The sequence below is a fragment of the Photobacterium kasasachensis genome (assembly GCF_050336885.1).
In the GTDB taxonomy this organism is placed as follows: Bacteria; Pseudomonadota; Gammaproteobacteria; order Enterobacterales; family Vibrionaceae; genus Photobacterium; species Photobacterium kasasachensis.
The window spans coordinates 865,072-980,414 of sequence record NZ_JAKJSH010000004.1; the positions used below are offsets into that span (position 1 = coordinate 865,072).

The 115,343-nt window shown below is 46.9% G+C and carries 100 protein-coding genes and 3 pseudogenes (2 of these 103 only partly in view); 36 read left to right on the forward strand and 67 right to left on the reverse strand.

The features are described from left to right. Nucleotides 1-590 carry the start of a C4-dicarboxylate transporter DcuC gene (gene dcuC / locus L4D19_RS03580; protein ID WP_428451231.1) on the reverse strand. 805 nt of this gene lie to the left of the window's left edge, so 590 of the gene's 1,395 nt are visible here — the first part of the coding sequence; it begins with the start codon at nucleotides 588-590; the stop codon falls past the left edge of the window. 349 nt (nucleotides 591-939) lie between these two features. Here dcuC and L4D19_RS03585 point away from each other — a divergent pair, with 349 nt between their 5' ends. Continuing rightward, nucleotides 940-1,356 (forward strand): VOC family protein, encoded by a 417-nt coding sequence (locus L4D19_RS03585; RefSeq protein WP_428451232.1) that lies wholly within the window; start codon nucleotides 940-942, stop codon nucleotides 1,354-1,356. A 92-nt stretch (nucleotides 1,357-1,448) separates the two neighbouring features. Here L4D19_RS03585 and L4D19_RS03590 read toward each other — a convergent pair whose 3' ends face one another. From L4D19_RS03590 to L4D19_RS03620, 7 genes are all read right to left on the reverse strand, one after another. Next, nucleotides 1,449-1,805 carry a RidA family protein gene (locus L4D19_RS03590; protein ID WP_239411240.1) on the reverse strand — a complete coding sequence of 119 codons (357 nt, stop codon included), beginning with the start codon at nucleotides 1,803-1,805 and terminating at the stop codon, nucleotides 1,449-1,451. Continuing rightward, on the reverse strand, nucleotides 1,762-3,321 hold the full coding sequence (locus L4D19_RS03595; RefSeq protein ID WP_428451233.1) for an FAD/NAD(P)-dependent oxidoreductase: 1,560 nt from the start codon (nucleotides 3,319-3,321) through the stop codon (nucleotides 1,762-1,764). The genes L4D19_RS03590 and L4D19_RS03595 overlap by 44 nt, the downstream gene beginning before the upstream one ends. 18 nt (nucleotides 3,322-3,339) lie before the next feature. Further along, on the reverse strand, nucleotides 3,340-3,642 hold the full coding sequence (locus L4D19_RS03600) for a (2Fe-2S)-binding protein (protein WP_428451234.1): 303 nt from the start codon (nucleotides 3,640-3,642) through the stop codon (nucleotides 3,340-3,342). Further along, nucleotides 3,608-4,723 carry an NAD(P)/FAD-dependent oxidoreductase gene (locus L4D19_RS03605; RefSeq protein WP_428451235.1) on the reverse strand — a complete coding sequence of 372 codons (1,116 nt, stop codon included), beginning with the start codon at nucleotides 4,721-4,723 and terminating at the stop codon, nucleotides 3,608-3,610. Before L4D19_RS03605 ends, L4D19_RS03600 begins: the two co-directional genes overlap by 35 nt. Before the next feature lie 77 nt (nucleotides 4,724-4,800). Continuing rightward, complete coding sequence (dctP, locus tag L4D19_RS03610) at nucleotides 4,801-5,826, reverse strand: TRAP transporter substrate-binding protein DctP (RefSeq protein ID WP_428451236.1); 1,026 nt, start codon at nucleotides 5,824-5,826, stop codon at nucleotides 4,801-4,803. A gap of 11 nt (nucleotides 5,827-5,837) precedes the next feature. Continuing rightward, complete coding sequence (locus tag L4D19_RS03615) at nucleotides 5,838-7,139, reverse strand: TRAP transporter large permease (RefSeq protein ID WP_428451237.1); 1,302 nt, start codon at nucleotides 7,137-7,139, stop codon at nucleotides 5,838-5,840. A 4-nt stretch (nucleotides 7,140-7,143) separates the two neighbouring features. Further along, complete coding sequence (locus L4D19_RS03620) at nucleotides 7,144-7,626, reverse strand: TRAP transporter small permease subunit (RefSeq protein WP_160649804.1); 483 nt, start codon at nucleotides 7,624-7,626, stop codon at nucleotides 7,144-7,146. Between the two features lie 113 nt (nucleotides 7,627-7,739). On the opposite strand from L4D19_RS03620, the gene L4D19_RS03625 reads away from it, so the two are divergent. Continuing rightward, nucleotides 7,740-8,663, forward strand: coding sequence for a LysR family transcriptional regulator (locus L4D19_RS03625; protein ID WP_428451238.1), 924 nt, complete (start codon nucleotides 7,740-7,742; stop codon nucleotides 8,661-8,663). Nucleotides 8,664-8,814: 151 nt separating this feature from the next. Continuing rightward, the gene (locus L4D19_RS03630; protein WP_428451239.1) at nucleotides 8,815-9,507 is read left to right on the forward strand and encodes a DUF4336 domain-containing protein; all 693 of its coding nucleotides are present in this window, start codon (nucleotides 8,815-8,817) and stop codon (nucleotides 9,505-9,507) included. Nucleotides 9,508-9,583: 76 nt separating this feature from the next. On the opposite strand, the gene tsaA is transcribed toward L4D19_RS03630, so the two are convergent. Continuing rightward, a complete protein-coding gene (gene tsaA, locus L4D19_RS03635) occupies nucleotides 9,584-9,985 on the reverse strand; it encodes a tRNA (N6-threonylcarbamoyladenosine(37)-N6)-methyltransferase TrmO (protein ID WP_428451240.1) in 402 nt (133 codons plus the stop codon). Nucleotides 9,986-10,000: 15 nt separating this feature from the next. Then, a pseudogene (locus tag L4D19_RS03640) lies at nucleotides 10,001-10,887 on the reverse strand (DMT family transporter). 112 nt (nucleotides 10,888-10,999) lie between these two features. Between L4D19_RS03640 and L4D19_RS03645 the strand changes: the two are divergent. Next, nucleotides 11,000-11,584 carry a TetR/AcrR family transcriptional regulator gene (locus L4D19_RS03645; protein ID WP_428451241.1) on the forward strand — a complete coding sequence of 195 codons (585 nt, stop codon included), beginning with the start codon at nucleotides 11,000-11,002 and terminating at the stop codon, nucleotides 11,582-11,584. Between the two features lie 174 nt (nucleotides 11,585-11,758). On the opposite strand, the gene L4D19_RS03650 is transcribed toward L4D19_RS03645, so the two are convergent. Further along, complete coding sequence (locus L4D19_RS03650) at nucleotides 11,759-12,388, reverse strand: hypothetical protein (RefSeq protein ID WP_428451242.1); 630 nt, start codon at nucleotides 12,386-12,388, stop codon at nucleotides 11,759-11,761. A 236-nt stretch (nucleotides 12,389-12,624) separates the two neighbouring features. Between L4D19_RS03650 and L4D19_RS03655 the strand changes: the two genes are divergently transcribed. The 4 genes from L4D19_RS03655 to L4D19_RS03670 all read left to right on the forward strand — a co-directional run bounded on the left by L4D19_RS03655 (nucleotide 12,625) and on the right by L4D19_RS03670 (nucleotide 15,253). Beyond that, complete coding sequence (locus tag L4D19_RS03655; RefSeq protein ID WP_428451243.1) at nucleotides 12,625-13,182, forward strand: TetR/AcrR family transcriptional regulator; 558 nt, start codon at nucleotides 12,625-12,627, stop codon at nucleotides 13,180-13,182. Nucleotides 13,183-13,286: 104 nt separating this feature from the next. Then, nucleotides 13,287-13,880 (forward strand): sigma-70 family RNA polymerase sigma factor, encoded by a 594-nt coding sequence (locus L4D19_RS03660; protein ID WP_428451244.1) that lies wholly within the window; start codon nucleotides 13,287-13,289, stop codon nucleotides 13,878-13,880. Nucleotides 13,881-14,014: 134 nt separating this feature from the next. Continuing rightward, complete coding sequence (locus L4D19_RS03665; protein WP_428451245.1) at nucleotides 14,015-15,001, forward strand: permease; 987 nt, start codon at nucleotides 14,015-14,017, stop codon at nucleotides 14,999-15,001. Between the two features lie 18 nt (nucleotides 15,002-15,019). Further along, nucleotides 15,020-15,253, forward strand: a complete 234-nt coding sequence (locus L4D19_RS03670) for a thioredoxin family protein (protein ID WP_075764446.1) — start codon at nucleotides 15,020-15,022, stop codon at nucleotides 15,251-15,253. Between the two features lie 56 nt (nucleotides 15,254-15,309). Here the strand turns inward: L4D19_RS03670 and L4D19_RS03675 are convergent, their stop codons facing one another. After that, a complete protein-coding gene (locus L4D19_RS03675) occupies nucleotides 15,310-15,789 on the reverse strand; it encodes a hypothetical protein (RefSeq protein WP_428451246.1) in 480 nt (159 codons plus the stop codon). Between the two features lie 232 nt (nucleotides 15,790-16,021). Here L4D19_RS03675 and L4D19_RS03680 point away from each other — a divergent pair, with 232 nt between their 5' ends. The 4 genes from L4D19_RS03680 (at nucleotide 16,022) to L4D19_RS03695 (ending at nucleotide 21,632) form a co-directional block, all read left to right on the forward strand. Then, complete coding sequence (locus tag L4D19_RS03680) at nucleotides 16,022-16,762, forward strand: response regulator (RefSeq protein WP_428451247.1); 741 nt, start codon at nucleotides 16,022-16,024, stop codon at nucleotides 16,760-16,762. 10 nt (nucleotides 16,763-16,772) lie between these two features. Then, a complete protein-coding gene (locus L4D19_RS03685; protein WP_428451248.1) occupies nucleotides 16,773-18,065 on the forward strand; it encodes an ATP-binding protein in 1,293 nt (430 codons plus the stop codon). Nucleotides 18,066-18,346: 281 nt separating this feature from the next. Further along, nucleotides 18,347-19,306, forward strand: coding sequence for a formate dehydrogenase accessory sulfurtransferase FdhD (gene fdhD / locus L4D19_RS03690; RefSeq protein ID WP_428451249.1), 960 nt, complete (start codon nucleotides 18,347-18,349; stop codon nucleotides 19,304-19,306). A gap of 10 nt (nucleotides 19,307-19,316) precedes the next feature. After that, on the forward strand, nucleotides 19,317-21,632 hold the full coding sequence (locus tag L4D19_RS03695; RefSeq protein ID WP_428451250.1) for an FdhF/YdeP family oxidoreductase: 2,316 nt from the start codon (nucleotides 19,317-19,319) through the stop codon (nucleotides 21,630-21,632). A 101-nt stretch (nucleotides 21,633-21,733) separates the two neighbouring features. On the opposite strand, the gene fbp is transcribed toward L4D19_RS03695, so the two are convergent. Then, on the reverse strand, nucleotides 21,734-22,756 hold the full coding sequence (gene fbp / locus L4D19_RS03700; protein WP_428451251.1) for a class 1 fructose-bisphosphatase: 1,023 nt from the start codon (nucleotides 22,754-22,756) through the stop codon (nucleotides 21,734-21,736). Nucleotides 22,757-23,157: 401 nt separating this feature from the next. Here fbp and L4D19_RS03705 point away from each other — a divergent pair, with 401 nt between their 5' ends. From L4D19_RS03705 to L4D19_RS03715, 3 genes are all read left to right on the forward strand, one after another. Then, nucleotides 23,158-23,550 (forward strand): glycine zipper family protein, encoded by a 393-nt coding sequence (locus L4D19_RS03705; protein WP_428451252.1) that lies wholly within the window; start codon nucleotides 23,158-23,160, stop codon nucleotides 23,548-23,550. A gap of 369 nt (nucleotides 23,551-23,919) precedes the next feature. After that, nucleotides 23,920-25,611, forward strand: coding sequence for an Lcl domain-containing protein (locus L4D19_RS03710; protein WP_428451253.1), 1,692 nt, complete (start codon nucleotides 23,920-23,922; stop codon nucleotides 25,609-25,611). After that, nucleotides 25,608-28,193, forward strand: a complete 2,586-nt coding sequence (locus L4D19_RS03715; RefSeq protein ID WP_428451254.1) for a cytochrome c peroxidase — start codon at nucleotides 25,608-25,610, stop codon at nucleotides 28,191-28,193. Before L4D19_RS03710 ends, L4D19_RS03715 begins: the two co-directional genes overlap by 4 nt. Nucleotides 28,194-28,267: 74 nt before the next feature. Here L4D19_RS03715 and L4D19_RS03720 read toward each other — a convergent pair whose 3' ends face one another. Further along, nucleotides 28,268-30,043, reverse strand: coding sequence for an ABC-F family ATP-binding cassette domain-containing protein (locus L4D19_RS03720; RefSeq protein ID WP_428451255.1), 1,776 nt, complete (start codon nucleotides 30,041-30,043; stop codon nucleotides 28,268-28,270). Nucleotides 30,044-30,829: 786 nt separating this feature from the next. Here L4D19_RS03720 and L4D19_RS03725 point away from each other — a divergent pair. Beyond that, a complete protein-coding gene (locus L4D19_RS03725) occupies nucleotides 30,830-31,756 on the forward strand; it encodes a LysR family transcriptional regulator (protein WP_428451256.1) in 927 nt (308 codons plus the stop codon). Between the two features lie 44 nt (nucleotides 31,757-31,800). Here the strand turns inward: L4D19_RS03725 and L4D19_RS03730 are convergent, their stop codons facing one another. Together L4D19_RS03730 and L4D19_RS03735 are read right to left on the reverse strand one after the other, a co-directional pair. After that, nucleotides 31,801-32,853, reverse strand: coding sequence for a hypothetical protein (locus tag L4D19_RS03730; protein ID WP_428451257.1), 1,053 nt, complete (start codon nucleotides 32,851-32,853; stop codon nucleotides 31,801-31,803). Between the two features lie 4 nt (nucleotides 32,854-32,857). Further along, on the reverse strand, nucleotides 32,858-33,877 hold the full coding sequence (locus L4D19_RS03735; protein ID WP_428451258.1) for a hypothetical protein: 1,020 nt from the start codon (nucleotides 33,875-33,877) through the stop codon (nucleotides 32,858-32,860). 261 nt (nucleotides 33,878-34,138) lie between these two features. On the opposite strand from L4D19_RS03735, the gene L4D19_RS03740 reads away from it, so the two are divergent. Next, nucleotides 34,139-34,297, forward strand: coding sequence for a hypothetical protein (locus L4D19_RS03740; RefSeq protein ID WP_428451259.1), 159 nt, complete (start codon nucleotides 34,139-34,141; stop codon nucleotides 34,295-34,297). Between the two features lie 92 nt (nucleotides 34,298-34,389). On the opposite strand, the gene L4D19_RS03745 is transcribed toward L4D19_RS03740, so the two are convergent. The 7 genes from L4D19_RS03745 to nosR all read right to left on the reverse strand — a co-directional run bounded on the left by L4D19_RS03745 (nucleotide 34,390) and on the right by nosR (nucleotide 43,115). Beyond that, nucleotides 34,390-35,016: an SOS response-associated peptidase gene (locus L4D19_RS03745; RefSeq protein WP_428451260.1), complete on the reverse strand. Its 627-nt coding sequence runs from the start codon at nucleotides 35,014-35,016 to the stop codon at nucleotides 34,390-34,392. A 125-nt stretch (nucleotides 35,017-35,141) separates the two neighbouring features. After that, nucleotides 35,142-35,642: a nitrous oxide reductase accessory protein NosL gene (locus L4D19_RS03750; RefSeq protein ID WP_428451261.1), complete on the reverse strand. Its 501-nt coding sequence runs from the start codon at nucleotides 35,640-35,642 to the stop codon at nucleotides 35,142-35,144. Between the two features lie 57 nt (nucleotides 35,643-35,699). Beyond that, complete coding sequence (locus tag L4D19_RS03755) at nucleotides 35,700-36,518, reverse strand: ABC transporter permease (RefSeq protein ID WP_428451262.1); 819 nt, start codon at nucleotides 36,516-36,518, stop codon at nucleotides 35,700-35,702. After that, a complete protein-coding gene (locus tag L4D19_RS03760) occupies nucleotides 36,515-37,507 on the reverse strand; it encodes an ABC transporter ATP-binding protein (protein ID WP_428451263.1) in 993 nt (330 codons plus the stop codon). Before L4D19_RS03760 ends, L4D19_RS03755 begins: the two co-directional genes overlap by 4 nt. A 10-nt stretch (nucleotides 37,508-37,517) precedes the next feature. Next, the gene (locus L4D19_RS03765) at nucleotides 37,518-38,855 is read right to left on the reverse strand and encodes a nitrous oxide reductase family maturation protein NosD (RefSeq protein ID WP_428451264.1); all 1,338 of its coding nucleotides are present in this window, start codon (nucleotides 38,853-38,855) and stop codon (nucleotides 37,518-37,520) included. 94 nt (nucleotides 38,856-38,949) lie between these two features. Then, the gene (gene nosZ, locus L4D19_RS03770; RefSeq protein WP_428451265.1) at nucleotides 38,950-40,854 is read right to left on the reverse strand and encodes a TAT-dependent nitrous-oxide reductase; all 1,905 of its coding nucleotides are present in this window, start codon (nucleotides 40,852-40,854) and stop codon (nucleotides 38,950-38,952) included. 128 nt (nucleotides 40,855-40,982) lie between these two features. After that, a complete protein-coding gene (gene nosR, locus L4D19_RS03775) occupies nucleotides 40,983-43,115 on the reverse strand; it encodes a transcriptional regulator NosR (RefSeq protein ID WP_428451266.1) in 2,133 nt (710 codons plus the stop codon). 454 nt (nucleotides 43,116-43,569) lie between these two features. Between nosR and L4D19_RS03780 the strand changes: the two genes are divergently transcribed. Beyond that, nucleotides 43,570-44,070, forward strand: a complete 501-nt coding sequence (locus L4D19_RS03780) for a hypothetical protein (RefSeq protein ID WP_428451267.1) — start codon at nucleotides 43,570-43,572, stop codon at nucleotides 44,068-44,070. A gap of 64 nt (nucleotides 44,071-44,134) precedes the next feature. Here the strand turns inward: L4D19_RS03780 and L4D19_RS03785 are convergent, their stop codons facing one another. Beyond that, nucleotides 44,135-44,584 carry a DUF3429 domain-containing protein gene (locus L4D19_RS03785; RefSeq protein WP_428451268.1) on the reverse strand — a complete coding sequence of 150 codons (450 nt, stop codon included), beginning with the start codon at nucleotides 44,582-44,584 and terminating at the stop codon, nucleotides 44,135-44,137. 149 nt (nucleotides 44,585-44,733) lie between these two features. Then, entirely contained in the window at nucleotides 44,734-45,777 is a 1,044-nt protein-coding gene (locus tag L4D19_RS03790; RefSeq protein WP_428451269.1) for an alkene reductase, read from the reverse strand. Between the two features lie 128 nt (nucleotides 45,778-45,905). On the opposite strand from L4D19_RS03790, the gene L4D19_RS03795 reads away from it, so the two are divergent. Beyond that, nucleotides 45,906-46,484 (forward strand): TetR/AcrR family transcriptional regulator, encoded by a 579-nt coding sequence (locus tag L4D19_RS03795; RefSeq protein WP_428451270.1) that lies wholly within the window; start codon nucleotides 45,906-45,908, stop codon nucleotides 46,482-46,484. A gap of 26 nt (nucleotides 46,485-46,510) precedes the next feature. Here L4D19_RS03795 and L4D19_RS03800 read toward each other — a convergent pair whose 3' ends face one another. From L4D19_RS03800 to L4D19_RS03815, 4 genes are all read right to left on the reverse strand, one after another. Next, the gene (locus tag L4D19_RS03800) at nucleotides 46,511-47,563 is read right to left on the reverse strand and encodes an NAD(P)H-dependent flavin oxidoreductase (RefSeq protein ID WP_428451271.1); all 1,053 of its coding nucleotides are present in this window, start codon (nucleotides 47,561-47,563) and stop codon (nucleotides 46,511-46,513) included. 33 nt (nucleotides 47,564-47,596) lie between these two features. Further along, nucleotides 47,597-48,841 carry an MFS transporter gene (locus L4D19_RS03805; protein WP_428451272.1) on the reverse strand — a complete coding sequence of 415 codons (1,245 nt, stop codon included), beginning with the start codon at nucleotides 48,839-48,841 and terminating at the stop codon, nucleotides 47,597-47,599. A 43-nt stretch (nucleotides 48,842-48,884) separates the two neighbouring features. After that, a complete protein-coding gene (locus tag L4D19_RS03810) occupies nucleotides 48,885-50,111 on the reverse strand; it encodes a serine hydrolase domain-containing protein (RefSeq protein WP_428451273.1) in 1,227 nt (408 codons plus the stop codon). Between the two features lie 248 nt (nucleotides 50,112-50,359). Further along, nucleotides 50,360-51,652, reverse strand: coding sequence for a GNAT family N-acetyltransferase (locus L4D19_RS03815; protein ID WP_428451274.1), 1,293 nt, complete (start codon nucleotides 51,650-51,652; stop codon nucleotides 50,360-50,362). A gap of 236 nt (nucleotides 51,653-51,888) precedes the next feature. Between L4D19_RS03815 and L4D19_RS03820 the strand changes: the two genes are divergently transcribed. Further along, nucleotides 51,889-52,035: a hypothetical protein gene (locus L4D19_RS03820; RefSeq protein ID WP_428451275.1), complete on the forward strand. Its 147-nt coding sequence runs from the start codon at nucleotides 51,889-51,891 to the stop codon at nucleotides 52,033-52,035. 67 nt (nucleotides 52,036-52,102) lie between these two features. Here L4D19_RS03820 and L4D19_RS03825 read toward each other — a convergent pair whose 3' ends face one another. The 21 genes from L4D19_RS03825 to L4D19_RS03925 form a co-directional block, all read right to left on the reverse strand. After that, complete coding sequence (locus L4D19_RS03825; RefSeq protein WP_428451276.1) at nucleotides 52,103-52,987, reverse strand: endonuclease I family protein; 885 nt, start codon at nucleotides 52,985-52,987, stop codon at nucleotides 52,103-52,105. A gap of 59 nt (nucleotides 52,988-53,046) precedes the next feature. After that, on the reverse strand, nucleotides 53,047-56,136 hold the full coding sequence (locus L4D19_RS03830) for an ExeM/NucH family extracellular endonuclease (RefSeq protein WP_428451277.1): 3,090 nt from the start codon (nucleotides 56,134-56,136) through the stop codon (nucleotides 53,047-53,049). 52 nt (nucleotides 56,137-56,188) lie between these two features. Next, complete coding sequence (ushA, locus tag L4D19_RS03835; RefSeq protein WP_428451278.1) at nucleotides 56,189-57,844, reverse strand: bifunctional UDP-sugar hydrolase/5'-nucleotidase UshA; 1,656 nt, start codon at nucleotides 57,842-57,844, stop codon at nucleotides 56,189-56,191. Between the two features lie 95 nt (nucleotides 57,845-57,939). Continuing rightward, nucleotides 57,940-58,959: a porin gene (locus tag L4D19_RS03840; protein WP_160657630.1), complete on the reverse strand. Its 1,020-nt coding sequence runs from the start codon at nucleotides 58,957-58,959 to the stop codon at nucleotides 57,940-57,942. A 2,056-nt stretch (nucleotides 58,960-61,015) separates the two neighbouring features. After that, entirely contained in the window at nucleotides 61,016-62,248 is a 1,233-nt protein-coding gene (locus L4D19_RS03845) for a beta-ketoacyl-ACP synthase (protein ID WP_428451279.1), read from the reverse strand. Next, nucleotides 62,245-62,970: a 3-ketoacyl-ACP reductase FabG2 gene (locus L4D19_RS03850; protein WP_428451280.1), complete on the reverse strand. Its 726-nt coding sequence runs from the start codon at nucleotides 62,968-62,970 to the stop codon at nucleotides 62,245-62,247. The genes L4D19_RS03845 and L4D19_RS03850 overlap by 4 nt, the downstream gene beginning before the upstream one ends. Beyond that, on the reverse strand, nucleotides 62,967-63,446 hold the full coding sequence (locus tag L4D19_RS03855) for a hotdog family protein (RefSeq protein WP_428451281.1): 480 nt from the start codon (nucleotides 63,444-63,446) through the stop codon (nucleotides 62,967-62,969). The genes L4D19_RS03850 and L4D19_RS03855 overlap by 4 nt, the downstream gene beginning before the upstream one ends. Beyond that, entirely contained in the window at nucleotides 63,439-64,704 is a 1,266-nt protein-coding gene (locus L4D19_RS03860) for a beta-ketoacyl-[acyl-carrier-protein] synthase family protein (protein ID WP_428451282.1), read from the reverse strand. The genes L4D19_RS03855 and L4D19_RS03860 overlap by 8 nt, the downstream gene beginning before the upstream one ends. A 73-nt stretch (nucleotides 64,705-64,777) precedes the next feature. Next, nucleotides 64,778-65,413: a DUF3261 domain-containing protein gene (locus L4D19_RS03865; protein ID WP_428451401.1), complete on the reverse strand. Its 636-nt coding sequence runs from the start codon at nucleotides 65,411-65,413 to the stop codon at nucleotides 64,778-64,780. Nucleotides 65,414-65,451: 38 nt separating this feature from the next. After that, nucleotides 65,452-67,857, reverse strand: a complete 2,406-nt coding sequence (locus tag L4D19_RS03870; RefSeq protein WP_428451283.1) for an MMPL family transporter — start codon at nucleotides 67,855-67,857, stop codon at nucleotides 65,452-65,454. Between the two features lie 25 nt (nucleotides 67,858-67,882). Further along, nucleotides 67,883-68,581 (reverse strand): LolA family protein, encoded by a 699-nt coding sequence (locus tag L4D19_RS03875; RefSeq protein ID WP_428451284.1) that lies wholly within the window; start codon nucleotides 68,579-68,581, stop codon nucleotides 67,883-67,885. Then, nucleotides 68,565-69,002 (reverse strand): acyl-CoA thioesterase, encoded by a 438-nt coding sequence (locus tag L4D19_RS03880; protein ID WP_128783115.1) that lies wholly within the window; start codon nucleotides 69,000-69,002, stop codon nucleotides 68,565-68,567. Before L4D19_RS03880 ends, L4D19_RS03875 begins: the two co-directional genes overlap by 17 nt. A 90-nt stretch (nucleotides 69,003-69,092) precedes the next feature. Further along, complete coding sequence (locus tag L4D19_RS03885) at nucleotides 69,093-70,637, reverse strand: HAL/PAL/TAL family ammonia-lyase (protein ID WP_428451285.1); 1,545 nt, start codon at nucleotides 70,635-70,637, stop codon at nucleotides 69,093-69,095. Then, nucleotides 70,627-72,315, reverse strand: coding sequence for a glycosyltransferase family 2 protein (locus tag L4D19_RS03890; protein ID WP_428451286.1), 1,689 nt, complete (start codon nucleotides 72,313-72,315; stop codon nucleotides 70,627-70,629). The genes L4D19_RS03885 and L4D19_RS03890 overlap by 11 nt, the downstream gene beginning before the upstream one ends. After that, nucleotides 72,312-72,665 (reverse strand): ApeI family dehydratase, encoded by a 354-nt coding sequence (locus L4D19_RS03895; RefSeq protein WP_428451287.1) that lies wholly within the window; start codon nucleotides 72,663-72,665, stop codon nucleotides 72,312-72,314. The genes L4D19_RS03890 and L4D19_RS03895 overlap by 4 nt, the downstream gene beginning before the upstream one ends. Before the next feature lie 97 nt (nucleotides 72,666-72,762). Then, nucleotides 72,763-74,160, reverse strand: coding sequence for an AMP-binding protein (locus L4D19_RS03900; protein ID WP_428451288.1), 1,398 nt, complete (start codon nucleotides 74,158-74,160; stop codon nucleotides 72,763-72,765). A 21-nt stretch (nucleotides 74,161-74,181) separates the two neighbouring features. Beyond that, the gene (locus L4D19_RS03905) at nucleotides 74,182-74,745 is read right to left on the reverse strand and encodes a COG4648 family protein (RefSeq protein WP_428451289.1); all 564 of its coding nucleotides are present in this window, start codon (nucleotides 74,743-74,745) and stop codon (nucleotides 74,182-74,184) included. After that, on the reverse strand, nucleotides 74,745-75,002 hold the full coding sequence (locus tag L4D19_RS03910) for an acyl carrier protein (RefSeq protein ID WP_428451290.1): 258 nt from the start codon (nucleotides 75,000-75,002) through the stop codon (nucleotides 74,745-74,747). The genes L4D19_RS03905 and L4D19_RS03910 overlap by 1 nt, the downstream gene beginning before the upstream one ends. Nucleotides 75,003-75,062: 60 nt before the next feature. Beyond that, on the reverse strand, nucleotides 75,063-75,320 hold the full coding sequence (locus tag L4D19_RS03915; RefSeq protein ID WP_428451291.1) for a phosphopantetheine-binding protein: 258 nt from the start codon (nucleotides 75,318-75,320) through the stop codon (nucleotides 75,063-75,065). Nucleotides 75,321-75,432: 112 nt separating this feature from the next. Continuing rightward, nucleotides 75,433-76,239: a lysophospholipid acyltransferase family protein gene (locus tag L4D19_RS03920; protein WP_428451292.1), complete on the reverse strand. Its 807-nt coding sequence runs from the start codon at nucleotides 76,237-76,239 to the stop codon at nucleotides 75,433-75,435. A gap of 3 nt (nucleotides 76,240-76,242) precedes the next feature. Beyond that, nucleotides 76,243-77,004, reverse strand: coding sequence for a beta-ketoacyl synthase chain length factor (locus tag L4D19_RS03925; RefSeq protein WP_428451293.1), 762 nt, complete (start codon nucleotides 77,002-77,004; stop codon nucleotides 76,243-76,245). 158 nt (nucleotides 77,005-77,162) lie between these two features. Between L4D19_RS03925 and L4D19_RS03930 the strand changes: the two genes are divergently transcribed. Both L4D19_RS03930 and L4D19_RS03935 read left to right on the forward strand, forming a co-directional pair. Next, on the forward strand, nucleotides 77,163-77,549 hold the full coding sequence (locus tag L4D19_RS03930; protein ID WP_428451294.1) for a lipoprotein: 387 nt from the start codon (nucleotides 77,163-77,165) through the stop codon (nucleotides 77,547-77,549). A gap of 243 nt (nucleotides 77,550-77,792) precedes the next feature. Next, nucleotides 77,793-78,800 carry a methyltransferase gene (locus L4D19_RS03935; protein ID WP_428451402.1) on the forward strand — a complete coding sequence of 336 codons (1,008 nt, stop codon included), beginning with the start codon at nucleotides 77,793-77,795 and terminating at the stop codon, nucleotides 78,798-78,800. A 173-nt stretch (nucleotides 78,801-78,973) separates the two neighbouring features. Here the strand turns inward: L4D19_RS03935 and L4D19_RS03940 are convergent, their stop codons facing one another. The 5 genes from L4D19_RS03940 to L4D19_RS03960 form a co-directional block, all read right to left on the reverse strand. Continuing rightward, nucleotides 78,974-79,399 (reverse strand): TetR family transcriptional regulator, encoded by a 426-nt coding sequence (locus tag L4D19_RS03940; protein WP_428451295.1) that lies wholly within the window; start codon nucleotides 79,397-79,399, stop codon nucleotides 78,974-78,976. Further along, nucleotides 79,383-81,254 (reverse strand): tyrosine-type recombinase/integrase, encoded by a 1,872-nt coding sequence (locus tag L4D19_RS03945; RefSeq protein ID WP_428451296.1) that lies wholly within the window; start codon nucleotides 81,252-81,254, stop codon nucleotides 79,383-79,385. Before L4D19_RS03945 ends, L4D19_RS03940 begins: the two co-directional genes overlap by 17 nt. Next, nucleotides 81,251-82,870, reverse strand: a complete 1,620-nt coding sequence (locus L4D19_RS03950) for a phage integrase SAM-like domain-containing protein (RefSeq protein ID WP_428451297.1) — start codon at nucleotides 82,868-82,870, stop codon at nucleotides 81,251-81,253. Before L4D19_RS03950 ends, L4D19_RS03945 begins: the two co-directional genes overlap by 4 nt. After that, a complete protein-coding gene (locus tag L4D19_RS03955; RefSeq protein WP_428451298.1) occupies nucleotides 82,867-84,006 on the reverse strand; it encodes a tyrosine-type recombinase/integrase in 1,140 nt (379 codons plus the stop codon). The genes L4D19_RS03950 and L4D19_RS03955 overlap by 4 nt, the downstream gene beginning before the upstream one ends. Nucleotides 84,007-84,165: 159 nt before the next feature. Further along, on the reverse strand, nucleotides 84,166-84,372 hold the full coding sequence (locus tag L4D19_RS03960; protein ID WP_428451299.1) for a helix-turn-helix domain-containing protein: 207 nt from the start codon (nucleotides 84,370-84,372) through the stop codon (nucleotides 84,166-84,168). Between the two features lie 103 nt (nucleotides 84,373-84,475). Here L4D19_RS03960 and L4D19_RS03965 point away from each other — a divergent pair, with 103 nt between their 5' ends. Genes L4D19_RS03965 through L4D19_RS03970 form a run of 3 tightly spaced genes read left to right on the forward strand, consistent with a single transcriptional unit; the run spans nucleotide 84,476 to nucleotide 86,329 of the window. After that, the gene (locus L4D19_RS03965) at nucleotides 84,476-84,853 is read left to right on the forward strand and encodes a hypothetical protein (protein WP_428451300.1); all 378 of its coding nucleotides are present in this window, start codon (nucleotides 84,476-84,478) and stop codon (nucleotides 84,851-84,853) included. Then, a complete protein-coding gene (locus L4D19_RS30430) occupies nucleotides 84,802-84,954 on the forward strand; it encodes a hypothetical protein (protein ID WP_489685909.1) in 153 nt (50 codons plus the stop codon). Before L4D19_RS03965 ends, L4D19_RS30430 begins: the two co-directional genes overlap by 52 nt. After that, nucleotides 84,947-86,329, forward strand: coding sequence for a DEAD/DEAH box helicase (locus tag L4D19_RS03970; protein ID WP_428451301.1), 1,383 nt, complete (start codon nucleotides 84,947-84,949; stop codon nucleotides 86,327-86,329). The genes L4D19_RS30430 and L4D19_RS03970 overlap by 8 nt, the downstream gene beginning before the upstream one ends. 231 nt (nucleotides 86,330-86,560) lie before the next feature. On the opposite strand, the gene L4D19_RS03975 is transcribed toward L4D19_RS03970, so the two are convergent. The 6 genes and pseudogenes from L4D19_RS03975 to L4D19_RS04000 form a co-directional block, all read right to left on the reverse strand. Beyond that, a complete protein-coding gene (locus L4D19_RS03975) occupies nucleotides 86,561-87,010 on the reverse strand; it encodes a pentapeptide repeat-containing protein (RefSeq protein WP_428451302.1) in 450 nt (149 codons plus the stop codon). Nucleotides 87,011-87,024: 14 nt separating this feature from the next. Next, the gene (locus L4D19_RS03980) at nucleotides 87,025-87,417 is read right to left on the reverse strand and encodes an ArsR/SmtB family transcription factor (protein ID WP_428451303.1); all 393 of its coding nucleotides are present in this window, start codon (nucleotides 87,415-87,417) and stop codon (nucleotides 87,025-87,027) included. Nucleotides 87,418-87,471: 54 nt separating this feature from the next. Beyond that, nucleotides 87,472-88,392 carry a permease gene (locus tag L4D19_RS03985; RefSeq protein WP_428451304.1) on the reverse strand — a complete coding sequence of 307 codons (921 nt, stop codon included), beginning with the start codon at nucleotides 88,390-88,392 and terminating at the stop codon, nucleotides 87,472-87,474. Between the two features lie 563 nt (nucleotides 88,393-88,955). Further along, nucleotides 88,956-89,367 (reverse strand): annotated as a pseudogene (gene tnpA / locus L4D19_RS03990) (IS200/IS605 family transposase). A 213-nt stretch (nucleotides 89,368-89,580) separates the two neighbouring features. Beyond that, complete coding sequence (locus L4D19_RS03995; RefSeq protein WP_428451305.1) at nucleotides 89,581-90,903, reverse strand: CoA-disulfide reductase; 1,323 nt, start codon at nucleotides 90,901-90,903, stop codon at nucleotides 89,581-89,583. 59 nt (nucleotides 90,904-90,962) lie between these two features. After that, a complete protein-coding gene (locus tag L4D19_RS04000) occupies nucleotides 90,963-92,375 on the reverse strand; it encodes a cation:dicarboxylate symporter family transporter (RefSeq protein ID WP_428451306.1) in 1,413 nt (470 codons plus the stop codon). Between the two features lie 287 nt (nucleotides 92,376-92,662). On the opposite strand from L4D19_RS04000, the gene sigZ (L4D19_RS04005) reads away from it, so the two are divergent. From sigZ (L4D19_RS04005) to sigZ (L4D19_RS04030), 6 genes are all read left to right on the forward strand, one after another. Then, on the forward strand, nucleotides 92,663-93,205 hold the full coding sequence (gene sigZ, locus L4D19_RS04005) for an RNA polymerase sigma factor SigZ (protein ID WP_428451307.1): 543 nt from the start codon (nucleotides 92,663-92,665) through the stop codon (nucleotides 93,203-93,205). A 139-nt stretch (nucleotides 93,206-93,344) separates the two neighbouring features. Next, nucleotides 93,345-94,958 carry a glutamate--cysteine ligase gene (gshA, locus tag L4D19_RS04010; protein ID WP_428451308.1) on the forward strand — a complete coding sequence of 538 codons (1,614 nt, stop codon included), beginning with the start codon at nucleotides 93,345-93,347 and terminating at the stop codon, nucleotides 94,956-94,958. Nucleotides 94,959-94,964: 6 nt separating this feature from the next. Next, entirely contained in the window at nucleotides 94,965-96,773 is a 1,809-nt protein-coding gene (locus L4D19_RS04015; protein WP_428451309.1) for an ABC transporter ATP-binding protein, read from the forward strand. Next, on the forward strand, nucleotides 96,766-98,583 hold the full coding sequence (locus L4D19_RS04020; protein WP_428451310.1) for an ABC transporter ATP-binding protein: 1,818 nt from the start codon (nucleotides 96,766-96,768) through the stop codon (nucleotides 98,581-98,583). The genes L4D19_RS04015 and L4D19_RS04020 overlap by 8 nt, the downstream gene beginning before the upstream one ends. A 27-nt stretch (nucleotides 98,584-98,610) precedes the next feature. After that, nucleotides 98,611-100,110, forward strand: coding sequence for a glutathione synthase (locus L4D19_RS04025; RefSeq protein ID WP_428451311.1), 1,500 nt, complete (start codon nucleotides 98,611-98,613; stop codon nucleotides 100,108-100,110). A 476-nt stretch (nucleotides 100,111-100,586) separates the two neighbouring features. Further along, entirely contained in the window at nucleotides 100,587-101,147 is a 561-nt protein-coding gene (gene sigZ, locus L4D19_RS04030) for an RNA polymerase sigma factor SigZ (protein ID WP_428451312.1), read from the forward strand. A 64-nt stretch (nucleotides 101,148-101,211) separates the two neighbouring features. On the opposite strand, the gene L4D19_RS04035 is transcribed toward sigZ (L4D19_RS04030), so the two are convergent. After that, entirely contained in the window at nucleotides 101,212-102,228 is a 1,017-nt protein-coding gene (locus L4D19_RS04035; RefSeq protein WP_428451313.1) for an alcohol dehydrogenase, read from the reverse strand. 191 nt (nucleotides 102,229-102,419) lie between these two features. Here L4D19_RS04035 and L4D19_RS04040 point away from each other — a divergent pair, with 191 nt between their 5' ends. The 3 genes from L4D19_RS04040 (at nucleotide 102,420) to L4D19_RS04050 (ending at nucleotide 105,390) form a co-directional block, all read left to right on the forward strand. Beyond that, complete coding sequence (locus tag L4D19_RS04040) at nucleotides 102,420-103,598, forward strand: MalY/PatB family protein (RefSeq protein WP_428451314.1); 1,179 nt, start codon at nucleotides 102,420-102,422, stop codon at nucleotides 103,596-103,598. 48 nt (nucleotides 103,599-103,646) lie between these two features. Next, nucleotides 103,647-104,855, forward strand: a complete 1,209-nt coding sequence (locus L4D19_RS04045) for a dicarboxylate/amino acid:cation symporter (RefSeq protein ID WP_428451315.1) — start codon at nucleotides 103,647-103,649, stop codon at nucleotides 104,853-104,855. 136 nt (nucleotides 104,856-104,991) lie between these two features. Continuing rightward, the gene (locus L4D19_RS04050) at nucleotides 104,992-105,390 is read left to right on the forward strand and encodes a rhodanese-like domain-containing protein (protein ID WP_428451316.1); all 399 of its coding nucleotides are present in this window, start codon (nucleotides 104,992-104,994) and stop codon (nucleotides 105,388-105,390) included. A gap of 194 nt (nucleotides 105,391-105,584) precedes the next feature. Here the strand turns inward: L4D19_RS04050 and L4D19_RS04055 are convergent, their stop codons facing one another. Beyond that, nucleotides 105,585-106,439, reverse strand: coding sequence for an alpha/beta hydrolase (locus tag L4D19_RS04055; RefSeq protein WP_428451317.1), 855 nt, complete (start codon nucleotides 106,437-106,439; stop codon nucleotides 105,585-105,587). A gap of 250 nt (nucleotides 106,440-106,689) precedes the next feature. Between L4D19_RS04055 and L4D19_RS04060 the strand changes: the two genes are divergently transcribed. Then, nucleotides 106,690-107,940: an NAD(P)/FAD-dependent oxidoreductase gene (locus tag L4D19_RS04060; RefSeq protein ID WP_428451318.1), complete on the forward strand. Its 1,251-nt coding sequence runs from the start codon at nucleotides 106,690-106,692 to the stop codon at nucleotides 107,938-107,940. 303 nt (nucleotides 107,941-108,243) lie between these two features. Here L4D19_RS04060 and L4D19_RS04065 read toward each other — a convergent pair. The 4 genes and pseudogenes from L4D19_RS04065 to L4D19_RS04080 all read right to left on the reverse strand — a co-directional run bounded on the left by L4D19_RS04065 (nucleotide 108,244) and on the right by L4D19_RS04080 (nucleotide 115,120). Then, nucleotides 108,244-109,403, reverse strand: a pseudogene (locus L4D19_RS04065) (IS3 family transposase). Between the two features lie 182 nt (nucleotides 109,404-109,585). After that, a complete protein-coding gene (locus L4D19_RS04070) occupies nucleotides 109,586-111,148 on the reverse strand; it encodes a hypothetical protein (RefSeq protein WP_428451319.1) in 1,563 nt (520 codons plus the stop codon). A 939-nt stretch (nucleotides 111,149-112,087) separates the two neighbouring features. Beyond that, the gene (locus tag L4D19_RS04075) at nucleotides 112,088-112,561 is read right to left on the reverse strand and encodes an Sbal_3080 family lipoprotein (protein ID WP_428451320.1); all 474 of its coding nucleotides are present in this window, start codon (nucleotides 112,559-112,561) and stop codon (nucleotides 112,088-112,090) included. A 1,044-nt stretch (nucleotides 112,562-113,605) separates the two neighbouring features. Then, entirely contained in the window at nucleotides 113,606-115,120 is a 1,515-nt protein-coding gene (locus L4D19_RS04080; protein ID WP_428451321.1) for a tyrosine-type recombinase/integrase, read from the reverse strand. Nucleotides 115,121-115,257: 137 nt separating this feature from the next. Here L4D19_RS04080 and L4D19_RS04085 point away from each other — a divergent pair, with 137 nt between their 5' ends. Beyond that, a protein-coding gene (locus L4D19_RS04085; RefSeq protein WP_160657628.1) for a 3'-5' exonuclease crosses the window boundary here: on the forward strand, nucleotides 115,258-115,343 show its beginning. 460 nt of this gene lie beyond the right edge of the window; 86 of the gene's 546 nt are visible here — the first part of the coding sequence; its start codon is at nucleotides 115,258-115,260; the stop codon falls past the right edge of the window.

Genomic DNA, 115,343 nt, shown 5'->3' on the forward strand with positions numbered 1-115,343 from the left:
GGAATTTGATATTTCAGAGTATAGATTTCAACCGACATGCCAACATTCTCAGCGGCAATCACCGAGTCGACAGCCAGTGGCGAGAAGCTGATGGTGGCGGTGGTCGCGATAGCGGCAGCAATCGAAATCGCAGGCAGTCCTAGCGCATTGAGTACCGGGAACAGTGTCGACATCAGCAATACCGCGAGGCTGGTTGCCCCGAACCCTGCCAGCGAGATAAAGCTACCGATAAGAAACGTCACGGCCAGTAGCAGGTAGGGCTTGTTGATACCGCCCAGTAGTCTGAGCGCATTGTTGATAACAATGTCGTTGGCGCCGATGTAGGTCATATAGCGGGCGTAGGCCAACAAGGCAAAAAGGATCAGCCCCATGCCGCCGAAACGGTTGTTGAACATTAAGTTCATTGATTCAAAGATATCCAGCCAGGCATTACCACTGGACTTTGCTTCGGGAATAACGGGTAAGCCCATCGCGGCACAGACTGCCATTAATACCGCCGCACCCAAGAACAAAGTGGCGATCGCGTTATACTTTTTCAGAATGGCGAATCCGACTATGGATACCACTAGTATGGAGATAAATATGCTCATTGCTTCCTCATAAGCAGTGGTTGATAACAAGATGGAGATATATATTAGAGTATGCAACTGAATGTTGATTTGTGTCATGAGTTGCATATAAATATGGCGTAACTCGAAGGAAGGATCATGTTTCCCGGCTAAGGGTCACATTTTGAGATATTGGCTTATTTTTTATGTATGTCTAGCGATAGAACAATAAAGGGCAGTGACATATCGGGATAATGTCTGCAGGGTATTTGGGGAGAGTTGAAATAGTCGACGATCAAGTTGGCTGACGGCTTTAGTCACTGTAAAGCAAGTCAATTTGAGATACCCTCTATCATCGACAAACTAGGTTGCACTAAGAGGAGTGTAGAGCGTGAAACAGTCTTTAATTCATATTGCCCTGGTCGTTAAAGATTATGACGAAGCTATTGAGTTTTATACTCAAAAGTTGAAATTTGAGTTGGTGGAAGATACCTATCAACCCGAGCAGGACAAGCGCTGGGTTGTTGTTTCTCCTCCGGGCTCAAATGGCGCGACCATTCTGCTGGCCAAAGCCTCAAAATCCGAGCAGGAAGCCTTTATTGGCAACCAGAGCGGTGGCAGGGTGTTTCTATTCCTCAGCACCGATGACTTCTGGCGTGATTACAACAGGATGCAAGCCGAAGGGATAAAGTTTGTGCGGGAGCCTAAAGAGCAGGACTATGGCACGGTGGCCGTGTTTGAAGATCTGTACGGTAACCTGTGGGATTTGCTCCAGCTGGATCCGAGCCATCCGATGGCGGGGCGCTAATTGCTGTTGCGGTAACTGCAACATAAGATGAAGGCTCAGGGCAACGAGCCTTCATATTGCGATATGGCGCAGCTATGTGTCACAAAACAAAATTAGTCTTTCTTCACAGCTGCCGTTACGATGAGCTCAACCTTGAGTTCCGGGCGTGCCAGCTTGGCTTCGCCACAGGCGCGGGCCGGCGCAAAACCTTCTCCGAACCATTGATCCCAAACGTGGTTCATCTCGTCAAAGTCGCTCATGTCAGCCAGCCAAACCGTTGTTTGCAGAACATGTTGCCTGTCGCTGCCAGCTTCAATCAGTAAAGTTTCAACCCTTTGCAGAGCTTCGAGAGTTTGCTCGGCCACACTGGTCCCTGCGATACCCACCTGACCGCACAGGTAGACGGTATCGTTGTGAATAACGACTTTACTCATTCGCTGGTTGGTGTACTGCCTTTTGATGGCTGTCATGCTTGCTTTCCTTGTTTTGATTAGTGGTGTGAATGGAGCTCTGAGTCTCTGCCTGGGTAGTTTTCGCCGGACTACTGCCGCCTTGATTTGCCCGGTATCGCTGAATAAAAGATTCACTGACCGGGGTCAGGCTAGCCAGCTCGCCGAGCTTGAGCGGTTTGATTGGATGACGGATCCGGTAATAGCCGACCTTGGCAATGTCAGTGCGGGTTTCGTCGGCGATGATTTCTGCCACAGTCGGGCCGCAGTAGCGTCCCTGACAGGGCCCCATGCCACAACGGGTATAGGTTTTGATCTGATTGATGCCATTGCACTTCTCGCGTGCATGATGGCGAATCTCACCGGCAGTGACTTCCTCGCAACGACAGACAATCGTGTTATCCGATGGTGTAAGTGCTTGCTGAGGAGGGGCATACAAGGTATCGAGAAATGGCCGGATGGCGATTTCTTGCCTGATGCTCTGTGTCAGAGCCTGGGTTTGCTGCTGCCAGTGTGCCTCGTCCAGGTAGCCCAGGGCGTAAAGTGCCTCGGCTGCGACCAGCTGCCCCTGGTATTCGGCCACCAGTGCACCACCGATCCCGCCGCTGTCTCCGGCAATCGCGACACCGTCCAAAGACGTGTTATTGTGCGCATCCAGCTGCGGTCGCCAGCAACGCTGTACGCGGTCCCAGTCATGTTCCAGTCCCATGGCCCGGCTCAGCTGGACATTGGGGATCACGCCAATATGGCTCAGGACGGTAGCTGCAGGAAGCATTACTGTCTTGCCGCCGCTGCGAAAGCTCAGTTGTTCGACCTTGTCGGCAGAACTGCCCTGGCCATCTCCGTTGCCATGTACGCAAATGTCTGTCGCCTGGGTATAGTGGGCAACACCGGCTTTGCGAATTTGTCCGAGCAGCTTGAGGCCCTTGGTGAGGTACTTGTGACCTTTAAGGGCGTTAATGGCGAAGCGGCTGGCTTGCAGGTACTGCTTGGGCGACTGGGTATCGACAATCGCAGCAGGCTTGGCCCCGGCATTGATTAACTGGACAGCCAATAAATATAGCAGCGGGCCAGTACCGACCATCACCGCCTGTTTGGGGGCTATACCGGCGGTTTTTAGCAAGATCTGGCTGGCCCCGGCAGTCATTACACCGGGCAGGGTCCAGCCCGGAAACGGGAAGGAGCGCTCAAGGGCCCCGGTTGCCAGAATAATGCGCCGGGCCTTGAGTTGCTTGGCTTTGCCGCAGCGGCTCCAGTATACGGTTTTGTCCGGGTCAACCCGCCAAATGGTGGCTTCGGTAATGTGCTGTATTTTTGCGCTGCCCAGCGTCTCGACCAGACTGGTACCACGGAGATAGTCAGGACCGAAAACATCACCCAGCGGATGTCCGTCGGCCTTGATGGCACGGTAGATCTGACCACCCGGGCGTGCTTGTTCGTCAAGCAGGGCAACACTCGCACCGGCCTTAGCACACTCGATGGCCGCAGCCATGCCTGCCGGGCCCGCACCTATGATGCAGACATCAACATTGAACATAATAATTCCTTTTTCGTGTTAGCTGCGCTGTCGCCTGACATTGAGGCCGGATTCGACCGGGCGCATACAGGCCTGCACATTGTGTTCGCCATCGACTTCTACCCGACACTCGAAACAGCTTCCCATCATGCAGAAGGGAGCACGGGCAGATTGGGATACGGGCGTCTCCCGGGTATGGTTGATCCCGGCAGCGAGCAGCGCGGCGGCGATGGTATCGCCTTGCCGGGCTGATATTTCCTGGCCTTCCCAGAAGAAGCGTACCTCTTGGGAAGCCGCCTGTGAGGCATTATCTAGCCTCAGAAAGTTCGAATCGGTCTTCACTGAATAGCTCCAAGTCAGGTGAATCGGCAGTGTTTTCCAGCCAGTGCGGCAGTAGGTAGCTGTGGGCGGCTGCAAGCGTGATCCCGCTATGGCAGCTCACTATGTAGGCGCCCGGATGACTGGAAGACTGTTGGTAGATAGGCAGGCCGTCCGGCGAAATAATCCTCAGGGCACCCCAGCTTCTGAGCAAGCGGGTGTTGGCGAGGAAGGGATAGACGGCAATCGCCCGCTCGGCAATGGCTGCAGTGACCGCCATCGTATCCTGATCGTCGAGTCCGGCATCTTCCTTGGAATCGCCAATCTGGATACCGCCCTCGTTGACCTGGCGGATAATGCCGGAGGGGCGGTTGATCACCGGCGGCAGTTTTTCGGTGATTAGCACCTGACCTTTTTGTGGTTTAACGGGCGCTTTTAGGCCAAGTTGCGGGCCTAGTTTGGCCGCTCCCAGTCCTGCCGCCAGAACGATTTTGTCGCTGTTAACTGTGCTTCCGTCCTGCAATGTTGCGCAGAACCGACCATCGGCTTGTTGCTCAATATGTTCGACATTGGCTTGGGTGATAACCTTGCCGCCCAGTATTTTGATGGCCTTGGTGTAAGCGCGTAGCAGCTTGAGCGGATTGACGTGGCCGTCCTCTGCGCCATAGATGGCACCGATCACATCCGGGCCGATTTGCGGCTCTTCTTGTCGCAGTCTGGCCTGATCCCACACCTCGAACGGGTGATCGGAACCAAGCGCCTGACGAAGGTATTGGTACTGGGCTACGCGGGCTTGCATTTCGGCTTCGGAGAAGTGGAAGTCATAGCCGCCGTTCTGCTCCAGGTTGATGGTGTCTCCGGTCAGCTGCTCAAGCTCGTCGGCCAGTTCGCGCCACATACCGACAGAGCGGCGGGTCCAGGCGGCATAATGCGGGGCGTCCAGACCTTTGCAAGATAGCCAGACGAGGCCAAAGTTACCCCGTGAAGCGCGATGGGCGCTGTCTCCGCCATCAAGGACGGTAACCTGATGCCCGTTTTTTAGCAGCCCGTAAGCCACGGCGCAGCCCACCACGCCGCCACCGATAATGACATATTCCGGTTTCATGTGATTTCTCTGCAGTTGTCATGTCGAAAGAGCCGGGGAATAGTCGATATTCCCCCGGCAATGGGTGTTGGTGGTGATTAATTCAGGGCTTTATCCAGAATCTCCTGACCCCACTCGGCACCGATATCCTCAAGGATTTCAGGCCACACCGTGCTGCGCACTTTCTCTGCAGTTTGCGCTAGCTGTTGCGGGCTGACTTTGATGATTTCAGCGCCGTTGTCTGCCAGTCTTTGCTCATTGGCGGCCTGATCTTTCTGGGCGTTTTCCCAGCGACGGGTTTCGAAGTTGGCCGCTGCGGTTTTCAGTGCCTGTTGCTCGCTGTCGGACAGATCATCGAGACGCTCGCTGTTGATCATCAGGTACCAGATCTCAAAGTGGGTATTGAGCGGGATATAGGTTTTGGTCACGTCACGGAACGAGGCATAGTACCCCTCTGCACCTGAGCCTATCACCCCGTCAACTACACCGGTCTGAACGGCAGTGAACGCCTCGGAGAAAGGCAGTGGCGAGCCGATGTAGCCGACATTGTCTGCCAGTAGCTGGAAGCTTTTGATTGGTGGTACACGCAGCTTGATTCCTTTGCTGATATCCGGCTGGCCCGGTGCTTTGGCATCACGGTTGAGGGAAATGCCGCCAAAGTAGACCGGGTAGGCCGCTAGCAAAGTGATGTCCTGCTTGGCAAACAGCTTTTCCATCGCTTCGCGCACCGGTGCGCCGTCACCGTAGATCTGCTGTGCCTGTTGCCAGTCGTTGGCCAGGTATGGCAGCAGGCCTAGCTGCATTTTACGATCGGTGGCTGTCGAGGCAGGCTGTACTGCCATATCGATTGCGCCGACCGAGATGCGCTCCTGGACCAGGGTGTAGTCACCCAGGGCGTTGGCCGCATAGACGCGAAGTTTTACGTCGCCGTCGGTAGCTGTTTTGATTTCTTCTCCCAGTTGTTTGATATCGGTATCGACCACTGTGCCCTGCGGGCGAACGTGGCTGATTTTCAAAGTGGCCGCCGAGGCTGGCAGAACGCTAAGGGCAGCCATTGCCAGTGTGACAACCTGAGCGCATTTTTTAAGCTTTGTTGATGGAGTAAACATGCTTGTCAGTTTCATTGTAAATATCCTTATTGGTAACCAAACACGGTAGGGAGGAAGAGCGATAGTTCAGACCAGAACGAAGTCAGGACAACGACTGGCAGGTAGCCGAATACAATCAGCATCATTGCCGGGCCAACGACTTCGGAAAACTTGACGTTTCCGATGCGGGCACCGAGGTACAGGATTGAAGCGTAAGGCGGTGTGACCCCGCCCATGGCTGTATTGACGCCCATAATGGCGGCAAATTGGATAGGGCTGATGCCAATGGCTGTCATCAGAGGCAGCAACAGTGGGGCAATCAGGATAATGGCGGTGATGTCGTTGACCACCATGCCGACTAAAAACAGCAGAACGTTAATGAAGATCAGCAGCAAGATTTTGTTTTCGGTGATGCCGAAGATGGCGTTCACCAGCTCCTGCGGCACGTTTTCGACCACGAACATCTGGCTGAGGATCAGGCTGAACAGGATCATGAACATGATTGAGCCGACGGCCGTGGCCGATTCCTTGCCCGAGGCCAGCAGTGATTTCCAGCTCAGCCCCTTGTAGATCATAAACCCGACCGGAATGGCGTAGATCACGGCAACCGCAGCGGCTTCTGTCGGGGTCATGATGCCGCCGTAGATCCCGCCCAGAATAATGATCGGCATAAATAGCGCCGGAATGGCATGAACGGTTCGTGAAGAGGCTTCTTTTATCAGTCCTGACATGGAAGGCTTGTCGTCCAGTACCAGCGGGAACTTACGTGCCATGATCAGGTTGATGATTGCGAAGTTAAATGTCACCAGCAGGCCGGGACCCAGCGTCGCCAGAAAACAGGCCAGAATCGAGGTATCTGTGACCCAGCCGTACACGATCATCGTGACACTCGGTGGGATCAGCAGGCCAAGGATCGATGAGTTGGCGATCAGGGCTGTGGCGTAGGCACGAGGGTAGCCGCGCTTTTCCATCTCGGGGATCAACAGCGGTCCGATAGCCGCGACACCGGTCAGGCCGCTGCCGGAGATCGCGCCGATAATGGCGCAGCTCACTGAGGCGACAATACCGAGTCCGCCACGGATATGGCCGACGAACACATTAACAAACCGGAGCAGACTGGCGGCAATACCGCTCTGGCTCATAATGGTACCGGCAAGAACAAACAAAGGGATAGCGAGCAGAATAGGGTTTGTCAGCTGGCCGGCACCCCACATCATGTTACCTTTCATGGACACATCGCCCACGTAGGTCATTATCATAAGCGCACCGCCAAAGCAGAATGGCAGGGGAACGCCGATAGTGAGCAGCAGTACCAAGGCACCGACTGCGAATAGTGCAACTTCAACCATAGTGTTATGCCTTATGTACTGAGTAGGACGGAGACTTCAACTGGCGGACCAGCCTGACGATATGCAGCGCGATAAAGCCGGTGACCAGCACCAGTCCGATAAATAGCGAGCATTCGTGAAAGAAAGTCGGGATATACAGCGTCGGGCTTTCTTTCCACACCCGCAGGGCATATTTGAAATAGTCCCAGGCCCAGTAGGTCAGCCAGAGCGAAATCACAAAGCTGATCACCTCGCCAATCAGTGCCAGGATTTTGTGCCCGCGTTCGGTCTTGATGAAGATTTCCAATACATTGGCACGAATTTGAGTATCTTCCCGTGAGGCATTAACCGCTCCCAGCATGTACAGCCACAGGGTAGGAATGACGATAGACTCTTCCAGGCCCATGATGGGGATCTCGAAGACATATCGTGTTATAACCTGGACAAATTGCGTCAGCGCAACCACTGCAATCAATCCGGTCAGTAGGTATCTGAATGTTTGCTCCACTGCACATTTCCTTATTGTTGCGTTTGTGAATACGTTGTTAATTTAAAGGTGACAGCCAATAGAAACAAATTTATTATTTCTCTAATTCGATAAATTTTTCTTATAGGGCGGGTATGGATACCAATCTCTCGATAAAACAGCTGGAAACATTTCGCGCCGTGATGCGCTCTGGTTCGGTCTCGGTAGCCGCCCGGTCGCTGTGTCGGACCCAACCGGCGGTCAGCTCGATGATTGTCAGCCTTGAAAACGAACTGGGTTTTAAGTTGTTTGAGCGTAACAAGGGGCGGCTGGTCCCCAAGCCTGAGGCTTATTTTCTGCTAGAGGAGACCGAGGCGGTACTGGAGCGCCTGACACGTTCGGCACAGCTGATGGCGGAGGTAAAGAATCTGGCGAGGGGCAATTTGAGGGTGGCCTGTATGCCGGCTGCTGCTTTGTTTTTTATGCCCCATGTGATTGCCGACTTTGTCAAAGAGCGACCGCAGGTCAATGTGTCTATGATGATGCGCAGTTCATCTATCGTCCACGACTGGGTGGCCTCGCAGCAGTATGACATTGGTTATTCCGAACTGCCGAAAGAGCGGGACTCAATCAATGTCGAGCCTATTCGGCTGGAGGGGGTATGTGCAGTGAACCGGGATCACCCCTTGGCAACCCTGGAGGTGATCACCCCACAGGATCTGGACGATGTGCCGCTGGCCACCTTGTTTGCCCAGCACCCGATCAATGAACTGGTGCGCTATATGTTCGAGGAGAAAGGTGCCCGTTATCGTGCGCGGTTTGAGCTGCAGAACTACATTTCCGGCTTCGAGTTTGTCGAACAGCAGCTTTGCTGTTGTATCTGCGATCCGATCAGTGCCGCCAGCTATAAGCTGTATAAATCCGGGCAGGGCAAGGTTGTGTTTCGCCCGTTTGCGCCGACGATCGTCTTTGATCACGCCATCATTACCCCTGCACACAAACCGCTTTCCCGTCTGGCCCAGGCGTTTGCCGAGAGTATTCGTATCGGGGTGGATAAATTTATTCAGGTAGAGACGTAAGGTGTTAAGCGTAATCTCGACCCTGCGATGACGATCATGGTTTGTGTCCGATTTGAGTGGTGTTCTGTGATCCCGGCAGGATGCGAAATGCTAGCGGTCTGGCAATATATTCTAATTACTTATTAAGTTCAGAGAGTTAACGAGGCTAAGAATGCAAAAAATCGGAGACGATCTTTGGGTACATGATGATTCAATGAAACTTGCCGGCACCAAGCTAAGACTACGAATGACAGTAGTGAAGCTTAGTGATGGTTCGTTGTGGGTGCACTCAGCTACCGCCTTGTCCCCTGAATTGAAGCAAGAAATTGATGAGCTTGGTGAGGTGAAATATATCGTTGCAGCCAGCAACGCCCACAATACCTGGCTGCAGGACTGGTGTGAGGCTTATCCGGACGCTGAGGCCTATGTCAGTGCGGGGATCCCGAGAAAAGTGCCATTATCCAATTACCATATATTGCGAGACGGCCTTGAAAATGTGTGGCAGGAAGATCTGGAGTGGGAGTTTATGCCCGGTGTGCCGCTGTTCAACGAAACGGTGTTCTTCCACAAAAAGACCCAGTCATTGATCGTCACCGACTTGATCCAGAATTACCCTGATCATGTACCGACAGGCTTTGCCGGTATCATGACCAAATATGTTTTCCAGCCAATCGGTTTTAAGGGCACCTGTATTGCGCCACCGCTCAAGATGGGCTTCATTATCAAGGATAAACCGAAGTTCACTGAATTTATTCGCAGCGTCCAGGGCTGGGACTTCAAGCGTATTATCGTCACCCACGGCAATATCATTGAGGACAATGCCAAGTCAGTATTCACTGACTTGTGTGTGCGTTTTCTCAAGTAACAAACCAACTGCGATTTCTCTGACTCGTTAGCCAAGCCCAGGGGCTTGGCTAACTTTCTTTGGGCTTGTGCGGCTATCATGAGCCCGTTTCCTGGTAGATAGCGGGCTTAATATCGATTAGCCGGGTGTTGTTTAAACAGTCCAACCCTCTTACGCTGATCTGCCCCCCTTCGATACTCTCGATGGGTAATACCGCTGCGCCAATAGGATTAGGGCGGTGCGGTGAGCGCAATGCAAAGGTGCCTTTGGTTTGGTTGCCTTTGCTGGTGCGCTGGATAACGACAGTTCGATTCGCATTTTCAAGCCAATATAAAATTAGAATGTGCTGGCCGACAGTGAGGCCCTGCAGCCCATCATGATAGTGTTCATCCAGGTTTATGTGACACAACGGTCCGTTCGGCTGAATGTTGTTCGGGCAGTCTTCAATTTTGTTATAAGGCGTCTTTATACAACCGATATAGGTGATTTCAGAGCTCATTATGTTGTCCTTATTCTATTGTTCGTTTTTAGTGGTAGAAATGGCGTAAATTAAGATGGTCAGCAGAATGATCGAGCCGCCGAATACACTTGTCATTGGCGGGATCTCATCGAAAAAGCTAAATGCCCAAATCGGTGCGAGAACTGCTTCAATCATTAGGATCATTCCCACCTCGGGAGCTGTGATGTAGCGCGTGGCGGTTTGCGACAGTACACGCCCGAAAGGCGCGGTAAATAACCCCATTGCCCCCATAATGAGCCAGGTATTCAGGCTGTAGGCTGAAGGTGTGGCGACGAAGAACATCGTAAGAGCCAAGAATAATCCGCCAAAACCGACACTTGCCATGCGGCTGACATTCTTATATTTGCGTAGTAGCGTCTGATTGAGGGATAAACAGGTGACGGCGAATACAGCCAGCCCGTCATCGATGAGATTGCCGGAATCAAACGAGCCTGATACCACAATAACGATCCCGATCATGACAGAAACGATCGCTATCCAGGTTGAACGCCTTGTCACTTCTCCCAGTAACAGCCAGCTAAATACTGCCGCTAGCGCCGGTGCCGCACTGAGAATAACGAAGGTGTTGGCGATCGAAGTATGTTTGATACTCAGCACCAAACCTGTTGCACTTCCTAACATTAACAAGCCAGAGAGTAATACTGGCCAGCCGCTTTCGTTTACCGCTCTTATCAAGCCACGCTCATCTCGCAGCTGGATGAAAATTGGCATGGATATAGCGGTAAATAAACCAAACAGAAAAGCGGTATCAAATCCGCTAACACCTGAAAAGCGGATGAAAATTGGATCCAGGCTCATTAGCAAAGCCCCATCAGGGTGACACTTACACCCATAGTGCGAGCACTCTTGAAGCTGCTCTTGTCCATCATCATATTTGTCATTTTTCACTCCTCCACAAAATCATACTGGTTGGTATGATTTTATATTTGCAGAGTTGTGTCAACAAAAATCATACCGTATAGTATGATTAATCATTTCTGAGGTGAGCTGAAAATGGGAAAAATCGAGCAAAATAAAGAGATAAAAAGGCGGGCGATTTTAGCTGCGGCACAAGAGATTTTTTTATCCGAGGGATATGTGCTGTCCAGTATGGACAAAATAGCGGCGCAGGCTCGAATGACAAAACAGACAGTTTACCGATACTTCCCGAAAAAAATTGATTTGTTTCAGGCAACGTTGCGTCATATGGGTGAAAGTCTTGATGATAGCTTTCTTACCCATCTACAAAACCCAAACACGCGCGATGCCTTAACGGGGTTTGCCAGGGATTTTATCGGCTTTCACTTATCGGATAACCACATTGCGACATTCCGGCTATTGGTGGCTGAAAGTGTGAAAGCTCCTGAAATTGTCAGCATTTTTCATGCGGTAGGGCCTGATGATACGCATGAAAAGCTTGCGGCGTTTTTCTCTGAAAGGCTTGATGTCAAAGATACGGAAACAACGATAAAGCTTTGGCTTGGAATGTTGCTATCACTGAGATCGGGCGTTTTGATGGGAAGGGAAAAACCGGGTCAGTGCCAGATTGATGAGCATGCCAGAAAAGCGACTGACTTCTTGCTGGCAGCCATTACTTGAGGATGGGGTAATACTTTTTATTCCGAATTAATTGCTCAAAGCGGGTTACAGATTGCAAAGCTGCATTCAGTTAGCAATGAGTTGCTTGTGAAACCCGCTTTGAGCCTGATGATCAACCGCATTCAATACGAGTTCGAGTGATCACTCATCATTTCTTGCGGCCAGTGTATAGTCTTATGCGTTTGCCGCGTTGTCTGCTGGCCGGTATGGTTCTTCTCGCACGGCATGAGACAGGACTAACTTGATGATGTAGATCGGCGCCAGCCACTCTAGTCCGCTCAACGGCATAAAGGCACTTTGGTTAATCATGACCGCCAGCATCACAATGGCCAGAGCTACAGGGCGATGCAGGTAGAGCGGCAATACATGGATCAGCACGATGGACGCGATCATCATGCCATACCAGAACATGGCATAACCCCACGTGACATCAAAACACAGTGGTGCCAGGAAGATCTGGAAATGGATGATAGGAAAAACAAATTTACTTTTAACCAGCTTTGCCATTATTGATTGCGGTAAAACTTGCTCCGAGTAGAGGAAGCGTTTCATGGAGCCCAATGAATTGGTGAGTACACCACCAATCATATCGATAGCTAGAAAACTGGCTACGGCAATCTGCAGCAGGCTCCATTCTAAGTTCTGCCAAGAAAGAAAATACAGGACAACCGGTGCCAAGAAGGCAGCGTAGTTAGCCAGTAAACTTTCAGCGCGTGTGGCACCGTGGCCTGTCGTAAAATTGAATTTCCCCTGACAGTTCCAGTCGATATGGGCATCTTTGATGGTGTGGATGTTCTCTTTCATGATTAACTCCTGAGTATCTTCGCTTTCGACTACAAGCACACTTTGTTGAAGATCCGGCACCACTTGTAAGATGTCGGTGTACAAAAACAAGCCTAAATAGTCCACTTGGTCTAAATAATAGTGGCTGATTTTTTAATCGTCAATCTTTTTAGTCCGATTGGTCTAATAAGGATCTGCAGCTGGACTCGTTGTGGTCAATCGTTTATTGTCCAAGTGGTCTGAAACAGGAGGGAAATATGCCCAAAATCATTGACCATGAGGCTTATCGTCTGGAGCTGGCTACAAAAGCCGTAGATGTGTTTATCGAGCATGGCTATAACGGCTTGGGTATGCGGGGCATTGCCGACGCAATCGGCGTATCAAAAAGTGCGCTTTATCATTATTTTCCGAGTAAACAGGAACTTTTTTCTGCCTGTACTGAAATTATCACCCAGCCGAGTAATTTATATGGAGTGGCTGAAGGCGAGGCTGTCCCTGCTTTAAAGGGTGAGGCTATTGCTGCAATGATTGGTGTACTAGACAATCGCTTTCAGGGTGAGATGGCGCTGCTACTCGATTATGTCCGGGGTAAAAATGCCGGGGAGGTTGCTGGGGATCCTTTGATGAACAAGGCCAATGCACAATACCTGTCAGAGATGGAGAATATGGTTGGAGAGTCCCAGGCCAACCAAGCGATGGCCTTGATGCTGGGGGGCCTGCTAATGAGGATGCTAAGCGGTAAGCAAATCGGAATTGACGAAATAACGTCGTGGATCACAGCCCTGCCGTCGCAAGAAAAAGGCAGTGATGATTAAGAATCTCGGCTTTGCCAGATGGTATGTGATGCCAGTCGGGTGGTTGTGAATGCGAGCTTGGGCCTAGAGGTGAGAGTGGTGATAGAGGTGAGGAGAGCGTCGGAATGAGTAGCGGAATGAGTGTCACGGAATCTGCAGATCTGTCTTTTCATTCAGTTGCGCCGTGTTTGATGAAGGCATGGCGGGCACATCAGGATTCATTGTTAGCCTGGCTATATAAGCATACCGGCGAGGACGCCCTGGCCGAAGATTTGCTCCATGAAGTCTTCTTGCGTGCCATGAGCAAGAAAAAGGATTTTTGTGAGATAGAGAATGCCAAGGCCTGGCTGTTCAGGGTGGCAAATAACCTGGTGATTGATCAGGTTCGCCAGCGTCGGTTTGTTCCGCTTGATGACTTGGATGTTGAGCAGGAGCTGCATGATACCGAGGTCATTGATAGCCTGACTCAATGCCTGCCTCGGGTACTGAGTGAGCTGGAGGCAAAAGACAGCGAGATCATCAAAGCGTGTGATATTCGGGGAATGACCCAGAAAGAATACGCTGAGCGTCATGGTATGACGCTGGTGGCGACCAAGTCCCGGTTGCAACGTGCCCGGCAGAAGTTACGGCGACAGCTAAGTCAGTCGTGCAAGGTAAAGCTTGATGAGTATCACAGGGTTTGCTGTTTTACCCCAAGGGATCCAAAAAACGAATATTAAGCTAAAAAAATCTGCATCCTTTTGATGCTTTCATCGTCTTTGCAAATAACGAGGTAACTTTGTAAGGACGATGTAATGACACTTTCTTTCATTACCTGCTTTCCCTGCCGCACATGGTCACGGGAGCTGTAGGCATGTTTCAGATTTTCTCCGATTTTGCCAGTTGGCTGGTGTTTGATTTACTTGGGCTGTCTGCTGCCACCAAAGCAGGCGATGCGATGCATTTCTTTGTTGAAGACGTCACCAAAATCTTTGCTTTGCTGGTGGTGATGATTTATCTGATCGCGGTGATCCGCGCGTCACTGGATGTCGAACGGGTAAGAGATTATCTGGCCGGTAAAAGTCGCTGGTTCGGGTATATGCTGGGCTCGTTGTTTGGTGCCATCACGCCTTTTTGTTCCTGCTCCAGTATTCCTGTCTTTCTTGGTTTCAGCTCGGCCGGGATCCCGCTGGGTATCACCATGGCCTTTCTGATCACCTCGCCATTAATCAATGAGGTGGCGGTATTACTGTTGATGGGCTTGCTCGGCTGGAAATTTACTCTGATGTACATTCTGGTCGGCATGGTCGTCGGGATGCTAGGCGGCGTATTTCTTGATGCCATCAAAGCAGAGCGATGGCTACAGTCTTTTGCCGCTGATGCACTGAAACAGGGCCGGGATAAACCGTTCGAATCGAATGAGCCGCAAAGGAAGGCCCTGACCCTGAGTGACCGTCACCAGTTTGCCCGGCGGGAAACCGCGGATATCTTTGGCCGGGTATGGAAATGGGTGATCATCGGTGTCGGCCTTGGCGCAGCACTGCATGGCTTTGTCCCCGATGGCTGGATTGAATCTCACCTAGGTGATGGCCAATGGTGGTCAGTGCCGGCTGCCGTTATGCTGGGCATTCCGCTCTATTCCAATGCCACCGGGGTGATCCCGGTTATGGAAAGCTTAATTGTCAATGGCCTGCCGATAGGAACAACGCTCGCTTTTTGTATGAGTACCGTCGCTGCCAGCTTCCCTGAATTTATCCTGCTCAAGCAAGTCATGCAGTGGAAACTGCTGGCGACACTGTTTGCTGTCTTGCTGGTGGCTTTCACCCTTGTCGGATGGACATTCAATATCGTTTCGCTCTAATGCTATAAGGAAAATACAATGAAAAAAATCAAAGTACTTGGTTCTGGCTGTGCTAACTGCCGTAATACTGCCGACCTGATCCAGGCGGTTGCCGATGAACTCAATATCGATATCCAGATCGAGAAGGTTCAGGATATGGCGCAGATCATGGCCTACCAGGTAATGTCGACACCTGCCGTGGTGATTGACGAGCAGGTTGTTCACAAGGGCAGTGTCCCAAGCCGTGATCTTGTTACCGGCTGGTTTGCCTGATTAATCTTCACCCGATAGCACAACGCTCACTGTTACTCAGTGAGCGTTGCCAGGTATCATCGCTCTTCCTGAGTCAGCACAATAATGACATGCTCTTTGCCTTTTACCTCGATGGTAAAACGGTACGTCCTTTCTTCTTGTTGCAGTATCCGAACCTTCAAATAGCGGCTGTTGTCTGCTTCGAAAATAATGTGGTCGGTCGCCGTATGGCTGGCCGATAGATAAATCGGTGTGTCATTACCGGCAAAGGTCGAGAGAAACCTTAGTTGAGTGTTGTCATCTTGGCTGGAGAAACGCCAATGATGGCGTGAGACATCCAGGTTAGCCACGCCATAGAGTGAATTGTCTTGCTGTAATTCAAAACAGATTGGGTAGGATAAAGCCCCGCGGGGTGTCTTGATGGCTTTTCCCTGCCAGCAACCCTGAAGTGCCACAAGTATCGGAGCAGCAACAGGTATCGCCGGAACGGGTAGCAACAAAACGCTTGTTAGTAGGAGCTGTACGAAAGTACGTACCTTGCCAGTTACCTTGTTCATTGTTGTCGTCTGCGCGGGGTGTGTTGAGAAAGTGCTATTCCAATTACAGATAGAAATGGCCATATGGTCAATGTAGCGACAGAAGCAGCTTGTTTAGAAATGGGATGACGAATTCATCTTGGTAATGTGAGAGGGTTATACATTTGCATGGGGTAAGCATTCTATTGCTTGATAAAGTTGTCATTTCATTATTTAATTCACTTAGCTTGGTTTTGAACGCTGTTTAATTTGGGTGAATGAAATGACAAAGATCGTAATAGTCGAGGATGACCTCAAGCTATGTGAGTTGCTGGCGCATTATTTTAGGCAGCAGAAGTTTGAGGTTGTGACCGTGTCTGACGGGCGCCTGGCTACGGATACGATTATTGAGCATCAGCCCGATCTAGTTGTGCTTGATTTAATGCTGCCTGGCGTGGATGGCCTGACCATTTGCCGTAATGTCAGGACGCTGGTGAACAGCAAAATCTTGATGCTGACAGCGAGTGATGATGATATAGACCATGTTGCCGGGCTGGAAATTGGAGCCGATGATTTCGTCAATAAACCGATTAAACCCAGAGTTTTACTGGCCCGCATCCGCATGCTTCTGCGTCGCGGCGATGAGCCTCTAATGTCGAGTGGCGATGTACCGGCAGAGAGTGAAACTGGCTCAGACGGCACGTCAGCAGAATGCCGTTATGGTAGCTTACACCTTAACGGCAGACGTAAGCTGTGCTCTCTCGATAACGAGGAAATATGCCTCACCGATAGTGAATTCGATTTGTTGTGGCTGTTGGCTTGCCGCCCTGATGAGGTTTTGTCGCGTGATTTTCTGGTCAAGAGTACTCGTGGGATAGAGTATGACGGTCTCGATCGCACCATCGACAATAAAATTGTGTCGTTGCGTAAAAAGCTCAATGACAATCCGGCCCTGCCAAGAAAAATAATCACGGTACGTGGTAAAGGGTATTTGTTTGTTCCTGATCGCTGGTAGGCCATAGTGAATGAAACGTTTGTATTGTGAGTTTTTTATTGGCGTCGCAGTGCTCTTTTTTCTGAGTATAGTTAGCTATATTTATGTCACTCAGGAGCTGACACCTGATTACGAGGAAGTCATCGAATTTAATCAGGCGCACAGCGTGGTGAATATTCTGGATGATGTCGCTAACTCTTTAGGCCAGAGCCGTGCCAATGAGCTTCTTGCCAAGTATGCTGAAGAAAATCAGTTAAGCCTTATAGCTTATTCATGGGAGAGCCCTGAGCTTACAGGCGAAATCATTGATGAGCTGCAAGCTCACCAAATTTACCTTGAAGACACGTACAGTTATTTCGTTGTATATGGAGAAGGGAATCAGGTATACAAGATTTTTCCTGACCTATCCAAACCGATCTGGCAGAAGTTGGATTTTGACGAGACACTGCTGTGGATATTTTTCTATTCCGGGTTTGCCATCTACAGCGCATTAATGTTGATCATCTTGTCTCGACGCTTTCGTGTATTGGAGCAAACCACACTGGCATTTGCCGAAGGGGATTTCGCCGTTCGGGCCTCGGAAAAACCGGGTGTTCGGCTTGGCAGCCTGAACAGTAGTTTTAATCAGATGGCAGATAAAATTTCTGCTCTGATCACCAGCCATAAGCAGCTGACCAATGCCGTTGCCCATGAACTTCGCACTCCGGTGTTCCGGGTTCAGTGTCAGCTCGAAATGCTGGAAGATTCAGGACTATCGCCAGAACAATTGCACTATGTCGCCGGTATTCATGATGATATGGCCGAGTTGGAACAGATGATTGAAGAGCTTCTCTATTTTGCCAAGATGGAGCGAGCGGCCATTCCTCTGAATCTTTCCTCGCCCTATGTGAGCGACTGGCTAGATAAATTAGTATCTAAATGCCGCAAAGACACGGACCTTACCATTAATGTCGATTATCAAATCGATGAGACTGCCGCGGTGGATGTCTATCAATTAACGCGTGCGGTGTCGAATATCGTCCGTAATGCTTCCCGTTATGCCGAGCAGTGTATTGATCTCCGCGTTTTTCGCCATGAGCAAGCATTGCATATTCAAATCGATGACGACGGTATCGGGATCCCGCAAGATGAGAGAGAACGAATTCTGGAGCCGTTTTACCGTGTCGGTACCGCCAGGGATCGTGAGTCTGGCGGCCATGGCCTGGGCCTGGCAATTGTGGCGCAGATTATGGCTCGCCATCAGGGCAAGGTCGAAATCGGGGCGAGTGACTCTGGTGGGGCGAGGTTTACGCTGATTGTGCCGCAGGCACTTGCCATAGACTAACGTTCAGTAGGCTCATTTTCTGTCAGTGAGCCTTTTTCTTTCACTATCTGCTATCCCTCCTGCTTGTTCTATATTCAATAATTAGAGGGCGCGTCTTACTTTTTTTCGTTAACTGATAAATGAAATTTATCAGACGTTAAAAATAAACCATTCGATTTATCACCACTTCCTGAGCATGATTTACCTCTAATGCCCATATCAATGGCGAATGCCTATACTCAAATTACATTGTTAGGGTGAGAAAAATAGATCTATATCTTTGACCTTTAGAGTGAAAGCCTATGGCTAGACGGAAAAGCGATCAGGAAGATTATGGGGTGAGCTATTTAGGTTCAGCCTTCAACGTCGAACAACAGAGACAGAGTCAACGGCAGCACCAAGCCAGTTCATATACGCCAGGTGTCGCGACCTGCTCGCGCCGGCAAATACACGGCACCCATGTCACCTTGTCGATTGATTCGGTAATTGTGGAGGAGCCGCTTCAAATTCGTCTGCTGTATGTCGATCAGCATGGCCAAGAGCAAGACAGAGTCTATCTGGTAACAATGCGGACACCGGGTGATGATTACAACCTCGTCACCGGGTTGCTGCTGGCCGAAGGGGTGATCAAAGTCGCCAGTGATATTTCAGGGTTTAATGAGCAATTGGACCATGATGAAATTTCCAGTAATGAAATCCATGTTTCTTTAGCACCCGGGGTGATTGTTGACTGGTCATTGATCAGCCGGGATACCACGTCCTTTTCCAGCTGCGGAGTGTGTGGCAAATCCTCCATTAAGTCTTTAGAGCTGCGCGGCATTCCATCGTTAGATACCCGAGAGCACTGGTTACCGGGCCATATTATTCCTTCCCTGACCGAAAAGCTGCGTCAGTCCCAGTCAATGTTTGCGGCAACGGGCGGCGTCCATGGCTGTGGCTTGTTTGATGCGAAAGGAGAGCTGCTGCTCAGCTGTGAAGATGTCGGGCGGCATAATGCGCTGGATAAGCTGACAGGCCAGATGGCGCGAGTGCCTGAACAGTATCAGCATGGAAGCGTGATTCTATTGAGTGGCCGTATTAGTTTCGAGCTGGTCCAGAAGGTGCTGGTCGCCGGGATCTCGGTACTGGTTGCAGCTGGCGCGCCGTCAAATCTGGCTATCAATATGGCCAAACGCTTCAATTTGACGCTCATTGGTTTTACGCATGGCGGCGGGTTCAATATCTACCATGGTGCTTTCCGCTTAAACCTAACCAAACAGTAAGAGAACGGGCATGACGGTAAAAAAATATGACGGTTCGGCAGGTGGTTGGGGAGCCTTGCTGAGTACGACCAAGCACTTGGTCAAGAGCGAGAATGTTGCCCGCAATATGCGCAACCTGCTCAAAACCAACCAGGATAAAGGGTTTGACTGTCCCGGCTGTGCCTGGGGGGAAGCGGAAGAGCAGGGACGCATCAGCTTTTGTGAAAATGGCGCCAAAGCGGTGAACTGGGAAGCTACCAGTCGGCGTGTAACCCCGGCTTTTTTCCAGCAGCACCCTGTGAGTTGGCTTGCCCGGCAAAGTGATCACTTTTTGGAGTATCAGGGCAGGCTTAGCCACCCAGTGAGGTATAACCGCAATACGGACTGTTATGAAGCGATAAGCTGGCAGCAGGCTTTTGCTTTGATTGCCAGGCACTTGAGCGCGCTTGAACACCCGAATCAGGCTGAGTTTTATACCTCTGGCCGGGCGAGCAACGAAGCTGCATTTTTATACCAGTTGTTTGTCAGGAAGTACGGGACCAATAACTTTCCTGATTGCTCCAATATGTGCCATGAAGCCAGCGGTATCGGACTCAGGCAATCAATCGGTATCGGTAAAGGCACAGTTACACTTGAAGACTTTGACCATGCCGATGCTATTTTTGTGTTTGGCCAGAATCCGGGAACGAATCACCCGAGAATGTTGGATACCCTGCGCGATGCATCGCGCCGTGGTGCAGCCATTGTTACCTTTAATACGTTAAAAGAGCGGGGGCTGGAACGCTTTACCAGTCCCCAGTCTCCGGGAGAGATGTTAACCGGCGGGGCAACGCAGATCAGCCAGAGGTATTTCACGCCCAAGCTGGGTGGTGATATGGCTGTCGTACGCGGAATGGTAAAAGCACTCAACGCGGTCGATAAAATCGAGCGTGAAGCCGGGCGGGCCTCGATTTTTGACCAAGCGTTCATTGACGAACATACCCAGGGTGTTGAAGAGTATCTGAGCGCCGTTGAGGCGACACCGTGGGAAGCCATTACCGAGCAGGCCGGGCTATCACGGGCTGAGATTGAGCAGGCTGCCGATACGTACCGACAGGCGAATAACGTTATCATTACCTGGGCGATGGGCATTACACAGCACAAGCATTCGGTGAACACTATTCAGGAAATTGCCAACCTGCAATTGCTGTTTGGCCAGTTAGGTAAACCGGGGGCAGGCCTTTGTCCTGTGCGAGGGCACAGTAATGTACAGGGTGACCGTACCATGGGGATAAATGAAAAACCCGGTGCGGAATTTTTGGACAAGATATCTGAAGTATTCGGTTTTCAGCCTCCGCTTGAGCACGGCCATAATACGGTTGGTGCGATTAAGGCAATGCTGGCTGGTGAGAGCAAGGTGTTTATCGGCTTAGGGGGAAACTTTGCGGCTGCCACTCCAGATACCTCGTTAACCCAGCAGGCGCTTTCCAATTGTTTATTGACCGTGAATATTGCGACCAAACTGAACCGGACCCATTTGATCCCCGGGCAAGAGTCTCTGATCCTTCCTTGTCTGGGGCGGACGGATGTCGATATGCAGGTTACCGGGCCGCAGAGTGTAACGGTTGAAGATTCATTTAGCATGGTTCACGCATCTGCCGGGGTCGTAGAGAGTGAAACGGCGGAGATGCGCTCCGAGCCTGCGATTATCGCCGGGATCGCAGAAGCCACCCTTGGCAAGGCACCTGTAGATTGGAGTTGGCTCATTGAGGACTATGACAGAATTCGTGCGTTAATTGCCGAGGTCATTCCCGGGTTTACTGGCGTTAATGAGAAAATCAAACAGCCGGGCGGGTTCTACCTGGGCAATAGCGCAGCCGAACGCCGATGGCAGACCCCGTCGGAGAAGGCGCAATTTATGCGTCATTCCCTTCCGCAGCACCTGCTACCTGCGAACTTACGTGAACTGAGCCAGGACCCGGTGTTTGTGTTACAGACGATGCGCTCGCACGACCAGTACAATACGACGATTTATGGGTTTGAAGACAGGTATCGCGGGATCTCTGGCGAGCGTAAGGTGCTGCTAATCAACGCCAGTGATATTGCAGCTCTCGGTATGAAGAATAATGATCTGGTGGATGTCGAGTCACTCTGGCCAGATGGTATCGAACGTAAAATTTATGGCTTTAAGCTGGTAGCTTATGATATTCCGCCGGGCAACATTGCCGCTTATTTCCCGGAAACGAATCCTTTGGTGGCCATTGATGGTAAAGGCGATCTAAGTGATACGCCGACATCCAAGGCCATTCCGATTATCGTAATACCAAGTTCCATGAAGGGTGATGAGATTAATATAGTCTGCTCCTAGCCACTGAGTGCGGAGCCTCCGGAAAGACCAGATGGTGTTTCCGGAGGCTGCTTTTCTGAAATGAGGTGCTAAGCCAGAATAGCTGCCAGTAGGGGTTAAGTTTATGGCTGTGCAGCAGGTTCTGGCTCGGCCAGAAACTGCTCGAGCGTGTTAATCATCGCATTAGAGCCGGCAAAGAAAGGCATTCTTTGATGCAGCGATGTCGGCGCAATATCCAGGATCCGCTCTGCGCCATTGCACGCTTTACCGCCTGCCTGCTCCATAATAAAAGCCATCGGATTGCACTCATAAAGCAGACGTAATTTACCGTCAGGGTACGCAGCAGTGCTAGGGTAGAGGTAAATCCCTCCCTTCAGCAGGTTTCGGTGAAGATCTGAAATGAGCGAGCCAATATAGCGCGATGTATACGGACGGTTATCCTCAGGCACATTTTCCTGGCAGTACTTAATGTATTTCTTCACGCCAGCAGGGAAGCGGATATAGTTGCCTTCGTTGGTAGAGTAGCAGCTGCCGTGTTTACTGATCTGGATGTTTTCATGGGAAAGACAGAAAACGCCCAGAGAAGGGTCATAGGTAAAGCCGTGAACCCCTTTCCCGGTGGTATAAACCAACATGGTAGAAGAACCATAAATGACATAGCCTGCTGCAATCTGGCAATTGCCTGGCTGGAGAAAGTCTTCTTCTGTTGCGGTACTGCCAACCGGTGATAGGCGGCGATAGATAGAAAATATCGTACCGACTGAAGCATTAACATCAATGTTAGAAGAGCCATCCAGGGGATCGATCAGAACCACATATTTGGCGTTGCGGTTTTGCTCTTTGCTGAAAACGACAACTTCATCTTCTTCTTCACTGGCAATGCCGCATACTTGGGCATGTGACTCGAGGGCGGCTTTGAATTTTTCATTGGCGAAAAGGTCGAGCTTTTGTTGCTGCTCTCCCTGGATGTTCTCTTTGCCCACCGCGCCGGTAATATCCATCAACCCGGCTTTGTTGATCTCACGGTTTACAATCTTGGCCGCTAATTTTATTGAAGCTAATAGCGATGATAGATCACCACTGGCATGGGGGAAGTCATTTTGTTTCTCGATGATGAATTCACCAAGCGTTTTTATATCGGACATTTCCTATCCTTGAATTCCTATTATTTGAGTCTGGCAAACTAAGTGCAATGTAAAATGCTGATTTAACATTGTTTTAGATGTGTTTTATTCCACTGATAACAAGTGTATTTGTATTTATGCTGTCATGGTGGCTGAATTTTATAGTAACGAATATTCACCGATTGAAGTATGCGTAGAGGGTAATAAGAGTGTTTCTCCATGTGCACAAGACGTCATCGTGACGGGCGACCTCATGGGTCGGGTTCGGTGTAGCCGTAACAATGTATGGCTTTGTACTGTTGGCGACAAACACAGACAAAGATATGTTATGAGTCAAATATAAAACACTGTACATTTATCTCTATTGACCGAGTTTACCTGAACACGATGTTCCGTACCGAATTCAACAGAGAGAGATACCCATGAAAAAGCTCCTTATTGCCTCGACGATTGCGACTTTATTATCTGCCTGCGCGTACCAGCAAAAGCCAGTTGTCGATATGACAAATGTCGATCCGGTGCAATATGAACAGGACTTTTCATACTGCCAGTCGTATGCCGAAGGTGTCGACAAAGCCGAGTCGGCCAAAGTTGAGGCACAAAACGGTGCGGCGTCTGGTGCTGTGGTAGGTGCGGTAGTCGGTGGCCTGGAAGACGGGTTGGCAGGTGTCGCGGCAGGTGCCCTTGCCGGCGGGGCCATCGGAGGTGGTGCGGGCGCATTATCAGGAGCGAATGATGCGACGGAAGTTCAGGCTAAAGTGCTTCGCCGCTGTCTGGATAACAAAGGTTACGTTGTCTATGACCTTGAAAAGTAACTGGCGTTGAATAGAAAAAAGCGGCTCTTACTTTGGCAAGAGAGCCGCTCAGCAGAAGTGGTAATTCGTTTCTAGCCCTACACTAAAAACATTCAACCGGAGCTGAAGTACACTGGAAGCAATGTGAGCAATGTCGTGCCTTCAGAGCAAGAAGATGAATCATTTTCCTCTCGTCTGAGTGCGTGTTAATAATAACCATTCTCATTTAGATTGCAAGTGATTTGTTGAGAATTATTGTCAGCCATTTCTGGTAGTCATCTTGTTGTAATTTCACCATAAACCAAATGCAAATAATTCGCATTTATATTTGCATTTGGTTTATGTCACTTGTAGTATCGCCGTCCATTTATAAAAAATAGAAATATAACGATGAAATACAATAAATTATCAGCATTGTTGACTGCTGCCTTGCTCACAGGCTGCAATTCAAGCTCGACAAGTAGTGCTGCTAACCCAGTCAGTCAAGGACAAAATCAGGCAACCCAAGATCAAAAGGTGGAGTTGTCGAGTAAGAGTATTCAGTTTGTTGATGCATCCAAGGTAACCTTTGATGCGCCGGGTGTTTCTGTTCAAACCGCTCAAAAAGTCACCAATATCACGACCAATTTTGGTAAGGCCTATGTTGATCAGACATCAGGGCGCTTTGTGTTCCAACCTACCGCTTCGGCATCAGCAGCTCAGACCAAAGCGACGGTAAGCAAAAACACGGTTGCTAAAGCCGCTGACACGACATCAACACACCGCCTGGCATCTGCCAACAATTATCATTTTGAAATTAAATACCAAATTGATAATACGAATTATCAGGTGACGGGTTACGTGCTGCCTCTTCATAAGAATAGCGATAACACTGTGGTGACCCGCTTCGTTAAACTGGATGCTGAAGGCACAACGCTGGCGGAAGACAAGCAAGTGATGACGATGGAAACCAGCGATTGGTCATGCGTGCAGGATGCCAGCTCAAACCTGACGTGGCAGGTATTACAGGCCAACGGTGAGTTTGCTTTTGATTCAACCTATTATTGGGGCGATCGTGTCGTTAACAATCGCGATTTTTCTGAATCAGCTTGTGGGCTGAATACGGTTTGTAATACCGATAACCTGATTGCAGCCGCCAATAGCCAACAGTTGTGTGGAAAGTCAGACTGGCGCCTGCCGACCCGCAACGAGTGGAAAACGATTTTAACCAACGACATGCTGGACGATAATAAGCGCCTTTCGCCTGTCGACAGTTTTTTCTTCCCGTATGTTGATGCCAACTATGACGAAGCGTATTGGAGCAGCAGCTATACGTTATATCCGAACGGGCATGACAGTAATGCCGTTGAGGGCGATTGGCAGGGCTCTAACGCAGCCGTCGGCGATGCCTATGTGATGTGGATGGGCAGCGACTTTGCTGATGAAAGGATGCCTCCGCGATCAACCAACGAACCTCGCCTGTCGATGCTAGTTAGCGGTAGTGTGATTGCTGATGACGCTGTAAATACTATCGAGGGAATCACGGCGCCACTGAAAGCTGAAGTAAATGCTAAAGGTGATGAAGACAGCAAGTGGAAGGGGCGCTTTACCAAACTGGGTGTTTCCGGGCAGCCTCTGCAGGATCAGGATGCTGCTGAGTGGGCGTGTAGCCAGGACAAATTCTTCGCTACCGAGGTACCCAATACTCAGATTCTTTGGCAGCGAATTGATAAAGCAGGTCCATTAATGAGCTATGACCAAGCCGTTGCCTATGTCGATACCATTAATGCCAATACACTGTGTGGCCGTAATGACTGGCGTCTGCCGACGGAATCTGAGCTTAAGTCTATCTTGGTTACTAGCTCTGTATCTTATGGTGATTATGAATTTGAGACTGACCGTGCCGGTTATGTGAACACTATTTTTGCGGATACGGTGGTTGAAGAGAACAGCTATTACTGGACAAAAACAGCGGATAACTACTACCCGGATAGCAAGCATATGGCCGTTGCTTTCCAAAGTGAATGGTCCGACAGCAGTGGCGAAAGCAATGCCTCTCTGTATCGTGTTCGCTTGATTTCGACCTCGGCTGTACAACCATGAAGTCTTCCTCTTTAACATTGGGCGCTGCATCTATTGCAGCGTCTCTGCTGCTTTCTGCCTGTAACGGCTCTGGCAGCGACTCCGCGCCAGTATCCGTACAACCATCAACTTCGACGCCGGTGTCGCAACAACTGGATTTGTCGCCGAAAGCGCAAGTGACGCAGGGTGGTGTGTTTACCTACAAGTATCAGTTGAAAAGTGATCAGACACTGCGTGTTATTGAACCGCCAAAGTTTGGTCGGGTAGTGATTAATGGCGGAGCGCTTGAATATCAGGCACCTCAGGCGGAAACGGGGGCCGATGCCTTTCGGCTTGAGTTGGTCGGTAATGATGATGTGGTTGTGATCAACTGGCTGCTACGGATAAACCAGAGTACGCCACGGTTCACCCAAAGCATGGTCAGTGAGCCGTCTGCAGGAAATACATGGCAGTGTGTGACAGATACCAGTACGCACCTGGGGGTGACCTGGGCGACAACCACCCAGCCTAATCAGCAGACGTTTGCCTGGAAAGATTGGGATGCGACCTTGCCGCACCTTGGGGCACAGTGCTTATTTGGTGATGGTGAATGCAATACCGATGCGCTTATTGCCCATGCGAACCAGAACCAATGGTGCGGTAAGAGCGACTGGCGCTTGCCTTTTGCTTATGAGATGAAAAATCTCACCAGCGAGCAGGACTTTGCACTCGACCGAAATCAGGCTGCGATTGATCCTTATTTCTTTGCCGATGTCGGGTTTGAATATTATTGGCTAGCGACGGATGCCAGTGATGAGCAAGTCGATAACCTTGCCCATCGCTACAGCTTCGGGGCTAAGCGCAACAGCGTTTCAAACCAGAATAAACGCCAGCCGGCCTCGGTCATGCTGGTCAGCGGCGAATACCGCGACCCTTCTCTGCCTAATCAACAGGTGGAGCCGCAGTCGGAAGCAACCAGCTTTATACGGTTGAATGATCAAGGGCTGCCTATCGATCGAGCGCTGCAGCAAAATAGCTATCAAGAGAGCCCATGGCGCTGCCTGGACGATATGCGTAGCTTGGTGCGTGATAACTTGTTTTTGCGTGACGGCCGCTTTTCTTATGTTTATTGGCTGACACCGGGCAATAGTGATATCACCAATACGGCACATACTTTTGCGCTCGAAACCAGTGTCAGCCATTGCGAACAGTCCACCTGTACCCTGGATGAGATGGTGAAGCAGGTGAATGCCTTGCAGCAGTGTGGACGGGGCGACTGGCGCGTTCCATCTCAGGAAGAGCTTGATTTATTGCTACACCAGAAAGTTGATGGCGGTGAGTTTGAACTGCTGTACCAGGCATCGCTAAACCAGCCTGAGGCTGGTAACTACTGGGTGTCGACAAAATCAGGGTATGCGACGTTACCATTGCCATATGTATCTTCGCTGACGCCGGTTGCGGCGGCTCCAAACCAGCGGGCGAAAGTATTGCTGATCGCCTCAGAGTTTGAGCCAAGGGCGACGGAGGATCCCCGCTCTGTCAATAACCATGGCAGGCCAAATATGACCAAGCTGCGGCAAGACTATGCGACCTCTCCGGAGAATTGGCCGGCACCGTTTGTGGATGATATGTCCGGGTATCAGGAGCTTGGTGTAATGCCTTTGCCCGAGTTTCCAAATACCAATCCCTATCAGGCCAGTAAGGTTGAGCTAGGGAAAAAACTGTTCTTTGACCCGTTTCTTTCCCGGGCACAGGATGTCTCCTGTGCTAGCTGCCATGACCCGCAAAAGGGGTGGACGGATAACCTGGAAGTCTCGATTGGCCATGACCGGCAGCGCGGTAAGCGTAATGCGCCAACAGTGGTGAACAGTGCCTTTTTACCGGTTCTGTTTTGGGATGGCCGGGCAAAAGATCTGGAACAACAGGCGCTGATGCCGATCCAGGATCCTCTGGAGATGGCAGAGACATTGCCCCGCCTGGTTGAGCGACTAAATGCCCACCCGACGTATCCTGCACAATTTGATGCAGTGTTTAATCAGGGGGCAATTACCGCAGAGCAACTGGGGATGGCATTAGCCACATTCCAGCGTACGATTGTGAGTAACGAGAGTAAGCTTGACCGGTTTGTTAAACAGGCTCCGTTGGGCAATACCGATGCGCTGAGTGATCAGGAGCTGTGGGGGCTGGATATTTATCGCCGTAACGGCCGCTGTGCGAACTGCCACATGGGACCGGAATTCACTAATCACGCATTCGAAAATGTGGGACTGACTTACTATAAAGCGTTTTATGAAGACTTAGGTCAGTATAACGTCGACGGTAAGAGTGAAAGTGTCGGTAAATTCAAAACACCGTCTTTGCGTGATGTCATGAATACGGGTCCGTGGTTCCACAATGGCTTGGTTCACACAATGGATGGTGTCATTTCGATGTATTCGGAAGGAATGGCGAGCAATGCGCCGTTTGGTTGGAGCAAATATGATCTTAACTATCCGAAACTGTCAGAAAAAATCCGCCCGTTGAACCTGACTTATCAGGAGGCGGAAGCGTTGAAAGCCTTCATGAATGCCATCACTGCTGACAGTCCGCAGCAGCCTGCTTCTCAGGCCAGCCTAGGACAGTAATCTGCAAGGTAAACCAAGAAGGGGGGATCGGCGCTCCCCCCTTTTACATGATGGCTTCTTGTCTAGGCCGATTGTTAGCTCAGCTCAAGGGTTTCATTCAGTTCGGCTATCTCCTTTATCCAGGCTTGCTGAAGTTTGGGTTTCTGATGTTTTGGCTTTCTTGCCAAATCTTCTTCCAGCAATACTTCCAGCTCGATCAACCGGGCCAGCAACGGCTCCAGATCCGACGCTGTATTCGAGTCTGCACTCGGGGACGTGACGGTTGATGAACTGCCTGGTGGTTTGAGTGCGACTTCACCTTCCTCCTGCTGTTCGCTGCCATAACCCGATAACTTTTCATACACCTGATCAAGGTCATGCCATTCTTCGAGTTGCTGATTGTCTACCAGCCAGAAGCGGTTGCAGCTTTTTTCAATCAGCTCCCGATCATGGCTGACCAATATACAGCCGCCCTTAAATTGACCGAGTGTACTGGCCAGCTCTTCTTTCCCTTCCAGATCCAGGTGGTTTGTTGGTTCATCCAGAAACAGCAGGTGATAGTTAGCCAGCGTCAGGCCGATAAACAGCAGCCGGGAGCGCTCACCGCCGCTTAGGCCAGCAACAGTCTGGCTATGGCGCAGATAGGGGAATCCGGCGCTGATCAAAGCCATTTTTCGCTGTTCGTCAGGAAGCGGGGCAAAATGGCGTAACGCCTCAAGCAGGGTATCGCTATCATTCAGCTGCTGCAGAGTCTGATCGTAATAGCCAAGCCGCCCTTGCGGGTGAAATACAATCGCATCGCTCGTCTCCTGGTGTTCGACATGTTGCTGATACGCCAGCCATAACATGCGTAACAAGGAAGACTTGCCGGTACCGTTACGGCCCATAATCGCAATTCTGTCACCGCTTTTTAGCTGTTTGGCAAGCACACGGAACAGAGCGGGCGCACCGGGCTCGGGACGAACATCGAGCGCAGAGAGTTCAAGCAGGCGGTTAGCCGGCAAAGGCTCCCCTTTGAGTCTTAGCTGCCAAGGTGAACCGGCGCTAAGCTGGGTTTGGCTTTCCTTGAGCCGGTCAGCCCGCTTTTCCATATGTTTGGCTTTACGGGCGAGATCTTCATTGTCGTAGACCTTGCCCCAGACAGCCAAACGCTTGGCGCTTTTTTCAATCCGGTTGATTTCTTTTTGCTCGGCCTGATGGCGCAACTCGTCTGCCTGATCTTTTTCTTCCAGCGCCTGCCGGGCTTGCGAGCACGGAAGACGGAAAAAGTGCAGGGTTCTGTCACGCATGATCCAGGTACTGTTGGTGACTGTATCTAACAAGCGCTGATCATGAGAAACCAGAACAAAGCTGCCTTTCCAGCTGAGCAGGAAGTGTTCCAGCCAGAGCAGAGTTGGCAAATCCATGTGGTTGCTTGGTTCATCGAGCAACAGAACATCAGGTTGCCTGATCAGAGCTCTTGCCAGCAGCAGTCGGGTATGTTGCCCGCCACTGAGCGTACCGGCGGTCAGAGTCCAGTCCTGCTCCTTAAATCCCATATCAGATAGTAGCAGTTCAGCTTGCCAGTTTTCTGTCTGTCTGATGCTTTCAGGTAGTCGGGCAATGACGGCATCAAGCATCGAAACCGAATGTAATTCCGCGGGAAGGTGCTGTTCTACCCGTTCAATCAGGCATTGACTGGCGTGGGTGATTTGTCCGGAGTAACCGGTAAGGGTGTTGCTGAGCAGTTTAAGCAAGGTGCTTTTGCCACAGCCGTTGTGGCCAACCAGGCCAATACGATCTCCTTTGGTAAGGGTGAAAGAAATCCCTTCAAGCAGAGGGCCCGAAGTAACATCATAAGAAATAGATTGTGCAGATAGTAAAGTGCTCATTGCTTACTCAAGATTTGCGGCTGCACAGTTTGCCAGTCATTGTCCGAAGGTCGGTTCCAGGCAAAATCGTACGCCATCGTCAAACATTTGCTGACGACAACCTTGTAAGCCAGAGTGAAGAGAACTCTAGTATGTAGTCATAATGGCTTCGCTCAAGCAGAGGTTATCGCAGCACGATATCGCAAAAACTTGAGTGATTCTGAATACCATAAAATTGTGCGAGGTGAATGTCACACAGAATCATAATAAGTCCTCCTTGTCTTAATTGATTAATCGATAAGCCGCATTGTAGTGCGAGAGAGCCTGTCCCTCAAGCTTGCATAACGTTATCGGTGCTTTTTGCGAGCGATAAGACATTTCTTATTGACCTCAACTTAATTTGAGGTTTTATACTCCGCCTTATTGAATTTGGCCGGATCCTAGAGTCAGAATTTAGATTGAAGTAAATAATCTTCAAAGCCTCGTATATACCCAAACTACCTCAAGATGCTCGTTTCAGCGAGAATTACTTGGCTTGTAGGCTAGGCACCGATTAGAAAATCTAGTGGTTCTAAATTAATAATCGGTAACAACGCATAGAAGCCAAGTAAACTCGCCCTTTGGGAGTGAGCCAGCGAACCCATTTCTGTGTCAAATAACGTTGAAAGGGAATAGCCATTCCTACCGTCATTTTCCTTGAACTGAGCTCGCTGGTCTCACTCTGAATCCTGCATCTTGAGGTAGCTTGGGTATAACATATTGAAGTAGAATAAGATTAATGCTTATTGGCTAGATGGTGGTTAGCGCTTGAATCATTTTGACTATAACTTACTGCGAGTGCTTGAAGTGTTGCTTGAAGAACAAAGCGTCACAGCGGCAGCATCACGGTTGCACCTTAGCCAGTCGGCGGTCAGCAAGCAATTGGCAAAGTTGCGAGAAACTTTTGATGATCCCCTGTTCGAACGCACTGCTCACGGGTTGAGAGCGACGCCGCGTGCAATGCAACTGGCCCCGCAGTTACGCCAAGTGTTGCAACAGCTCGAGCAGTTTACCCGTCCGAGCACGTTTGAACCGTCGCTCAGCCAGCGGCAGTTTCGGATTGATTTGGTTGAAACGGCCTATTCGCTCACTTACCCGTTTTTTATGCCAGAGCTTTTGGTCAAGGCACCGAATATCACGCTCAACAGCCAGACTTGGAATCAAGAGAGTATCGCTAAGTTGCTCCGTTGCGATATTGATATGGCAATTTGTAGCCGGGAGTGGGATGAACGTTCTCAGGTGCATATCAATACGCTGCCTGCCGAACTGAATTATGTCGAGCTGGTGCGGGATTACCCTGTTTGTTTAATCAGAAAGGATCACCCACTGCTGAAAGAAAAGTGGGATTTGGAGACTTTTCTGAAATATCGTCACCTTCAGGTTACGTTTGGCGGCATTGAGCAGTGGTTGCTGGATGAGGTACTCGGCCTTCAGCACCAGAAGCGTGATATCGCTGTCAATATGACTGATTTCTATAGCGCGATGAGCTTGTGTGAGCAGAGTGACCTCATTCTGTGTGCGCCTGCCCGGTATGCGTCAAAGATGGTCCGGCATTTTGAGTTGTTGACGCTTGATGTTCCTGTTGCGGTTGAACCGGGCGCCTATGTCTTGCTGTGGCACAAGCATTTTGATCTCGACCCCAGCCACCGCTGGCTGCGGGAGCTGATCATCAATAGCGTCAGTTTGGATGGCTGATCGCTATTGACTCGCTGCGGGAGTGCTAACACTCCCGGCTGAGTTTAGAGGTTGAGTTCACTTTGTGCCTCATAGAAGGCTGACTTGTATTGCTTGAAGGTTTCCTTTTTGTCTCTGAACAGTTCGAGCAAGTCGACCGACAGAAAGACACCACTATCGCTGCCGTAGAAGGAAGCTCCGAGCATGAATTGGGTCTTGAATCTGAGCGCTACTCCCCACCCAAGATCATCTACACCATCACGATCAGTGTACAGTCCGACAACGGAGGCTCCTGACGGGATATACCACTGCTTGCGATCCCAGGCATCAATACCAATACCTTCCAGCATCAAGGTGGCTTTGTTCTGGCTGCCGTCTTCGGCATTGCTGACAAAATCATAGACCAGACCGGGTCTTAGGAAAATATACTGATAGCTTGGCGGCAGTAAAAGTTGCGGGTTATCTGAGGACTGCCGTTGTGAGTACAGTCGGCTGCTATTGAACCACAGCTCCCAGGGCATCTGGACCAGGCTGTCTTCCAGAAATTGATCCCACTGCTTGCTGGCATTGGTATGAATACGTGTAGCGGCATCCACGTCTTGTAGTGTTAGAAGCTTGTGGGAGTGGCTTAGCAGCTGGAAAAAGTTCGTCATGAATGTCTTACAGTCCGAATTGTTCTTATTACATAATAAGATGGTCCTGCTTGTATCGTAGTAACCGTCAGGAAGCTCTTGGTTGCCAACGTAGAGTGGTTTTTGTTGAGGGGGAAGGTAAGGCTGACTTTTTAACAGCTTGATGTAGCGATTAAAACTATTCTTATCCAAGTCTGAATTACTGATGAGGACAGGTTCTTGTTTTTCGATTGCGCGGATCAACATGTTATTGATACCGGCATAGTCCTCATTATTCAGTGCCTGCTGAGTGTAAAATTCAATGCAGTAATTTTGTTGTATGGCCATCATCTCATTGGCAAAAGGCATTAACTGGTGAGGAACGACTTTTTGCGTATTTTGATGATGTGTTGTTAGGCCGTCGCAATATTCTTGCTCTGTCTGTGCTGAGGCGCCAGTAATTCCGACACCGTAGAGAAGAGCAACATACAATAACCATCTGGACATGTGGTTACTCCTTGATTAATGGGTAGACTGTTTTAAAGGCGGAATAGAAGCGTTGCCAGTCGTTGCCCCCGGGCTGTTTGAGTGCCTCAATAAGCTGAATCACTTCTTCACTGGCGGCAACGAGCTTGTTATTGGCTTTGAACTGGCGCAGGGCAATGTCGATGCCGTCACTGTAGCTTGGGCTATTGAAATACACTTCGAATAAGGGTTGATTGACGACGGGGTTTTTGAGGTAGTTGCCGACATCATGCGGGAACTTGGTGGCTAAATGTTCAAGTTTGTCATCGATATTGGTTAATTGCGTCCAAAGCGGGCCGATTGGCTTGTAAGGGCGCACCATAGTGAAGGGATCAAGCTTGTGGTTGATGTTAAAGACAAGGCTTGAGCAACCCGTATCCGAAGGATTGACGACAGTCTGGTCTACCGGAACAACCCCTTCAAGTACTTTGGCGACATTGGCCAGATATGTCACGCTGCCCAGCCGGTTGGTGATGGGGTTCAGTTTGCCATCGGAAGGGTCGATAAGCAGATTTTTGTCATAGAGAATGCTCAGGGAATCAAGCGTAACTGCGGTGCCGAGCGAGTGGGCTATGATATGAACATTGCTGGATCCCCGGCTACGAATAAGTTGGCACAGCTGGCTGGTGAAACGGGCCCGGATAGCTTCGCCAAGCATGGTAAAGCGATACAGTACTACATCAAGCCAATGGGTAGTGAAGAGGACTTTTTCGCTAACTGATTTTAGGTCATCTTTGAAATCAATCAGTTCATTAATATTTGTGAGTTCTGGCATTGAGCTGGCGGCGGTAACAATATCGCCAAACTCGCTTTTTAGCTTTTCAAGATAGTCTTCGAAAATATCATTGTAGGAAAAAACAATAACGTCAAAGGCCGATTCGATATTGGTGGTATCTGGGTTGGGGTAATAGGACAAGGCTGCATTGAGCGATGTAACGACTTCGGTTTTAAACGAAGTCTCGGTATGGTTCCCCATACCGTGAACTAAAAAGAGAACAGGTTTCATAGGGAATACCCTCACATTGACGGGGACAATGTGAAGTGTAGTAAACTGTCTGGGCACAAATGTATTTGTATTAAGGCATAGATGACCTTTAAATCAAAACTGCGAGGTGCATTCAAATATCTTAACCACTGTTTGGACCCGAAGAAATATGGAAGTTTCTCATTACCCCTATTTCATTTATGTTGACAGTGAACTGGCCGGTTTTGCGTTGGTACGAAGATACCCATCCCAACCCGCTATCTATGATTGGGGCAGTTTTTTGTGTTACGGAAATTTAAAGGGCAGGGTGTCGGTAAGCTGGCCCTTAAATCTGTACTCGAACGCTTTCCGGGGCGGTGGCAGATCCGGGTTCTGGTCGAAAATACGGCGGCACTGGGCTTTTGGACTTCAGCGGTATCAAGTGTCGTCGGTAATGGCTAGACGCTTTCACTACAGAATGATGTCGATTTGATGATGAACTATATTCAGTTTGAGGTTTAGCCACCTTAACCGCTCCCGGCTCAAAGCCCTGATTAGTGAACTGCGGTCACCGTGATAGGGAGCTTGTTATTGACTTTAAGCAGCGGTGTGATGGCCGTAATGTTGTCTTCCAGCCACTTCCAGGCAGATTTGGTCGGGATCAGTACCGGCATGCGGTCATGGTAGGGACGGCAGATCTCATTGGCAGCTGTTGTCAGCGTGACCAGTTGCGGAGTATCGCCCGGAAACCAGATCCCGGCCATATAAAATGGTCGTTCGTCTTGATGACTAAACAGGTACTTCTGCTTGCGAGGTGCTCCCTCGTCATGCCATTCAAACCAACCGCTGCAGGGAATGAGGCAGCGGTGGTTTTGCATCGCATGGTGAAAGGTTTTTTTCTCATTGACCGTTTCGGCCTGCGCATTAATGATTTGCTTTTTGGCCCAGTTTGGGTGGATCCCCCAGTGGACGTCCTGCTGTTCTACCGAACCCTGCACATAGATAATTGTTGATACGGTCTGGCTAGGACGAAGGTCGAGGTTTTCCTCGGCTTTAAACACGCAGCCGATTTCTTCGCTGACTATTTCGCTGAACATCCCGCCTGACACACTGAATCGTCCGCACATGGTGGTTACCTCATCTTCAGTTGGTGGCTGATGCTTCCTGCCTGCGTTTTTCATTGTTATTTTAGGAATGTATAAAAAGTATGAACGGTATCAATAGATCTGCAAACGCAGTAATGAGAGGGTATACAAGCCCGGTGGTTTTCGGGCTTGTTTCAGTAGGCTATTGCGGTTGGCTGGGGTTAAAGGACATCAATCGTGATCTCGTCAAAGCGATATAGCTGGCCGCCGAACTCTTTGATGAACACTTCGGCATCAGATTTCTGGGCAAAGCTGGCCAGTGTTTTGCCCATAGCCCCTTTTTTCTCAGAGCCGATCACAAACCAGGCCTCGCGGGCATCGATAAAGTACTCATCTTCCGGACGCTGCCAAGGTGTCTTGCTCATATCATGAACATAGATCTCTTTGACCTGACGCTTGTTTTCCGGCTGCAGAACAAAGCTGAACAGATCTCGGGTCGAGCAGAACTTATTCACGGTTTCGGAAGACTTGCTGAAGTTCTCCCCCTTCGGCCCCGGGAAGTTGCTGATGATCATGCCACACAGGTGGCACTCATCAGCTTGCTCGATTGCCACGGCTTGTCGCACCATAGCTTGATCCGCCGATTCTTGCTCGCTGCAGGCTACGCCCAATGCAAGCATTAGAGCAACACTGACAGTTTTTAGAGGGGATAAAGTACGCATGTTTGTTTCCTTACTGATTCAATCGTTAAATGCTTAATTATTTTTGAGTTATTTGCTTTATAGCTTTTTCTTTTTAAAGACCAGGGCGGCGACAACCAGCGGTGTGACCACCCAGCCGAGCATGAGTAAGAGCATGCTGGCGGGAGAATTGCTTTGGTCGATGGCAACAGCCAGTACACCGTTTACATCCTCAGTGTTTAGAGCCGCGAGGTTGATGAGCCGGAATAAATCCGTCGGGTTGAACATCATCAACTGGACCAGGTGTTGCTGCGATAGCCCTTCTTCCACTCCAACCAAAATGGCCAGTAGGGCCAGATCGAATACCAGGACAAAGAAAAACCAGATCATCAGAGCAATACCTGCTGCTTTGGATTTTTCCGACACCGCTAGGCTAATCACATAGGCTATGGCGATGAAACAAAGGCCAAGCAGGGTTGCCGTAAGGATGAACAGGCCGAAAGCTGGGACAACAGCCATCCAGTCAGACTGGATGGCAAGTAACAAGGCGGCGCTGCCAAAGCCAAGACCAGTAGCCAGTGAAATGATGGCGCCCTGACCCAGGAACTTTCCGATCAGCAATTGAACATGGCTGATAGGGTAGGTCAGCAGCAACAGCAGGGTGCCGGATTCCTGCTCGCCGACAAAGCTGTCGTAACTGAGCAGCAGTGCGATGAGCGGGATCAAAAAGACCGCAAGGCTGGACAGGCTGGCGATGGTCGAAGACAAGGAAGCGACGCCTAGCTGCCCGGAAGCGACCGAGCCGTAATAGCTTAGCCCTAATGAGAGGACAGCAAAGATCAGGGTAATAGAGATCAGCCAGCGATTTCGCAGGCCGTCCTGAAACTCTTTAATTGCAACGGCAAAAACAGGATTCATGAGCTAATGGCCTCCGAGTTGGTTGTTGTGGCCGATTGATCGGGTACTTCTTTGTGGTCGGAAACTGAAGAGCCATAACACATGTCATCGTTGAGGTAATACTGGTAAAGCTGGTCGAGGTTGGCTGGTTCGATTTGCAGGTCGGCAATCTGGTTGTATTCGAGTAGTTTACGGATCACGGTCAGCTTGTCGCTCTCGGGCACGTTTAACCGATTATTTCCGGCTCGGTATGGGCTGAGGAAAGGGTCATCCTGCAGCGCTCTGTCAAGTCCCTGAGTGTGGATCGCAACTGGCAGGTTGGCTTGTTCGCGTAGCTGCGTCAATGTGCCCATAGCCCGTTGCTGGCCGCCCGATAAAATCATCGCCCGGTCGATATGCTGCTCGACGCCCGGCAGAATATGCGAGCAAAGGATGATACTGGCCCCGTTGCTTTTCAGTGCATCGACGGTTTGATAGAACTCTTTTGTCGCAATCGGATCGAGACCGACAGTGGGCTCATCGAGCAGCAGCAGTTTCGGTTCGCCCAAGAAGGCCTGTGCCAACCCCAGTCGCTGACGCATACCTTTGGAGTAGGTTTTTACCTTGCGTTTCATGGCGGCTGTAAGCCCGACCTGGTCCAGCAGGGCGGTGATCTGTTTCTTGTTCACCGACTTGAGTCGCGAAAAGTAGGTGAGTACTTCAAGCCCGGTCAGGTGATCATAGAAGCTGACATTTTCCGGCAGGTAGCCAATTTGGCGTCTGCTGTGCCAAGCTTGCTTGGATTGCGGATCGATACCAAAGACCTGCACTTCGCCATGGCTTGCCTCGATGACACCGAGGATCAGCTTCATCATGGTCGTTTTACCGGCACCGTTATGGCCAAATAGACCGAGTACTTCACCGGGATCTAGCTCCAGATTGATATTGTTAAGCGCTTCAACTTGCTGGTAGTGCTTGCCTGTATTACGCAAAGACACAATTGGAGCGGTTGCTTTGTTAGATGTCGTCATAGAAATCCTGTTACCCCGCAGTTTGGTCTGGAATCGGCGGCATGGTTTCGGTTGATTGCGGCTGGCTGATCAGTGTGCCGTCTGAGGCTGATGGTACGGTCATCAGCGGAAAGCTGTCTCTTACACCGGCGGGTTTGAGTACTGGAAATTGTTTTTGGATCCAGCGCAGCATCAGAATGGCTGGGCTATCAAGAAGAACCTTGGCTTCGGGATACTGCCAGATAAGCTTGTCGATGCCGTCGTTGGGCTCAAAAGGGGTATCCCCGCGGCCGTTGTTATCTAAGTCCCAGCCAAGGTAGTTACTCCAGAAATTACCGATACCTTCCTGACTCCATTCCTGCTCGCGGTTAGAGACATATTTCACCTGCACCGGGTTGTTGATGAAGCTATTGCCGAAGACCTTGACGTTCTCCGACCCGGCCGTGAGGTGAATGCCAATCTCGGCGGTATCGATAGTGTTGTAGCTGATTGTGTTATAGCCAGAGTTGTAGACAAACAGCCCTTTGCCGTCGCGGCCCATGACTTTGTTTTCTGGCTTGGTCCAGACATTGGAAATGCGGTTGTGACTGATATCGGAATAGGTAATGAAATTCATCAAAAAGCCGTAATCTTCGCTGTCACGGGTTTCGTTGCCCCGTACAGTCAGCTTGCGCGAGCTCATCAGGGCGTAGCCGGCGCGGGTGTTGTAGGCTAGGTTATCCAGCACTTCGTTGCTGTGGGAGTACATATAGTGGATCCCGTAGCGAAGGTCATGCATGGTATTGTTTTTTAAAACATTGTACTGACTGGCGATAATATACAGGCCATCGCGGGTCTTGCTGACGGTGTTGCCGGTGACTTCGACATCTTCCACCTTTGACAGCTGAATGCCGTTGCCTCTGTCGGCTGAACGAAGGGCGGGGTTGCCTTCCACCTCGTTGCCTTTGACTTTGATATGTTTTCCGCTCTGCAGCCAGATGCCGAAGCCGTCTCCCTGTAGTTTGTTGTTGCGAATAATCAGGTTGTTGGCTTTTTTATCAGAATAGATACCGGCATTTTGTGCCGTTAAGTCGCTGCCCCAGTTAATGATGGTGAGATCTTCAATCACGATATCCGAGCTTTTGAGTAGCAGGGCATGGCCCTTGCCGCCTGCGTTAATTGTGGCAACATTGTTCCCTGTGAGGGTAATAGCCTGACGAAGAATGAAATTACCTTGATATTCACCAGCATCGAGTGAGACGACATCGCCTTTTGAGGCGGAGTCCAGGATGGCCTGCAGGTTATCGTCAACGTTGACCTGTAGTGTTTTGGCCAATGCGACAGGCTGAAATAAGGCCAGGGTTATCAGTGTAATTATCGGTTTTATCATCGGCAGCTTAATTTCCTGGGGATGGGAATAAAGTGCCGGACTGGCCGGCACTTTATCAGTTTGGTTAGCCCTTGATGCTAACCGTCTTCGCCGATCAGGCTTCAACCAGCATCCGGCCGCGCATTTCCATGTGGAGCGCATGACAGAACCAGTTACAGTAGTACCATTGAACTCCCGGCTTGTTGGCGATGAAGGTAACGGAAGCCGTTGCCTGTGGGCCAATTTCCATCTGTACACCATGGTTGGTCATACAGAACCCGTGCGTGACGTCCTCAACCATATCGAGGTTGGTGACAACCATGGTGACCTCGTCGCCAAGCTTGACCTTGAACTCTGTGAGCCCGAAGTTCGGTGCAACCGAGGTCATGTAGACTCGTACCTTGTTGCCGTCACGGATCACCTTGTTCTGGGTCATGACATCGACACCGTCTTTCTTGGCTATCGCCAGTGTCTCGGCGAAGATTGGATCATCACGGGTCCACAGCTTCTGCGGTTTGACTTTGCTGCGGTGAACAATCATACAGTCATGCGGTTCGGCATAGGTCGGTCCGTCGTGGACCAGCTTCATCTCGTCGCCGGAGATATCGATCAGCTGATCATTTTCTGGACGCAGCGGGCCGACTGGCAGGAAGCGGTCTTTCGAGAACTTACAAAGAGAGATTAGCCATTTGCCATCGGCGTCGCGTGTCTCACCCTGAGAGGTATGGTTGTGGCCCGGCTGATAGTGCACATCCAGCTTCTGGCGGATGTAGTTTACCTTCTCGCCGTTGTAGGCCTTGATGGCATCTTCGACGTTCCATTTTGCAATCTGGCTATCGAGGAATAGGGTGGTGTAGGCATTGCCACGGTTATCAAAGGCGGTGTGAAGTGGGCCCAAGCCCAGTTCAGGCTCGGCTACGATAGCATCACGCGGCTTGATCTTGTCGCTAAACAGGTCATCGAGTTTGTTGATGGCAATCACTGATACGGTCGGGGATAGCTTGCCGTTGGCGACGAAGTATTTGCCGTCAGAGGACGTATTGAGTCCGTGCGGGGACTTAGGCACCGGAATGTAGCGGGTCAGCTCGGAGCCTTTGCGGCCATCCAGTACCGGTACATCGTTACCGTTGTAGGTTTTGAACTCGCCAGCTTTGAGTGCGGCTTCACAACGTTCGAGATTGAAAACGACCACGTGGTCACGTTCGGCGGTGATCATTTCGCCCAGCGTCATACCCATTTCGGAGTTATAGCATGTTGAAGCGAAGTACTTACCGTCATAGTCGGCATCGGTATTGTCGAGGTTGCCGTCGACCATCACCTGGAAAGCGACCTCCATCTTCTCGGCATCTATCACGTTAAACAGCGAGCGGTAGGTGCTGACATCTTCCAGTGTCGCCTTACCGTCATTGTTCATCGGGATTTCAAACTCACCGTTACAGATCACGTACTTGGTTTCAGGTACTTTCTGTACCCGCAGGCCGTGGATAGCTTGGACATTCGGAATAGTTAGCATCTTATCCGTTTTCATCACATTACAGCGGATGCGCGCAACGCGACTGTTGGCTTTGTCGTTGATGAAAACGTATTTACCGTTATAGCGGCCGTCCGTCATACTCATGTGCGGGTGGTGGGAGTCCCCGGCCAGCATATCGGCGCTGTCACCTTTGATTCGCTTACTTTCGTTGGTGAGACCCCACCCGGTAGCACTGTCAGTGTTAAAGACCGGAATACGCATTAGCTCACGCATTGAAGGCAAGCCAAGAATACGTACCTCACCTGAGTGACCACCACTCCAGAAGCCATAGTATTCATCCAGATCGCCCGGATGAATAAACGGGCTGTTTGCGGCTTCCGATGCCTTGGCCTGGGCCATTGAGGCAAACATGGCTGCCGACATCGGAGCAACGGCTGCGCCTAGTCCGATAGCGGCTGTCTTGCCGAAAAATTTACGTCTTTCCTCGTTTGGCAATGTGTCTTGATGAGGTTGCTCTATCAGATCATTGTTCTTGTTGTCACTCATGGTTGGCTCTCCATACCGTTTTTTTACACGCCACGGTTATTAATAGTTGTAGGGACATCAGTACTTGATGGATTGTCTTCTACTTGTGTTTCCTTTTTACTCGGAACTTATTCGGTATCTAGGTGTTTCTAGTCGGTAACAGTGACGGGGATATCCAGTTCAGTGTTCCGTCGTTTTTTGCGCGCCAGCTTCTTAAGCGGCGGGCATTTTTCTTCGTTGTAATAGGTGATCTGGCAGTCGAGGCAATAATGGCATTCGCGCATATTGATCTCCCCATCAGGCTGAATAGCCTGAATTTCACACTCCTTGGCACAGGTCTTACAGGGCGTACCGCAGTCAGGGCGACGTTTCAGCCAGCTGAACAGGCGCATACCGCTGGGAACCGATAAGGCGGCACCCAGTGGGCATAGGTAGCGACAGAAGGGCTTGCGATTAATCAGGTTAATTAGGATCAGAAATGCAGCCCAGGCAATGAATGGCCATTCCCGGTCGAATTTCAGTAAGAAGGTTGTTTTGAAAGGCTCGATTTCAGCGAATTGCTCGGCCAGTGCCAGAGAGTCGAGAGAGATCCCGAACAGGACTAACAAGATCAGGTATTTGATTGCCCACAAGCGCTCATGAACCGCATAAGGTAGTTCAAATTGCGGAATTCTGAAGTGACGGGCGAACTGATTGACTAGCTCCTGAAGTGCCCCGAATGGGCACAACCAGCCACAATACACTGCACGACCCCACAGCAGAACAGTAACGGCTGCGGCACACCACAGGGTGAAAATAATCGGATCAAGCAGGAAGAGATCCCAAGAGAAATCACTCATAAGCGCCTGCAAGAAGGTGAACACATTCACGACTGATAGCTGCCCGCTCCATGCCCAGCCAATAAATACCACGGTGACAGCCAGGAAGCCATGACGAAGGTTATGAACAAAGGTTGGGTGGCGTACCAGTATGTCCTGGAAGAACAAGATCAGCAGTAGTACGCCTAGCAACGCGAGCAGGATAACCACCTCGACCTGGCGCTCTTTCCATACCTGCTGGGTGAGTGACAGCTCAGGTTCGGGAACAATAGCTGGTGGAGTGTCGACATATTTTTCCAACATGTCGTAGCTGCCCTTGAAGCTGGTAAAAATGCTGTCGATCGGACCAGTCTGGCGTCTGACCAGTAGCTCAAGCTGCCAACTGGCACCGGGATCAAGCTCATGGTGCGCCTGTACCCTGAAGACTGACATTTCCTGGAATGATGGCGCACCGTCGATATAGAGATCGGTAACTCGATTGTGGTCGAGATCGCGAAATGAAACTTCATTTTCGCCCTGGTGGATTTGGATACGATCGAAGATCCCGCCACGTACATAACCCGAGCCTTTGAACGAATAGCCGTTGCCCAGTACGGCGACTAGATGCTCTCCGGGTTTTAGGGAAGAGGTTAACCACTCGTAGTCGGCATCACCGAATAGGTTGCGGCCGATGGTCGGTACGTCGGCCAGTGTGTAGTAGATTTCGGCAAACATCTCCTGCTTTTCATCTGCAGGGGCATTATCAATATGCTCTGCATCGGTACCGACAAAGGCCTCGTCGATTTTTTCGTTAGTGAGGTGGAGTTTGCGTATGGAACCATCACCGGTTAGTTGGAGCCAGTTCGCTTTTTCAAACTGATCTTGGTGTATGGTGGACGGTGGCTGAATGATACCTTGTTCTTTCTTAACAATGCCCAGTGACTGAGCCACTTTTGTTGCGGCCTTGGTGATGGCCACATTCATCACCATCACAGTTACAGTTGCTCCGGACAGACCATCAACAGCGACATAGCCCTGGCTTTCGTTACCGCCGACCTTGATTCTGTCTTTGACGGACAAGCCGGTGTATTGATCGGCAAATCGCCATAGCTTTTGCTCCGGAATACCGGCCAGGATAATTGGCTCGTGATGTTCGAGGACCTTGGCTGTCAGGTAATCCCCGTTGGGGTCGATGGCTACCAGCATGTTGACCGGTTCGCCGGAGTAGGCTGGTATTTCTGCTATATCATTGGTTTCAAAGGCATAGCCTAAAACTTCATCACCGCGGTAGACCTGCCAAACCGGGGGCTCGCCCTGTTTGTCTTCAATACGAGTCGCGTCAGGAAAGGTTTCTTTGATAAGAGGGATGGGATCTTTGGGCGGGCTTACAAACAGTGCATGTGCCGGTGTGATTCCCCCGACAAAAAGCGAAAAGAATAAGATCACACGTAATATCGCGGTATTTATTAGATTGATTGTATTCACCAACGAACTCCCGGGCAGTGTTACCCAAGTGGTTACCTTTAATGTGGTATTTTAGATGTATCTTTTGGGCGCTATTCATGATTAAGATCAATTTCTTCACATGTTGTTACATTTATCTTGTCGAATTGAGAACTCTATTACTTACGGAGTGGAGCCACTCCGTAATCGGGTAATAGATTTGACTTTTAAAGAATAGATAACATGGGTGGAAGTGCTTATTTTTTATGGTGATTAGTGATACACGACACACTGTTTTGTCGTTGTTTCTAAGTTGCATATATCTATCGATGGTGATGATGTGGCACTCTATGTCAGTTTTATGAAGCTAGCGATGAAAAGTTTTATCATTTTCTGGCTCAAGAGATTTGTCATTTAACCGAAATAATACCTGTAGTGTTTTTTTGGATTATGAACCACGATTGGTTGTATTGAACGGGTATCAAAAGGAACTGCGGTGATTCGTTTTTTTCAATTCTTGATTGCTATCGCATTGTTGGGCGGAGTGGGCTTTTTTATTCTTCAAAGTGCGCCGGAGCCAGATTATGACGAACCCAAGTATAAGTTTTTCGCTTCCAAGTACCGCCCTGAAAGCGAAGAGCATAGAAACTTATACCAGCACTATTCAAACTTGGCGGATATACCGATGCCAGTGGGGACCTGGGAAGGATATAGCAGCAAAAATTCCCATTTTATCTTGAAGGTTAACGAGATGGGTGGGTTTATTCTGTCGATTAACCCAAATGCCAACGATGACACAGAGGGTGCACTGACGGGGATGCTGAATATTACTGGTCAAGCCTTCAAGGCGCATCATGTGGTCGGTTCGGCAAAGAAAGTGCTGCCGAAAAGCGGTCATATTGTGGTGAAGCAGTATACGCCGAATGAGGTCCATGTTATTCACCCCCAAACGTTGGAGGTGATTCGTTTTAAGCGGATTTCCGAGCTCGATAGCTAATAGTAAATATCCACCTATAAAGGTTTGCGCGATAAGTGCAAACCTACCTTTCTAACCTGTCGATTCAGCTAGCCATTGCCACCAAATGCAACACAGCAACAATGCCTGTCAGGCGGTTGCGCATTGGCTGGTAGCCTTCAGGCTTTCCTTCTTTTTCGATTTGGCGAATCTTCATTTCGGCAAACCAGACTGCGACAAAGCCAAACAGCAGTACCAGAATAGATACCACATAGCTCTCTGGAGAGTGAAGCAGTACGCCCCAGGCAATCAGCGAAAATAGAATACTGAGGATCAGCGCGTTGCGACTGAGCTTATGTTTGATGTGATCGATGGCATTTCCCCAGAGGATCCCGGCAAGAAAGCTCAGTATCACGGCACTGTAGGCAATAAAGACCTTCTGGGCGTTCAGGCCAAACATTGTTTTATCAGCCCAGATACAAAGCAGGCTGATGATAAAAGGCAATAGCCCGAGGTAGGCAAGCCGGGTCATTATTCTGTCGGGTGATTGTTCCATGAAAGCTCCCCTGCAAAAGAAATGTGGCTAAAGTGAAAGGCACTTTCAAAGCATAGCAGAGCGTTAGTTGTTGCTTCGGGTTGAGTTTTTGCGAAGCAGGAAGAAACGGAGAGGCTGGTGCCTCTCCGGTACTCAGGCTAAGCGTTGGGTTATACCAACTCGGCAAGCATTTCGTCGGAATAGTCAACCAGAGTCTGGCCTTTTCTCACTTTCTCGACATAGTCAGGATTGGCAATCAGCGGTCGGCCAATAGCCAGCAGGTCGAATTTATTATCATTAATTGCCTCGCTGCCTGTTTCGGCGCTATAGCTACCTACACCAACCAGGGTTTTCGAGTATTGTTTACGTACGTAGCTGGATGCGGTACCGCCCAGGTAGTCAAATTCCATACTGTCATCGAAAATGCCGATGTGAAGGAAGGCCAGTTCACGCTGTTCTAATTCAGCAAGAAGATAATCAAAGACCTGACGATCACGTTCGTCGCCTTCGATGTTGAAGTAGGCGCCCGGTGAAACACGTAATGCTGTGCGCTCGGCACCAATGCGTTTGGTAATCGCATCGACAACAGCAAGCGGGAAGCGTGCCATATTTTCCGGCGTGCCGCCAAACTCATCTTCACGATCGTTACTGCTGTAATGAAGGAATTGATCGATCAGGTAGCCATTGGCACCGTGAATTTCCACCCCGTCAAAGCCAGCCTCGATAGCGTTGGCGGCTGCCTGGGCATAATCAGCAACAAGTTGGTCGATTTCTTCCGTTGTTGCTGGTTTTGGTACGGTATAAGTCAGCTCACGCATGCGAGGTACGCTGCCTTCGACTTTCTTGGCGGAAGGTGCCAGTACGTATTCGCCACCAAAGAAATGAGGATGTGCAACACGACCTGTATGCCAAAGCTGAGCGAAAATCTTTCCGCCTCTTGCATGTACCGCACTGGTTACGTTTTGCCAGCCAGCGATTTGCTCAGCAGAGAAAATACCCGGGGTATTTGGGTATCCCTGACCATCAGGACGAATGATGGTCGCCTCAGAAATGATTAATCCGGTATCAGCCCTACGGGCATAGTAATCAGCCATTGTCTGGGTGGGTACTAAGTCATCGTCTGCCATACACCGTGTTAGCGGTGCCATGAGAATACGGTTTTCAAGGGTTAGCGTGTTGTTCAGTGCATATGGTTGAAATAGATTTTCCGTCATGTCTCTAGCCTTATTCTTGAATGCATATTCAAGTTAGACTTTTTTGAACGAACATTCAAGATGTTTTTTGAATGATTGCTCAATATTGATTAGAATCACTGGGTATAGAGTTATTGAAAGAGTTGTCTATGAGAAGTGCTGAGTTTGATCGTCAACATGTATTGAGAGCTGCAATGGCAGCATTTATTGCCAAGGGCTATAGCAAAACCAGCATGCAGGATCTGAAGAAGGCCACGGGCTTGCATCCGGGCTCGATATACTGCGCGTTTGAGAATAAGCGGGGACTGTTACTAGCCGCGCTTGAGCAGTATCGTTCAGATCGCCAGACGGAATTCATGGATTTGTTCGAAGACAGTACCTCAAGTCTTGATGCGTTAAGGGTGTATCTTGATAATGTTGTCGACGAATGTGAGCGGGAAGAAATCAAAGACTGCCTGCTGCAAAAAGCCCTGAGTGAACTTGCTGATCAGGATGATGAAGTCGAGAGCGTCATTGCCCAAATGCTAAAGCAATGGCAAGAGGGGATTGCAGCCCAAATTTACCAGGCGCAACAGGATAATGAGCTCCCCTCGAACCGCGATCATCAGCAGTTGGCGCAGTTTTTGGTGATGGGGATCTACGGGATCAGAACCTTCTCTCACACCAAGCCTGCCGAGGGAGCCTTACGTAACCTTGCCGATCAGTTGTTCGAGCATATTCGCTCATAGCTTTGGCGCAAAGCTTTATCGTCTAGTTATACAGTAATGCCCGACATCAACTGTCGGGTCAGCTCTGATGCTGAAATTTCTTTGCAGCCTGTTGTATTTTGCCCGCTCCATAGTGGGGAGAAATCATCTATCCTCCGGCCTTCAGCTAATTTTCGCAGTTGGGCCATCTCTATCGAGGCATAGGGAAAAGCAGGGGCGGTCGTATTCATCGCACCTAGCTCCTTCATGACACGATTGACGATACCGCGAGCAGGCCTACCGGTAAAAAGGTTGGTCACGGCTGTTGGCCGTACTTGGGAGTTTTTCAACGCTGTCCGGTGCAACTGGCTGGTTTTGGCTTCATCGCACAATAAGTAGGCAGTGCCTACCTGAACGGCTGTGGCACCTAGTGTTAGCGCTGCCTGAACACCTTTGTTGTCGGCTATTCCTCCTGCGGCAATGACAGGTACACGGACAGTATTAGCAATCTGCGATACCAGCGCAAAGGTGCCGACTTGAGTCGATAGATCATCGGTCAAGAACATCCCCCTGTGTCCACCGGCCTCAAAACCTTGGGCTATTATGCCATCGACTCCTCTGGACTCCAGCCACTGAGCTTCCTGGACTGTGGTAGCTGAAGAGATGATCCTCGAGCCCCAGCCCTTGACCCGCTCGAGCAAGTCATCATCGGGTAGGCCGAAATGAAAACTGATTATTTCGGGTTGGAAGGGCTCGATGACATCGGCAATGTTATGGCTGAACGGCACCCTTGTCGCTCCCTGGGGAGAGCTCTGGCAATTCATGCCCAACTCTGAAAAATAGGGCTTAAGAAGGGTCTGCCATTGTGACTGGCGGTTGATGTCATATTCTGGCAGAGAATGGCAGAAGAAGTTGAGATTGTAAGGTTTACTGGTAGCGCGTTTGATCTCGGTAATTTCATTAATGATGTCATCAATGCCGAGCATGCCACAGGGCAGTGACCCCAGTCCGCCCGCTTCGCTGACTGCAATAGTCAGCGCGCTGTCTTGTACTCCGGCCATGGGGGCCTGAATGAGTGGCAGCTCAGTGCCTAGTATGTCAACCAAGTGTTTATTATCCATAGCTATATCCCTTTAACTATTGGAGGCGCGCTTTTAGGCCAAGGCCACCTCTTGCTTTTTGCCTTGCTGTAGCGACAAGGTCCATAATGACAGTGCGGCAAAAAACGAAACGGCAATGACCACTGCCCATGTACTTTGATAGCCGAATTGCTGAATCTGTGCTCCCATAAAGACATAAGTTGGCATCAAGGCCAAATTTCGAATTGTGGTTAATATCCCGCTAATACGTCCACGATGACTCTGGGGAGAGTGATTGGCAAGGTAGACCCCCTCTTTGGTGACTAACAATACTTCTGCGGCAGAGAGGAAAATCCAGGCGAAAAACTGCATGGCGATAGTGGTGTTGAGTAAGATCACCCAGTAACCAACGGCAAATAATAGCCCTGAGATTGCCAAACTTTTTATTTCGCACTGCTGGCTGGTGAGGCGCATTAATAGCGGGGTGATTAACACGACAAGAATGCTGGCAAATGTCATCAACTGACCAAATAATACCGCGCCATGTTTATCAAAAACATGGCTTAAATATAGCGGGGTGGTCATTGTCATTTGATACAAGGCAAACCAGAGCAGCGTGCAGCAAAGTGTAAAAATAATCAGTCGGGGACGCTGGCGAAGAACTTGCCACACCGAGCCTTCAGCCGCTCTTTCTAATTCAGGTTGATCTGAATCTACATCGTGTATGTTGTGTTTGGGCTCTTTGACCCATAGCATGACGACCACAATACCGATAAAGGCGGCAATACCATTTCCCCAGTAGATCCAAACGGTATGATTCCAGAAAAGGTATCCGGCTAGCACCGGTCCGATGCCCGATCCCAAATTATAGGCAAGGTAGCTGAGTGACATAACCGCATCACGATTTTTCGGGGTTGATAGATCAGCAACCAAGGCACTGCTGGCCGGAAAGGATACGCCGAAGCAAAAATAGCTTATGAATAATAAAGCAGGTGCGAATAAGTGACTTTCAGAGAAAAAGCCGCAGACAATTAATATTACCGCTCCTGCCAGCTCGCCTGTCACCATTATGCGTTTATGGCCGAAGCTATCGGCAAGCTTTCCGCCAATTAAGTTACCGAACAGGTAAATACCGGTAACTCCCATAGCCAGTCCGCCTGCCACAGTGGTGGAATAACCTAATTTCTGAGTGAGCAGCAAGACTAAAAAAGGAATAATAAAATTCCCGAGACCAAGCAGAAAACGTGCGAACGCAATAAAATAGATATCGCTTGGTAGCCCTTGATAGATCGACAGAGAGCTAGCTATTTTCCTTAACATTATTTTCCTTTGGGTATACGTATATCAAGTCGTTATTGCAATACTATTCTGCTTGGGTGATAACATTGCCAGACAATGAATGGGCGATAGCCCTAAATGCGGCGAGAGAGTAATCCATACTCTCATAGCTATTATCCATGAACGCAAGATCTGCGCTGTTTTTTACAATGACAACATCAGCTAAGCGGTTAATATAAATATATTGGCCATAGATGCCAATCGCTAAAAACTCTTGATTGACATTTTCGGGGATCCACCATTGATAACCATAACCCCAATGTGTATTTGAATTCTCTCTTTTTCCGGGCATGAGATGGGGAGCGTCAGGCGTAATGCTCTGCTCTATCCATTGGCTTGGAATAATCTGTTGATTATCAAGTTGGCCATGATCGCGATAGAGTTTTCCCATTCTTAGGTAATCTCGGCTGATAAGGTTTAGCCCACCCAATACCATAGGCTCACCGGTACTGTCGGTGATAAATATAGCCTCGCGTTCTGTGTGTAATTTTGACCACAGCTTGTCATTAAAATACTCTTCGATTGGTTTCCCCGTCGCTGCCCGCAACACCATACCGATAACATGGGTGTCCATACTGACATATGACAGATATGTACCTTGTTGGCGCGAGCGAGTGAGCGAAGCGGCAAATTCATCGAAGCTACCCCCTAAAGCCATAAGCCGGCCCATACGGTTTATGTCACTGAAAAAATCACCATAATCCTCGTTAAAATAGATGCCGCTGGACATCTGTAAGACATTTTTGATGCTGACACCTTCATACCCTGAGCCGATTAAACTGGGCACATAGTCAGTGACCGGTTGATTTAAATCTGAAATGTGGCCTTCCTCAATGGCAATGCCGAATATAGCACTGAGAAACGATTTGGCCATTGACCAGGAAATTCGCAGATCAAACTCATTTGTGTCTTGGTAATACTCCTCGAAAGTGATGCTATCACCTTTTAACACCACTAGGGCGGTTGTACTGGAGCGCTCAATCCAGTTCTGCATGTCAACTGACTTGTCGTTATAGGTAAAGTGCTGGGGAAGCGGTGAAGGGGAGTGGCCCAGTTCGTCAACCATCCCTGAAGCGGCAACTGTTTTTGTCGGAGCTAGCCTTTTCATGTTGGAGAAGTTCTCAACGATGACATCCTGATCGAACAGTCGCACGGTATGATAAAGCTGTTGAAGCTCTGTTTTATAATTAATAGCGGCCACACCGAAGATAAAAAGCAGAAGCAGGCAGCCTTTCCCAAGTACTTTTTTCATGGCCAGCTCCTTAGCTCAATTTAACAATAGCACTGGTCGAAAGTTGATAACGGATGCGCTGGATACTAGGAGTCAGTATCCAGTCTCTTGATATCATAGACCAGATGTTTTGATTAACCTAAATCCGTTGCTGCGCATTTATCTCCATGAAAAAATGGCACATTTACTTATTTAGATTGGTATTGCCAACTCTGGTTTAGAACCTGGCATCTGTACTGATGCTAACTTATTGCCACCCTTCTATCGGATCAGAAGAGGACAACGAGTGGTATAATGCTGAGCGTCAGTATTCCCCAAGCTAGTTTATTCCAATCCCACAGTCGCCTGCCGTTAAAAGATGAAAATGGGAAAAAAGGTAGCGTTACGTCTAAAACGAGTAATCCGGTACCGACCAAGAAGGCGGTTTCTAATGAATGCAGCCAGTGTTCAGCGATGAAATTATGATTGAGTAGCAACCCAATACACCATATCAAGCTGGTTAAGCATACCGAGGATATCAATGCCATTTTGCCTAACTGAGGGATGTGGTCTTTGTATGTCCAGTTTTTCTCCACTGGATATAACGAACCGGGCGCGGCCATAAACCCACCAAATAAGAGTGCGATAAGGCCGGATAACATAAGCCCAGATTCCCACATCTTGAATTCAACCTGTTGTTTTTGGTACCAGGCGATACTCAGCATTGCGCCGTAACGGATACCATAAAAGACAGCAAAGGTGGCCACCAAGGTAAGGATATTTTTCAAGGCCAGAAAATCAGCTTCCCCCTGACGCCACAGTGAAACAGTCAAAATAAACACATGGCTAAACAGGGTAAATAACCATTCACTGCGGCTGGTGGATGAGTTAGCGGTGTAGGCTGGCAGGTTGTCAGTGGATTTGGCCCACATAAAAAAGCCGACATCGAAGAAGTGGAAGCTGTTAAGCCAGATACGTAAGTTATTTAGCTTATATGTTTTAAGTTGCTCGAACAGTGATAGCCTGGAAAAGCCACTGTTGCTAAATAGCTTACTTGAACTGGTATTGTTGCCTTCAACACAGGCGAATAGTTGTGTACAGCCATGTTGTTCTAGTGTTTTGAGTCCGGCGGCAGATAATGACTGACCTATACCAAGTCCAGCGTGTTGGGGAGAACAAAAAATTAGAGAAACTAACCCTGCTTTGACATTTTCTTGAAGCATAAACATTTTCAGAATAACCCCACCGACAATTTCGCCGTTTTTTTCTGCGACTAGGGTATGTTTAGAAAAAGAGAAAAATAATCGCATAAAAAACGGGAATGCATTATTCATAATTTGTTTGAGCGCTTTTTTCTCACCAGCTTTGATAGGGCGAATAGTTACAGCTTGATCTGCCACGGCATTTCTCCAGCGAAACAGGTGTAGGTTATTGATATAAAAGAAGCTTAAGTAGCTGTTGGCAACTCTATCATCATCAATCGACTGGTTTTCAACTAAGAGGAACTTATGCGAGCTTTGTCTTAATGCGTGGTGCAAATGAGAGAACAACTCACTAAATTGGAGAAATACTTCTAAAATCATGAAGATAAAGGTGGAAAAATTAAATTTCTCTGATTTTTCAATAGCAAACGTTTGGTATGCCTTAAGCCCTTAATAAATGGATGTTGTGATTTATCATTTATGAGCAGAAAGAGAAATAATAAATTAGGTTTTATTATATAAAACCTAATTTATTACCGCTGTTGAGGTTCGTTTATGGATTATTCAGATTAATGTACTAGTATTAGGTTGCCATAAGTAAAAAGGGAAGTGACAAGATGAGAATAATAATTTTACTGTTCGGCTTAACATTACTAGGGTGCAGTACCACAGACAATCTGTCTTATCAGCCGACTGTCGATGATGAGTATGCTGACCGGCAGGATCGCGATAAAGAGATGATTCGAGATACAGATCGTATCTGATTTTGTCTTTGTTCGCGTATCGCTTAGCAAGATAAAGCAAAGGTCAACCGAGGTTGACCTTTGCTTATTATTTTTTACAATCTTTGATAAAAATTTCGTCTGCCCATTGTGGGTTATCCACAAATGGGTTCCTATTACCTTGAATTTTTTGGATTTTGTTATTTCTATTTGCTTCAAAATCATCAACAGGATCGATTAAGTTCCACTGAAGCAAGGAGCAAACGTTACCGAGCGCATTGCCATTATTGCTAACAGTTGGGACTAATTCTAAATCAGGTGTGATGCTGTCTTTTCCTTCGTAACGGGTGGCCATGTAGAACATCATGCGAGCTACATCGCCCTTGACCGCATCACGTGGTTCGAAAGAGTCAGAGTCATAGCGGTTTTCCGGTGCTTCGGCGACAGGGTTATCGCTATAGTCGTATTCGAGGTTACCGCGAGTTGAGTTTACGCTTTCGTCTGACGGGCGAAGGTGGTGAATGTCGGTATAGCCGTAAGCTCCTTTGTCATTGAAGCCGCCGTTAGATTTCGGGTAGGAATGCTCTCGGTTCCAGTTATCACGCCCGAGGTTACCTTGGCCGGTTTTTTGCCCTTTTGCCTGAGAACGGCCAGTGTAGATAAGAATGACGTTATCTGGGTTGTCAGGGTCTTCGTCAGTAATATCTAGTGCATCCCATACATCAAACGAAGAAGACGAGTAAGGGAGCTTATTAATACCGGTAGAGATGATGATATTTAGTGCGCTCTTTAGCTCGTCACCGGTTTTGTTGAGTGCCAAATCGTAGTAACCGTCAGGGTTGTTAATCTCGCCCGGATCGACAGGTGGAACAATTTCTTTGGTTTTACAGGTAACAGAAAATGGCGCAACAACATGGGGATCGTGGGCCTGAGCATAGGCTGCATTAGCGCTACAGCAAGAAAGCGCCAAAATGGCAAGAAGTGTCTTTTTCATAGTTTTTTCTCAGAAAAAAGGGAGGCATTGAATGCCTCCCTTGATGATTCAGACCAAGGTTACTTGTTCATCTTGCGACGGAAGAAACCAAGACCTAGTAGTGACAGCAGACCAAATAGACCGGTTGAACCACCATGGCTGTGACCTGGGTTTGGATCAACTGGCTGAGTCTTACCTTCAGAAACTTTGATGGTCTCTTCTTGAGAAGTATAAGTTGGTTGACCTGTTACTCCGTCGATGATTTGTTTTGTCATCTTGAATTCACCAGCGTCAGCAACTTCACCTTCAAGCTCAACCCAACCTTGCTCTATGATTGCTTTAGTCAGAGTTACAGAGCTAGTGTCCGCACCAGCAACAGCGGCTTTGAAAGAGCTAATCTTCTCAATGTTCAATACGGCCTTGTCACCTTCGTGTAGCGCAACGCCACTGATGTTAGTCAAATCGAACATAACCTTGATTGGCTCACCAGCAACAGGAGCTGCCGGAACTTCCGGAAGATCTGCCGGCGGGTTTTTAGGCTCTGTTGGTGGAGTGATAACTGGTGGCTCTGGGTTAACTACGGTACCGAGTTTCAGGTCGATAACCGCTGGGTCGTGATCCGAAGCGCGGTATAGATCAGAGAATCGTGTAGAGCATGTACCATTTGCACAGTTATATTTATCAGAGTATTGGAACAACGTTGACTCAGCGGCGTTGATGTTCCAGTCGGTTGCATCTACTACTTTATTCACAAGCTCAGGCGTAACCAGGATGTAGTCAAGCGTGCCGACTTCATCATTGTAAGAGTAGCTGTATGAATCAGGGTGTAGCTGGCGAATAATATTAACGTAGCCATAAGAGTCAGTAATAACTGCACCTTCTTCACCGTGTAGTGGTGTACCTAGTATATTTTCATCACCACCAATATACGTATTACGAGCTGCTTTGATCACATGGCTTTCAGGTGCATTGTCACGGTTAGTCAGAACCATGATTGGATCTTCGTTACCGTAAGAGTTTAGGTCACCAAGGATTAGCTTGTATCCGTCGATCTTGTTTAGCTCTTGGCCTAGATGGTAAGCCGCAGAGACACGGAAGTTTTCGCAATTACCCTGTTTGTCACTGTCTAGCTCTTTACCGGTTTGAACATCCTCCCAGCAAGGTGAACCCTTAGATTTTAGGTGATTAACTGAAATGGTGATTTTCTCTTCTGTACCATTAATCTTGAAGGTAGGAGCGAGAGTATCTCGTTGGTAATTATTACCATTTTCTGTTTGGTCTTTGTTCTTAGTATCTTTATATGCGACCTCAGGTGCATGCTGTTCAGGCATTTCAATCAGACGATAAGTATCTAGTGAAACTTTACTTGCTTTGAAGATCACTTGGTTCGCAATAACATCAGAACCTACAAACTTATCATCTTTGTTGCCGACAACGTAAGAATAGTGGTCAGATTTATCGTCAATTAGAGCATTAATTTTATTAACAAGATGCGCAACTGCTGAGTTCTCGCCAAAGCCATTGTTTTCGATTTCCATCAGGCCGATAATATCGGCATTCATAGCAACAATTGCCTTAGCAATTTTGTCACCTTGAAGCTGGAACTCTGGCTCTGACTCTGCACCACGGTTATCATTTTTGAGGTTACTATCACCACCGAACGGAGAGTTAAAATAGTTAAGCACATTGAAGGTTGCAATACGAAGATTACCGCCTTCTTTTAATACAGGTGCTTGTGTACGTTCTGAGTTCTCGTGGATAAAGTTATCTTTAGTGATTGTGTTGGTTACATACAGACGGTAATCGTTGTAGCCATACATACCAGAATAGCCAATGACACCTTCAAAGCCGTCGACAATATCACCAATACGGATGTAATCTTCAGTCGTAGTAGTGCCATCTGGCATAGGCACAGCACTTGCCGAGCCAAATTCTGGATACCAAGGTATAACACCACTTGGTGCTTTCTCGAATGATTCAACTACAATACGTTTGTCTTCGTTGCAATCAGTTTGGCGCTCTGAATCAGTATCAATGTTATCGTCATGAACAGCTGGTGCGTTGTTCTGGTTTGGATGTACGTTGACCTGTCCATTGGAGACAACCATATTGTTTCGGTAGAACGGAGAACCGCTGAAGCCAAAGTTTCGACTAACTCGCATGTCAGAGTCTTTGTCGAATTTAACCAGCATGCCTTCGTGACGTTCTAGCGTGAAATCAAAGTCTTCATCTGATTCCAGAACGCGCAGAGCTGTTGCTGCTGGCGTTGTTTCTGAACCTGTTACTTTTACTGAATCAACACTAACAAGCTTCGTCCAACCCCAATCTTCTTTTACCTTGGCAACGACAGTAACAGCAGAACCAACTGAGATGTCAGAAATTTTGCTTGTTTCAACAAAGATACCGTCAGAAGTCAGTGCGTCACCGTCACTTGGCGCCTGCATGAAGAAGCCAATCTTTAGGTCCTTGCCTAGGGCTGTTTTTTGGATGGCAGTAACAACACCATTTACCTCGTGGTAACCAACTGACTCATAAGTACCATTTGGTACGTCTATACTATCGATAGTTGATGACCAGCTTTGGCCTTGGATTTCTTGAATAGTCGCTGGTGTTGATTTTGGTGGTTCTGTTGGTTCAACAGAACCACCACCTTCAGCGATACTACCAAAATCGCTGTAATCTTTACCTGTTCCTTCGTCTAGTTTGGTCCATTGAGTTTCATCATAAACAGCTTTAGGGGTTAACTCCGAACGACGAAGAACGACATTTTCACCAAATTTTGAACCATCAACAGTGCCAACAACATCAATCATGGTATCAGTTGAGTCAAAAAGGCCTACTGCATCATTACCATTGAAGTCCAGGCTGCCACTTGTTTTATCTGGTGTAAACGGCAGATCAGCATTACTTGTATGAGCCAGAGTAATTACATCATTCGGCTGAATAGTCAGACCATCAAGGCTGATTGAGTTTGAGAAGGTATTTTTTCCATTTGAGTCTTTACGCAGACTGTAGCCATCAAGGCTAACTGCGCTTGTACCTGTGTTACCGATTTCAATTAATTTATTACTGCCGCCATTTGGCTCCGCATATTCCGTGATAAGCAGATTCGCCTGGGCACCACATGAAACTGCAGCACCGATGGATAGTGCGAGAATGGATTTTTTCATTATTTTCACCCTAAAGAAGCCCTGTTATCCCTAACAGGGCGACATATCATTATTATTTGTAGACAATTTCGCCGTTTGGCTGGAATTCAGTGACGTCAACCGTACCTTTCGATTCGATGAAATCTTTCAGTACTTCTGCGTCAACATAGCCAGTGTTCACAAATGCCGGATGCTGAGTGATGTTCGGGTAGCCGTCACCGCCAGCAGCATTGAAGGAAGGAATGGTGAAGCGGTAAGTGTCTTTTACGTTCAGTGCTTTACCGTCAATCTTCACGTCAGTCACTTTGTCGCCGTTTACTGTCATGGTAATACCGGAGAACTGAGCATAGGCGCCTGAATCTTTAGACTTGGTACCAACAACATTCAGGTAGTCCTGAACTTCGGCACCTGTCATATCAACATAAGTCACGATGTTGCCGAATGGCTGTACCGTCAGAACATCTTTGTAGGTGATATCACCGCCAGCGATAGAGGCGCGAACACCACCAGAGTTCATAACAGCGAAGTCTGCTTTGGCACGCTCTTTGTGAGCTGTTGCGATCAAGCGACCAAGATTTGTCTGGTTGTTACGTACGATCTTACGCTCACCAACCAGATCACCGTTGGACGTACCGATCTTCACGTTAAGTGCGGCCTGGCCTTTGTCCTGGAATGGCTTCAGGGTATCGAAAACAGCCTTGTCTTGCGGGATCTCGTCTTGGATGAAGACGCGAACTTTCTTGCCGTCAACCTTGATTTTCTTCTTCAGGTTAACTGGAATAAGATCGTATGATTTTAGTTCGAACTCACCGTTTTTGAAGGTATAGTCAGCACGGCCAACGTATTTACCCCACTCGTGCGCCTGAACAATCCAGGTGCCGTTCTGCTGATCCGGCTGGCACACGTCACCCGGGTTGAAGTTCTTGTTGTACATGTTCGGACCTTCCATGCAGACAGGCTCTTGCGAGTGACCGCCTACAATCATGTCAAGATCGCCTTCGTTCAGGTAACGAGCAAGTTTCACATCACCCGCTGCGTTCGAACCGTGCTGGCCATCTTGATAGTGGCCCATGTGCGTTGCTGCGATGATCACATCTGGGTTGTGCTTGCTCTTAAGCTCGGCAATAACTTGCTTGGCTTCTTCTTTTGGATCTTTGAACTCAACACCGTCGATATATTCAGGGTTACCGATCTTGGCAGTATCTTCGGTTGTCAAACCAATAACAGCGATCTTAATGCCTTGCTTGTTAAAGATTTTGTATGCATCGAACATACGCTTGCCATCTTTGTAGATGTTAGCGGCAAGGAATGGGAATTCAGCCCAGCCTTCCTGCTTGGCAAGTACATCAAGCGGGTTGTCAAATTCATGGTTACCGACAGCCATTGCATCGTAACCTAGCATGTTCATACCAATGAAATCTGGCTCTGCATCTTGCAGATCTGACTCTGGCACACCTGTGTTGATATCACCGCCTGATAGAAGAAGGACAGAACCGCCTTCTGCTTGAACTTCAGCGCGAATTTCATTGATCAGTGTGGCACGGGCAGCCATACCGCGTTCGCCGTATTTGTTCTGCCAGAAGTTGCCGTGGTTATCATTGGTATGAAGAATGGTTAGGTTATATTCTTGACCCTGAACCCACTCATGTGCTGGTTCCTGGGCAGAATTTTGGGCTGTGCATCCGGTTGCAACCGCTAGTGCGAGTGCCGATAAAACGATCTTTTTCATGAGACGCCTTATTTGAAGAGGGGGGGAAGAAAAGAGAGAGCCAATCAAGGGACGAAAGATCAGCTCTCTAGTTGTTCTAGATGTATCGAGTTACATTAGAACCAGTAGTAAGCCATTAGGTAGGCTAGAGCACCTGATTCAGTTGTCTTCTTCTTGTTTGCATCTTTCGCACCTTTAAGCACGTCACCGAATGCAACTTCAGCAGCCAGTTTTACGTTTGATGCGTAGCGGTATTCAGCACCAACAACACCAAAGTATGCTTCTTCTGCAAATGCGTCAGAGTCAGAGTAGTTAACGTTAGCAAGCAGGTTTAGTTTTTCTGTCATTGCGTACTTACCACCCAGGTTTACACCCACTTCGTTTGTATCTGAGCCTTTATCGAAGTTTTTGGTTTCATCGAATACCAGACCGGCAAGAGTGAATTTACCTAGTTCAAGCTCACCGTGTAGTGAGTAGATAGATGTTTCGTCACCTTCTTCAGCACCAGCAATTACTGTGAAAGTATCGCCGTAGTAGCCGATGTAACCGTTAGTTACTTGGCCGAACAGTGAATCTGTTTCGTAGCTGTACTTCACTGGGTGACCGAAGTCATCAGTCTTGCCATCCCAACCTTCAAGAGAGTGAGAGATTCCCACTTTCACGTTACCGAATTTACCGCGGTACTTGAAGGTGCTGTCCTGGTCACCAGCTTCAGAGATACCAAGACCTAGTTCGTTAGTTACGTCACCGAATGCGTCAACGTGGTCGTATGCAGTATCAGTACGGCCGAACTCAATGGAGTGACCTTTAGTTACGTTGTAACCAACATATGCTTTGTCGATGATGATGCGCATGTTGTTATCTTTAGTCCAGTCCTGACGTTCGCCGTCAAGTTCAAACTTCGCGTAGAAGTCGCCAGTCTGACCTTTAAGACCGATAGTAGCGAAAGAGTCATCAACAAAAGTTGTATCTGGACCAAAAGGAGTTTTGTCAGTATCAGAGACGAACGTACCGCCAACTTCTGCACCACCGTAGACTTTGACGTTGTCGCCATTGTCTGCTTTGTAGACTGTTGCTGCCTGTGCTGCGCCAGAGATTAGAGAAGTTAATGCCACTGCGATAATTGTTTTTTTCATTATAAAATCCTTGTAAGAGATTGTGTATGTTCCGCGGCGACAAACATTAATCATTTGGAAAATCTTGCACAAGTTATTTCGTGTAAAGTGCATATTTGCTTTTAAAAATCGTGACGCATGGCTCAGGCAAACGTTTGCAAAAAATAATTAATTTAGGCTGTGAATATTATTTCTAAGTGATGATTAGGTGTTTTATTAAAGTTGTGAGTTTTTCTGAGGGTAAAAAAAACCCTGTCATGAAGACAGGGTTAAATTTGTTTTTAGAACTGTTCAAAGGGAACAGGGATTCAACAATTAGCAAGTTTTACAGTGATATCTAAAAGCACAACTTGTTAGCTCAAGATATTGGCTTATTAAAGTACATGTTTTTTTCTATAACGCAATTGATAATTTAAAAATTACTGGGTTTTATATTGGTGAAAAATCAGCCTTTATGGCTTGTTTTCTATTGTTTTAATAACATCAAACTTTCTAAAGTGCTGATTTTTAGGTGTTTTTGCGGGTTTTTATTAAAGTGTAGGCAACCCATTAAGTTAAGTGATAGTTGTTGTTGATATTGATAGCTATATCACATAAAATTTTTTTGAAATATAATTCAACAAAATGCCGCTATTGATGAAATAAAAACTTTTACATTTTGCTTTGTTGAGTGGTTAATTTGATATAACGTTTGTTCTTTACGTTTCATTCTTTCTTTTTAAAATTGATTATTTTATTTTTTAATTCTCTTTTCTTGTTGTTTTTTATTTCTTGTTTTCAGTTTAATTATTCGGTGATATATTTTATTTGTGGTTTTTGTTTTTATCATAAAAACGTTTTTCATGATTTTTCAAAGGTGATTTTTACTTGTGATTATTTCTATTTTTTATGAATACTTAGCTTATGCCTTTGGTGTTTTCTTATAGGTCTTGTGAATGATTTTTCTTGTTGTGTGGTGATTTTATTTTATTCTTAATATTTTTGTTTTTTAGAATTAAATTCTTCTAGAGTCAATACTCTAAATGATAGGGCGAATAAAATATATTCATGGTGACTCACAAAAACGGATTGTACTGCCATTAAGCATCAAGAAAAATTGTGACGCGGGTTTGATTTTACTGATAGTGATATCAGTTGCTCAGTGTTAAAAAAATGCTAACTGTTTGCTTTTTAAAGTCGTTACAAATGGCTTTAATATAACTGACATAAAAATGTAATCTTGGAAGCAGTTTTCTTTTTGGCTGCATGTAATTGCTCTCATAATTACTGTACAAAGATGTATGCCTTTTAGTGCAAATATGACATTTGACATGTTTCTTTTGCGGTTTAATTGATCTGGTGTGATATTTATCCCATAAGCTTGTATTTAGTGGGTTCGTGTTGCATTAGGTTTAAGATTATCCTCATGTTGGAGGCTGGAGGCTGGAGGCTGGAGGCTGGAGGGGCATGAGATTTTTTGAGTTTGTGCTTTCGGAAGGTGATTTTTGTCGTGGTCACTAATATCCCGCGCTGCTTCAGGTACAGAACGGTTGCCCGCAGTGGGTGCTGATTCTGACTTCAAGTAGCCTCGGTCTGCTCCATACGATAGCGTCATAAGAGATGTAGTTCTGGTCGTAGTGACACATTATGCTCTGAGGATGGCCTTTTTGCTTGTAAGCCATAGTTAACGTCGTTGCGATTAAGGTTTCGCCTTGCTTATCAGATGCTGTCCAACGAATAATTCGACGGCTGAACGAATTAGTAACTACAGCGAAATAGTACCATCGATTTTCAGTTCATATGTAATGTTGTTCTTACACAGTTGATTAGGTACGCTGACATCGAATTATCTCATCACGACAGCTAAGCTCTTAACATCTATCTGTTGTTGCTAGTTGAAGTAACTCGATGAGGTAGGGACAAAGTAATTGGAATGTTCCCCAAGTGTATAACTGCGGCGTTAGAAAATGTTTATGGATATGAGTAGACCAAGATTAAGTGTTCTTAGGCTAGATTAGGATGGAGAGTGATTTGTACGGTTTTATGTGATTGGAAACCGTTCCCTGAGCGTGGTACTCAGGGAATATAGGTAATGTTGTTAGTCTTGCCAGCGCTTAAAAACCAACGAGGTGTTGATGCCGCCAAAGGCAAAGTTATTACTCATGATGTACTGGCAATCTAAGTTGCGACCTTCACCACGGATATAGTCCAAGGCTCCGCAACGTTCATCTATGCTATCAAGGTTGAGGGTAGGACTAAACCAACCAGAACGCATCATTTCTAAGCTTAACCATGCTTCTATGGCACCACAAGCCCCCAATGTATGGCCGAAGTAGCTCTTGAGCGAACTAATGGGAGCATTATCACCAAAAATGTTAGCGGTTGCGTTACTTTCCGCGATGTCGCCTTTTTCTGTTGCTGTTCCGTGCGCAGAAATATAATCGATGGCACCCGGTGATAAGTTGGCGTCTTGTAGTGCCATCTCCATGCATAATTGCATGGTTTCTCTTTGGGGTTGTGTCACATGGGCTGCATCGCAGTTACTGGCAAAGCCAACCAATTCAGCATAAATTGTTGCACCACGTGCTATGGCATGTTCATATTCTTCCAAAACCAAGGTACCTGCACCTTCGCCTATCACTAATCCATCTCGATCTGTGTCGTAAGGGCGAGGAGTTGACTTCGGGGCATCGTTTTTAAGACTTGTTGCAAATAAGGTATCGAAAACTGCTGATTCTGTAGGACACAGTTCTTCAGCACCGCCTGCGACCATCACAGTTTGGTAGCCGTGTTTGATTGCTTCATAGGCATAACCGATTGCTTGGCTGCCTGATGTACAGGCACTGCTGGTTGGAATCACTCGGCCTCGTAGACCAAAAAATAGCCCGACATTCACGGCTGTGGTGTGTGGCATCATCTGTACATAAGTAGTTGCCGTGATGGCTCGAGTGCTCTTTTCGTTCAACATCACACCAAACGCACCAACGGCTGAGGTACTTCCAGTGGAAGAGCCGTAAGCAATACCGGTCTGTCCGTTGGTGAGTACCTCATGATCGATCAGGCCACTTTGCAGTAGGGCATTTTCAGTGGCTAATGTTGAGAGTTTAGATACTCGCCCCATTGAACGGATCTTTTTGCGGGTGTAATGCTTAGGCAGCGTGAAGTTTTCGATTGGTGCCGCCAGTTTTGTATTCAAGCCGTCATATTGCTCATAATCCGCCATGTAGATAGTTGCATTCTTGCAGGCACGTAGCTTGGGTTCGACGGTTTGCCAGTCGTTACCGAAAGCGGTAACTCCTGACATGCCTGTGACAACAACACGACGGCTCATACTAGACCTCCATTTACTGAAATTACTTGGCGTGTTACGTAAGATGCAATGTCGGACATTAAATAGCTGACAAGTCCTGCAACTTCTTCTGGTTCACCCATACGGCGTAGTGGTACTTGTGGTAAGGCATGTTCTTTGACATGCTCATCAATCATGCCTGTATCAATCAGGCCCGGAGCCACGCAGTTTACTGTGATCTTTCGTTTGGCCAATTCTAATGCCAATGATTTGGTGGCACCAATGACTCCAGCTTTTGCCGCGCTGTAGTTAGTTTGACCACGGTTTCCGGTGATCCCTGATACTGATGCTAAGGTTACAATTCGACCGCCTTTGCGTTTTCGCACCATGGGCATTACACATGGGTGCAGTACATTGTAAAAACTGTCGAGGTTGGTGTGGATCACATTGTCCCACTCAGCTTCTGTCATAGCAGGAAATGCGGTGTCACGGGTAATCCCAGCGTTGCTTACTACACCATAGTACGCACCATGCTTAGCAATATCGCCTTCTAGTTGATTGCGACACTGATCACGGTCACTAATATCAAATTGAAGTAGACGAGCGGTCCCGCCCACGTGTTCAATCTCGGCTAAGGTAGCCTCAGCACCGGCTTTGTCACTCATGTAGTGAACTGCAATGGTAAACCCATCTTTTGCAAGCTGAATGGCAATCGCACGTCCAATACCTTTGCTTGCGCCTGTCACTAATACATGTCGTATCATGAAGAAGTCCTATTATCTTGAGAATAACCAATCATTTGATCTAATTTTTCTTGTGTTGGTACAAATGCATTTAATTGGCTGGTGGCGAGCAGTTGTCCTTGATGTTCAATACGACAGCTAAACACGGCCATGCCATTGCTTTCCATTAGACGCTCGGCAAAAATGTCGAGGGTATCGCCCTCAGAAAATGTACTGCATTCGGCTTGGTAGCGACGGCAACCCAACAGAAAGCCGATCGGAGATGGTTGGCCTTGCAGCCATGACTGATACCCCGACCACCCGGCTACGGATTGGGCCATGAATTCAATGCCGACATACCCAGGAATCGCACGGGTGTGTACATTGAAAAAAATACAGTCTTCGCGAACGGTGACTTGACAATGGATATGTTCTTCTCCAACGTCGATTAATTCATCGACTAGTACCATTGGTGTGTCGTGGGGAAGTAATAGATGAAGGTGTGGAATCTTAGTCATGTGCATATCCAAAAATCAGACTAATGTTGTTGCCACCGAAGGCAAAGGAATTACTTAATATCGCTGACTTGGTCAGTGTTTGATGTGGCGTCACCAAATTGATCGGTGCCAAATTTTCGGCAATGTGACCGTCATTGACCTGCATGGGTAGATCAATACCATAATGCAGTATGTGCCAGCAAATCGCTGCTTCTACCGCACTTGCTGCCCCCAAGGTGTGGCCAGTAAACGGCTTGGTCGAGCTCACCGGGGTTTGACTACCGAATACTCGATGAATGGCTTTTGCTTCCATGGCATCGTTCAACTGAGTTGCGGTGCCATGGGCATTGACGTAGCCAATGTCATCAGGTGTGAGACCCGCATCGTCTAGCGCTTTGCGCATTGCAGCTTCAGCACCAATCCCTTCCGGGTGTGGTGCTGAGATATGGTGGGCGTCTGAGCTATCACCCGCACCCAACAAAGCGATAGGCGGGTGGGCCGGAGCATGAGTAGGTGTGGATACTTCTCTTTTGTCTTGTGGAGACAAAGACAGCAACATAAAGGCTGCGGCTTCACCGATATTGATGCCGTTGCGGTTTTGGCTAAAAGGGTTACACATTGTCTGCGAGAGTGCGTCTAAACAGTGGAAACCGTTTAATGTCAATTTGCAAAGAGTATCGACGCCACCAACGATCACTGCATCGACGATACCGGCCTTCAATAAACGTTTAGCCGATAGAAAAACACGACCACTGGATGAACAGGCCGTCGATAGTGTGTAGGTTGGGCCCGTCAACGAAAAATAGTCGGCAATGAACTCCGCGGTATTGCCAATTTCTTGCTGATAATAATGGTAGTCACCTGGGAAGTGCCCGTCCCGCTCATTAGCGAGTAACGCGCGTTCACCATCCGAAATACCGGAGGTGCTGGTGCCCACAATCACAGCTGTACGGTCTGCACCATATTTTTTAACGGCATGCTCTATATGTGGTGCAATATCAAGCAAGGCAGATAATGCCAACCGATTGTTTGAGGTATCTTGGTGCTGGTAGCGTGACGCTATAGGGGGCAGTTTAGCAGCGACCTTACCGATCACGGTATCCTTCCCGTCATTCAGGTAGCCTGATACCGGCACCATGTCGGGTGACTTGCCTTGCTGTAAATGGGCATGAATGTCGTTATGACACTTTCCTAACGCCGAGTGAAATCCGCACCCGTGGATATAAACGGGTGAGGCGGATAACGCTTGGCGTGTTGTGTCAGTCTGGTTGTTGGTCATTGTTATCATTATCGCGATAAAACGCGTGGTTTAAGGTTTTACTTGGGCACAAGATCAGTCGGTTTTCCAACTATCAGGTGTGTGAGTACTGCAATGTCTTGATGATGATGGTGTAACCAAGTTGATGGTTAATAAAGACAATATCTCCAGTTAAGCGATCGGCTGCCTGATATCGGATGTCGGCGACAACCGTACCGTGATTATCTATTAGCTGGCGGTGTTGCTGGGTTTCAACTAGTTGCCATCCTACCTGTGACAGCGGGCCCTGCCAGGCATCCAATGGCCACAAGGTGATCATCAAATTAAAGAGCACTTGTTCGGGCTTGGGCAAGGTGTCACCCAACCCCGGTAGTACGCTGGCTTCAATAGCATTGTTTTCGTAAGTCAGGCTGAGAATGCGCGAGCCCCACGACGAGAATCCGGCAAGTGCAACCTTGCCACTGTCGATTTGCAGCTGTACCGGCAATTGTTGCTGGTTTTGCGGTTGACTACCGTGCTTATCCGCGCTGCCCTTTGTCTCTTTTCCTGGTGATGCAGGCCATTGCGCAGTAATCAGCTGGCTGGCTGATAGCGTCTGGCCTAAATCTGCTGGTGTGGGCAAGGTAACAAAAGTATTGGGTGCAATACTGACCTGATTGGCTTGTTGCACGGGAGTCAAGCTGCAGCCTGCGATGGTGAGCAAACTGGCCCCGAGTAGGGCCGCTTTCATTGACCACCAGATGGTACGGTGTTGGGTAAAGCTATGACTCATGCCTGTTCCTCTTGCTGAATCGATGCGGTCGCATGTGATGCTGTTTGTGGCTGTGTGTTTTTACGGGGGCGCGATATCGACATAGAAAGTGGTGCCAATAACCAGGCCACCAAAATACCGATTAGAACAGTAATGCCAAAACTGTGGATCGCTTGGGTATCACTCAGGGCCAGTAAACCAAACGACAATAAGGTTGTTGCAGCCGATAAACTGATGGCTAACAAGGTGCTCTGTGCATGGTCGGCGTTGATTGTTTCATTCGCCGATGTATCGCTGTGACTCTGCTCCGCAAAGAATAACGTGTAATCAATGCCGATGCCCAAAATCAAAACTAAGGCGAGCAAGTTAAACAAATTCAATGGCACGCCGGTTAACATGGTCACGGCAATCCCTGCACAACCGGCGATCACCGGTGGCAGAATTAGCAACAGACTTTTCTTGAAACCGTAACGCCATGCCAATAATGCGCCAATTGCCAAGGTTGCTGCAATCAGCAATTCAGTGACGCGTATACGGTATTCGCCAAATAGGGCAGATACTTCATCTGCTTTGTCCAAGTAACTCAGGTTGGCATCACGAGTCGCGAACATTTTCAGCACGCCGGGTTGTGACACGCCATTCAACATTACGATCGCCGCTTGTGTGCCGTGTAGCTGTCCGAGCCACAGAAAACGTAAGTGCCTGGAGGCGGGCGAGGCCAAGAATACATCGGGTGTCAGCGGACTGAAGGTTGCTTCCCAATGGACAGGCGTGGATAGTTGTAAACGCTGACTTAATTCCGCACCTTGCTGTTGATAGAGGCCTTTTACTACTGTGAAGTTGGCGGCTTGCACATCCGCAGGCAGTAAGTATTGGCTTAAGCTTTGAAAGCCATCGAGCACACCTTGCTTGCGGTATATGTCGAGCTGTTGGCTGACGCGTTGCAACTGACTTAACAACGTCTGCTCATCGCCTGCTGTTACCAGCAACATTTGCTGGCTGCTGCTGACACCTGTAATGGTTTTGATCGTGTCTTCTTGTTGTTTCAACTGTGTAGGTAATGCTTGAAGCTGACGAATATCATCGTTGTACTGGGCGTGATACAACCCAGTTGCTGAAACTAACACAAGCACCGTTGGAAAGGCGAAGCGCACGCCACGGTGCTGCCAGATCGTGAGCCATTGTGTCATCGGCTGACGTAATGGCAGCGCGCGCGGCTTGCTCGGTACTTTCGCTAAAATCGGGTACCAACACACCACGGTACCGTAAGCGGCAGAGAGACCGATTGCTGAAAATAGCGACAATTGCTGCAAGCCTGGAAACGGCGCAATCAACATTCCTAAATAGCCGATTAAACTGGTGATCAACCCCAGCGTGATGGCGGTAAAAATGTGCTTGAGCCCGGCACGAGCATCCCAGGATTTACCAGCGGATAATCGATCGGTCAGGTAATGGAACGCGTAGTCAATTGAGACGCCGATCAAGCTGGCACCAAACACCAAACTGAATAGATGCACTTTGCCAAAGAGGGCGATGGTAAACACAAAAGCAGCCAATAGGCCGCAACCAATCGAGAGCAGTGCCAGGGCAAGAGGCAATGGGCTGCGGTATACCGCTAGTAACAGTACAATGATGCCGACAAGAGAGCCTAGTCCGATGGTACTGATTTCACTTTTTGCACTGTCGGTCCCATATGCCGCATAGAAAATGACGCCGGTATGAAGTACTTCAACGTCGTATTGGCTTGCGAGTTGGTGCTCTAGTTCGGTCAATGCAGGCAGCTGTTTTTGTAACGTAAAACTGTAGGCGGAATCATTCAACTCGGCCGTGATCAATGCGTAGGTCTTGCCTTGATATTTCGTGGTTAAAAAGCCGTCCTTCAGGGTGAAATTGCCTGCTTGGCGGGTTAACTGCGATAAAAAGTCACGGAACAGTAGGAAAGGGTCATTGGCCAATTCAGTACCCGTGACGCCTGAGAAAGGGTTGTAGACAGCTTGAACCACCTGCTGAACCTGCTGTGCAGGCGCGTCACGTAATCGGATTTGTTGTTCAGCGGTCAGCAGCTGGTGGCGTTTCGGGAAATACAGCTCGCCCCATGCTTGCTGGGCACTTTGGCTAATAGGGCCGGTGACCTCGCTGAACATGCCTAGCGTGTTTAAGGATTGGGTAAATTGTTGAGCGGCGAGCGTCAGTGCTGGCTTACCTTTCCCCTCTTTATCATCGTACTTGTTTTGATCAGCAGATGCTGGTGCACCGATCAAGAAGATGACCTTGTTGCTCATGCTATTGGCAACATGATCAAAGGCTTCTTGAGCTATAGGGTCTTGGCGGTTTTCCGGCAGCAAAGCCAATATATTAGTTTCGATCGGCAGCTGTTCGTTGGCGGTCAGTTGGTAACCCAAGATGCCCGCCAGCATCAGCATGGTACACAGCCACATAAGGCCCAGTTTAGAATTGGAAAGCACGTTGTTCTTCTGCCGTTAGATCGGAGGGAGTGGTACGCTGATTACTGAACGTGATGGTGGTTTGGTCTCCACGCACTTCGGTCAGGATCAGGTGATCAATGAAGGTTTTACCGTCAAGAGCGATGGCTTTGAAGACGGCATTCAACGGTGCTGCTTTCGGCGTTAACAGCAGTTGCCAACGACCGTTCGATTTGTCACTCAAGGTGAGGTTAAACTGCTCGGTCAATTGGCGGGTATCACCCTTGAAAAGAGACAGGAAGATATGGCTGAAATAGAACACCATTGGATTGTCACTGGCTGACATTACCTGTGCAGCCTGATCACCGAACTGCTGACTCAATTTGTCTTTGGTCAGCACCAGTGATACCGGGAACGGCATCGCTTGTTGCCATAATAATCCGTGTTGCTCAGCTAACAGAAAGTGACCTTGCGAGGTTAATGGCGCATCGAACATTTCCATTTTGCGGGTTTGCGCGAAATCGCCACGAACCAAAGGTTGTGATGACAATGTCTGTTGTAATTCCGGCAGCGTAATAGCCTGTGCGGTTGTAGTCAAACCGCCGAAGCCAAGTATGCAACATAAAGCCAAGGCAGCGTTGAATGTACTGATTAAGCGACGTTTTTTCACTGGCTTTAATGTTGACGTAGTTACTTGTTCTGTTGTGTTAGGCGTTACCTGCATGCCATGCCTCTACTTTGTCGGTGAATACTTTCGGCGAAACAAAACACATTTCTTGGTCTTCTATCCCAACGGCCACCTGCATGGTGTGGGCTTTGGTCATACGTTGCTCGGTTTTCGCATCATAAATCACGTAATCTACACGAAGTCGGTTTTCCCATTCTGTTAAGGTCGCGGAAATGCGAATCGCATGGTTGTACGGGATTGGTTTGACGTATTTCACGCGGGTATCAATGATCGGCCACATGTAGCCTGACGCCATCATGGCGTGATAACTGTAGTCGATCTTTTCCATCAAGATACGGCGAGCCTCTTCAAAGAAGCGGAAGTAGTTACCGTGATACACCACACCCATAGGATCGGCATCTTGAAACGAGGTCACCATGGTGACCTCGGTACGTAATGGTCGAGGTTGTTCGGTCATTAATCGATCCACCTTGGATAAAAATTGCGATCCTGCATCGCTTTAGGCGCCGTAAACAGGATCGACTCATGAGTTTGGATTGTAATTGAATCAGTACAGCGCCCAGTGCTGCTGTTGAATCTTCTCAACGAAGTTGCGTAGATCCCCTTCTAGCGGACGATCTTCTATCACTGGGCTAAAGTCGCTGAGTACTGCATCTGTCATGGTTCTCAATGCCGGACTGAAGTGACTGGCATCCAACTCGTTATGGCGTTTACGGATCTCTAGGGCTTGAGTGGCCGCTAATAATGAGGCTGCCGTTACTTGCTCTGTCAATTGCAATACGCGTAAGCAATCGCGTGAAGCTATGGTGCCCATACTGACTTTGTCTTGGTTATGACATTCGGTCGAGCGAGAGAACACGCTGGCAGGCATGGTATTTTTCAGCGCTTCCGCTGTCCAGGCAGATACACCAATTTGTACCGCTTTGAAGCCATGGTTAATCGGCTTACGATCACCTTCGGCGCCGGTTAAGTTAAACGGTAAACCATTATTAAACTTGTAGTCCATTAACTGGGCCATTTGGCGATCCAACAGGTCAGCAATGTTGGCCACGGCGGTTTTCAAGGTATCCATAGCCATCGCAATGTGGCCACCATAGAAGTGACCACCGTGCAGGACACGCTCGTTATCGCCGTCGATGATTGGGTTATCGTTGGCGCTGTTAAGCTCATTTTCGATCATCTGGCGTAGCCAAGGCAGGCTATCTTGCAGTACGCCAATTACATGAGGAGCGCAACGTAACGAGTAGCGATCTTGCAGACGGTCACTGTTGCGAGGCGGACGATTGGCTTGTAGGTCAGAACGTAACCAGCTGGCAATCTGTTGTTGACCAGGGTGTGGCTTTACCGCGAATAATGCTTCGTCAAAGTGGAAGTCGTTACCGTGCATGCCAACAGATACCATCGCGGTTATACGTGTGGCCAGTTGCGCAAGGTATTCTGCTCGTTTGTAAGCAATACAAGCCAATGCTGTCATTACTGAAGTGCCGTTCATTAATGCCAAGCCTTCTTTTGGTTTGAGTTTGATTGGGGGTATCCCCAATTCTTCAAAGACCTCGGCAGTTGGGCGAACTTCACCTTTGTAAATCACTTCACGCTCGCCAATTAAGGCCGCTGCGACGTAAGATAGCGGGGTTAAATCACCACTTGCGCCTACTGACCCTTCCTGTGGAATACGCGGCGAAATGTCATGGTTGATCAGAGTTACTAATTGATTCAGCAAGTCATGACTGACTCCCGATACTCCTTGCGACAAGGAACACAAACGCGTTGCCAGTACAGCTCGGGCTTGCTGATGGTCGAGGTTATCACCCAACCCACAACCGTGAAAACGGGTCAAGTGCAAGGGCAATTCATCGACCAGGTTTGGTGGAATCGCTACAGTACAGGAGTCGCCATAGCCGGTTGTGACTCCGTAAATCACCCCTTCTTCTTTAAGCAGGCGTTCTAGAAATGCCACACCACGATCGATCTTGGCGGCGTATTCTGGCGTGTTGTTCATGGCGGCTGGTGCGCCGTTGGCAATCGCCATTACGTCTTCGATTGTGAGGCGCTCTGCACCAAAAGTAACGGGTTGCTGTGTGTTATTTTTCATTATGATTTCCACTTAACTGCCAGAAATTAAAAAAGTTGTACCATTGCAGAGGCGCCTTCATCGTGTAATGTTCGAGACGGTTTGCGTACTGGCTAACAACTTGGGTGAGTGCCTCTTCGCGTTTCCCTCTGGGCAGTTTGATTTGTTCACTAAAGGGTTCGAAATACACATCAAAATGCGGTGATGTTTGTGTGTCGTCTCGTAGCCCAAACATCAAGTAAACCGGTGTTTTTAATACTGTGGCTAGCATGAATGGACCTTGAGGAAAGGGGGCAGGTTTTCCGAGAAAATCGGCCCACACCACACGTTGTTCTTTGGTAATAGAAGTGCGGTCGCCGACAATAACAATCCATTCGCCCTGTTCGATTTTTTGTTGTAGTAAAATCGCGGTATCTGGCCCTAACTCGCTGACTTGGATCAGGTTCAGATCGGATTTCGGGTTAACGGCTTTCATTACGGTATTGAAGCGTTCAGCGTGTTTGGTAAAGACCAACGCATTGATTTTGATATGCGTATGGCGTCGACTTAGAGCACGACAAAGCTCTAGGTTGCCTAAATGCGACCCTAAAATGACCACCCCGCGCTGTTGCTTCACAATGTGATCAAAATGCTCGAGGCCATGAATCGTTAAATTTTCGGCTGAGAAATCGCCGCGCCATGCCGCCAGCTTATCAAGCATAGTATGACCAAAAGAAAGCAAATGGTTGTAACTGGTGAGCTTAGGCGGTAAGACCTGATTATATTGAATGGCATGAGCTTGCAGGCGTGACAAGTAACTTTCTGAAGCTCGGCGGGCTGATTTACCTGTGAGGTAATAATAGGCCATCACGCCTTTTAGGATTAGATTAAATGCTCGACGCCCCAACAATGAATAAATGCTGAGCAAGGCTTTGATACCAAGGATAGTGCCACGCTCAGCATGGGATGACCAATGTTGCTGTTGGGCCTGTTGGCGCTTGAGAAGTTTCGGAATGCGAGGCAGCATGCCAAAAAAGAGCCGGGTATGCATGGTGCTGATCTTGACGTTGTCCCATAGTGCATCGAAATGTGAAATACCGCCTTCCGGGTAAATCACCTTGGTATCAATGAAACGAACATCACAACCATCCCAATACATGCGTACCATAATTTCGGTATCGAAATCCATACGTTTACCGACGTTATTACGTTCTAGCACTTTTATCGTAGGGCCGATGGGGTAGGCGCGAAAGCCACACATACTGTCTTTGATGGCAAAGGATAATGTTTCTACCCACACCCAGATGTGGGTAGCATAGCGGCCGTACAAACGGGCTTTGGGGACGGTGTCATCGTATACCGGTTGGCCGGAAATTAATGATGTAAGGTGCGTTTCCGATTCGGTAATCAGCGTTGGCAAGGCATCCAAATTGTGTTGTCCATCGGCATCAATTTGGATGGCATGGCTGAAACTGTGTTTGAACGCTTCGTATAAACCTGCCGTGACCGCACCGCCTTTGCCTTGGTTACTACCCAGTGTTATGAGCATCACGTTTTTACGGGTAGTTTGCGCATGTAGGATGGCCTGTGTTTCAGGCCCACTGCCATCATCGATGATGATAATCGGGAAACCATACGGGGTTAGTGCATCTAAGATGTCAGGTACTGTCTTACCATGGTTATAGCATGGGATCAGAAAACAAGGACGGAACGTACTCATACGGTAGCCCCCAGTTTTATACGGCCAGAGGAGTGGGTACCTTTGGATGAGGTATAAGTGAAATGTAGTTTCTGCTTATCAGCAAACCATTCAAGTGTGAGGGTAACGTTACTGCCGGGTAAGATTGGCTCTTGGAATTTAATCACTTCCATGCCTGCAAAATGCGGGTAAGCATTCAGTAGTTTGTGGCCATAATATGTGGCCCAATCAATTTGGGTTACACCAGGTAAAAGGGGATGTTGCGGAAAGTGTCCCTGGAAATCCAAAATATCAGCATCGACGTGTAACACCAGTTCCGCCCGAGAGGCGTTGCAGTGTTGAGCAGTAATGGTTGGCTTACGTTTTGTCATTATGGTCTTCGTGTCAGTAGTGAAAGTCATTCATTGAAGCAAGTGTGCTCGAGTGTTGAGGCAAAACTAGTGATTGCATAGTTAACAACACGTCTTATCAGCCTGTAAACAATTGTTCTAAATCGCGCACTAAGCGTTTTCCTTGGCTGTTAAGCGGTATTTCATCAACCGTACGATAACGGCGGGGAACACCGACAGGCTCTATCCATCGACGTAACGATTGGCGTAACATCAACCAGAACTTCCCTTTGCCAATCTCTGCCATGAGTTCGTGGCCACTTGGTGTCAAAGTTATGACCGCGACCAGACTTAGGCGTTGAGTTTCTTCCAACGGCAAAACAGCTGCTTCCTCAATCCATGCTAGCTGGCATAAACGATGTTCAACGTCGGTGAGCGAAATACGTTTCTCTTCAATTTTAACAATGCGATCAGCCCGGCCTTTCAGCATGAAAGTATTTTCAGTTAAACATTGGCATTGGTCGCTGGTTTGGTACCACTGCTTGGTATTAATAAATGGTGACAGTACGCGTAGGCAACCTTCGGCATTGAGCTTCATGGATAGCGCGGGGAAGAGTTGCCAAGGCGTGCTTTCGACGATTTGTTGGCGATAACCGATGCCCCCTGTTTCAGTACTGCCAAATACTTCAAACGGGAGTTGCTCAAATAAAGTGTGGCTTTGTCGAGCAGCAGCCAGTGGTAATGGGCCTCCTGACGAAAAGATGGCACGGTAAGGTTGTGTTGGCGACTCTTCAGTCAAGCGCTTCAATAAAGCAGGGCTGCTAATTAAGACAGTTTCTTCATTGGCATGAGTCATTACTTGTTCTGGGTAAATTAAATCATGGCGCTCAAATGCACGGCCAGCACACAGTGGCCACAAAATACGGAACAGTAAGCCATAAATATGTTGGTGTGATACTGTACTTGAGATGGTTGCATTGATTAGTTGCTCGCCCCAGATTGCTTCTAACTGGGCTAATTCGGCATCTAAAAGTGCAAGAGTTTTCTCAATAGCTTTCGGGGGACCATTTGAACCTGATGTGAACAAGGTCAATGGTATGTCTGATAAAGTAAGCCGCTTAAAAGCATCTGATTTTACCGTTGATTGGATAATGTTAGAATGCCCAGTAACCGCTTGCTGAGCCAGCCCCGATGCTAAACAACCCACCATAGAATCACTGGTCATGCTGGCAATATCATCGTGCAAGATAGCATCATAATGTGGTGCTAATTCGGCTAGTGCAGCAGGTTGATGGTTACCAGGTAAGATCAGGTGGCGGCCTGCGTGAGCAGCAGCTAAAAACGCAACGGCGAAGAAGTAGCTGTCCTCAAAACACAGAGCCCATCGCTGGTGTTCACTGTGTTGCAGCGCTTGAGAGAGTACACTGACATCAGTACGAAATTGTGCCCAATCTAACGTTTCTGTAGCAGAAATCGCAACAATATGTGTGTCTTCGTGTGGTTGACTCATTAAGGTTGCGAGAGACGGGATGTTCATTCTTACTGTTTCCATTACGTATTATTTTTCTTGTTGATGACGGACATGACGACGCGCTATCCATTCAGCAGCAAATAGCCCACCAGCTAATAGGTAGCTAATTAGGCCGTTATATAAGGTCCACATAGCGAGTGGCATATAGCATGTTGTTAATGCGATACCACCGTTAATCACAAAAAAGCCACACCATACTTTGGTGACCGTGCGGGTATAGCGTACGCCACTGCTTGGGAGATCTGGTTCTTGCAGGCGCGCCAAGCGTTCAATCAAGGTTTGTTTTTGAAACAGGCTAGCGCTGAACAACCCGAGCATGAGGATATTGACGATCACCGGATAAAAGGTGAACCACCCTTCTTGTTTGAATACGCTGCCAAGTAAGGCTAGCGTGATACCTGCCCCACCGCTTAACCAAGCGATATATCTCAATTCCTGTAATTGAGTTTGGCTTCCGGCGACAATACGTAGAAAAAACAATACCGCTAGCACTCCCGCTACAAAGCCTAATCCCCCATGACTAAGCCCGAAGTATACTGCTAGCGGATATGCCAATAACGCTATCGCTGACAATGTGGTCAGCCAGCGCATTAGTTTTCCTTCAATAGTTCAACAACGGCATCGACGATATCATCGACGGTCCGCACTGTTTTGAACTCCTCAGGTTTGATTTTTTTGTTGGTCAAGTTTTGCAGGTGCACTACCAAATCTACGGCATCAATGCTGTCAAGATCCAGCTCCTGATAGAGTTGCGCTTCAGGTTTAATGTCATCGGCATCAATTTCAAATAATTCCACCAAGGCATCACGCACTTGGTTAAACACTTCACTACGGTTTACTTCTGTCATAATGGTTACGCTTTCGATGGTTACTACCCTGCTGGATCAGGTTGCAGGGCATAAGTGATATTATGCTTTGCTTTGAGAAATATAATTTGCGAGATTCGCAACTGACGCGAAGTGTTCGCGCGTGTTGGTGTCATCAGCATCGATCACAATGTTGTAGCTTTTCTTGATGGCTAAGCCTAGCTCTAGCGCATCTATTGAATCTAAGCCCAGGCCGTCGCCGAACAGTGGTGCATCGGTGTCGATATCATCGACAGTAATATCTTCAAGGTTAAGCGATTCGATGATTAGCGCTTTAAGTTCTGTTTGTAATTGTTCCACTGTGACCTACTTATTTGTCTAAGGTGTTGTTTTGTGTCTAATATTTCGCTTTTAACGAGTCTTGTGCTGCCTGATATAACGGTTTGCTTTTGCCTTAACTGACCAAGGTTCGTTATTTTATCATTTCTTTTTCATCTATGGATGGGAATAATACATCGGCAAGATGACGGTTGAGATGACGAGCGGCAGATGCTGGCGAATCGGCATGTTGAAGAAAGGGTTCTATTGCTATTTTATCTTTGACTGATACTCGAAAAAAGGGTTTGGTATCGGGTACTTGGTACCACTTTTTCTCTTTAGTTAAAAAGCTAGGTTCCACGGTGATATGGATTAACCTCAAATCTGTATTAGTACGCACCGCAATTTGTGCTGCGCCTCGCTGAAGACTAGATGGTTTCGTTGGTGATGTGCGTGTTCCTTCTGGGAAAACCAACAATACATTGCCGTCTTGTAAGCGTTTGCTGCAATCCTCAAGCAAGCTTTCTGGATTGCGGTTCGGGATGTAACCTGCTGCTTTCACGATACCTTTCATGAACGGATTATGCCAAATGGCTGCTTTTACCAAGCAATCACATTGCGGTAAGCGAGAAGCAATAAGGACATAGTCTATCAAGCTAGGGTGGTTGGCTATTACAAGGCAGTTACGATCTTGCTGTAGGCTTTCAATCCCTTCAAAACTGTAATCCATAGCACCAAAAAATCGCATCGTGAGTGAGAAAAAGTTGAATGCTTTTTGAATGATCGACTGCACGCGCATCTCGCGTTGATGTTGATCTTTAGTTGGTAACGTTATGATCGGGAAGATGATAAAAGTTAGGCAGAGTGCTCCTAATCCAAAAATGAAGAAGCAAAAGCCCGTGGCAAAGATCCGCCAGAGTTTATTGATGCGCTGAGCTAGGGACAGTGATTTTATCGCCATTGATTAACGTTTCCAGTGCCAACGCGTCCGAGCGCTATCAATAGTCCAAGAGCTGTCGTTCTGTGCCAAGTGGGCAAGTACGTCCAAGGATTGAGGAAATGCATGTTTGCTGGTATCAACCAAATTGCGGTCAGTGTTTGAGATGTCAGGTGATGGCGTTTGAGGCTCCCATGCCAGCTCCACGTCATTGCCGCTAGTTAGTAACATTCCAAAGGCATAGCTTTTATAGTTCGGAGCATCAAAATGCTGATATGGAGCAGGTAATGGCTCATCAAAGTCAACTAATAACACCGTGTGGGAAGGGTGTTCGACTAAATATACTGCAGCTTCAATAAGAGCGGCATGGAGGGTGTTCTCGCAGGCTCCTAACGAGGTTACCGGAATTGCCTGCTTAGTCGCTATGGTATAAAGACCAGAAGCCGTATTATGTACGGATTGAGAGAATGCGGTTGGTGAGGCATCTTCACCATTCAGAATATCCTGCATTAGTTTTACGGTGCGTGTTAGCTCCCCGTGGCGGCTGGCAAATACGATGTAGTCAACTTTGGTGCTGTGTATATCGACTAACGACATAGCAGCCTGCATAGCAAGCTTGCTCAGTGAGCTCATGCGGCGACGCATCATTGCTGGAATTAGTGTGGCCGGGACGGGATCGCAGTGTTCAGGCCACTGCTGGTCGATTGACCAGGTTGTCCATGCCGATGAATCGATAAGTCCAGGCGAAAGCGCCAACCAATTAATTACATTGAAGTGTACACTGTTCATTGGCAGTATTGTATACTCGATAGCTTGTTAGTTATATCATCAAAACAAATAAAGTGGTCATTAGATAATTAACAGGGTAATGAATGCAAGTGTTTTTATGCTACCGTACCTTCGTAACGAGATCATTATTATCCATCTTCATAATATAAGGAGCAAAAATGAAACTTCTTAAGGGTATTGCTATTGCTGCTATGTTAGTAACATTGGCTGGCTGTGGGCGTGTACAACCCCTACGAAATGTAGAGAATACTCCAGTTGCGTATAATCTACAAACTACTCAAGTAAAACAAGCAATTATGGATGCTGGAAAGCGCCGTGATTGGCTAATGACTGAAACAAAGCCTGGTGTTATCCGTGCTGAATATATGGCTCGGTCACATATAGCCATTGTGGACATTACCTACGACGACAAAACATATTCTATTGACTATGTTAGCTCAGAAAACCTTATGTACGAAGATGGAAAGATACATCGTAACTACAACCGCTGGGTGAACAACTTAGATGTGGATATTAAGAAAGAACTAGCAATGATTGCGCAGTAATTTTTCTTATTTGATGTCGATGCAGCATATTGCTTGTTGACTATAGATAAGGAAATTTGCCGTGTGTTTATATGTGCGGTAATAGTGTGTTCTGGAACATAGTATTTTTTGTTCCAGAACAACACCTGAACTTATTTTCCCCTTACAATATCAACCTTTTTTATAGCCAATACTGGATTTTCTGTGACTTCATACCAAAACGATCCGTTTAATGCTTTAGAAGCCAAAACGGAAGCACAAAAAATGGCATTTGCACCAATCGTATTTCATACTGCAAGAACATTGCGTGATTTAGGAATTTTGAGTGTATTGGATCAGGCTGGCAAAGCTGGCTTGCCAGCGGAAGAGATTGCGACACAAACTGAAGTTAGTGAGTATGGTGTCAAGGTGCTATTGGATATGGCATTGAGTGCAAATATTGTGACATGGTCGCATCCCAATTATGTGTTGGCCAATTTAGGGTATTTCTTAGTTAATGATGGTATGACCCGAGCCAATATGGATTTTACCGCAGATGTTTGTTATGCAGCGATGATGCATTTAACCGAAGCGATTGAAGAAGGGACACCTGCTGGCCTGAAAGAGCTTGGCGAGTGGACGACCATTTACGAAGGGTTATCTCAGCTACCTGAGAAAGCGAAAACCAGCTGGTTTAACTTCGATCATTTCTATTCTGACCGTTCTTTCCCGATATTGCTTGAACGCGTGTTTGCCTCGAAACCTAAGCGTTTGTTTGATATCGGCGGTAACACTGGCAAGTGGGCATTGCAGTGCTGTCAGCATGATGATGATGTTGAGGTCACCATTATTGATCTGCCTCAGCAAATTGCGATGGCGATGGAAAATGCACAAGCGCAAGGGGTTGCAGATCGGATTCACGGTTACCCTACCAACATGTTGGATAAGACGCAGTCATTACCCCAAGGGGCGGATGTGTGGTGGATGAGCCAATTTTTAGATTGCTTCTCACCAATGGAAATTCTCAGTATTTTACGTCGGGTTAGAGCGGCTATGTCTGAGGATGCGACTGTGTATATTCTGGAGTTGTTTTGGGACGCACAACGCTATGATGCTGCAGCGTATAGTTTAAACGCAACCTCGTTATACTTTACGTGTTTGGCAAATGGTAACAGTCGCTTCTATCGTAGTGAAGATTTTCTCGAAATCGTGTCGGAAGCAGGCTTTATTGTGGAAAGCCGTACTGATGATATCGGTCTAGGGCATACATTACTGGCTTTAAAAGCTGGTTGACTTTATACAACACTATTAACGATATGCGAGCACACTTATTTGCTCGCATTAACTAGATGTAAGCCACTTACGGCAGGATCTTTTTTATTGAACGACATGTTTTTAGTATACCACTAACAGTGTTAGCAATTATTACAGGCTGATTTATCGATAGTTTTTATCACTAACACTTTTTATGCTTTTTCATCCTTTTTTCCCCTTAAAACTGATACATTTTCACTATCAATAATCGCCACTAATCTTCGATTTTCTAATTCAAGCGTCGCATTTTTCGAAGTTAATACATGAAGCTTCTGATTAAGTTCAGCAATAGTCGCTCTGAGTTGACGATTTTTCTCTCGTTCTGCCTTCAATGCTTGATGTTTCTCATCTCGCTGTGTCTGTATATCTTTATTTGCATTGCCACGTATACGTTCTAGCAAGTCAGGGTATTCATTATGGATCAAAGCACGACTGACACCAGCTTCTTCTGCAACTGATGAAACCGATATTTTTCTGCCGACATTAACGTGTTTGGGACGTTGCTTCTCTAACCTTATAATCGCTTTACGTATTTTATCGTGTGTAAGCTGGCGTTGATTATTATGTTCTTCTGGCATTAGCTACGACCTTTCTTTTGATATTCTCGACATCCGCCCCTAGATCCGCCAACACTTTTTCACAACGCAGTATAGCTCTCTCTACTGTTTGATTACCTGACTCACCAATATCCTCAATGAGGCGCAATTCAATTTGCTGAGCATAAACCGCTTCCCACCACCCTTGTTTTTTATCATCAATTACGCCGTGTTCACACTCCTCGCACTGCCCACCTCCACAACTTCCATCGTCGTTAGTACACCAAGCTAAACTTGTGGCTCTTAAAAAAATATGTTCTGAAATATTTTTAATCATATTCTTTCTCGATTTAAAGGTACGAACATCCTCATTTTTTCCACGAAGATTACGTATATTTTTTGCCAAACCACCAGATAGCGGTGTATCAGGCTCAAGCCAATGACCAATTATCCCCTGGCGTACATCATCAAAAGCAGCATATATATCATCGTAAAGATCTAAGTCTTGTTGTTTGTTCATGGCATATAAAGCACTCATATCCAGACTCCAATGCTTGAAATGATCTCGCAGATAACGCAAGTCACCCAACTTATGATGTACGACATAATTAGCGAATGTTCGTCTAAATTGGTGAGGAGTTAGGTGCCATTCGAGCCCGCAACTATCAACTCGAGCTTGTAACGTCTTTATTAAAGCTGAATTACTTATAACTATAATCTTATTTTTTTTGTTCTTACACTCTGATATAGCCAAGCAACCAGATATATTATTTAATCTCATATATTCCACGTGATCATCATCTAGTGCTTGATAGAGTTCTTTAGTCAATTTCAACTGAAGAGGCGCTGATAACTGTTCTAATATTTTTACTGATTCAATTGCAAGTTCTGGGCATAACCAATGCGTGTTTCCTTCATGTGTTTTATCTGAACGAGAACCAATAAAATAAAAGCGTTCACCATCTTTCACTTCGCTATACCATTTATCTCTTTTTATGTTGAGCAGTTCATGGCTTCTCATACCGGTTGTCAATAGTATTAATAAAAAGCAACAATCACGAAGTTCAAAAATTGCCTTGTTAAATTCTATTAGGTTACCTTCCCAACCGAGCAAGTTTAAGCATTTACTCTTATATTTATTGTGATTAGATTTGTACTCTTCTCGAAGAACAAGCTTTGAGATTGCATTTTGTAGTTCTATCAGTTTATGTGCTTCTTTCAGCTTTTCTTGAGCATATTGAGTTAACGGTGCTAATATACTATCCGGAATAGTAAGTGTTTGAGCTTCTTTGCTGTTTGGGTTATGACCGATGATCGCTGCTGCACTCGATTCTGGCCAAGGATGCTCGAAACTATATACTGTACCGCGTAAACACCTCCAACATGCTTCTACAGCGTTTAGTTTATGATTTTGTGAATTACTTGATAATGACATACCTTTACGTTTACCAGAGCAAGCTTTCAACGCCTTCACATAATACACGTATTGCTGTGTAATGATTGGGGTTATTTTTGATGTATGATTAATGTTTCTCGAAGATAACCAGTTTAGAAAACATACTAAACTTTTGAAGTCATATAAATAAGTATTTCCACGTTTTTTCCTACTAACTGAATCTTCTCCCCATAGCTGCCTTGCCACTATAACTTTAGCAACACCCTTTAAATTACCATCTATAATTCGTTCAAATTTTATAACCTTATGACTATCCCTGGTACTTTCAGGAAACCAATGATTGGGCAGTACCCATTCCTCATCCTCATATCGCGATAAGACACAGCAACAACCATCATCCAACTTAATTACAGTTATAATACCTTTAGGTGATTTTTCATAACTTATACTGTCTCTTAGCCGCTGTTTATCTGCATAGAACACCTCTGGCAAAATTATCATCGTGCCAACCTCAACATATCCAAATCACGCCAAAACGGATGGGGAAAGCTCTTAGCTTTTTGCCGATTATGTTCAATTAATTCTTGGTCAAAATGAGGGGCTATCTCATTATCAATTATTCGTATAATATGTCGTAAATACTTTTTCCAGCGCTTTACTCCAAAGGTGTCACGCTCCTGCACCACTGCCCAATAAAAACTGAACAAACGATATAAATCGTCTTCAGTTACCACAAAGCTTTTACATCGAAAGCAACCCAACAGCTCTGTACATACAGTGCCGTTTTTAGGTGCAAGGTGTCCATTCATAGGATCTTTACAGCTGGAAACAGGTGTATTCACTTTAGGAAGGTGGCTAACCTTAACTTCTAGCAAGTCTTTAATTCGCACCTCACCAAGAAATCGCATATTACGCTCAGCCTCAGGAGGTGGCGCCCAGTAATGCCGATTCGCTGTTTGTTCTGTATGTTTACCATGCCTAGCGGCAATTAGAGGGTCTTGTCCAGACATCTCCCAAATACGATTAACAAAGGTTTTTCGCAACCTCATCATATTCAATGAAATAGGATTACCATCATCATTCAAGAGGTCATGGGTTTTAATCAGCTTTGTAATAACGCCTTTTAAATCTGAGTTACTAAGTGGTTTGGCTTCGCCATTCCTCCCTTCATAAACTAACAATCTTGATTTATCATCGCAACGAGCTCTAACGATAGCATTCCGCTCAATAGTTAATTCAATAATACTAGCTACATTGAGATTAACACTTCGAAGTAAAGCAACATCTTGTGATTGTCGAAGCGATACTACATGCGTAGCATTCCCCCTACGTTTAAATGCAACCAGCAACCGCAAATTCGCCTTTATAGGATGCGGCTGTAAACAGTCAATCGGAAGTGTTAGCACTGGTGTAGGATTCATACCAGTTGAGATCCCAATAGCTAATACGCATATACCTAACTCATAGCCTGTCAGTGCTCTTTCATGAGCAACCATATGAGTTACTTCGTTTTTAAGGGCTATAACCAGTCGCTTTTTCTCCTCCGGACTTAGAGCCCTCTTTCCTTTAGCTTGTCTATTCGAATTAGGAAAAGGGTTTCGAGGGAATATAGATTTAATATCTACATCCGATAAATACCCCTGATTGTAACTGGCGACAAGAACTGATTTACACCTAGTATAGTATCCCCTTTGACTTACAGGACTATCTTTAAATCCTTTAATATAATGAATGAACTTATAAATGAATAATGTGTTGATGTCTTTTGGGCACATATCAGTATCCAGCCCAGATCGCCATAAAATACAAAATTCAAAAAGATGCTTCAGACCAGAGCAATAACCAACAATTGTCGCAATTGATAATGATGCCTGTTTTGTACTAATACTTTCTTCCAACAATTTTTCGATGGTGCACTGACAGATAGTCGTTATCGCATCAAACCCTTTACCATAATAAGACGAAAAATCGTAATTACGGATATTTGATCTACTTTCGGGAAAAACAATCTTGGTTACAGTTGGTATATCACCCAATGATCGAACATTGGCTGTTTCACCTTTGGAGCTTGATGATGCTGTTGACGAATCAGGCACGGTAAATTTTTTCTTGCTCATGCAGCCACCTCATCACAAATGGCATCAACTTCTAACTGGTATTCTGTTATCAGGTCATCCTCAATCTCATGAAGAAAATGAAGATAACGTTCTGTAGTACTGATACTGCTATGCCCGAGCCTGTCCCGCACATAAATAAGCGGGTCAAACGCTAAGTCATTACGTGTTCTCAATGACTTGAGCGTATGAGTAGCATAGGTATGCCTCAACATATGCGGGTTCACTGAATAAGGTAAACTCAGTTTAGCCAGTTCATTATTAAACGCTTTGGACTTAAGGCTCCAAGATTTACCATAGCGGTTAACGAACAACTTATCCGTTGGATTTTCTTTAGCTATTAGCAACTGGTGACGCTCATGCAGTACATAATCCCAAAGTGCTGACATTACTGACACGGGAACATGAATAGAGCGAGGTTCGCTACCTTTAGTTTTTATTTCACCAGGAGTTAGATTCACAACAATATGACTCCTACATTGCACGGTATGAGGGTTAACCACATATTTTGTGGGAAAAGTTAAAATTTCTTCTTTGCGAAGACCTGTGGCAAGAGCAAGCCTAACCATAAGCAGCAACGTTTTGTTATTTATTGCACTCAACAGGGATTTTACCTGCTCTGCATTCAGTACTTTGATTTTTGTACGCGGTTGCTTTAGCATCACATCAGGTCTAGCCTTTAGGCCACCACTGGTGTCTGTATGAGCTAAGAATTGTTTAGGTTTTCTGACTGTCACAGCCTCAAGCTCGTAAGGCAATGTTTTTACCCAACCGTGATTATAAGCGTATTGATAAAATTGGATGGCTAGTCGAAGCCGTCGGTTGATGGTAGTTGCACCGATATTAAAATAACTCATTGATGCATCACGATAAATCGCAAGCAATGTTTCATCTTGTCGGGATTGAATCTTCTTCCAATCTAAGTTGTTAGCTTCAAGAAAAGCAAAGTAATCATAGATATCTCGCCCAAATGTTTCCCAACTTCGGTAGCTTTGAACACGTCCACGTTTAATGCAGTAATAAATTAAGAATTCAAGGGCTTCAACGAAGATATCACCGTCTTTCCTAACCAATACTGGAAAGTCAGGATAGCTCACACCTTGGATTTTAAATTCTTGAGTAGAAAAAATCAGATCCATAGCCCCTCCAATATTGATGAACAATATTTGAGTTTATGTGGTATGAGTATTTATGCCAGTTAAGGGGCGAGCGTACGCACTAGAAGGATGTTACCTTTTTTGAAGAAAGACCATGTGCCTATCGATGATTATTGGGGGACGTTATTTCAGGCAAATAAACTACGGTAGTAACTCTTTTGGTTCACAATCAAGTACTTCAGCAATCTTATACAACTTCTCTAAAGTTATATTTACTTCACCGCGCTCAATACGACCAACATAACTACGATCGATATCGGCTAACAATGCGAGTTTGTCTTGTGAAATAGACCTACTCTTTCGCATGTCACGTAGCTTTCGTCCAACAATCACTGCTAAGTCTTTCATTTTTCGTCCAATCAAAATGAAAGACTATCCTGTGTGGCGATACTCAAAGCTACGGACTATAATCCGCATTTTTTCAATTCATACCAAAAGAGATATACAGCCAATGTCCGATAAAGTAGTCCCTATCAACTCTGTGCTGTATGAACTGCTTGTAGTTCATGATATGAACAATTTTACAGCATTGAATCTCAGAGACCGATTTATTGAGTTGAGTGATGAATTATCTGCAGATGAAGCAAGACAGTACATCTACCGTCATCTCGCAAGATTTCAACAGCTTAATTTCATCAACAAAGCTTCAAGCACAGATGGTCAGAAACCGATCTTTTCCAGAACTGCACATTTCTCAAAAGTAAATTGGGGTTTGCACACAACACTATCAGCACCCAAGAGAAACTTGAACGAGCCCAGCAAGATTTCATCTCTTGCATTGAAGAGTCAAAGACATATACAGCATTGGCCAAACAGTATCCCGAACTAGCTAGCCCATTACTTAAAACTAAAGAAATGACTGAACGGCAAAGTGCAAAGCTTATTGGTGAGATTCGTGCTTTCAAAATGGCGATCTCGATTCATGATTAACCTTCGTAACTGGCAGGCAAGCTGTATTGATCTAGCCTTAGAGAACTATTCAAAAGGTCAAAAGCACTTTCTATGTCTAGCAACTCCAGGGGCAGGAAAGTCTACAATGGCTGCCGTACTAGCAAAAAAGTTGTTGTCCAATTTACAAGTTGACTTTGTGATCTGTTTTTCACCCTCAAAGGCAATTGCCCACGGATTAACCGACACGTTTGAGCGAGTACTGGGTAACAAGTTTGATGGTCGTCTAGGAGCAAAGGGACAGTCGCTAACTTATCACTCGCTCAACCATCTGGATCGCAGCTTCTGGCAGCTATTTCATGATTTTCGGGTACTTGTTGTTTTAGACGAAATCCATCATTGCGCCGGTGATACATTTGAACGTGCTAATGCATGGGGTCAGGTCATTCTAAAAAACGTCCAAGAACATGCAGCATATACTCTAGCGTTAACAGGAACGCCTTGGCGTACAGACGCCATACCAATTTGCTTAGCGTCTTATAGTCATGATACTGACCAAATTATCTGTGACTTCGTATATGGGCTAAATGAAGCAGTCAACGACCATGTGTGCCGTGTACCAACTGTTATTTTGTTTGAAAATAGCAAAGTTGTCTCTAGCGATCAGAAAAACCGAATTTTTTGCAGTATCAAAGAATACATCGAAGCCCCTGGCACTTCATATTCAAACTTGCTTAAAAACGAAAAAGCAATCAACCACGTGTTTAATCAGGCACTTAAGAAGCTGCATACAGTTCAAAAAACATATAAAAATGCTGCTGGCTTAATCGTTGCCGAATCCGTTAAACATACAAAACAGATATGTCGCATACTCAAAATAGAATTCAGTATTTCTCCTAAATTAGTAACATACGAAGAACAACATTCTCAGCACATCATTGATACGTTTCGTACTAGCTCTGATGAGTGGATAGTAAGTGTTGGTATGGTAAGTGAAGGTACCGACATCCCAAGGCTACGTGTGTGTTGTCATTTTAGTAATGTAAAAACAGAGCTCTACTTCAGGCAAATTCTTGGACGCATCATGCGTAATACTGACGGCAAAAGAACACAAGCATGGCTATATACGCTAGCACATCCCCAGCTAGTAGAATATGCTCACCGTCTTCAGGATGAAGTTCCAGAAACGAGGGTCACTTTTACTGAGGATATGGACACCACCAACGAAGCACATAATGGCGGTGAAATTAGCGCTATAGATAATAATCAAAGTGACTTATCGCCGATTGAAACTGGGGATTGGCAAAGTGACGTTGATAGCTATCTCGAATTAACTAGCACGGAGTATCCCCAAGCAACCGATGATTACTTTAAAAGGTACGCCAATTTAGTTCCGTCAAACTCCCTCGGTAGTTAATGTAATGACAAAGTCGCTTGGTAATTAAAGTACGACAGAATCGCTTGGTGATCACAGTGCCAGCGACGATCATGCTGACACGCCTCTGGACAGAATCGTTTTAGGTGTTTTACTAAATTAGCAGTAAATGAATTACTTATCGTAATGAGAACAAACTAAAGTAGAAAGATCACTTATCTTCGTATTATCGTCTTCAACCGCTAAAATGATGATATATCTACCATGAGTGCTTTATTGGGACGTAAAACAACTTGGCTTGCTAGTATCACGTAACTTGATTATCGTGCGACTCAAACTAGGATTATTGAGCACGCCATCATTCAAACTAGTATTATTAAAATCAGTGCGATATAAATCTGCTCGGTGTAAATCAACATTGAGCATTTGCGCATAACTCATATTGGCGTTACGCAAGTCAGCATCACGAAAAATAGCATCGTTTAAGCATGCGTTCTTGAAGTTCGCGTATGTGGCGTCGGCATCACTCATATCGGCGCCGGATAGATTGCTATTGCTGAAATTGGTTCGTATTAAGTTCGCTCGACGAAGATCTGCTCCTTGAAGGTCAAGGTTACTGAGGTCGGCACTACCTAAAACGGCGCGCGTGCCACCTTTGCTTTCCAGCCACAATTTGTGCTGTTCTAAAATAGAGTCCAGTTCTTGTTTATTGTATGTATTCATACTCAAAGCCACTATTACTTAATTATGCTGCGCCATATTTCACTGTCTGGGCCGACTACACACTCACCATCGACTCTCATCGATAAGCGAATTAGGCAACGTTTAACCACTTCTTTGAAATCGTGTTCTGGTAAAAACCTGACCGAATCGACCAAAGCTTTGCAGTGAGGAGTGGTTTGTTCTTTTAAAGTGTAGAACACCCACTTGCCCTTCTTTTCGTGATTAAGCAGCCCAGCTTTATACAGCATTTTTAGGTTACGAGAGACGTTGTATTGAGTTTCACCAATGATATCCATTGCTTCTGCTACTGCTATGCATTCGTCAACATGAAGGAATAACCAGAACAACCGTAATCTGTTTGGTTCCGACAATGCTTTTAGCGAATCAATATATTTTTCATCCATCATGGCGCTTTACCCTTTCAACTAATAGCGCCACCCTAGGTGAGTGGCGCGACGCATCTACACAACGTATTGGAAGATAGCACCGCCAGTTATGGCCGCTGTTAATACTATTCCCACAAACGCTATTACTGCTTTTCTTTTAAGAACTGATGATACTAGCGCGATTTCAGGCAAACTTGCACCAGTACCACCGATAATTAATGCTAATCCTGCACCTAAGCCCATTCCTTTAGCAATTAATACGTTAAGCAAAGGAATTGCCATCTCGATACGCAGGTAAAGTGGGATACCAATCAGCGAGGCAACGACAATCGATTGGAAACTGGCACCACCTACATACTTCTCGACTAAGTCGGCTGGCAGGAAAGCTGCGGAGAACCCGCTTATTGCAGCACCCAGTAATACGTATGGGATGATTCGCTTGAATAAAGACCAAGCACCGCCCATCGCATTGCGCATTCTTGACGGCGAAGATGGTGCGCCACCACAAGTATTGGTTGTGTTACTGCTGCATCCTTTACCTTTTGTATCTTCGAGTTCATCACCACGTTTGATTTCATTTCTCCAAGGAGATTTAGAAATCAAATAGCCCCCAAGTACAGCAGCAATAAACGTTACTAAGAAGTAAACCACGGTGATCTTCAAGCCGAAGGCAGCGTAAACCATCGCCAGTACAATGAAGTTACATAATGGTGCCGAGATGATGAAACTCATCACCGTACCAAGTGACGCTCCCATTGATGCCATCGCCATGGTCACTGGAACCACCGCGGCACTGCAAAATGGAGTGAGCATACCAAAGAACGCACCTAGCAAGGTTCCCCATTTATCGTGTTTGGTGAGTGTCGCTTGGAGTTTATCTTGCGGAATATATTCTCGCATGATGCCGGTTATAACCGACACGATAGCAATGATAACGACTAAGCCTTTGGCCACATAAAAGAACTCATTTAACGCAATAACTAATTTAGCATCCACAATTGGAATCTCTAGCAAGTGAAAAGAGAATCGATCATATACACACTTGCACAATTGTGCAAGTGTGTATATGTGATTAGTTTATGCTTGTGTCACTATCGAGTTAAGCTGATCTTGGGGTATACACGCTAAAAGAAGATCTTAAATAGCTGTGAGCTGCCTGAGTCGATACGTACGCGACTTCGGATAACTTATAATAAGGCTAACTCGCATGAACAGAGTAAGAATGAGCTATTACACTAAATGATTTTGGGGCATAAATGAGATAAATTCATGGCAATTACAACAAAAAAACGGGGAATCGATCTTCTCTACATTAATATCATTGATTAACATAATTAAGTGACTATGTCTGCTTATAGTGCCATTTATGTACGTTAACAAGGGGAAATATGCAGGCTTATGGTGCAAACCACACACTTGCTATCAATCTGGGGAAATGAAGTTCTACAGGTGGTAAATGGAAATCAGGTAATAATTGTAGTAATTACCCTCTTCGTAAATATCCACCTTCAGAGCGAGTGGCTTAGATTGGCCCCCTGAAAGGGGGGCTATTGTTAATCCTACACCCCTAATTGTAACTGACGCTCGGCTTCTTCCTTTGCCACACGCTCTTGATATCTTACATATCATCGAATTATCACTTTGTTCGCTCCGACCGAGTCAACAAAATACCCTCTCTGCCAAAAATGATTTCCCCACAACTTGTTTTTCCTAATGTAAGGAAATTTCACGAACAAGCGAAATGAAGTCCGTCCTTTAACGAAGCCGACCAACTCTGAAATGCTGATTGTGGGTGGCGTTCAAACAACTAAATGGACATGAGCTATTTGAAATTTCTTCATACTGCAGTAAACATATATAGACTTCTTTTGCTACATTCCCTTTTAAGATCTTAAACCTATATTGGGATGTCCAAACTATGTGATACTGACATCTATACAATGAGTGCAAGCTTTTACCGTATCTGCTCATGTTAAATATATCCTCGTTTGTTACCAGCAAATCAAGGAGATAGATAACATGAGCTCCTTTACGGCGTAGCGCTAGGAACGATCACCACCATAGGAGGTGGTTTTAGAATAACAATAAATCTGGCGCATTAGCGCCAGTATTTACTTAGAAGATAATTAGATAACAACTTGATCGTCGACAGTAAAGGCAGAGTGGAAATTTGAATATTAAGCTTTACTTTGCAACATTACCTGCAATGTTCAGCGTATCCCATGTTCTCGCGAAAGGAGGGGCATAGCTAAAGTCGAGATATCCCAACTGTTGAGTGGTCATCTTCGCAGTGATGGCAACGGCTAAGGCATTCAAACGACCCACGGCGCCTTTCTTGCCGACAATCTCGCCACCCAGTAAGACTTTTGAGCTCGGGTCGTAAACCAATTTTACTTTGATGTCTTCCTGCCCCGGATAATAGTCTGTCTGGTTTTTATCTTTAATCACCGAGGTTTTGAACGGCACATGATGCTGGTCTGCTAACCACTCCGAAACCCCGGTGCTTGCCAATTCATAATCCAGCACCTTCAAAGATGCTGAGCCTAAGAAGCCATCAAGTGAGGAGTCTTTCCCTGCCAGCTTATCTGCCATCATTCGAGCCTGTTTATTGGCTGTGGTAGCAAGCGGCAAATAGACCGTTTTTCCCAGTGATAAGTGGTGTACAACGGCACAGTCACCAACAGCATAAATGTTCGGATCTTGTGTAGCGCCAAACTCATCAACAAGCAGTCCGCCGTTGGCGGCTTTTGGCAAATTAAACAGTTCGGTATTAGGGCTGAATCCGAGCGCCAAGATCACGATGTCGGCTTCAATGTCTCCTTTGTCGGTCATGACGATGTAACCGCCTTCCTTGCTATCGTCAATGCGCTCTACCAAAGTATTATTCATCAAATTTGTACCAGTTTCATGAATCGCCTGTTCAACTTCGTGAATCATTTCCGGGCTGAACTGACGGCTCATAATGTGCGATTCACGCTCAATAAGGGTGACTTGTTTTCCCAAATCATGGGCTGCATCGAAGACTTCCAAACCGATAAAGCCTGCGCCGATAATGGCTACACGAGGTTTATCGATATCTTGCAAAGCTTTTTTCACTGCGATGCCATCTTCCATACTGGTAAGCGTGTAGACATGCTCTGTGTTGTATTCACCAAAGTTTGGCACGATAGGGCGTGCGCCCGTAGCGATAATCAGTTTGTCGTAGTGCAGCTGTTGCTTTACATTGCCGTGCAACAGCGTAACGGTTTTCTCAGCCTGGTTAAGCGCAATCACCTCGGTGTTCAGGCGAATATCTAAACCGGACTCTTTTGCTTGTTCTGGTGTTCTTGAGATCATGCGTTCTGTGTCATCAAACTTGCCTCCCACGAAATAAGGCAAGCCACAGGCACCGAAAGAGATGTAACTTCGCTTCTCGATCACAATCACTTCGTCGGTTGGTTGATTTCTTTTGTATTTGGCAGCAAAGCTCATACCCGCTGCATTGCCACCTATTATAACAACTTTCATTTTTACTACCTGATGGGTAAAGAGCACTCAGACGAGTGCTCGTGTGAATAAAGAGAAGATTAAACAGTGACTTTGCCGTCTTCAGAGTTAGTCATGCTGTCGTCCGCGTTATATTGCGTCATATCCAGCGAGTCATTGCGCTTGGCGGTGACAACGCCGGAGAGCATTGAGCCGGAAATGTTGAGCGCTGTACGTGCCATATCGATTAACGCTTCGATAGAAACCAGAATCGCAACTACAGTAATGTCTAAGCCCATGATGGTGAGCACTGCGACAGCTGCGAATGTTGCGCCGCCACCAACGCCAGCAATACCAAATGAGGCAATAGCAATGACAGCAATCAATTGAAGGATGAAGCTCATGTCAACCGGAATGCCCATCATTTGTGCCGCCATGATCGCCAGCATGGCCGGGTAAATACCTGCACAACCGTTCTGGCCTATACTGGTACCGAAAGTTGCGGACATATTCGCGGTTTCTTCATCTACGCCAAGGCGTTGAGTCTGAGTTTCTACATTCAGTGGGATGGCCGCCATACTGGAACGTGAGCCGAAGCCAAACACCAGTACCGGCCATGATTTTTTAGCAAACACCTTTGGTGATAAGCCAAACAGGGCAACCAAAACAAGGTGAATCATAAACATCACACCAATTGCGACATAGCTTGCCAGTAGGAAGCGTCCCATTTCTGCCAGTGCAAACAGATCATTGGTCATCATGAACTTGGTCATCAGCGCAAACACACCATAAGGGGTAAGCTTTAGGATCTCACGTACCATTGACAGCACGACTTCCTTGGCTGCGTTGATGAAATCGACAAAGCTTTGTACTTTCTCTGGCTTACGCTTTTTCACCTGCAGAATACTGTAACCTAAGAACATACCAAACAGCACAGTAGACAGAGTTGACGTTCTCTCTGCACCGGTCAGCATCTGAAAAATATTGGTTGGAATGACAGACAGGATTAGACTGGTGAAGCCGTTATTTGTCATCAATTCCTGAGTAGACAGCAATTTGTCACTACGTGCTTCAATCGCACTGTTTGTGCCAACCAAGTTAACCAGTCTGTTCGCATCAATATCAAACAGATAGGTGCTGGCAATACCAATAACGGCGGAAATGGCGACGGTCAAAATCAGTATGCCAATGATCTTTGGAGCGATCTTAGACAGTGCACCATTGCCTTCCACGTTCATGATGGATGCGGTCATAGCTACAAACACCAATGGAATTACGATCATTTGTAGTAGCTTGATATAACCATTACCGAAGAGCGAAATGAGCTCTGCAAAACGGCCCCCGACTTCACTGCTCGTTCCCAGCCCTAACTGGATTGCGCCACCAAACAAAAGACCGGCCACTAGTGCACTGAGGACGCGGTAGTTAAAGCTTCTCTTCTGCGTTTTTAAACGAGCCAGAATGAAATAAAAACCCAAAAATACTATGCTTAATGCAACTAATATTAAACTCATGAAAGACTCCCAATGTTTCAATCAATTCTACTGAGCCACCTAAGAGAACGGAGTTTGCTCACCTAAAGTGACTGGAAAAATGTGCCGTTCACCGTGAATGACTTGCAGGTGATTTGGCTTTGATGATGTGAATATGACGCGGGAGAGAAAGAAAAGATGCAAAAAAGTTGCACAAAATAGCGAAATAAGAGCGAAGAATTTTTTTTAGTTTTTTTGCGTCTTTTTTCAGGTTTTATCGTCTTCATAAGTTTACAACAACATTTCTATGAATTTGAGGTTCTGTAACCATGCTGTCCGAATGGCAAAATCACAAAGCACAACTTCGTAACTACATCAACAAGCGCGTCGATGATAAAGATGCGGTGGACGACATCCTTCAGGACGTATACATCAAAGCCAGCACTAATTTGCATCAACTCAAAGCGAAAGGGAGTTTGAGAGGTTGGTTGTATCGTATCGCTCACAACACCATTATGGATTTCTATCGCGGGCGGTCTTCTTATGAGGAACTGCCAGAGTACATCGCCGAAGAAGAACTGACGACAAATGAAAAAGCTCGCCATGAAATGGCGGAAGCGCTCAGGCCGCTGATTGAAGAGCTACCTGAAAAGTATCGTTTACCTTTGCAGATGGCGGAGTTAGAAGGTATGTCTCAGCAAGATATCGCTGACCGATTAGGCTTATCGTTATCGGGAGCAAAAAGTCGTGTTCAGCGCAGTCGTATTAAGCTTCGTGAACAAATTATGGAGTGCTGTGATATTGAAATAGGCAGGAATGGAGTAACTGACTGCACACCTAAAGATCCGAATTGTATCCCTTCACGCTACTAACTTACCGTATTGAAACATGGTGGGCAGTTTGTATGGCATAGACAGGCTGCTCATTTTTTTTCACTATTTTTGATTTTCTGCGTCTTTTTCTCATTTTGTTCGTCTTCATTAGACAAAGCAGTTTATGTGAAGAGAACAAATGAAAAGTACCGAAGTAAAAAATATTGAAGTGAAACACTCTGAAATCAACATGATTTCTTTTCTAAACAAAGAAGATGTTAGGACCTCTCTGATAGATATTCGCCGTGGCATCGAAAGAGAGCTAGTTCGCACAACCTCACAAGGTTTGTATTCAGAACAGCCTCACCCTAAACCCCTTGGCTCAGCACTGATACATCCGTACATCACGACGGACTTCGCCGAAGCTCAGCTGGAGTTGGTGACACCTGCAATGAACGACAGACAAGCGACGTTTGAAATGCTTGGGTCTTTGCATCATTTTGTTGCGACTCACATGCCATCAAATGAAACCATGTGGGGAGCGAGCATGCCGCCAGTACTGCCGAATGAAGAAGCCATTACGATTGCTGACTATGGCACCTCAAATGCGGGTAAGCTCAAAATGCGTTATCGCCATGGTTTGGCGAACCGTTATGGCAAGCGTATGCAGCTGATCTCCGGCATTCATTACAACTTTTCGCTTCCGGAATCGTTCTGGAAAGCATTGCACAGCCATACACAAAGCCCTTTGTCGTTGAGTGAATTTATCGCAGAGCGTTATTTCCACCTTATTCGTAACGTTATCCGTCATGGCTGGGTGATTCCGTACTTGTTTGGTGCTTCACCAGCAGTCGATCACAGCTATATTGCCTCTAATGAGCATGAGCTCGAAAAGCTGGATGATGACACATTTTACCTGCCTTGGGCGACTTCGCTGCGTCTGAGCAATATGGGTTACAGCAGCAGTGAGCAGTCGTCATACCCGATGAGCTTTAACAACAAGCAAGAATATCTAATCGACTTGTGCCGAGCGCTGACAAAGCCCAGCGAGCGTTACACGCACCTTAATGCTGACAAGCAACTTAACGCGTCTGTCTTGCAGCTTGAGAATGAGCTGTATGGTTCAGTGCGACCAAAAATCGTCAGTGAGGAGCAACGTCCCTTAATGGCGATGTGTCACCACGGAGTGCAATACATCGAGCTGCGTAGTCTTGATAACAACCCTTACCTGCCTCTGGGGATCAGTGAGGAGCAAAGTCATTTTCTGGATCTGTTCCTGACTTACAGCGCACTGGCATCCAGTTCGGATATTACCGACGAGGAGCGAGCTTTAATCGTTCGCAGACAAGAGCTGGTTGCCACACAAGGGCGTAAGCCGGGCTTAATGCTGCCAACTTTACAAGGAGAATTGCCTTTGACTGAGCTCGGTGAGGAGCTGCTGACGGCAATGAAGCCAGTTGCCGATATGTTTGACAGCGCCTTCGCAACCGATTTTTACGCAGAGAACGTAGAGCGAGAAAAAGCCAAGTTTAGCAACAGCGATCTCACGCCATCGGCGAAGGTACTGGCAGATATGAACAAAGGGCATCTAAGCCACACAGCATTTGTGCAGCAACTTTCTAACGTGCACATGAAGGAGCATGTTGGAAGACAAATTGACCCGGAAGAAATGGAGAAGCTGATTAAGCTGGCGGCGGAGTCTCAGCTTGCTCAAGCACAAATGGAAGCGCAGCAAGAGGCCAGTTTTGAAGAGTTTATCCAACAAAAGAACCGCTTGCAGTGTGACTGTGAGCATCAAGAGGCAGCGGTGTAATTACTCATGAATATTCTTTGGAAATTGCGTGGCTACATGAAAATGTTTGCCCGCCAGTACATTATTGCCATTTTGGTACTGCAAATTGTTGCATTATTAAACCTGGTTCCGTCTTGGCTGATTGGTCGAATTGTTGACAACATCAGCGCTGGTGAACTGACTTTAAGCTTACTGCTTACCCACCTTGCCGGGATTTTGCTTGCCGCACTGGCGATGTATGGCTTGCGATACGTGTGGCAAAGCAGGCTTTACGGCGCATCGATTGCTATTACTCAGGTGCTGCGTCACGAGCTGTTTCATAAGTTTTCCGTGCTTTCGCCGACGTTTTATTCCCGTCGTAGCACGGGAGATCTGATGGCACACGCTACCAATGATCTCAATGCGGTAGAAGAAGCAACCGGTATGGGCATTATGACACTGGTGGATTCCTTGATTGCGGGTTTTACGGTGATCTTTGGCATGATTTTCGTGGTCAGTGGCGAGCTGACAGCGGTTGCTCTTTTGCCGTTCCCACTGTTGGTGTACATCACTCACAGGTATGGAACCAACCTGCACAAAGCCTTTAGCCGTGCGCAGGCGATGTTTTCAAATTTAAATGAAGAAACCCGAGAAACCGTTTCTGGCATTCGTGCAGTTCGCTCTCATGGTATCAGCCAGCGTCAGGAACAACGCTTTGGTAAAACACTGGACGACACGTTGAATGCAAACCTGTCGGTGGCCAAAGTAGACGCTGCGTTTGCGCCAACCATTCAGCTGTTCTACGGTCTGTCGTTTGTTATTTCGCTGGGTTACGGCGCTTGGTTGATCAGTCAGGGCAACATTACCGTGGGGCTGTTTACTACGTTCACTCTTTATCTTGGTCAGTTGTTGGGTCCATTCCTGCAGTTTGGCTGGCAGTTCAATGTGTTTCAGCGTGGTAGCACCTCGTGGCAGCGTCTGGAAAACCTCTTCTCTGAACAACAAGAAGTGGTGGAAGGGAACAATACGTTGCCTGTGGATGCAAAAGCGAACGTGGAGATCAAAATTAAATCATTCACTTATCAAGGCGCAAATCGACGGGCGTTGCAAGACATCAAACTTGAGGTTCCTGCGGGGGGGCTAATCGGCATCACCGGGCCTACAGGGAGTGGCAAAAGTACCTTGTTGCAATTGGTATTGAGACAGTTCCAGTTGGGCGAGCAGTCAGGTATCAGCATTGATGGCCATCCGATTGACAGCCTGACCTTCGATTCTATGCGCAGCAAAATGGCGTGGGTACCACAAAAGCCGTTTTTGTTCTCCGGCACTATCGCTGAAAACATTGCATTGGGTAAGACGGATGCCTCAGAGGTTGAGATTATCCATGTGGCTGAGATGGCGGGCATCAAAGATGAAATAGAAGCCATGCCAGATGGGTTCAGTACCGAACTGAGAGAAGGGGGAACCAATCTGTCCGGAGGTCAGAGACAGCGTATTACCTTGGCAAGGGCGCTGCTGTCTGATGCTGACATCCTGCTGCTGGATGATCCGTTCAGTGCTTTGGATATGAAAACCGAGGTGACCGTGCGCCAGAACCTGAAACAACACTATGGGCACAAAACCGTGCTGTTGATTACGCAGCGACTGCCAAATCTGATCGAAGCGGACCATATTCTGGTGTTGAACGAAGGTCAGATTGAAGAACGAGGCTCGCACCTTGAACTGGTCGCAAAGCAAGGCTGGTATGCCCTCGTATATCAGCGTCAAAGTCAGCTGGGCAAAGCGATGAAAGATATATCACAACCACACGTGCCGGGTTCAGGTGAGTGTCAACTGGCAGGAGAAAGTTATGCGTGATGCACAAATCAATCGAGCGGGTGACACCTCTCTGTTTCGGCGTTTACTGGCTTACTCACTGCCACATAAAATGCGTTTTGTGGTGGCGTTTATCATGCTTGCCATTGCAGTCAGTGCTGAGATGGCCATTCCATGGCTAGCTAAGATCATTCTTGATGAGGTGATTGTACCCAAGCAGTTTGAATGGCAGTACTTAGCGTGGCTCACCGGCTTGGTAATAGTTTTCTATGCGATATCGGGGCTGTTTACCTATTTGCAGGCGGTGTTGTTTCGTCATAGTGCTTTGCTGATGGTCAATGATGTACGAAAACAGCTGTTTAGTCATGTATTGAACTTTCCTATCAGCACGTTCGACAAGCTGCCTGCGGGTAAGTTGGTTTCATACATCACCAATGATACCGAAGCTTTACGCAACATGTTTGTATCGACCGTCCCAACCATCGTGCAGGGCAGTTTGCGTATTGGTGCGATCTTTATCGCCATCGCGCTGCTGGACTGGCGCTTGATGTTGCTGAGCCTGGTGTTGATCCCAGTACTGTTGCTGACAATGCATCTGTATCGCAAGATCTCTATGCAGGTGTTTGAAGGCATCCGTGTGCAAATCAGCAACATCAACGGTCAGATTAACGAGTCTTTACAGGGCATGGCGTTGATTCAGGCGTTTCGTCAGGAAAAAGCCTTCAAAGAGAAGTTTGAGCAGGAGAACAAGCGTTGGTTTGATTTCCGAGAGAGATCTATTGCAATAGACAGTCTGATGCTCAACCCGTTAACACGTTTGGTATCTACGCTTACCGCAGCGGGCATAGTGGCGTGGTTTGCCGGTGCATCACTCAGTACTGTGGTTGAGGTGGGTACTCTGTATGCGTTTTTGAACTATATCGAACGTTTCTTCGACCCGTTCCGTCAGCTGTCTATGGAGCTGAACAAGTTGCAGGTGGCAACCGTGTCATCGAAACGCATTTTCGAGTTGTTGGATGATGACTCGGAGCAGCAGCACCGTCCAACGGAATTTGTACCGCTATCTGCTCAGCACGATATTGAGTTTCGTAACGTGAATTTCAGTTACGAAGAAGGCAAGCCAGTACTGTCCGATGTGAGCTTTACCGCGAAAGGCGGTCAGTTTACCGCGATTGTTGGTCATTCCGGCAGTGGTAAAAGCTCTGTGATTAACCTACTGATGCGCTTTTATCAGCATCAGCAAGGAGAAATCTTGGTAGGTGGGCAGTCTATAGGATCGTTTCCGGAGGTTCAGCTTCGCAAGATGTTTGGCTTGGTCTCACAAGACCCAACCATCTTCAGCGGTTCGGTGCTGGATAACATCGACCTGTCGCATGAAACACCGGACAAAGACAAAGCCATGTTTGCGGCAGAGCAGGTGAAAGCGCACAAATTTATCCAGCGCTTAGCAGACGGTTACGAACATCAGCCAGGTCATGGCGGAGCGTCACTTTCAGTTGGCGAAAAGCAGCAATTGGCGTTGGCGAGAGCGATCTCTCATGACCCGAAAATCTTCTTACTGGATGAAGCTACGGCCAACATCGACAGCGATACCGAAGAAGCGGTGAAAGAGGCACTAGAGAGCATTCAAGATGGCAGAACCGTCATCACTGTTGCTCACCGTCTGTCCACCGTCCAGAGCGCCGATCAAATACTGGTTATGAATAAAGGCAAAGTAGTGCAAAGCGGCACACATGATGAGTTGATCGCCCAAGATGGTGATTACCGCGACTTGTACCTCGCGCAAAAGGTGCAAGAAGAAAACGAACATCAAAACAACACACTCGGCATAGCAGAAGCAACCGCAGCCTGAGTCATCGAATTTAAGAGTAATAAGACAATGAAGACAGAAAAGCCCCCTTTTGTTTCTCAGCAAGCAATTGAAGACGCCTGTGAATGGACCATCATGCATGGTGTGGCATTTAGGCAATCCGACAATACCGCAAGGCACTGTCCGTTCAGTATTGCACCAATGACCATGGAACGTGATGTGTATGAACACCTACTGAAAGTGACGCCACTGATCACCAGGCTCATCAGCAGTGTCTCGGAAGACCACGATTTTTTGCAAACCACACTGAGCGATATGGCCAAAGCCGATCCATTTTTTGGCCGTTTAATGTCGTTGCACCAAAAAGCGCACGGTGACATCAATGACAGGCGCTTACCTGCACGCCAGCCGCTACTTCTGATGCGCACCGACTTTATGGATGACCGACGTCATGGTGCAAAAGTGATTGAGTTTAATGGCATCGCGGCAGGCATGGCGCCGTTTGGTCAGCGTGCGACTGAGTTCCATGCTTTTATGCAGAACCAATGGCCAGAAACTTACCATAATTGGTTGGAAGACAACTTGGCAACACCGGCAGATAACGTTGGGCTGGAGCAGCTTGCTTACGGTATTGCGACGGCGGCAAGAAAGATTAAAACGGACTTGAATGGCCAAGGCAAGCCGACGTTTCTAATGGTGGTACAAAAGAACGAAGACAACGTGTATGACCAGCATTTGCTTGAAGTCGAGCTGCAAAAGTTAGGACTGCGTACCGTAAGGCGTACCTTTGACCAATTAAGCACCCAACTTTCAACGGGAGACAACCAAAGCTTGATATTGGAAGGTGTGGGGGCTATTGACGTTGTGTATCTCCGTGCGGGCTATCAATATACCGACTACTTTGCGCCGGAGCTGAATGAGTCGGTCTGCTGCCATACATTAAGCCAAACCCGGCTCTTCATCGAGCAGCACCACGTGGCGGTAAATGCAACCATCAGCCAGCAGTTGGCAACCAGTAAATCCATGCAGATGTTGCTGACCATGATGCCCGTGGATGAATATGCACGTTGGGGGCTTAACCTTGAAGAGGCACAATTGGTGAAAAGTGTTCTAGCAGACATGAAACCAATCAATACCGGCACCATTGACTGGTTTAACACAGCAGCGAGCAAGCAAGAGTGGGTACTTAAAAATCAGGGCGAAGGCGGCGGCCATTGTGTATTTGGTGAGGATATCTGCGACAAGCTGAGTCAATTAATCCCAGAAGAGTACGATGCCTGGGCGCTGATGCAGCGTTTGTATCCTCATGAGCGCGAGAAGCCAACCATTGCGGTACGTGATGGTCAGCAAACGTTGGTGGAGGATCTGGTCAGTGAGATTGGCCTGTTCACTGCCTACTTTAACGGTGAGCCTGTCACCCAATACGACGGTTATGCGGGATACTTGATCCGCAGTAAGCCTGCAAGCGAAAACGAAGGTGGCATCCATAGCGGAAAAGGGATTTTGGATTCGTTGACACTAGTGTCGACAACCACCTCATCTGAAGCGCAGCAATATAGCGGGATATAGCGCTTACTATTTTACAAATTTCCCCTAAACCAAATAAAATGAGCTGGAGCAAAGCCTCTAGCTCATTTATCTATGTGGCTCAATTCGTTTCATGAATACCACGTAGTTACCTTTTGCTTGGTGAGCGTCATGCGAGCCCAGTATGGATGAATAGTATATTTCAATCTAACTAGAGTGTAGGCTTATAAGTATATGTAAGATGGTTGCAGGTAATGCGACAGACAAAATCTGAGATTCTCTGTTTGGACAATCTTGAACGTTAAGCACCAAACCTGCTTCACTTATAAGATTTCAGGACTATTCAAATTCTTCTAGCTTTGCCATTCTCTGCAGATCCTCACTTGTTTATTCACTCAGCTTCTTTTGTACGGGTAATCAAGTGAAGATAGTCTACATAGCAGGATCTGCTCTGTATTTTACTTCATACCACACTTCTAGTACTATCGAAACATGCAGAACACTACCCGAGGAAGCGTATGCTATCTGAATGGTTAAAGCACAAAGAGCAACTTAGAAGATACGTCGCCAGATATGTGGATGATACCCATGCTACCGAAGATATTCTGCAGGATGTCTACATTAAGGCGAGCATGAGCTTTCATCAGCTAAAATCCAAATCCAGTATAAAGTCTTGGCTGTACCGCATCACCCATAACGTAATCATGGACTTTTATCGTTCACAGAAAATATACGATGAACTATTCGAAGATGTGGTTGAGGAAAGGGTGCCGGAGGAAGAAGCCAACCTACTAGTGATCGGGCAGTGTTTGCGCCCGATGCTTCAGTGTTTGCCGGAGAAATACCGAGTACCCCTGACGTTAGCAGAGCTGGAGGGTATGACACAGCAGGAAATTGCGAATAAGCTTAACCTGTCGCTCTCTGGCGTAAAAAGCCGGGTGCAGAGGGGAAGGCAGCAGTTCAAAGAACTGCTGATAAATTACTGCAATATCGAGTCAGGCCGTGAAGGCATCATTGACTTCTACCCAGAACCAGAGTGTAAACATCTGGCCAATATGGCCACCTGCCAGCCCCGGTAGCTTGACAACGCAACAGGAGAAGCTTTGGTATTCAGAATCTCTCATCGCAAAAAGCTGATTCCGCTTACATGGTCAGCACCATACGAAACTCAGCATCTCCGGATTGCATCTTCTGATAAGCCTCATTGGCCCTCTCCAGTGGCATGGTTTCTATCTTCGGTCGTACGCCGGACAAAACGCTAAAGTTGAGTGTTTTCTCATTCTCGAACGGTGAGCCGGTAATAGATCCCATAACACTCCGCTCTCCTGCGATCATCGGTCCAAACGGGACCGCCAGAGGCTCATGACTGAACCCAAGTAGCATAACTCGCCCCTGAGGAGCAAGAGCTGGAATGAGAGCCGAGATGGCTGAGGAATTTGACGTTGTAGATAGAATTGCCTGGGCTCCTCCCATCTCCAGCAATCTTTTGGCGACGTCCTCTTTATCACTGTCAATATAGATATGAGCACCTAAGTCGGCAACCATTCGTGAAATATCGTTCCCACGTCCGATAGCCACAACTTTAAAACCCATTTTGTGTGCATATTGAACGGCCATGTGGCCAAGCCCTCCTATACCATGAACCGCTACGAGATCTCCCGCCTGCGCACCTGATTTTTTTAGTGCGTTAAACGTTGCAATCCCTGCACACAAGATTGGAGCCGCTTCTGATGACTCGAGTTCGTCCGGGACAGAAACCAGCCCGGTCTCGCGTGCAATCATCATCTCAGCATAACCCCCATCCTGGGTTGATCCAACAAACGGCTGCTCTCTACACAGCTGAAACTGCCCACGCCGACACGCCTCACATTGAGTGCAGTGCCCGCCTAGGCGCCCAACGCCAACTCGTTGCCCGGGCTTCCAGTATGAGCTAGCACCGGGTCCGATTGCCGCAATGCGGCCTACAACCTCGTGACCCGGCACACGAGGCACCTCAAGATCGGGCTTTGGATTTTCAATATCACCAACATCAGCACCACAGATGCCACATGCCTCAACTTCAATCAGCACTTCTCCCTGACCTGGCGTTGGTATTGGGCGGTCTACCAATTCAAGAATGCCGGGGTTTGTTATTTGCATTGCACGATAAGTTTTTTTCACGCTTGTCTCCATAAGTTACCTGAGTATCAGCAGCATCACTAAACATAAGCCGGATAAGCTGCTTGTAATTAAAGACGGCGAAACCCGGCATAAGACGCAAAAAAAATTTATCCTCCGAGACAGGAAATTTTGCGTCTTTTTGTTTTAACTCTCGTCTTATTTGTACCGACAGAGTAAAAACGGAGAAAAGCATGTTTAAATTTGAACCAGAGTACAAAGACGCACCGAGTAAATTTATTAAAAATGACAGCCAGATGCTAAAGCAGATTTACGGCACTGATGATGTTGTTCCATATTGGATAGCAGACATGGAGTTTCCGATCGCCTCTCCCATCACCCAGGCAATGCAGGAACTGGTACATAGGGAAACCTATTCCTACGAGTTTGATTCAGAAACGGTATTTAAGGAGATAGCAAACTGGAACCAAAGAAGGCATGGCCTGGCTTTGAATCCCAATCAGTTTGTCCAGGTACCGGGAGTGTTGAGTGCAATTGCTCTGCTGATCCGGGAATTCTCCGAGACTGGTGACGGCATTCTGCTCCAGACGCCGGTCTATCACCAGTTTCGCCGATTAATTGAATCGGCAGGGAGAAAGGCGGTAGGCAATACCCTGAAAATCGAGGACGGGCACTACGTTATGGATTTTGAGGCGTTTGAACACCAGTTACAGCATGAGAACGTCAAAATTGTGCTGCTGTGTAATCCGCATAATCCGGTCGGAAGAGTATGGAACAAACACGAGCTGGAAAAGTTGGTAGACATTGCCAGGAAGTACCAGACGCTAATAGTAAGCGATGAAGTACATGCCGATATCGTCTTCGATGGCTCTGTATTCACCAGTATCGCTTCTCTGGATTATGATCAAACTATCACCATCATTGGTTCACCCGCGAAAAACTTCGGTCTGAACAGTATCGCCAACGGTTATATCTACACTGATCAATCGGCCCTGAAAGATCGGATTAAAGCGACCGTAGCTTCCATGTCACTGGATCATGGCAACGCATTCACGACCTACGCGACCATAGCGGCGTACCGACATGGTGAAGCTTGGTTCGAGGCATTTCTTAAGTACACCCAAAACAACCGTAACTGGATCGTGAGTTTTATGCGTGAACACCTGCCACAAGTGAAGGTGTTTGAACCTGAAGGAACTAACCAGATTTGGTTTGATTTCTCCGGCCTGGGGCTAGACTCGGTAGAACTCAAAGCTTTGCTGGCTGATGAAGCAAAGTTGGCGCTGACGCCGGGAACCTGGTTCGGAGAGCCAGACGAAAATTACTACAGAATGAATTTTGCGGCATCCATAGAGCAAATAGAGGAATCACTTCGCCTGCTTCTGGGCGCGATAAGCGGAATCCTGCGTTAAAGCTCAGGCTCCTATCTAGAACATAAGAGAACCAGACAAGTAATCATCATGAAATCAGAAAAACATAGTAAAAGTGAATGGTCACTGATCATTAAGCTTTTGTTGGGCATCGTAGTAGGCTCGATCGCGGGCCTGTCTGCCAGTGAAGGCATAATGTCTGTGATTATGTCCGTTAAGTACGTACTCGGACAGTTTATTTTCTATACCGTGCCTTTGGTTATTATTGCCTTTATTGCACCTGCCATTACCAAGCTCAAATACAACGCCAACAAAATGTTGGGAGCTGGTATTGGCATCGCCTATTTGTCGGCTGTGGGCGCAGCGAGCTTTGCCTATATCGCAGGGCTGATAGTTATCCCCTACCTTTCTGTTCCAGACACCATTGAGCGGCTTCATGAGTTGCCGGAGGCAGGCTTCCAGCTTTCAATTCCGCCGGTGATGTCGGTAATGTCAGCCTTAGTACTGGCTATTCTGCTTGGGGTGACGGCGCTGGGAACAAAAGCGGAGTTGATGGAAAAAGCGCTGAATGAATTTGAACGTATGATGATGAAGGTCATTAAGTCTGTCGTGATCCCGATACTTCCACTGTTTATTGCTTCGACATTCGCTGGCTTGGCCTATGAAGGCACGCTGACACAGCAACTGCCGGTGTTTCTCAAAGTGGTATTACTGGCTCTGGCCGGTCACCTCATCTGGTTGATTGTGCTCTATACCATTGCAGGCATTATTTCAGGTAAGAACCCTTGGGAAGTAGTCAGACATTATGGTCCGGCCTACTTGACTGCGGTCGGCACCATGTCCAGTGCAGCAACACTTCCTGTCTCCTTAAATGGGGCTCGGAAATCTGAGGTGCTGAGCAAAGAAACGGTAGACTTTATGGTGCCGCTGGGCGGAACGATTCACCTTTGCGGCTCAGTGCTGACAGAAACCCTGTTTGTTATGGTGATCTCTCTGATGTTATACGGAGCTATCCCACCAGTTAGTACCATGGCCGTATTTGTTCTGCTGTTTGGTATCTTCGCTATCGGCGCTCCCGGTGTGCCGGGCGGCACCGTGATGGCCTCAATGGGGATCGTTGTTGGTGTCCTCGGGTTTGACCCGGCCGGTGTTGCGCTGCTTATTGCCATATTTGCACTGCAGGACAGCTTTGGAACAGCATGTAATGTGACCGGTGACGGCGCAATTACCCTGATGCTTGAGGGATTGTTTAACAAAAATGGCGAGCTTACCGAGCCTGCTTCTAGTCGTAGCACTTAACTCTCTTCCGACCAGAGATGACCACCTATGGGCACTAGGCCCAATTTACCAAATAACAACGGCTTAATAGTCAATAAATGAATCCTGCAACTCACAGAAAGATCAACTGCAGCGATCAGTTTTACGGAAAAAAGACATGTCACAAAACATTACTAAAGGGATCAAAGCGCTAAAAGAAGAAGCGTATCGGTTCATAAATGATATTTCCATTGAAGAGGCTAAAACACTCTATAACCATGATGACTATATTTTTGTCGACGTCAGGGAGGCAGAAGAGCGTAAAAAGCATGGCGTCATTCCCGGGGCATTTACCTGCCCACGAGGGATGCTGGAGTTTCTGATTGATCCGGATTGCCCTGTACACCATAAGATTTTTGCTCAGAACAAAACCTATGTGTTCTATTGTGCACATGGACTGCGTTCACTGTATGCGGCCAAAAAGGCTTCTGATATGGGGCTGGGTCCGGTGAAAAACCTTGAAGGTGGCTTCGCTGCCTGGGCTGAAAACAACGGCTTAGTTGTTCAAGAATCATAGCCTTAGCTATGTCATAAAAATCATCATAAACTCAGTGGTACTAGTTGCCACTGAGTAATTGTGTGAAAGAACAGGAACAAGTGTAGAAAGAGGAATAGAGTTTTAAATTGATAACAAAAAATGACGAAACGATCAGACTGATTTTTGTCCAAAGCCTTGTTGAGTACAAACCAATGACACCTACCCATTCACCACTAACCAACAATTACACTTTTAGGAGTACAAAACATTTTCCACTCCTCCACTGATTGTTCTAGCCATTCAACTATACGTTGCTGATTGTCAGGAAATTCATTGGTCATTGCTCGTGCATGTGAACAATCACTAAAGCGCCAGAAATGTTTATTACCAAGTAATTGGTTGTGTATTGCTTCACTCGAAGCAATTGGTACAACACTGTCACTTTCGCAATGAATCACTAGACTGTTGGTTTCCGGTATTGCTGTAATTCGATCAGCAACTGCATAGTCATCTCGTATGACGACATGGGCTAGCCATGAATACCAATTTCCTAGAAATCCTTTATTAAGTATGTACTCAGCCTCATTGATATAACTAGTGAAGGAGGAGTCTATGATCATGCCATCAATTGCTACCGGATAATCGGCTTGAGCACGCATGAAAATGTTGCCTCCGGTCGAGGTGGCTATTACAAACAACGGCAATTGTGTGTCGCTGCGTACCGTTGCTAAATATTGGAGTACTGTGATGGCATCGTAATAGGCAGCTTCATCACTGACTTTACCGGAGGAGTGGCCGAACCCAGAGTAGTCGAACACCATCACATCGTAACCATGCTCTGAAAGCCAATCTACTTTTTCTTTAGTGGCCTCCATGTGACCGCTATTGCCATGAAAGTGAGCAACAATACCTTTTACTGGGGGCGTTGGATTTGCTGGGAGCCACAGATAAGCAATGCTACTGCCTGAGGATGACGGTAACCATTGTATATTTGGATTGAATGATGCTGCTTGGGATGGTGAGAAAAAGGCTTTATTTGCACAACCTTGCAGATATAGGAACAGTACAGACAACAAAATATACTTCATTATTATTTCTCCCTCTCTTAACAAATCGTACGATAGAGGAAATGAAATCGATCTCAAAAAAATGAGAAAATCAGTAAATTCTTTCGTGCCATTGTATCGAAGGCGTATCTGTAAACATTTTTTACTCCTAACAATGATTCGTCTTATAGGCAAGAATACAATTTGATACGATGTTGCTGAATATTGCCGATAGTGTGAGAAAGTACAGTGATTGCAGTTATTACTTATTTGTTCTAGAGAGGAAAAGCAGTTGATAGAAAAACAACGTACACAGGTTGCCATAATTGGAGCCGGGCCTTCAGGAACTGTGGCTGCTGCTTTGTTGCATCAGCAGGGTATTGATGTCGTTGTGCTCGAAAAAAGTGTGTTTCCTCGGTTTTCAATTGGTGAGAGTTTGCTGCCAGCATGCATGGAAGTGCTCAAGAAAGCCAACATGGAGTCGGCAGTTAATGCTGCCAGTTTTCAGTTTAAAGATGGTGCGGCATTTCGACGTAAAGGCGCGTACACTAGCTTTAATTTTACTGAAAAATTTACTTCTGGGGCAGGTACCACATTTCAGGTACAGCGTGCACAGTTTGATAAAGTTTTGGCCGATGAAGCGGCAATACAAGGCGTGGAAATCAGATATCAGCATTCATTGACTGCAATAGATATGGCCAATGATATCAGCATTTTAACCGTGCTTGATGCGGATCTGCAGACATATCAATTAGAAGCTGATTTTGTACTTGATGCTAGCGGATTTGGACGTGTGTTACCGCGTCTATTATCGTTGGAAGAGCCATCGTGTCTGCCAGAGCGTAAAGCGATTTTCACTCATGTGGTTGATAATATTGATACGACGATGCCAGCCAACGAGGACTATGATCGTAATAAAATTTTGATTTCTGTGCACCCTGAGAATAGTGATGTGTGGTATTGGTTGATCCCATTTAGCAACGGTACCTGTTCATTCGGTGTTGTGGGTGAACCTGCTTTTTTTGAAGCATACCCAGACAACACAGTTGAAGCTATTAAGCTACTGGTAAGTGAAGAGCCAGGGTTACGCTCGTTGTTAGATAAGGCTGAGTACCCCAACCCTGTAGGTGAGATTGGCGGTTATTCTGCCAATGTCACTACATTGTGCAGCAATAAATTTGCCTTGCTTGGTAATGCGGGTGAGTTTTTGGATCCTGTTTTTTCATCGGGGGTGACTATTGCGATGAAATCATCAGAGCTGGCCACGGATCTGTTGATCAAACACTTCAACGGAGAAGCTGTTGATTGGCAACGTGATTATGCGGATGCTTTAATGAAAGGGGTCGATACGTTTCGTGCGTATGTGGAAGGCTGGTATACCGGTGAACTGCAAGATGTGATTTTTCATGAAAAACCGGAGCCTAAGATAAAACAGATGATTTGCTCTATTTTGGCCGGGTACGCATGGGATAGCGCCAACCCGTTTGTAGCCCAGCCACAGCGTCGTTTGCGTATGATTGCTGAGGTCTGCCGCGAGGATTAGTGGTATCTCCAATAGTAAGTACAAAAAAGGCTGCATAAGCAGCCTATATTTCATTTGATCGTAGATTGACACTACAGGTGTTATATGAAGTAACAGCTAAGCGCACTTTAATTTTAGTGTCACTGAGCTCGCTTAAGACTAAGTATCGCTTCCTTTCCTTTACTTTCTTCAATTTGTTCAAGGTTAGCTCCACCTACAACCCCCCCCATTTTGATGTAATTACGGATGAAGTAATTCTTCTCAGGTTCTGTATAAATAGATAAATAATTCTCACTAAACTCAGACTCTGTACCAATGTAGTGGTCAACAGATTCCGGACATTGTTTTAAGCTGATTTTCGGCATTAACTGGCGACAGCCCATCATTGGCTTGGTGCGGCCGTTGCCTATTGTAGTAGTCCATCAAGTAATAGCTGATGTCTCTCTTAGCCTGTGTCTGGGTCAGGTAACCTGTTGCTGGTACCCATTCGGTTTTCAGGCTTCTAAATAGTCTCTCCATAGGAGCGTTATCCCAGCAGTTACCGCGACGGCTCATACTTTGAGTAATTCGATATCGCCAAAGCCTTTGACGATATTGACGGCTGCTATATTGGCACCCTTGGTCTGAGTGGAACATTACGCTGTTAGGTCTCCCTCGTTGTTCCCAGGCCATATCCAAGGCTTTGCAAGTCAAATCAGCATCTGGCTTATTTGATAACGCCCATCCCACAACACGTCGGCTAAATAGATCTAGTACGACGGCTAGATAACTCCATTTTGAACCTGACCAGATATAGGTAATATCGCCACACCAAACTTGATTTGGTGCAACAACAGAGAACTCACGCTTCAGCAGGTTCGGGATGTCTGGTCGCTCTGACTTAGCCTGCTTATAGCGATGCGAGCCTGGTTGCTTGCTCACCAAACCAGCTTTTTGCATGAGCTTTCGTACCTTGAATCAACCAGTCTCGAAGCCCTCTGAGCGCAAAATAGAGACAAGAGTTCGACTGCCTGCAGCACCTCGGCTCATATTGAAGAGCTCTTTAGTTCGGCTAGCTAACCGAATGCGATTAGCATCCGGCTTTCGCTGCTTAAACTCGTAGTAACAGGACGAAGCTACATCGAACAATTCACAAAGCATTTTGACCGGTTCATGCTCCCTTAACTGGTCAATTAGCGAGAACGTTCGAGTTCGTCCGACATTAAGAGAGCTGTAGCTTTTTTTAGTATGGACTTTTCTCTTTCTAAGCGATTAATTCGAGCTTCTAACTCTTGAATCCTCTGCTGTTCAGGTGTCAGAGCTTTGGTGGTTGGGGTGATTCCACCACGTTCAATCTTTAGTTGATCGACCCAGCGTCTTAAGGCTGTCTCTCCAATATCTAGAGAACGTGCTGCCTCTGCTATTGAGTAGCCTTGGTCAAGAACCAAGCTCGCAGCATCCATTTTGAATTCAGAAGAAAATGTACGTCGTTGTCGTTTTGTCATTGAACACCTCGTTTACGATGGAGACTTTACCACCTAATTTGGTGTCCGGGATCATTAAACCACTACAGTCTGCGTCAGCACACCTCTGGACAAAAGTGTTTCAGGACTTATGCTAAATTAGAGAAATACGGATTATTTTTTGTATGGATGGCCACCAACTACGTGGCCAAATTTTTTGACCACTACACCTTGGGAGTTGGCAAGAATCCATTATTTAGTAGTTGTAGCACCTTCTTTATAATGAATGTCTCTTTAATCGTAAACGGATTAGGCATAAGCGTTTCAGGGTTCCGTCCACTATCAGGTAGATACCCTAGTAGTTTCGCATAAGCGGTAACTTGCGATCCCAACAGTTCATAGTGAGCATCAAACAGCTCTTCACTTACCTCTCTGGCCTCTTTTTTACATAAGCAACAAACTTCGAAAAATAACAACATCCACAATGGGCCTGAACAGTACTTAGCACCCTTCAACACTTCCATGTAGTGCTTTGTCGCAATAATAGATTCACCAGTAGCTACAGCATTCTTGGCCTTAATCCAATGCTCAACCCAGCTTGGTTTGAATGTGAGGCCTTTACTCCACTCTTTAATTGAAAATTGCTCTCCCTCACCATAAGTGAACTCTAAGACGCTAGGGATATTATCTGCCTTATTTAAAATAAGGCCATAACTATCTAGTACGTCTTGATACTCATTTAACTTAGCTTTGGCCATTTCAAATAATATTAATTGCTCGGATTCAGGTAGCTCCTGTTCCATTGCGTAATCAATCACTTCACTGGCCGATTCCATCGTAGTTTCACCCAACAACGGGTAGCTAAATTTCTTATCCCACATAGGTTCACATTGATTGTCATTCAAGTGCGTATTGAGATAATGGATGACAAACGCACCTAAGGCAGAGGCAGTAAAGTAAGCATCATCACATTCAGCTGGTGTCAATTTCTGTACAGGTTTAATCGTTTTAAGATAGATACGCCACTTAACTCTCTTAAATTGTGAAAGCCGCTCGATGACTTGTTTGGCTGCAGTATCAACATTGCTACCTTGTATGTCAGTGAACTCTACACTTTTACTGGCTTTCGCTTCTGTATGGTACTGACTAAGTTTGTAGATTGAGCTATCTGCATTTGCCAAGAGTTCATCGATTAAGCGGCGCATTGGCCAATTATCTTGTAGTGTCTCTTGCAACCAGTCTCTATCGCCTAAAGCATGGTGAGAAACTAAGCTAATGATGATAGATTTCAGGACATTGTTAACGAAATATTGGTAAGCTTCGGGGATAGCTCCATCAACTATCATAAACTCTCTGACCCACTCTCGATAATATTCAAGAGCATGTAGATAATAGTTTTTCGCTAAATGAGCCGTTTCATGTTCAGGATATCGCTCTCCAATAACTTGCAGCACATAATTCTGAAATTCTTTGTACTCCTCAATAGTGCTGAAATCATTTTTCGCGTATTGAATGACGTATGATCTGATAGTCTTATGCTGTTTAGATACTAGCTTGTTATCAGGGGCTAGTTGACGAGTTGCATTAAGCAACTCTTGAATATAAACCTCACTATGATTTTTTGCCGCCACCAACGAGAACGAATCCTGTAACGCTTGTCTGCGTTCTTTTTCTGTTGCTGGTACATAGAATGTTGCCTCTATTTTTTCATCACTCCATAAGCCCAACGAATCACAAACAACTTTATGAAACTCACCAAGGGTGGGGACATGTTTAATACCTGTCATATTTACTCCTTATAACTACAAGATAAATATAAACCAACCCACTTTCTCCTAACTAGGTATTGAAACATTTATTACTTAAAAATCATCAGCTTAATTTCAATCTAAAGGAGTATTAAGATGTATTAAGTCTGATTACACACGCTCTTTTGGTGCTTCGCTTTCGCTCTATTATGAGAAATAACCTCACAATGGTAAGGCCTGATTAATATCGATGCATTGATATTAGGAAAAGTAGGTCAAATCATCGATTACTTTTTATTGTTGATAGATTGAACTAAACTGCAACAGGGCATAAGTTCGGGTAAGTTTTTCCGTCAAGAGTGCCCCCAGCCTACTACGAACCCTATAAAGCCTACGAACTGAAATGACTCAATGAATTTCTCGGGTTTGTAGGGCTTCTTGAGAGATAGCATTTACAGAAAGCGATATGTAGGTGGACGACAATACCTTGGTAGTGATGAGGTGAGTATCACTACGTTGATATTTTCAGTAATAACCGCCGAGTGTAAAGCATCACCTTGATTGCCTTGTTAGGGCAAACACAAGGGATTTGAATCACTTACCAGAAACTCTGCCGCTACAGAAATATCTGCTCGAACGCCTGCCAGTTTACCCTACCGATTAAACCCGAACAGAAATTGATACATAACTTCATGAACCAACTAGCAAAATCAGTAGCCATTGGACAAAGAATTGTTCTTTACCAACAGATATAAATCAGAAGCTTCGAGCAAGATAGCAAAGATTAAATCCTGATAACCCTTAGCCAAAAATTGAAAGCTTGACCCGCAAAACCTGAAACGAAAACCACGTTGCCCGTGCTTTAAAGCCATAACGTCTGCAATAAGGTGCCCCACACTAAACTAACAAAGCACACAGAACTTCATAACATAACCGCCGAGTGTAACGGGTCACCTTGATTGCTTTGTTATGGCAATTTTACTTTTGGTGGTTTGAAGAATTGACTTTCTTCGTCGCTTCATCAGCTGTGATTTGACCAAAAAGAGTATCCATCATGTAGCCGATACGCTCAGCACCGTCGCCAAATTTATTTGGATTTGCCGTATATGGGACTTTGAATTTTACCTCGCCGACTCTTTGACCATTTTGAAATGCATTGATCTCAGCATTTTTCAAATATAATGCAAGATCCCATCCCCAGTGCCCCTCATATTCGAGAGTTAGTTTATTTAGATCATGTTTAGAACCATCAGGTAAAATTGTATAGTTATAGTTATTTATTTTTAGCCATGACTCCATTGTATTTTGGAAACCGTCACGAGTATCTTTGTCATTAACTATTACTACTTCTACATTATTCACATTCGTTTCGATTGGTTTTGCGGTATAGCGAGGTGAACCGCAACCAGACAAAACAACCACACCGACTGCTGCAAGTAGAAAATTTTTCATCACATATCCTTTCTTTAATATTTATTAACTTAAAATAATGAAGCTAAATTAAATGCCATAACGCCTAGGCACATGCGCCCGTAGCACAGATGCCGAAATTGAATACCGTATACACCCAAGCCAAGTCATACCAAAAATGCCGAGTGTAACGGGTCGACATGGTGACTTTTGTTATGCAACTCCATCCTAGAATGCTGTCCCTACTTGGGCGAAGACTTGTCCGCATATGATCTCCTTTCGCCGGGACAACAACGAATACTGGACTTAAGAGCGCAGATAACTTTCAGAAACTTTTAGCCAGCCGAGCTTTCTTACCTGCCTGATACCAAACTTGATTGGCTGCCCTGCATTGAAGCTGAAAGCCAAAGGGATCGCTGTTTCCTGAAACCACGGAACAAAAAGGGTGTTAAACAGGAGCCTGAGGATTTGTACTCAAAGACAACAAAGAGACTTCCAACACGCTTTTCCCCGGAGCCAAGCGGCAGCCTATTAATGAACGAATGGCCTGAGAAATTTTGGTATTGAGCGATGAAGTTACAACAAAAATAATACTTTGCTCTAGGTGCATAACATTTTATCTAACGAACCCAGATCGTAAATCTCCTGCATATCGGTAGATATATGAACGAAATATGCGACCTGCTTTCGTATATCCTCATAAGTGCCCTGCGACTTGAACCACGATCAAAACTAACTGTAGACATACCTATTCAGTATCAAAATGCAATGCTACCGCCCTTGGGCACATAGAGCCCACATGAGTGTCTAAAAGCAGGCAATTCTATCATTACATGTCTAGATTTCTTTGGTGTTGCTCAACGTTATGTGAATCAAGGTGCTATTTGTAGAACAAGTTAATGACTTGGGCTTTGTAGACGAGGTGGTGGGGAGCTTTGGGTTGATGAGTATCATCTATCAACGAACTAGTAATATTTAGCGCTACTTATCAAAGTTTCGGACTTTGAAAATCGGTCACATTTTGGATAGGCATATGTGAAGGGGGGAGGGGGTATTTTGCTGTGGTCCATCCCCCCCTCCCTAGCTCTAACAGCTATCCAATTTGAACACTTTGCTCACCAGCTCATCATACAGAACATCGATATTAACCCCCGCCGCCCCGTATAACCCATAAGTAATCGTTCCTCCTGCATGCCCAAGCACCAGTTTGGTGAATGCTTCCGGCATACCTTTGTTAAGACACAAGGTACTAAGTGAGTGTCTGAACGAATGGAAAGATATTGAGTTGGTCAGTTTGCCTTTGAAGTGTTTCATAGCCAGGCTAAACCAGTTACTCAGCGTGTTCCGTGCCTTGCCTTTGGTTCGGAATAAGTAATCCATATCATCATCAAGTGTCTCAACCACTTCGGCTATAAAAGCTCTTAGGTCGAATTCGTAAGCGCCATCCACAAGCGGGACGTCACGGATTGAGTTTGAATTTTTGACTGAGTTGCCGTCATAGTCCTCATGTATAGAGATATACCAGTTCCCAACGTCCGTTTGTTTTACATCAGCTTTTCTTAACTGTGTAAGCTCTGCAATCCGACAACCTGTTATCGCTTCAATACGGGCAATCCAGCCAAGGTAAGGGGAGTGGGGCTTTTGTACTCTTCGAGTCACTGCGAAGTTATCAATGTGTTGTAGCAACGCGGGAATGCTTTTCGTCGGTATCGACTTGGCTTTCTCTTTCTTGTTGATAGGCGAATTTTCACGGATTTTCAGCTTAATTGCTGGTGATTTGTCTATAAGTTCATTTATCTCCGCAAATTCGAACAGCGATACAAAATCACCCATACGCAGGTTGACGGTTGATGCTTTAAAGCCATCATCAATCATCGCTTGCCTGACTTTGATGAGGTCGTTTCTCTTGATGTCCGTCAGGTGCTTAGTATGCAAGCCAAGCTTCCTGATGAACTTCTCTAGTGTGGTGAACGAGGCTTTTCGGCAGTACTCAGTAGAGGACTTCCATGAACGGGAAGCAATCTTGTCTGCAATGAATTGCTTAATCAGGGATGTAATCGTGATTTTCGGTTCACGTTCTGATGGCTCTACCGTCTTTGGAACTAACTGGGCATGCTGGTGAGATAATGCTCTGTCATGACTATTACGGCGCCCAGGAACTACTCTACGAACAATCTGGCGGCTATCTGTCGCGAACCAGTCATGCCGTTCCCGCTCACTACTCAGCTCATTGCGGGCGATAGTCCGAGATGTCGTCCTGACATCTTCAAAGTCCGTATAATGCCCAATCCCATCAATCAGCCGTTCTTTCAGATAATCCGCATTACCCACTGCCCGATAACGCTGGCTTGTCCTTAGTGACACGGTGACAGACTTCCGATTGGGACTCCCCGTGTAATGAAGAATACGCAGGTAATAGGTATTCACTTTCTTCTGCATCGAGAAGTGCAGCGTTCCTTTAGTGCCTTGAGTAGGGCTAGTTGTATGACCTTTATGATTGACCCTTTGTGTGACCTCTTGCTTGACCTTAGGTGACTCGTTAACAGCATTCTGGCGTTTAGCCTGAAGCGATGAGGGCATTAATCCTCTCTGCATCGTCATGGTTGTAGCCCCATTCATTACAGCGAGTTACCTTGTTATCAGCAGCCTAATAGTGTTTATTCACGCCCTCCTCTTTGGTGAAAAGCGCCCCAGATGGTATCCTTCCAGCCCAGTTTTTGTGTTGTGCCGGAAATGTAATGAATTTTAATCGTATTGTCTGCTTTGACCTCGAAATGTGTTGTTGGAATGATGGTCGGGAGTCGAGAACTGGAGAGATTATCGA

Bases quoted from the DNA above. Each gene is read 5' to 3' on its own strand.
- L4D19_RS03590 (WP_239411240.1), bottom strand. From the start codon at position 1,805: ATGACAGCCATCAAAAGGCAGTACACCAACCAGCGAATGAGTAAAGTC.
- L4D19_RS03595 (WP_428451233.1), bottom strand. From the start codon at position 3,321: ATGTTCAATGTTGATGTCTGCATCATAGGTGCGGGCCCGGCAGGCATG.
- L4D19_RS03605 (WP_428451235.1), bottom strand. From the start codon at position 4,723: ATGAAACCGGAATATGTCATTATCGGTGGCGGCGTGGTGGGCTGCGCC.
- dctP (WP_428451236.1), bottom strand. From the start codon at position 5,826: ATGAAACTGACAAGCATGTTTACTCCATCAACAAAGCTTAAAAAATGC.
- L4D19_RS03615 (WP_428451237.1), bottom strand. From the start codon at position 7,139: ATGGTTGAAGTTGCACTATTCGCAGTCGGTGCCTTGGTACTGCTGCTC.
- L4D19_RS03625 (WP_428451238.1), top strand. From the start codon at position 7,740: ATGGATACCAATCTCTCGATAAAACAGCTGGAAACATTTCGCGCCGTG.
- L4D19_RS03630 (WP_428451239.1), top strand. From the start codon at position 8,815: ATGCAAAAAATCGGAGACGATCTTTGGGTACATGATGATTCAATGAAA.
- tsaA (WP_428451240.1), bottom strand. From the start codon at position 9,985: ATGAGCTCTGAAATCACCTATATCGGTTGTATAAAGACGCCTTATAAC.
- L4D19_RS03645 (WP_428451241.1), top strand. From the start codon at position 11,000: ATGGGAAAAATCGAGCAAAATAAAGAGATAAAAAGGCGGGCGATTTTA.
- L4D19_RS03650 (WP_428451242.1), bottom strand. From the start codon at position 12,388: ATGAAAGAGAACATCCACACCATCAAAGATGCCCATATCGACTGGAAC.
- L4D19_RS03655 (WP_428451243.1), top strand. From the start codon at position 12,625: ATGCCCAAAATCATTGACCATGAGGCTTATCGTCTGGAGCTGGCTACA.
- L4D19_RS03660 (WP_428451244.1), top strand. From the start codon at position 13,287: ATGAGTAGCGGAATGAGTGTCACGGAATCTGCAGATCTGTCTTTTCAT.
- L4D19_RS03665 (WP_428451245.1), top strand. From the start codon at position 14,015: ATGTTTCAGATTTTCTCCGATTTTGCCAGTTGGCTGGTGTTTGATTTA.
- L4D19_RS03670 (WP_075764446.1), top strand. From the start codon at position 15,020: ATGAAAAAAATCAAAGTACTTGGTTCTGGCTGTGCTAACTGCCGTAAT.
- L4D19_RS03675 (WP_428451246.1), bottom strand. From the start codon at position 15,789: ATGAACAAGGTAACTGGCAAGGTACGTACTTTCGTACAGCTCCTACTA.
- L4D19_RS03685 (WP_428451248.1), top strand. From the start codon at position 16,773: ATGAAACGTTTGTATTGTGAGTTTTTTATTGGCGTCGCAGTGCTCTTT.
- fdhD (WP_428451249.1), top strand. From the start codon at position 18,347: ATGGCTAGACGGAAAAGCGATCAGGAAGATTATGGGGTGAGCTATTTA.
- L4D19_RS03695 (WP_428451250.1), top strand. From the start codon at position 19,317: ATGACGGTAAAAAAATATGACGGTTCGGCAGGTGGTTGGGGAGCCTTG.
- fbp (WP_428451251.1), bottom strand. From the start codon at position 22,756: ATGTCCGATATAAAAACGCTTGGTGAATTCATCATCGAGAAACAAAAT.
- L4D19_RS03705 (WP_428451252.1), top strand. From the start codon at position 23,158: ATGAAAAAGCTCCTTATTGCCTCGACGATTGCGACTTTATTATCTGCC.
- L4D19_RS03710 (WP_428451253.1), top strand. From the start codon at position 23,920: ATGAAATACAATAAATTATCAGCATTGTTGACTGCTGCCTTGCTCACA.
- L4D19_RS03715 (WP_428451254.1), top strand. From the start codon at position 25,608: ATGAAGTCTTCCTCTTTAACATTGGGCGCTGCATCTATTGCAGCGTCT.
- L4D19_RS03720 (WP_428451255.1), bottom strand. From the start codon at position 30,043: ATGAGCACTTTACTATCTGCACAATCTATTTCTTATGATGTTACTTCG.
- L4D19_RS03730 (WP_428451257.1), bottom strand. From the start codon at position 32,853: ATGTCCAGATGGTTATTGTATGTTGCTCTTCTCTACGGTGTCGGAATT.
- L4D19_RS03735 (WP_428451258.1), bottom strand. From the start codon at position 33,877: ATGAAACCTGTTCTCTTTTTAGTTCACGGTATGGGGAACCATACCGAG.
- L4D19_RS03745 (WP_428451260.1), bottom strand. From the start codon at position 35,016: ATGAAAAACGCAGGCAGGAAGCATCAGCCACCAACTGAAGATGAGGTA.
- L4D19_RS03750 (WP_428451261.1), bottom strand. From the start codon at position 35,642: ATGCGTACTTTATCCCCTCTAAAAACTGTCAGTGTTGCTCTAATGCTT.
- L4D19_RS03755 (WP_428451262.1), bottom strand. From the start codon at position 36,518: ATGAATCCTGTTTTTGCCGTTGCAATTAAAGAGTTTCAGGACGGCCTG.
- L4D19_RS03760 (WP_428451263.1), bottom strand. From the start codon at position 37,507: ATGACGACATCTAACAAAGCAACCGCTCCAATTGTGTCTTTGCGTAAT.
- L4D19_RS03765 (WP_428451264.1), bottom strand. From the start codon at position 38,855: ATGATAAAACCGATAATTACACTGATAACCCTGGCCTTATTTCAGCCT.
- nosZ (WP_428451265.1), bottom strand. From the start codon at position 40,854: ATGAGTGACAACAAGAACAATGATCTGATAGAGCAACCTCATCAAGAC.
- L4D19_RS03785 (WP_428451268.1), bottom strand. From the start codon at position 44,584: ATGGAACAATCACCCGACAGAATAATGACCCGGCTTGCCTACCTCGGG.
- L4D19_RS03790 (WP_428451269.1), bottom strand. From the start codon at position 45,777: ATGACGGAAAATCTATTTCAACCATATGCACTGAACAACACGCTAACC.
- L4D19_RS03795 (WP_428451270.1), top strand. From the start codon at position 45,906: ATGAGAAGTGCTGAGTTTGATCGTCAACATGTATTGAGAGCTGCAATG.
- L4D19_RS03800 (WP_428451271.1), bottom strand. From the start codon at position 47,563: ATGGATAATAAACACTTGGTTGACATACTAGGCACTGAGCTGCCACTC.
- L4D19_RS03805 (WP_428451272.1), bottom strand. From the start codon at position 48,841: ATGTTAAGGAAAATAGCTAGCTCTCTGTCGATCTATCAAGGGCTACCA.
- L4D19_RS03810 (WP_428451273.1), bottom strand. From the start codon at position 50,111: ATGAAAAAAGTACTTGGGAAAGGCTGCCTGCTTCTGCTTTTTATCTTC.
- L4D19_RS03815 (WP_428451274.1), bottom strand. From the start codon at position 51,652: ATGATTTTAGAAGTATTTCTCCAATTTAGTGAGTTGTTCTCTCATTTG.
- L4D19_RS03820 (WP_428451275.1), top strand. From the start codon at position 51,889: ATGAGAATAATAATTTTACTGTTCGGCTTAACATTACTAGGGTGCAGT.
- L4D19_RS03825 (WP_428451276.1), bottom strand. From the start codon at position 52,987: ATGAAAAAGACACTTCTTGCCATTTTGGCGCTTTCTTGCTGTAGCGCT.
- L4D19_RS03830 (WP_428451277.1), bottom strand. From the start codon at position 56,136: ATGAAAAAATCCATTCTCGCACTATCCATCGGTGCTGCAGTTTCATGT.
- ushA (WP_428451278.1), bottom strand. From the start codon at position 57,844: ATGAAAAAGATCGTTTTATCGGCACTCGCACTAGCGGTTGCAACCGGA.
- L4D19_RS03840 (WP_160657630.1), bottom strand. From the start codon at position 58,959: ATGAAAAAAACAATTATCGCAGTGGCATTAACTTCTCTAATCTCTGGC.
- L4D19_RS03845 (WP_428451279.1), bottom strand. From the start codon at position 62,248: ATGAGCCGTCGTGTTGTTGTCACAGGCATGTCAGGAGTTACCGCTTTC.
- L4D19_RS03850 (WP_428451280.1), bottom strand. From the start codon at position 62,970: ATGATACGACATGTATTAGTGACAGGCGCAAGCAAAGGTATTGGACGT.
- L4D19_RS03855 (WP_428451281.1), bottom strand. From the start codon at position 63,446: ATGACTAAGATTCCACACCTTCATCTATTACTTCCCCACGACACACCA.
- L4D19_RS03860 (WP_428451282.1), bottom strand. From the start codon at position 64,704: ATGACCAACAACCAGACTGACACAACACGCCAAGCGTTATCCGCCTCA.
- L4D19_RS03865 (WP_428451401.1), bottom strand. From the start codon at position 65,413: ATGAAAGCGGCCCTACTCGGGGCCAGTTTGCTCACCATCGCAGGCTGC.
- L4D19_RS03870 (WP_428451283.1), bottom strand. From the start codon at position 67,857: ATGCTGATGCTGGCGGGCATCTTGGGTTACCAACTGACCGCCAACGAA.
- L4D19_RS03875 (WP_428451284.1), bottom strand. From the start codon at position 68,581: ATGCAGGTAACGCCTAACACAACAGAACAAGTAACTACGTCAACATTA.
- L4D19_RS03880 (WP_128783115.1), bottom strand. From the start codon at position 69,002: ATGACCGAACAACCTCGACCATTACGTACCGAGGTCACCATGGTGACC.
- L4D19_RS03885 (WP_428451285.1), bottom strand. From the start codon at position 70,637: ATGAAAAATAACACACAGCAACCCGTTACTTTTGGTGCAGAGCGCCTC.
- L4D19_RS03890 (WP_428451286.1), bottom strand. From the start codon at position 72,315: ATGAGTACGTTCCGTCCTTGTTTTCTGATCCCATGCTATAACCATGGT.
- L4D19_RS03895 (WP_428451287.1), bottom strand. From the start codon at position 72,665: ATGACAAAACGTAAGCCAACCATTACTGCTCAACACTGCAACGCCTCT.
- L4D19_RS03900 (WP_428451288.1), bottom strand. From the start codon at position 74,160: ATGAACATCCCGTCTCTCGCAACCTTAATGAGTCAACCACACGAAGAC.
- L4D19_RS03905 (WP_428451289.1), bottom strand. From the start codon at position 74,745: ATGCGCTGGCTGACCACATTGTCAGCGATAGCGTTATTGGCATATCCG.
- L4D19_RS03910 (WP_428451290.1), bottom strand. From the start codon at position 75,002: ATGACAGAAGTAAACCGTAGTGAAGTGTTTAACCAAGTGCGTGATGCC.
- L4D19_RS03920 (WP_428451292.1), bottom strand. From the start codon at position 76,239: ATGGCGATAAAATCACTGTCCCTAGCTCAGCGCATCAATAAACTCTGG.
- L4D19_RS03925 (WP_428451293.1), bottom strand. From the start codon at position 77,004: ATGAACAGTGTACACTTCAATGTAATTAATTGGTTGGCGCTTTCGCCT.
- L4D19_RS03930 (WP_428451294.1), top strand. From the start codon at position 77,163: ATGAAACTTCTTAAGGGTATTGCTATTGCTGCTATGTTAGTAACATTG.
- L4D19_RS03935 (WP_428451402.1), top strand. From the start codon at position 77,793: ATGGCATTTGCACCAATCGTATTTCATACTGCAAGAACATTGCGTGAT.
- L4D19_RS03940 (WP_428451295.1), bottom strand. From the start codon at position 79,399: ATGCCAGAAGAACATAATAATCAACGCCAGCTTACACACGATAAAATA.
- L4D19_RS03945 (WP_428451296.1), bottom strand. From the start codon at position 81,254: ATGATAATTTTGCCAGAGGTGTTCTATGCAGATAAACAGCGGCTAAGA.
- L4D19_RS03950 (WP_428451297.1), bottom strand. From the start codon at position 82,870: ATGAGCAAGAAAAAATTTACCGTGCCTGATTCGTCAACAGCATCATCA.
- L4D19_RS03955 (WP_428451298.1), bottom strand. From the start codon at position 84,006: ATGGATCTGATTTTTTCTACTCAAGAATTTAAAATCCAAGGTGTGAGC.
- L4D19_RS03960 (WP_428451299.1), bottom strand. From the start codon at position 84,372: ATGAAAGACTTAGCAGTGATTGTTGGACGAAAGCTACGTGACATGCGA.
- L4D19_RS03965 (WP_428451300.1), top strand. From the start codon at position 84,476: ATGTCCGATAAAGTAGTCCCTATCAACTCTGTGCTGTATGAACTGCTT.
- L4D19_RS03970 (WP_428451301.1), top strand. From the start codon at position 84,947: ATGATTAACCTTCGTAACTGGCAGGCAAGCTGTATTGATCTAGCCTTA.
- L4D19_RS03975 (WP_428451302.1), bottom strand. From the start codon at position 87,010: ATGAATACATACAATAAACAAGAACTGGACTCTATTTTAGAACAGCAC.
- L4D19_RS03980 (WP_428451303.1), bottom strand. From the start codon at position 87,417: ATGATGGATGAAAAATATATTGATTCGCTAAAAGCATTGTCGGAACCA.
- L4D19_RS03995 (WP_428451305.1), bottom strand. From the start codon at position 90,903: ATGAAAGTTGTTATAATAGGTGGCAATGCAGCGGGTATGAGCTTTGCT.
- L4D19_RS04000 (WP_428451306.1), bottom strand. From the start codon at position 92,375: ATGAGTTTAATATTAGTTGCATTAAGCATAGTATTTTTGGGTTTTTAT.
- sigZ (WP_428451307.1), top strand. From the start codon at position 92,663: ATGCTGTCCGAATGGCAAAATCACAAAGCACAACTTCGTAACTACATC.
- gshA (WP_428451308.1), top strand. From the start codon at position 93,345: ATGAAAAGTACCGAAGTAAAAAATATTGAAGTGAAACACTCTGAAATC.
- L4D19_RS04015 (WP_428451309.1), top strand. From the start codon at position 94,965: ATGAATATTCTTTGGAAATTGCGTGGCTACATGAAAATGTTTGCCCGC.
- L4D19_RS04020 (WP_428451310.1), top strand. From the start codon at position 96,766: ATGCGTGATGCACAAATCAATCGAGCGGGTGACACCTCTCTGTTTCGG.
- L4D19_RS04025 (WP_428451311.1), top strand. From the start codon at position 98,611: ATGAAGACAGAAAAGCCCCCTTTTGTTTCTCAGCAAGCAATTGAAGAC.
- sigZ (WP_428451312.1), top strand. From the start codon at position 100,587: ATGCTATCTGAATGGTTAAAGCACAAAGAGCAACTTAGAAGATACGTC.
- L4D19_RS04040 (WP_428451314.1), top strand. From the start codon at position 102,420: ATGTTTAAATTTGAACCAGAGTACAAAGACGCACCGAGTAAATTTATT.
- L4D19_RS04045 (WP_428451315.1), top strand. From the start codon at position 103,647: ATGAAATCAGAAAAACATAGTAAAAGTGAATGGTCACTGATCATTAAG.
- L4D19_RS04050 (WP_428451316.1), top strand. From the start codon at position 104,992: ATGTCACAAAACATTACTAAAGGGATCAAAGCGCTAAAAGAAGAAGCG.
- L4D19_RS04055 (WP_428451317.1), bottom strand. From the start codon at position 106,439: ATGAAGTATATTTTGTTGTCTGTACTGTTCCTATATCTGCAAGGTTGT.
- L4D19_RS04070 (WP_428451319.1), bottom strand. From the start codon at position 111,148: ATGACAGGTATTAAACATGTCCCCACCCTTGGTGAGTTTCATAAAGTT.
- L4D19_RS04075 (WP_428451320.1), bottom strand. From the start codon at position 112,561: ATGAAAAATTTTCTACTTGCAGCAGTCGGTGTGGTTGTTTTGTCTGGT.
- L4D19_RS04080 (WP_428451321.1), bottom strand. From the start codon at position 115,120: ATGACGATGCAGAGAGGATTAATGCCCTCATCGCTTCAGGCTAAACGC.